Here is a 114721-nt window from a genome sequence, read left to right on the forward strand (position 1 = left end):
GGGCGACGATCCGGTCGACCTCCGACTCCAGCTCCGGGTCGGGCTGTTGGGCGAGCTGCCAGGAGGCGGCTTCCAGCCACTTGTAGACGTCCGTGTCCACGAACGGGTACGCGCCCCGGAACTCGCCCTCGACCGCGCCCGCCGCCAGCCGCAGGTTGTGCAGATTCCCCGCCGACTCCAGCAGTCCGGGGCCCTGCGGGAGTGAGACACGCGCGTTCACCTCGCGGCGGGTGCTCCAGAAGCCGGCGCGCACCTCGACCGCGGCAGGCGCGAGCGCGGCCTTGGCGCCCGGGCCGAGGCGGACCGGCCCGGTGGACGTGCCTGACTGTTCGGACGGGGCCGGGGCCGAGGAGGAAAGCGCGGTGGAACGTGGGCGGGGCATGGCTCTCCGGAGAGGTCGGTGGGAAGCAGGACGGGGATCCGACGCGCGAAGTGCGTCAGGGCGTCCCTGAGGTCGGACGGGCGTGGCTCCGTCTCTCGAACCCGCTTAGGAAAACGTTTTTCTGCCGGGAAAGGTAGGAACGGGACCGAGGGCGCGTCAAGAGGTCCGGCAAACATTTTCTTCGCCTGATCAGGACTGGCCAGCCGACGTGAACGGTGCCAGGATGCTGCTGCCGATGTCGTCCAGGAAAAGGATTGCGCGTGACCGCCGTTCCACGTCTTCCGCCCACCGGGCGGGCGAAGCTCGCCGACGTAGCCAAGCTGGCCGGCGTCAGTGTCGGGACGGCCTCAAAGGCGCTGAACGGCAGCGGGAACATGCGCCCGGAGACCCGGCAGCGGGTCCTGGACGCCGTCGAGGAGCTCGACTTCCGGCCCAATCAGCAGGCACAGAGCCTGCACACCGGCCGCAGCTGGACCGTCGGGCTGATGACGACGGACGGGATCGGCCGCTTCAGCACGCCCGTCCTCCTCGGGGCCGAGGACGCGCTCGGCGCCGGAAAGATCTCCGTGCTGCTGTGCGACACGCGCGGCGATGCCATCCGCGAGCAGCATCACCTGCGCAACCTCATGGACCGCCGGGTGGACGGCATCATCGTGACCGGCCGTAGGACCGACCCGCGTCCGCCGCTGAACGGCATCGAACCGATCCCGACGGTCTACGCCCTCTCGCCGTCCACCGACCCGGACGACATCTCCGTCGTGTCCGACGACCGGAGCGGGGCCCATCTGGCCATCGAGCACCTGCTGGGCACCGGCCGTACCCGGATCGCGCACATCACCGGCCCGGCCCACCACGCGGCCGCCCGCGACCGCGCCCACCACACCCTCGAACTGCTCCAGCACTCCGCCATGGAACTCGCCACCGGCCGGGTCCACTTCGGGGAGTGGAGTGAGGCGTGGGGCCGCCGCGCCGCCGAAACGGTGCTGCGCACCGCACCGGACACGGACGCCTTCTTCTGCGGCAACGACCAGATCGCCAGGGGCGTCGCCGACGCGCTGCGCGAGAACGGCCTGGACGTCCCCGGCAGGGTGTCGATCGTGGGGTACGACAACTGGGACGTCATGGCCCTGGCCTCTCGTCCACCCCTCACCACGATCGACACGGCCCTCTCCGAGATCGGCCGGCAGGCCGCCCTCCTGCTGCTGGACGCCATCAACTCCGAGCCGGCGCCCGGCCTGCACAGCGTGCCCTGCCGACTCGTCGTGCGCGAATCCACCTGAGCTTTGCGTGAGTTGGGACCTCGTGAGCAGGTCCGGACGTCAGTCGTACGTCCGCTCAGGTGCCGTGGACCATCAGCGCAGCCCGGCGAAGAGGTCGTTCTCGGGTACGGCCGCGCCGGTGGTGTCCTGGACGCGTACGAAGGTCTCGATGCCCATCAGGTCGCCGAACCTCTCCTTGCCCATCTTGAGGAAGAAGATGTTGTCGCCCTGACTGGCGTGCGCGGCCAGCGAGTCGAACTTCTGGCCGCTGAACGCGGTGGTGTCCACCCAGGTGGTGATCTCGTCGTCGGGGAGGCCCATCTTGGCCATCTCGGCGACCTCGGCGGGGTCCGGCTCCGGCATGTCCGGATGGAACTCGCGAATGATCTCGCCGAACTGCCGCATCGCCGAGCGGGGCATCGTCGTCCAGTACACCTTCGGTGTCGGCTCGGTCATCTCCAGCGCCGCCATCGTGATGCGGTGGGCCTGGATGTGGTCGGGGTGGCCGTAGAAGCCGTTCTCGTCGTAGGTGACGACCACATCAGGTCGGTAGTGCCGCATGAGTTCGGCGAGGCGGGCCGCGCCTTCCTGCACGGGGGTCCGCCAGAAGGATCCGGGGGCGTCGTTGCTCGGCCAGCCCATCATTCCGGAGTCGGCGTAGTCCAGCATCTCCAGATCGCTGATCTTCAGGACCTCGCAGCTCGCTTCGAGTTCCTGACGGCGCATCAGGGCGACCGCCGCCGGATCGTGGCCGGGATCGCCCGGCTTGACACCCCCCGGTCCGTCACCGCAACTGCCGTCGGTACACGTCACGAGCACCGTGCGGACGCCTTCCGCCGCATACCGCGCGAGGACCCCTCCGGTGCTGGTGGCCTCGTCGTCGGGGTGGGCGTGCACTGCCATGAGCGTCAAGGGCCGGTCAGTCATGAAGAAGTCCTCCTGCGGACATATGTCGTGGTTCGAGTGCTCGTCGGGCGTACCGCGATGCCGGTCTCCCCGTTGCTGCAACCGCGCCGGCTGGACCGGCTGTTCCCGGCGCGACCGTTTGGCCTTCCGGTTGGTCTTCCGGGCGTCGGCGTTTCGACGCGATCAAGGTACCGGCACGCCCCGCATGTCCCGGCGCCACGCCGGAGGCGTTAGACAGCGATCCCGGCCGCCCGAACGAGCGAGCCGGGGCGCAAGCCGCTTACGGCCGTGGGCCGGTGGCTTTCGCGACGGGGTCAGGACGTCCGGCGGGCCGGGGCGCGGTCACGTCGAGCAGGAGCAGGGCGTCGTGGTCGGGGGTGCCGGGCTCGGCGGTGTAGACGCCGATGCGCTGGCCGGGGGTGCCTTCGATGTGCAGTGACTGCGAGGTGAGGGTGAGGGTGCCGACCAGGGGGTGGTGGAACGTCTTGTGCACCGGCTTGCGTCCGGTCACCTCGTAGCGCTCCCACAGCCCGGCGAAGTCGGGGCTTTTCAGAAGCAGTTCGCCGACGAGGTTGGTGAGGTCGGGTGCGTCCGGGGCGGTGCCGGCGATGGCGCGCAGGCGGGCGACGCAGCCGGTGATCTGCCGGTCCCAGTTGTCGGCGAACAGATCCCGGGCCGCGGGGTGCAGGAAGAGATGGCGGGCGAGGTTGCGGTGCTTGGCCGGCCACTCCTCCAGGCCCGCGTACAGGGCCAGGCCGCCGGGGTTCCAGGCCAGTACGTCCATGCTGCGGCTGATGACCAGCGCCGGATTCGGGCGCAGGGAATCGAGCAGTACCTTGAGATGGGGGCGCACGGTTCGGCTGGGCGCGGGCGGCGGTTCGGGGGCGTAGCGCGCGGCGCGGGCGGCGAGCTCGCGCAGGTGCTGGTGTTCCTGGTCGTCCATGCGCAGGGCGCGGGCGAGCGCGTCGAGGACGGCGGGGCTGGGGCGGGTCTCCTTGCCCCGTTCCAGGCGTACGTAGTAGTCGATGCTGATGCCGGAGAGGGTGGCCAGCTCCTCGCGGCGCAGGCCGGGGGTGCGGCGGATGCCCGCGCCGACGGTGAGGCCCACGTGTCCGGGGCTGGTCTGGGTGCGGCGGGCGCGCAGGTAGCGGCCCAGCTCGGCGCCTTCGCTGTGCGCGCTCTCGGATGCCATGACTCCAGTCTCACCCGCTCGGCACCCGCCACGCGGGCGGGGTGGGGGGCCCTGTCGTTACCCCTGAAGAGGCCGCCCTGCCACACCGCGGCAATCCGGGCCAAGGTGAATGAGGAAGACGCCCGCCCCCTCACCGCCGACCGGCACGACCTGCCGGGGCCGGGCGAGAGGGGGAGACCGGGCACCACCATGGATCGGAAGTGGGCGAGATGCGGTACATCAAGCTGCGTGACCTGGAGGTTTCCCGGATCGGCCTGGGCGCGATGGGGATGTCCCACGCCTACTCCGGCTCCGGCACCGACGACGCCGAGTCGATCAGGACCGTGCACCGCGCGCTGGAGCTGGGCGTCACGCTCATCGACACCGCCGAGATCTACGGCCCCTACACCAACGAGGAACTCGTCGGGAAGGCGCTCAAGGGGCGCCGGGACCAGGTGGTGCTGGCCACCAAGTTCGGCATGGTGTCCCACGGTGGAGAAGGCGTCTGGAACGTGGACTCCAGCGCGGCGAACATCCGTACCGCCGTCGAAGGCTCCCTGCGGCGGCTGGGCACCGACCACATCGACCTGTACTACCAGCACCGGGTCGACCCGAACACGCCGATCGAGGAGACCGCCGGCGCCGTCGGTGAGCTGATCACCGAGGGCAAGGTGCGCGCCTTCGGTCTCTCGGAGGCCGGCCCGGACACCATCCGGCGCGCGCACGCCGTCCAGCCGGTCACCGCGGTGCAGTCCGAGTACTCCCTGTGGACCCGCGGCGTCGAGGAGCGCGTCCTGCCCGTGCTGCGGGAGCTGAACATCGGCCTGGTGCCGTTCTCCCCGCTCGGCCGCGGCTTCCTCACGGGCACGGTCCGCTCCACCGACCAGTTCGACAAGGACGACTTCCGGCGCGACAACCCGCGCTTCACGGGCGGGAACTTCCGGCACAACCTGGCGCTCGCCGACGAGGTCAAGGCCCTGGCCGACGAGGTCGGCGCCACGCCCGCGCAGGTCGCCCTGGCCTGGCTGCTCGCCCAGGGCGACGACATCGCCCCGATCCCCGGCACCAAGCGCGTCACCCGGGTCGAGGAGAACACCGCCGCCGACGCCGTCACCCTGACCGCCGGCCAGCTCGACCAGCTCAGCAGCCTGCCGCCCGCCGCCGGTGACACCCACACCGAGGCCCAGGCCCGCCTGCTCGAACGCTGACCGGGCTGTCGGTGTCGTAGGGGCGGCCGGTGTTCTCGTGGTGCCCGGCTGCTGTGCCTCGACCGGACCTGCCCGCCTGGGCGGCCCGTCAGTCGCTTGGCTGAATTGCAGGCCGCAGTCCCGCCTGCCGCGCGGTAGTTTGTCCATGTTTTCCCTGGCTCCGGCCTTCAGGAATACAGGCTGTAGGGTGCTGGAAACCCTACAAACTGTAGGGGGAGGGGTGGGCAATGTCCGGCAGCGCGTACGCCACACTCGCCGGGACCCGACGGCTCGGACCGCCGACCGCGTCCCGCCGCTCGGAGTACCCGCTCGCCGCGGTGGCGGTGGCCTTCACCCTGGCCCAACTGGTCCTCGTACGCCCCGCGTTGGGCCTCGGCTGGGACGAGACCGTCTACGTCAGCCAGATCAGCGCACACGCCCCCGCCGCCTTCTTCAGCGCACCCCGCGCCCGCGGCATCTCCCTCCTGGTCGCCCCCGTCACCTCCTGGTCCTCGTCCACCACCCTCCTCCGCGTCTACCTCGCCACCCTCTCCGGCCTGGCCCTCTTCCTCGCACTCCGCACCTGGCGCGGCCAGTTCCCGGTCCGCGTCCTCGCCCTCGCAGGCGCCCTGTTCGCCTCCCTCTGGGTGACCCTCCTCTACGGCCCTCAGGCCATGCCCAACTACTGGGTCGCCGTGGGCGCGCTCGCCGCCGCGGGCTGCTGCCTGCGCGCCCGGGCCGACCGCTCCGACCGGGCCGCGGTGTGGGGCCTGGCGGCGAGCGCGTCCCTGATGGCGTGGATGCGGCCGACGGACGCGGTCTGGGCGACACTGCCGTTGCTCGTCCTCGTGGTGGCCGGCCGCCACTGGCGGCTGCTCGTGGCCCTCCTCGCCGGGCTCGCGTCCGGTGCCCTGGAGTGGGTGATCGAGGCGTACGTCAGCTACGGAGGCCTGACGGAGCGGCTGCACGAGGCCTCGGGCATCGAGGGCGGACTGGGCTGGAATGTCGCGGTCGTCGACCAGCTGCGCAGCCTGGGCGGACGCGCCCTGTGCCGCCCGTGCACGGGGAACATGCCCAACCCGGCGGTCGACGTCTGGTGGCTCGTGCTGCCCGTACTCGCCGTCGTCGGACTGGTCGTCGCGGTCCGCGCGCGGCGCACGGCGGCCACCCTCGTCCCCCTCGCCTGCGCCGCCACGGCCGCCTTCCCGTACCTGTTCATGATCGGATACGCCGCTCCACGCTTCCTCCTGCCCGCCTACGCGCTGGTGGCGATCCCGGTCGCCGACGCGCTGATCCACCTGGTCACCAGACCGGCCGGAGCATGGCGGCGGGTCGCGGTGACCCTGCTCGTGGTGGGGCTCGCCGGGCATCTGGCGGTCCAACTCGCCGTCCTGGAAAGGACGGTGAGCCGCACGAACGCCCAGCACCGCGACTGGTCCCGCACCGCCGCCGAACTCCACCGCCTCGGCGTACGCAAGCCCTGCCTGCTCACCGGCCAGGACGCCATCCCGATAGGCTTCTACGCGGGCTGTGCCTCCGCCGCGACCCATGGCCACAACGCCAACACGTCCCTGACGATCATCGACCGCACCGCGCGCCGCATGCCCGTCGCCAACGTCACGCCGACCGGCAGCCGCCCACCCGCGTACGCCCGCGACTGGCCCGCCCACCGTTACGGCGCGCTGGAGCTCCGTGTCGCTCCGAGCGCGGAGAAGGGCGGAGGCGGATGACGGCACCGCCCACCCCGACCCCCACACCCCCCAACACCCGCCGCCGACACGCTTACTGGCAGACCGCGTTGACCCTCGCCGTCCTGGTCGCCGTCGTCTGTCTGGTGCGGCGGCACTGGCCCGTGCTCGCGAGCGGGGCCGGGCAGCTCGCCGTCGCCGATCAGGGGTGGCTGCTGGTGGCCGCGACAGCCGCCCTCGGGACATGGGTGTCCTCGGCGCTCGCCCAGCAGGGTGCCGTGCCCCAACGGCTGCCCGGCAAAAGGCTGGTGGCCTCCCAGCTCGCCGCGTCCGCCGCCAACCACGTGCTGCCCGCCGGGCTCGGCGCCGGTGCCGTCAACCTGCGGTTCCTGATGCGCTGCGGGCTGCCGGTCGGCCGTTCGGCCAGCGCTCTCGCCGTCAAGGCGACCGCCGGCGTGGTCGTCCGGATCGTGCTCATCGGCGTTCTCGCCGCGGTCTGTCCGGGTGTGCTGCGCGTCCCGGACATCTCCGTGGGCGTGGTGGGCGTCGTCCTCGCGGTCGTCGTGCTCGTCGCCGTGCTGCTCAACTGCCCGCTGTGGCCCCGGTGTCGGCGCGCCCTCGGCACGGTGCTGACCGACATCCGGGCCGTGCACGTCCGGCCGAACCGGGCGGCTGCCCTGTGGGGCGGCTCGCTGGCCTTCGCCGCGCTGAACTGCCTGGTGCTGATCTGTGTCACCCAGGCCGTCGAACTGCCGTTGTCCCCGGCCCGGGTGGCGCTCCTGTACCTCGCCGCCAGCAGTGCCGCCGCGCTACTGCCCACGCCGGGCGGCATCGGTTCCCTCGACGCCGCCCTGGTCTTCGCGCTCACCGCCTCGGGAACCACGGCGTCGGCAGCCGCTTCCGTCGTCCTCGGCTACCGGCTGCTCACCATGTGGCTGCCGCTGGTCCCGGGCCTGTTGGTGCTCGGGGTGCTGGTCCGGCGCAAGGCGCTCTGACCTCAACGGCGTTTCCCACGCGGCCGGTTCAGGTAGGAGTCCGATATCTGTCCGCGGGCGAGGGGGAGTTGGATGGCGGAGAACGACACGAGTGGCCGATTGGCGGACGAGTTCTTCACTCCTGGGACCTCGTCCTTCACCGAGTTCCTGGCGGCGCACCGGCCCGCACTGCTGCCGACCCGTCGCCCGTTCCCGGCGGGCGTCCGCGCCGGTGCGGACCAATTCCCGCACGGCACCACGGTGTTGGCCCTCTCCTACCGCGACGGCGTGCTGATCGCCGGCGACCGCAGGGCCACCATGGGCAACGTCATCGCGCAGCGCGACCTGGAGAAGGTGCACCCCGCGGACGACTACACCGCGGTCGCCTTCGCCGGCACGGTCGGGCTCGCCGTCGACATGGTGAAGCTGTACCAGGTCGAGCTGACGCACTTCGAGAAGATCGAGGGCATCCCGATGACCCTCGACGCGAAGGCCACCCGCCTCGCCGGCCTGCTCCGCCAGAACCTCGGCCAGGCCATGCAGGGCCTCGCCGTCGTACCGCTCCTCGTCGGCTACGACCCCGCGGCGCCCGAGGGCGCCAAGGGCCGTATCTTCACCTTCGACGTCGTCGGCGGCACCTACGAGAAGCCGGACTTCCACGCCGAGGGCTCCGGCTCCCCGTACGCCAGAGGTTCTCTCAAGAAGCTGTACCACCAGGGCATGTCCCGGCGCGACGCGGCCCTGACCGCACTGCAGGCCCTCTACGACGCGGCCGACGACGACTCCGCCACCGGCGGCCCGGACATCAACCGCCGTATCTTCCCCATCGTCTCGGTCATCACCCAGGACGGTTTCGAGCGGCTGCCCGAGCCGGAGACCGAGGCCCTGACCCGCGAGATGGTCGAGCAACGCCACAACCACCCGGACGGTCCGACCGTCGCGCCGTGAGCGACAACGGTGGCTGTGGCTGTGGCTGTGGCAGCGGTCAGACGGCGGGCGCGGGAGCCGGGTTGCCGTAGTAGGCGTCGGGGCCGTGTTTGCGGGTGTAGTGGCGGGCCAGTAGGTGCGGGGGCGGCGGGGCCGTCGGGGACAGGGCCATGGTGTTGATGGCCATGTCGGCGACGGCCTCGCAGATGATCGCGTGTTCCAGTGACGTGCGGGCGGTGGTACCCCAGGTGAAGGGGCCGTGGTTGGCTACGAGGGCGGCCGGGACCTCGGCCGCCCGCTGGTCGTCGCTCTCCAGCAGGTCGACGATCACGCGGCCGGTGTTGTACTCGTAGTCCTTCGCGCACTGGTCGGCCGTGAGGTCCGGGGTGCAGGGGACGGGCCCGTTGAAGGTGTCGGCGTGGGTGGTGCCCAGCACCGGTATGTCACGGCAGGCCTGCGCGAAGGCCACCGCGTGGGTGGAGTGGGTGTGGGTGACGCCGCCGATGGACGGGAAGGCGAGGTAGAGGCAGCGGTGGGTCTCGGTGTCGGTGGAGGGGCGGAGGTCGCCGTCGACCACCTTGCCGTCGGACAGCCGGACGGTCACCAGATCGTCGAGGGCGAGGTCCTCGTAGGGGACCCCCGAGGGCTTGATGACGAACACTCCCGCCTGACGGTCGACGCCGCTCACATTGCCCCAGGTCAGTGTCGCCAGACCGACCTGGGGGATGGTCAGGTTGGCGTCCAGTACCTCTTGCCGCAGGCCGTCACGGAGTCGCGCGGTCATCGGTGTTCTCCTTGCACGTGGATCAGGGTCATGGGTGTCAGAGGGCCTGGGCGAGCCGGTGGTAGGCGGCGTTCCAGCGGATCTCCTTGGTGAACTGCCCGGTGCTGGTGCTCTCGTCGATGGTCAGCAGCTCTACGCCGGTCATGGCGGCGTAGTCGGTCAGCGTCTCGGTGTCGACGGCCGAGCTGAGCACGGTGTGGTGCGGGGCGCCCGCGAGCAGCCAGCTCTCGGCGGACTCCGCGAGCGAGGGGCGCGGCTTCCACACGGCCCGGGCCACCGGCAGCCGGCGCAGGGGCTCGCTCGGGGTGACGACGTCGACCGTGTTCGCGGTCAGCCGGAAGCGGTCGCCGAGGTCGGACAGGCCGACGATGACGGCGGGGCCGGGGGCCGCGTTGAAGACGAGGCGGACCGGGTCCTCGCGGTCGCCGATGGACAGCGGGTGGATTTCGCAGCTCGGGCGGTCGGCGGCCAGCGACGGGCAGACCTCCAGCATGTGGGCGCCCAGGATGCGCGGGGTGCCCGGGCCGAGGTGGTAGGTGTAGTCCTCCATGAAGCTGGTGCCGCCGGGCCGTCCCGCGCCCATGACCTTCATCGTGCGCAGCAGTGCCGAGGTCTTCCAGTCGCCCTCGCCGCCGAAGCCGTAGCCGTCGGCCATCAGCCGCTGCACGGCGAGACCGGGCAACTGGCGCAGCCCGCCCAGGTCTTCGAAGTTGGTGGTGAACGCGGTGAAGCCGCCCTCGGTGAGGAAGGTGCGCAGGCCGATCTCCTGGCGGGCCGCGTAGAGGAGGGAGTCGTGGCGGATGCCGCCGGGGCGCAGGGCGGGGGCGACGTTGTACAACTCGACGTATTCGGCGGCGAGTTCGGCGGCCTCCTTGTCCTCGACGTCGTCCACGACGGCCACCAGGTCGTTGACCGCGTAGGTGTTCACCGAGTAGCCGAACCGCAGTTGGGCCTCGACCTTGTCGCCCTCGGTGACGGCGACGTCGCGCATGTTGTCGCCGAAGCGGGCCAGGCACAGGGTGCGTGAGGCGTGCCGGCCGACGGCGGCCCGGGCCCAGGCCGCGACGCGTCGCACGACCCTCGGGTCGGTGGCGTGACCGGCGACGATCTTGCGGTCGATGCCGAGCCGGGACTCGATGTGGCCGAACTCCCGGTCGCCGTGGGCGGCTTGGTTGAGGTTCATGAAGTGCATGTCGATGCTGGGCCAGGGCAGCGACAGGTTGTACTGGGTGTGCAGATGCAGCAACGGCCGGTTAAGGGCGCTGAGTCCGGCGATCCACATCTTGGCCGGCGAGAAGGTGTGCATCCACACGATCACGCCCACACAGGTGTCGGAGGCGCTCGCCTCCTGGCACAGCCGGCGGATCGCGTCGGCGTCGGTGAGGACCGGCTTCCACACGATCTGGACCGGGATCTTCCCCGGGCCGCCGAGGATCTCGGCGATGCTGCGGGACTGTTCGGCGACCTGGTGCAGGATGTCGTCGCCGTACAGGCCCTGGCTGCCGGTGAGAAACCAGATCTCCTGGTCGGGGTAGGGCGTGGCGTTGGTGTCCATGAGGGGTCCTTTCAAAGGGAGTTGACCACCGGGCGGGGCGTGGCGCTCAGGCGGAGGCCTCGGCGCGGAGGTGGCGCAGACGGTGCATGACCTCGTTGGCGCCGCGCCCGAAGTAGTCGTGCAGGAGCCGGTACTCGGCGTACAGCCGGTCGTACGCGGCGGCCCGCTCGGGATCCGGCTGGTACACGGCCGGGCGGGCCTTGGCCATCGCATGGGCGGCGGCCCGGATGTCCGGGTACACGCCGGCCGCTACCGCCGCGTGCATCGCCGCGCCGAGCGCCGGACCCTGCGCCGAGTCGATGACACCGAGGGGAAGGCGGGTGACGTCGGCGTAGATCTGCATCAGCAGCGGGTTCTTCATCAGGCCGCCCGCGACGATCAGTTCGCGCACCGGCACCCCGGACGTCTCGAACGCCTCGATGATGGTGCGGGTACCGAAGGCGGTCGCCTCCAGCAGAGCGCGGTAGACGTCCTCGGGGCGGGTCGACAGGGTCAGGCCCACCACGACACCGCTCAGGTCGTGATCGACCAGCACACTGCGGTTGCCGCTCTGCCAGTCCAGCGCGATCAACCCGTGCTCGCCCACCCGCTGTTCGGCCGCCAGCGCGGTGAGGTGCTCGTGCGGATCACGGCCGAGCGCGGCGGCCTCCTCGGCGTACGACGCCGGGAACCCGGTGCGCACGAACCAGCCGAAGATGTCACCGACGCCGCTCTGTCCGGCCTCGTAGCCCCACAGCCCCGGCAGGATGCCGCCCTCGACCACCCCGCACATGCCCGGCACTTTCGCCCACTGGTCGCTGCTCATCACATGGCAGGTGGAGGTGCCCATGATGGCGACCATCCGGCCGGGTTCGACGGCGGTGGCCGCGGGCGCTGTCACATGGGCGTCGACGTTCCCGACGCACACGGCGATGCCTTCAGGCAGACCCGTCCAGGCCGCCGCCTCCGCCGTCAACCCACCCGCACGGTCTCCGAGTTGGCCGATCGGCTGGTCCAGCTTGTCGATCACGAAACCGGCGAAACCGGGGTTGAGCGCGGCCAGATAGTCGGAGGAGGGGTAACTGCCGTCCTGGAGCTGGCCCTTGTACCCGGCGGTGCAGGCATTGCGGACGTAGGTGCCGGACAGACGCCAGACGATCCAGTCGGCTGCCTCGATCCAGCGCTCGGTCAACTCGTAGAGCTCGGGGTCTTCTTCGAGCAGTTGCAGGGCCTTGGCGAACTCCCATTCCGAGGAGATCTTCCCGCCGTACCGCTGGACCCAGGGCTCCTTGCGGGCGGCGGCCAGGGCGGTGATGCGGTCGGCCTGGGCCTGCGCGGCGTGGTGGCGCCAGAGCTTGACGTAGGCGTGCGAGCGGCCGGCGAGGTCGGGGAGTTCACACAGGGGCGTGCCGTCGGCGAGGACCGGGAGAACCGTGCACGCGGTGAAGTCCGTGCCGATACCTACGACTTGGTCCGGTCGCACACCGGAGCGGGACAGCGCCTCGGGCACGGCGATACGCAGCACGTCGATGTAGTCGGAGGGCACCTGCAGCGCCCAGTCGGGCGGCAGCGGGGTGCCGTCGGGGAGGGTCCGGTCGAGGACGGCGTGGGTGTACGGGTGCTCGGCGGCGGCCAGTTCGGCGCCGTCGGCGACCCGGACCACCACGGCCCGCCCGGACAGCGTCCCGTAGTCGACTCCGATGACGTAGATGTCGGGATGGGTGTGTTCGCTGTTCTCGGCGTTCACCACCGGGCCGCCCTTCTGTTCGATATGTCAGTCGTTGTTCGACGTGTCGAATGGAGTGGAGAATAAATCTCTGGGATGGAACCCCCGGCCGGGGCCCGGCACAAGTACCCGGGCCCCGACCGGAGTTGACGGTCAGCCCGAGACCGGCGCGACCGTGATGCGGTCGATGTTCGGTGCGTAGGCGCTCGCGTTGGCGAAGCTGATCGTGTTGGTGCCGGCCGTGAGGGTCACCGGAACCGGCAGGTCCCAGTAGCTGGACCAGCTGTAGTTGTTGCGGAACATGACGGTCTGCGCGGTACCCCCGTTGACGGAGATCTGGGCCGCCCGGGAGACGACGTTGGTGTTGTAGTTCCCGGAGCCGGAGACCTGGTCGTTGGCGTAGCGGACGTTCATGACGTACCGCCCGGCACTGGCGGCACTCACCTGGAAGGTGAGCGTGTTGGCCGAGCTGTTGCCGACATAGCCGACGTACTTGCCGCCCGAGGCCCAACTGTCCGAGGTGGCGACGGCGGTTCCCGCGAGGGTCGCGCTCTCCGCCTCGTACGCGGAGACGCCCGTGGTGTCACCGCTCGCGGCCACCCGCAGATCGCGCAGGGTCAGCGTGGTGGAGCCCGAAGTGGCCGCCGTGATGCGGTTGTTGCCCGCCGACAGGTACAGCCGCGAACTCTTGTCGGTCAGCGTGCCGCTCGTGGAGGCCAGCGTGACGGCGGTCGCGCCGTCCAGGGTGAGGGTGCCGGACCCGTTGGAGGAGTAGTCGGTGTGCACGGTGTAGTAGCCGTCGGTCGGCGCGTAGACGTCGAAGGCGGCCGAGGTGCCCGAGGTCAGGGCCAGCGCACCGGCACCCGTCGTACCGGACGCGGTGTAGTTGTACGTCGGCGAGCCGGTGATGTCGGCGTACGTGGCGGGATAGGAGGTGTCCGCGGTGGAGGCCGCGGTGAGGTCGATCTTGTCGAGGGTGACCTCGTTGGTGCCCTTGGCCAGGGTGATCGTGTGCGTGCCCGCCGTCAGGGACACGGAGGCGCTCGCCGTGGATCGGTAGGTCCAGTTCAGGGTCGGCGTGTAGGTGACCGTCTGGGAGGAGCCTCCGTCGACGGTGAGGGTCTGGGTCGCCGGGCCGCCGGACTGGTTGCCGTAGAAGACGTTGAGGTTGTACGTGCCCGTGGTCGGGGCGGTGACGGTGAAGGCGACCTTGCTGTCCGACTGGTTGAGGCTGCCGACGTCCTTGGTGCCGGAAGTGGCGTATCCGTAGGCGTTGGTGACGCTGCCCTGGGTGTAGACGGTGCCGTCGGTGATGGTCGCGTTCTCGGCCTCGTACGACGCCGTCGCCGGGGCGCTCGCGGCGGTGGGCGTGCCGGTGCCGGCCGGGTTGACGACGATGCGGTAGGCCGACATCGGGTCGAGTCTGGTCAGCGGGACGGTGATGCTGCCGTCGGAGGCGACCGTGTAGGTGCTACGGGCGAGCACTGTGGGCGCCGGGCCTGCACCCTCGTAACCGCTCCAAGCGGTGCGCTCCACCGAGACGTTGACGGTGCTGCCGAACGACGACGGTATGTTCTTGATGACCGTGTTCGCCGAGCCGGAGGTGCCGCCGCCGAGGAGCACCTGGGCCTGCTTGCGGCCGGTGTCGAGGGATGCGATGCCCTGGAGTGTGTCGGTGACGTTGGACTGCGGCGGGGTCACCTTGGTGGTCTGGCCGGTGAGGCCGGCGTACCAACGCAGCAGCCACCAGTCGCCGTTGGGGATGTTGGTCTGGCTGACATTGCCGTCGAGGTTCCCAGCGATGTCCCAGTACGCCTGGTCGGCGTAGACCTTGTTCCGCTCGAACATGGACATCCACTGGACCATCTGGCCCGGCACTGAGAGGTCGCGGCGGTCGCCGTACTCGTTGATGTTGACCGGGCGGGGGCTGATGCCCGAGTTGGTCTCGATGGTGCGGTACGCGGCGAGGTTGCCCTCGAAGTTGGAGAGGGAGCTGGGGTCCAGCTCGTGCCAAGTAGTCATGTCCGGAAGGACGTTGTTGGCCTTGGCCCACGGGTAGAAGTCGCCCATGAAACGGGCGTCGTAGTGCGTCTCGTTCGGGCCGGCGATCCGGGCGTTGGGGATGATCGAGCGGATCTTGTTGTAGACCGTCGTCCAGTCGCTCTCGAAGCTCGCGAGCGCGCTGTTGTACGTCGACGTGGTCGAACTGCCAAGCCCGGTGTACCAGTTGCCGTCCGGCTCGTTGAACGGCACCCACACGAACGTGCTCGCGTCCGAGCGGGCCGCGACCTTGGTGACCATCGTGGTGACCTTGGTGAGGTAGTCGCTCAGCCCGAGGTTCTCGTACGGCCAGTCGGCGTAGATGTCCTGCATGTAGATGAGGTTGTCGCCGCCGCCACCGCGGGCGAACTCCGGCTGCACGACCAGCGCGTCACCGTTCGGGTGCTGGGCGCCGTCCGGTGCCTTCTGGGCAATGGACGTCATGTGCAGGGGAGTTACGAGGTTGTCGCCGGGGACTCCGTCGTCGCTGAGGCCGTACAGGGCGCCGTTGGCTCCGTGCATGACCGCGCCGGTGGTGGTGCCGAGGTCGACACTCAGCGTCGGGGTGGCCGCCTGTGCCGCGGGGACGGTCAGCGCCGTGCCCAGGAGGGCGGCGGTCACCGCGGTCACGCCCATGAGGGCGCGAACGGAACGGGATCTACGGGGTGTTCGAGGCATGGCTGTCCTCCTCCTCCCGCGGCGTTGCGGGAGGCTGTCGGGGTACTTCGGGGGACCGGGGCGGCTCAACTGGCCGTTCCCCGGGGCTGCTTGGCCTACTTGACGGCGCCGCTCGTGATGCCGGAGACGATGCGGCGCTGCGCGATGACGAAGACGAGGACCATGGGGAGGCTCATCATCACGACGTAGGCGAAGATCAGGTGCCAGTTGTTGAGGTACAGCTGGGCGTTGGCGACCTGGTAGAGGTTGAGCGGCAGGGTGGCCTTGTCGCCGCCGCCGAGGACGAAGAAGGCGTAGAAGATGTCGCTCCAGGCGTAGAGCATCACCATGATCGTCGCGGTGGCGATGACCGGGCGCAGGAGCGGCAGGATGATGCGGAAGAAGACGCGGACCGGGCCCGCGCCGTCCATGCGGGCGGCCTCCTCCAGTTCCTCGGGGAGGGCGCGGATGAACCCGGTCATGAAGAAGATCGAGGTGGACAGGTACATCCCGGCGTAGACACCGATCATGCCGGGACGGGTGCCGGCCAGGCCGAGTTGGCGCAGTTCCATGACGATGGTGATCACCGCGGGCGGGAGCAGGAGCCCGCTGATGCTCAGCGCGTACAGGGTGTTGACCAGGCGGCCCTTGCGGCGGGCGAACACCCACGCGGCGCCCGCTCCGAGGAGCAGCACGAGGACGACGGACGGGGCGACGACCAGGAGGCTGTTGACGAAGCCCTGGACGATCTTGCCCTCGTCGAAGCTCTGCTTGTAGTTCGCGGCGGCCTGGACGTGGTGAGGCAGCGAGAGGTTGGGCTTGATTGCCTCGGACTGCGGCTTGAACGAGGTGACCGCGACCAGCCAGAGCGGGATGCCGATGGTGACGCCGGCGACGATCAGGACGACGAGCGGCTGGACCCAGCGCAGCGGGCGCCGGTGGGCGGGGGCGAACGCGGTAACGGTGGTCACTGGTTGTTCTCCCTGCGGCGCAGGCCGACGATGACGGGCACGGCGAGGACGACGACGATGAGGAAGAGCACCAGGCTCATCGCGGACGCCTGCGCGTACAGGCCCTGGCCGAAGATGCGGAACATGTAGATGTTGAAGACCTCGGTCTCGCCGCCGGGACCGCCTCCGGTGGTCGCCTGCACGATGTCGAAGGTGTTCATGGAGCCGATCAGCGCGGTCGTCACATTGAACGTGACGGCGGGCGCCAGCAGCGGGAACCTGACCGACCAGAAGGTGCGCCACCAGCCGGCCCCGTCGATCCGGGCCGCCTCCAGTACGTCACCGGGCATGCTCTTCAGGCCCGCCAGGTAGATCAGCATGGCCAGGCCCATCCACTTCCAGCCGTGGATGAGGGTCACCACGACCAGCGTCCAGGTGGTCGAGCCGAGCCAGGGGGTGTCGACATGGTGTCCCGCGATCGAGGACAGCACGCTGTTGAGGGCGCCGTCCTGGGCGAGCAGGGCGCGGAAGATGTAGCCGACGGCGAGCGCGGAGATCAGGACCGGGAGGAAGAAGACCGCGCGGAAGAAGCGGTTGAAGCGGGTGTCGCGCTCCAGCAGCAGGGCCAGGGCGAGACCGAATCCGTTCTGGAAGACGGCCACGAGGACCGCGTACTCCAGGGTGATGCGGATGTCCCGGGCCATCGACCCGTCGTGCAGGATGGTGCTGAAGTTCGACAGTCCCACGAAGCCGATCTGCGAGTGGAACGCCGACCAGTCGGTGAACGGGTAGACGAAGTTCAGCAGATTGGGCAGCAGGAAGAACACGCCGAACACGGCGAGCGCGGGCAGGGCGAACCACCACGGCTGGTTGGCCTTGCCGCGGAGCCGGCTGCGCCGGGACGGCCGGTCCTGGACGTCGTCCCGGTCCCGGTCTCGGCCCTTCGCGCGCGTGGCGTCGAGAGCGTCCATCGTGGCGGTGTCCACCACTTTCATACCTCCGGTACGGCCCCGGGCACGCCACCGACGGGCGGCCCCGGGGGAGGGCTGGCGAAGAGGCGCCGGTCAGTGGGTCAGAAACCGGTGACGCCGCGCGCCTTGAGGACCTGCTTGAACTGGTCCTCGGCAGCCTGGGCGACCTGGAGCGGGGTCTTCTTGCCGTAGATCATGTCGGCGAGCGCGAGGTGCATGTCCGGGGCGGTCAGCGCCTTGACCTGGAAGACGCCCGACGCGCTGGACAGGGCCTTGGCCTGGGCGATCGCGGTCTGCGGCAGGCCGTCGGGGTTGGCCACCGAAGGCTCCACGGAGACCAGCTTGTTGGCCTTGATGTAGGCCGGGTAGTCCGGGCCGAGCCAGAAGGACATGAACTGCCGGGCCGCGTTCTGGCGCTTGGTGTCACCGGTGTTGAAGGCGACGACGCCGTTCGTCTGGTCCGGCGAGTACTCGGCCTTCGCGGAGCTGTTGGCGATGGGGAACCAGCCGAGCTTCTTGTCGATGTCCGCCGTGCTGGAGGTGGCCTGGATCTCCGACTGGAGCGCGGTGACGTTGACGGCCATCGCGGCGCTGCCGTCCATGATCGCCTTGCCCTGGTCGACGAACGTGGCCGTCTTGTAGTTCTTCTGAGCCAGGCCGCCGTCGAGGACCTTCGTCTTGTACTTGGTGATCGCGTCGACGATGGTCTTGTTGGTCCAACTGTCCTTGTTCTTGTTGAGGTTGTCCCAGAAGGACTGCGGCAGATCCGTCATCTGGGCCTGCACCTGCCACTGCAGCGGCCACTTGTCGCCGCCGACCTCGAAGAACGGGGCCACGCCCGAGACCTTCGACTTGATCTTCGCGGCGTCGGCGAGCATCTCGTCGTAGCTGGTCGGCATGGTGGTGATGCCGGCCTTCGCGAAGACGTCCTTGTTGTAGTAGACGCCGAGGACGGCGGGGCTGGTGACGATGGCCGCGTAGCGGTGGCCGTCGACCTGGCCGAGGGTCTTCTCCGTCGTGCCGAGCTTGGAGACCCAGTCCTCGTTGTCCAGGGTCATCAGGTTCTTGGCCGGTTGGACGAACGGCAGGGTGCTGCCCGTGGGCTGCCAGAACATCAGGTCCGGCTTGACGCCCGAGGCGAGCTTGGTCGGGACGTTCGACTCGTACGGGTCGGGTATGACCTCGGTGTTGATCTTGGCGCCGGTGGCCTTCTCGAACGCCTCGATGGCCTGCTTGGGCTCCGAGACGCTGTTCTGGGCCACCCACATGGTGAGGCTGACGCCCTTGAGGGAGGCGGTCGGGTCGACCGAACCCTCGGGCGCGGCGGTCGTGGCGCCACCGGTGCTGTCACTGCACGCGGTGGCGGTCAGCCCGAGGACACAGGCGGTGGCAAGGACGGAGACGGCTCTTCTCATGGCGGATCCTTGTTCGTACGCGGAAGGGAGGAAGGCAGGGCGGTGCTGCGGAGTTGTGCGACGGCTGCGGGGAGGGCGGCTGACGGACACGGCGAGCGCGGCGGACGTAACGGATGGGGCGACGGCGGACGTCCGGTCCGGCTCACGCGTCCCGTGGCCCCGAGCTCTCCCGGAGGATGAGGGTGGGTTCGGCCGGTACCGGCGCCGACTCCTGCTGATCGGCGTCGAGTTGGGCGCGCAGCAGCCCGAACGCGGCGCGGCCAAGACCGTGGAAGTCCATCCGGACGGTGGTGAGGGACGGGGTGACGAAAGCGGAGTGCGGCGCGTCGTCGAAGCCGATGACGCTGATGTCCTCCGGGACCCGCCGGCCCGCGTGATGCAGGGCGCGCAGCACACCCAGCGCCAGGTCGTCGTTGCCGCACAGGATCGCGGTGACGTCCTTGTTCTGGGCGAGCTTCTTCCCCGCCTCGTAACCGGCCTGGGCGTCCCAGCCCTTGCCGGACGGCGGGGGCGGGGTGACGCCGGCCGCTTCCAGTGCCTGACGCCAGCCCTCGGCGCGGGGGCCCGCCAGGCGCCGGGTTCCGGTCGAGGCGGGAATCGCTACGTAGTGGACGTTCGCGTGCCCGAGCGACAGCAGGTGCTCGGTGGCGGCACGGGCCGCCTCGCGGTCGTCGGCCCACACCGCCGGACGGCCGGGTGTCCGGCCCGGCGGCGGCGCCTCCACCAGCGCCGCGCACGGCACATGTGCCGGTACGCGGTCCAGGGCGGCGGCGCCGATGCGGTCGTAGCCGATGACCACCAGGCCGCCACCGGTGTCGGCGGCCGCGGCGATCGTCCGGTCCAGGTCGTCCTCCGGGGTCACCACCCGCACCCCGAGCGCATATCCGGCGGCGCGCGACGCCTCCTCCAGGCCCTGCAGGGTGGCCGCATAGCCGTAGAGGACGGTGTTCGACGTGATGACCGTGACCGATCGGGTGACGCCGCTGGCGAGGGCGAACGCGGTGGCGTTGCGCCGGAAGCCGAGGGTCTGGATGGCGGCGTCGACGCGCTTCCGGGTCTCCTCCCTGACGTTCGGGTGGCCGTTGATGACCCGCGAAACGGTCTGGTAGGAGACGCCTGCGGCAGCCGCGACGTCGCGGATACTGGCGGCTTTCTGCGGTCCCTGAGGAGGGTCGCCGTGGCCGCCGGAGCTTGTGTGACCGGTCACATCCATGCGAGGATTGTGAGCGGTCACAACGTGGGCGTCAAGAGACCGTAACTGGGGATTTACCTTTCGAATACATCTGCCGGAGCGGCGAGTTCCCGCCGACCGGGCGAGAAGACCCAGCTCAGCGCCTGTACGAGAGCCGCAGGACCGAACTGTCCCAGAAGGGGAAATTGTGTTGACCGGTGTCGTCGAAACAGCCGAGAGGTCCCGTATCTGGTCGCACCCGGAGCTCGGGTTGCACGCCGTCCTGGACGCCAACGGGTCGGTGAGACTGGGGAGTTCCGGCCAGGACTGGGACCGCCTGGTCCCCCTCGTCGAGGTCACCGCGACCGGTCACGGGCGCCTGTGGTCGGGCGAGCGCTTCATCGAGACGGCCATCGGCGAGCGCCTGGCCTACCGCAGCCATGACACGCGGACACTGCGGGACGGCGGCCTGGAGCGTACGACGATCCGGCTCGCGGACCCGGTGACGGGCCTGGCCGCCGAGGTCACTCTGGAGGCGAGCCCCGGCGCGTCCTTCCTGCGCTCACGGGTACGGCTGGTCAACGAGGGTGCGGAGCCGCTCCGGTTGGAGAGCGTGACGACCCTGACCCTCGGCGGGATCGCCTCCTCTGTCGCCGGATCCTCTGTTGTCGATCCCTCCGTTGCCGAAGACGGCCTCGACGGGCTGACCCTGCACTGGGCGGACAACGACTGGCTCGCCGAATGCCGTTGGCGCCAGGCCGAACTCCGCGACGAGGTCGTGGCGTTGAGCCGGTTCGCCCACGGGCGTGAGGGCCGCGGCTGCTTCGAGCGTTCCTCGCAGGGGAGTTGGTCCACCGGCCGGCACCTTCCGGTCGCCGCCCTCACCGACCCGGAGGGCAACGCCTGGCTGTGGCAGATCGAGTCCAGCGCGGGCTGGCGCTACGAGACCGGCGAACGCGAAGGCGCGGCCTACATCGCCCTGTTGGGCCCCGACGACGCGCATCACCAGTGGCACCAACTCCTCGCCCCCGGCGAGGAGTTCCACACCGTCCCCGCCGTCCTCGTCCGTGCGGAGACCGGCGGCCTCGACGCCGCCTTCGGCACCCTCACGGACTACCGCCGGGGCATCCGCCGCGACCACCCCGACCACCGCACCCTCCCCGTGATCTTCAACGACTACATGAACACCCTGAACGGCGACCCCACCACCGAACGGCTCCTGCCGCTCGTGGAGTCGGCGGCGGCCGCGGGCGCCGAGGTCTTCGTCATCGACGCGGGCTGGTACGACGACGACGCCCAGGGCTGGTGGGACTCCGTCGGCGCGTGGGAGCCCGCGCCCAACCGTTTCCCGGGTGGCATCCAGGAAGTCCTCGACGCCATCACGAAGCGCGGGATGACCCCGGGCCTCTGGCTCGAACCCGAAGTCGTGGGCGTACGCAGCCCGTTGGCCCGGACGCTGCCGCCCGAGGCGTTCTTCCGGCGTGGCGGCCGGCGCGTCACGGAGCACGGCCGGCACCACCTGGATCTGCGCCATCCGGCCGCCCGCGCCCACCTCGACGAGGTCGTGGACCGGCTGGTGGGGGAGTGGGGCGTCGGCTATCTGAAGCTCGACTACAACATCAACATCGGCCCCGGCACCGAGAACGGGACCGAGAGCGCGGGCGCCGGACTGCTGGGGCACCACCGCGCGCACCTCGACTGGATGGCCGGACTCCTCGACCGCCATCCCCACCTCGTCCTGGAGAACTGCGGATCGGGTGGCCTGCGCATGGACTACGCCCAACTGGCCGTCGCCCAGCTCCAGTCCACCAGCGACCAGCAGGACCCGCTGCGCTACCCGCCCATCACCGCGGCGGCGGCCACCGCCGCGACACCCGAACAGGCCGCGGTGTGGGCGTACCCCCAGCCGGACCAGACCCTCGACGAGATCGCCTTCACCCTCACGGGCCCGCTCCTCGGCCGTATCCACCTCTCCGGCTTCCTCAACCTCATGAACGACGAGCAGTTCGACCTCGTCCGCTCGGCGGTCTCCGTCTACAAGGAGGTCCGTGGGGAGATCGGCACGGCGCACCCGTTCTGGCCGCTCAGGCTTCCCGGTTGGGAGGACGGGTGGATCGCGCACGGGCTGCGGGGGACGGACGCGACGTACGTGATGGTGTGGCGGCGGGCGTCGGGTGACGGCACCGACCGCACCTTCGCGGTCCCGCATCTGCTCGGGGCGCCCGTGCGAGCGGCGGTGCTGTATCCGACGAGTGCGGATGCCGGTGCCGAATGGGACGCGGCCGAGGGGCAGTTGACGGTGTCGCTGCCTCGGGTCAACACCGCTGTTCTCGTTCGGCTGACCGCCGGCTAAGTCCTGCGGTCGGTGGAGTCCCTCCGTCCAGTGGAGTCCTTCCGTCCGGCGGACCGGAGGGCTCCAGCGCCGCCGTTGCACGGCTGATCCGCCGGTGATCGCGATGTTGCGGATTTCGTGCACATTCCGTCAGAAAAGTGCCTTCAAGTGGCAATGTCGGGCTGCGGACGCTTCGTCCGCGTCTCGCGCATACAGTTCTTGAAGTCCACTTTCGGAGGCGGGACCGATTGTGCAGGTATCCGTGACAAGGCAGAACATCGGCCGACCCGTCAGGGCGTCGAGTTTCGTCGGCCGGCGTCAGGAGACCGCCGAGGTCAAACGTCTGGTGGCCGCCCACCGGCTGGTGAGTCTGACCGGGACGGGCGGTGTCGGCAAGACCAGGCTGGTGCTGCACGCCGTGCCCCGGCTGGTGCGGGCGTTCGCCGACGGGGTGCACATCGTGCAGCTGGCCGGTGTGCGGGACGCCTCGCTGGTGCCGCTCGCCCTGATCGAGGCGCTCGACATCCGTGACGTGTCGGGTCGTTCGCCGGTGCGCGTCCTCGTCGACCATCTCCAGGACCGGGAGTCGCTGCTCGTCCTGGACAACTGCGAACACCTGGCGGACGCGTGCGCACGGCTCGTCGAGACGCTGCTCGCGGAGACCGCGGCGGTGCGGGTGCTGGCCACCAGCAGACATCCGCTGAACGTGAGCGCCCAACACGTCCTGGAAGTACAGCCGTTGGCGACTCCCACGCCGGGCGAGCCGCTGCCGCCGAAACCCGCGCTGGAGTACCCGGCACTGGCCCTCTTCGCCGACCGGGCCGCCGCCGTACTGCCCGGGTTCTCCCTCACCACGGCCAACCAGGACGCGGTGGCCGCGCTGTGCCGTCGGCTCGACGGGCTGCCGCTCGCGATCGAACTGGCGGCGGTACGGATGCGCGCCCTCGGCGTGCAGCAGTTGCTCGAACGCCTCGACCGCCGCTACCGGTTGCTGGCCGACGGCGTGGGCGGCGTGGACAGCGAGGACACCCTGCCCCGGCACCGCACCCTGCGTGCGGCCGTCGACTGGAGCCATGACCTGTGCACCCGCGAGGAACAGACGGTGTGGGCGCGTACCTCCGTCTTCGCCGGGAGCTTCGACCTGGGCGCGGCCGAGGAGGTCTGTGCCGGGCCCGGTCTCGACCGCGACGAGCTGGTGGACGCCGTGGCCGGTCTGGTCGACAAGTCGCTGCTGGTCCGGGACGGCGACGCCGTCCACGCCCGGTACCGGATGCTGGAGTCGATCCGGCAGTACGGCCTCGACCGGCTCCGCGAGGACGGGGCGGGAGCAGAGGAGGCGGCCCGGCGCCGGGTGCGGGACTGGTGCCTGGACTTCGTCGAGGAGTGCGAGCGGCGCTGGTTCGGCCCCGACCAGCCGGAGTTGGTCCGCAGGCTGCACGCGGAGTCGGACCTCATCCGCTCGGCGTTCGAGTTCTCCCTGAACACACCGGGGGAGCTGCGGGCCGGGCTGAAACTGGCCGGGCATCTGTGGTTCTTCTGGTTCGCGACCGGCGCCCTGGTCGAGGGCAGGTACTGGCTGGAGCGACTGCTCGCCGCCGCCCCCGAGCCGACCGTCGCCCGGGCCCGCGCCCTGTGGTCCCTCGCCCTGATGCTGCTCAGCCAGGGCAACGCCGGCCGGGCCGCGCCCCTCGTCGAGGAGGCCCGTGAACTCGCCCTGCGGATGGGCGACGAGGCCGAGGTGGCGCACACCTTCTTCGGCCGCGGCGGCGCCTGCCTGATCAGCGGGGACTACGAGCGGGCGAGGGCCGTGTACGAGGAGGCGCTCGCCCTCCCGCCGCGCGAGGGCGAGTCGATGAGCCTGGTCGGCTTCAAGTACGTGGAACTGGCCCATGTCCTCGCGATCCAGGGCGAGTACGACCGTGCGATGGCCCTGTGCGAGGAGTTCCGGCAGGTCTGCCTGACCTACGGCGAACAGTGGATCCACTCCTACCTCCTGCGCATCCTCGCCTTCGCCGAGTGGGTCAAGGGCGACCAGACGGCGGCCGGAGTCCACGCCCGGGAGTGCCTACGGCTCAAGCGGGCGGTCGGCGACGTGTTCGGCACCGGCATGACGCTGGAACTGCTCGCCGCGGTCCACGCCCGCGACGGCGAGGGCCGCCCCGCCGCCGTCCTGCTGGGCGCCGCCAAACGGATCTGGCAGGACGCCCACGTCGCACTGGACCGCACCCCGTCCCACGGCCCGGTGCGCACGGAGGCCGAGGCCGGCGCCCGCGCACTGCTGGGCGACGGATTCAGGAGCGCCTACCGCGAGGGCCTCGACCTCACCTCGGACCACGCGGTCGCCTACGCGCTGGGCGAGCGGGAGTCCGCGCCCCGGCCGGTGCTCGACAGCCCGCTCACCCGCCGCGAGACGGAGGTCGCCGAACTGATCGCCGAGGGGCTGACCAACCAGCAGATCGCCGACCGGCTGGTCGTCGCGCTGCGCACGGCGGAGGGCCATGTGGAGCGCATCCTCAGCAAGTTGGGCTTCACCTCGCGCAGCCAGGTAGCCGTCTGGACCGAGACGCGTCGGGCCACCCGCTCCTGATGCCGTACGACCGTGACGACGTACCGCTGTGACGGCGTACCGCCGAGACCACCTACTGCAGAGATCACGTACGGCCGCGAACCGAACGAGAAGGAAGGCAGACCGATGGAACACGGCGAACCGACCACACTCACCCAACCCGTCCCACCCGTCCCCTGCGTGAAGCACCACGCCGGCATCCACTCGTCCGACGAGGAGTTCCTGGCGGTGGTGGTGCCGTTCCTCAGGGACGGCATCGTCGCCGAGGCCGAACCGGACCCGGTGGTCATCACCACCCCGCGCAAACTGGACCTGCTGCGGGACGCGCTCGGCCCCGACGCCCGCCAGGTCGACTTCCGCGACTCCGCCCGGTGGTACCGCGGAAGCCCCGCCAACAGCATGGCCACCGCCCTCGACTACTACGTCACGCACGCGAGCCCCGAGGGCCTTCTCCATATGACGGGCGAGCCGGTCTGGGAGGGCCGCTCGCCACGCCAGATCCCCGAGTGGAAACGGTACGAGGCACTCGCCACCGAGCTCTTCACCGGCGCTCCGCCCGACCTGATGTGCCTGTACGACACCCGTACCGCACCGCCGGACGTCGTCGACGCCGCCCGGCACACCCACCCGACGGAACTCAACCGGCAAGGCGTTCAGCCCAGTTCGCTCTTCACCGAGCCCGCCGTCTACGCGACCCAGGGCCTGGGCCCGCTGCCCGCACCGCCGCAGGACGCGGTCGGCGTCGGCCTCGACGGGGACCTGACCGCCGGCCAGCGGTTCGCGGCGGACCAGGCACGGGCCCGCGGCATGGCCCCGGACGAGGCGGCCCGCTTCGGGCAGGCCGTGTCCGGCGCCACGCGCTACGCGGTCTCCCAGGGCTGCGACCGCGCACAGTTGCGGCTGTGGTCGACCCGGCAGCGCATCATCTGCGAACTGCGCACCCCGCGCGGCCGTATCACCGACCCGTTCCTCGGCTTCCGGCCGCCGGGTGCCGAAGCGCGGCCGGAGGACGGGCTCTGGCACACCCGCCAGGTCTGCGAGTACGTCGACATGAGGTCAGGCGACGGGGCGAAGGAGGGGTGGGCCATCCGTATGGAGACGGCCCTCGTATCGCCAGGTTGACGAACCGGCCCGCGGATTCGGGTAGTTCCCCCCGCGCATCGAAGGGCACGACGGACGCATGGTGGATAGGGAGGCCAGGTCTGTTGGCGGACCCGGCCTCGCACCGCACGAGCCGAACGCCCCAGGGGCCGAAGGGAAACGACCATGCCGAACGACCGCCCACGCGGCCTGCCGACCGTGGGCGATGGCTGTACGACGATCCTGGGCCCGGGAAAGTCCTCGGTCCGCCAGGCCAGGGAACTCGTCCGCAAGCGGCTCGCCGAGTACGGTCTCCAGAACCTGGTGGACATCGCCGAACTGCTGGTCAGCGAACTCGCCACGAACGCGGTTGTCCACGCGGGCGGCCGCTACCGGCTCACCCTGTCCCTGGGCGTCGGCATACTGCGCTGCGAGGTCGCGGACGAGCGGCGGCACCTTCCCCGACCGCCGCACCGGCGGGCCGAGCGCGACGACGGCCTCGATGTCGACCCCGACAGCGAGAACGGCCGCGGTCTGTTCCTGGTCGACGCGCTTGCCCACCGCTGGGGCAGCCGCCTCGTGGAGGAGGGCAAGGAGGTCTGGTTCGAGCTGGAGACCGACGCATCGGACAGGACGGGCGACGACGCGGCGGAGACGGACGTGCATCTTCCGGCACCGGCTGGTCCACGGGCTCAAGAGGCGCACGGCTGCGCCGAGTTGGATCATGAGCGGGCGGACCACCACTACAGCCCCGACCGCGACCGTGCCGAGGATCTCGGACTGCTCGGCTGCTCCGAAGAGTTGGGACGGCTTGGTTGCTCCGAGGGCCTTGGGCCGCTCGGCCGGTACCGCCCACGGCGTCCGGTGCCGGGCACGTTGGCTCGGGCGCCCCATGGTTCGGCATCGGCCGCCGTTTCCGCTTGAGCACGCCTACCCGTGAGCACGCCCATCGGCAGGTCTGCTTCCGTGGTGGTCCCGTGCCAGCTCGACCGGATCCGCCCCGTCAGCTGTCAGCCGCGCCGGCAGCCACCGGGCCGCCGCGCACACGCACACCCCGAGCCAGCCGACGGCGAACAGCCAGCCACCGAGCACATCCGTGAACCAGTGCACGCCCAGATACACCCGGGTCAGTCCGACCAGCGCGCCCCAGCAGCCGACGGCCAGGCAGAGCGGGGTTCTCCCGTGCGGGGCGCGCACGGATATCGCGAGGATCACCAGTCCGGCGGTGATTGCCGCCGTGGTGGTGTGGCCGGAGGGGAAGGACCACCCCGAGGCGTGGCCCGCCCAGTTGCTCAGCGCCGGGCGGGGGCGCGAGATCAGTTCCATCACGCCGTAACGCAGGCCCTGGCCGGCGGCGAGGCAGGCCGGGGCGAGGGTCGCGGCGAGGAGGCGTTGGCGTGTGGTGCGGCCGGTGAGGAGTCCGGCGAGGACGACGAGGGCGTACGGGATGACGCCCGTGCCGGTCGCGGTCAGACCGCGGGCGAATGCCAGTGCCACGTCCGGGCGGTGTGCGACGGACCAGGACACCGCGTCCTCGTCGGTGAAGAGCGGAGCGCCCTCGTGCCCGATCACGACCATGCTCAGCACGCCGAACGCGGTCCAGGCGCCGAGGCCCGCGCTGCCCGCCAGTTCGGCGATGTCCTTGCGGTTCATGAAACCAGCAGCGGTCGCAGCCGGGTGGCCGTGATCCGCCGGGTCAGTGACTCCGGCCGCCGTTTCAGCAGGACCATCGCGCCGAGCGCCAGGAGCGCGCCGACCGCCACGCCCGCCACGACGTCGTGCGGATAGTGGACCCCGACCCAGACCCGGGAGCCCGCCATCGCGAGCGCGGCCACGGCGGCGACCGCACCGAGCCGGCGGGAGACGAAGAACAGGGCGACCGCGGCCGCCGCCGCGATGGTCGCGTGGTTGCTGGGGAAGGACCAGTCGCCCCGCACCGGACACGCCTCCAGTGTGACCACCCGGAGGGTCTGACAGGGGCGGCTCTCCCGCACCGCCGACTTGAGCAGCGAGTCGATGCCGTACGCGGCGACCACGACCACCGGCACGGCCAGCGCCGTCACCGCCGCCTCGGCACTGACCCGGCGCGCCCGCCACCAGCCGACGACCATCAGCACGGCGAACACCACGAGCCCGTACGTCGACCACGCCGACACCGCGCCGTCCAGCCAACTGGGCGCGTGCTGAGCGGAGTCGACCACATCCGTGTAGGCCTCGCCGTCGATCGACGACCCCTGGAAGGCGACCAGGATCATCCGCGCACCTCCCCGGCCTTGGCGGCGCGGGTGGCCCTGCGGGAGCGGCGCACCTCGGCGGCGAGCGGCAGCAGCGACACGACCACGATCAGGGCGACCATGGGCAGCAGATACCTGTCGACGTTCGGGACCGAGGAACCCAGCGCGTACCCGGCGAGTGTCAGTCCCAGGCTCCACACCAGACCGCCGGCCATCTGCCAGACGGTGAACGTCCGGACGGGCACGCCGAGAGCACCCGCCATCGGGTTCAGGACCGTCCGCACGACGGGCACGAAGCGGGCCAGTACGACCGCCTTCGCGTAGCCGTACCGCTCCAGCAACTCCTCGGCCCGCCGGGCGCCTTCGCGCAGGCGGGCCGAGCGGCTGCGGGCGAGCAGCGCGCCACCCGCCTTCCGGCCGAGCAGATACCCGCACTGCGCCCCGGCGAGCGCGCCCACCGCCGCCGCGACCAGCAGGGGCGGCAACGAGAGCTTCACGGCTCTGTCGGCGCCGCCGGTGCACAACAGGCCCGCCGTGAAGAGCAGGGAATCGCCGGGCAGGAAGAACCCGATCAGCAGCCCCGTCTCCGCGAACATCACCACGCCGACACCCAGCGCACCGAAGGCGGCCAGCAGCGACCTGGCGTCCAGCACGTTCACGGCGAGCTGGGAGGCCAGGTCCAGGGGTGTGGTCATCGTCGCGCGCCCTTCCGCCGGTCCGACTGCAAACGTTCTGACTACAAATCTGTAGACGGTCTACTCAACTGTAGACGATCGCAGCCCGCGGGAAGTTCCGCACTTTTGCCCGGACGTTGCCGATTCATGACTGATCGACTACGCGCATGTAGTCATGATGGTCCGCGAAGTAAGGCATGCCTGCACTAACCCAGGAGGGGTCGCACCCAATGTGGGACGACGCGTTTCCGAGCTTTCTGATCGGGCTGCGGGAGGGGCTGGAGGCGGGACTCATCGTCTCGATCCTGGTCGCCACCCTCGTCCGCGCCGACGCCAAGTCCCGGCTGCCGCAGGTGTGGACGGGCGTCCTGGCCGCGATCGCCCTCGCGCTGAGCTTCGGCGCCGTCCTCACCTTCACCGCGGCCAACCTCTCCGCCACGGCCCAAGAGGCCTTCGGCGGTGTCCTCAGCGTGATCGCCGTCGCGTTCGTCACCGCGATGGTGTTCTGGATGCGCCGCTCGGCCCGCACCTTTTCCGGCGAGATCAGGGAGAAGGTGACCGGCGCGCTCGGCATGGGCGCGGGCGTGCTGATGCTCACCTCGTTCCTCGCGGTGGGCCGCGAAGGCCTGGAGACGGCGCTGTTCCTGTGGACCACGGCCCGCGCGGCCGGCGAGTCCGCAGGCCCCCTGGCCGGCGCCGGCATCGGACTCGTCCTCGCGGCGGCCCTGTGCTGGGGCCTGTACCGCCGCGTCCTCAGGATCAACCTGACGAAGTTCTTCACCGCCACCGGCGTCGTCCTGATCGTCATCGCGGCCGGCGTCCTCGGCTACGGCCTGCGCGACCTCCAGGAGGGCGGCATCCTCCCCGGCCTGACCGTCTACGCCTTCGACCTCAGCGGCAGCGTCGACGCCGGCTCCTGGTACAGCACCCTCATCCAGGGCGTGTTCAACCTGATGCCCACGATGACCTGGCTCCAAGTGGTCGGCTATGGCGCCTACTTGGCGGTGGTGATGCCCCTGTTCGTGCGCGGCGCAAAGGTGAAGAAGCCCGAACCCGCGCCCGTGACAGCCGAGTTGAGCGAGTCGTCCCCGTCACCGCGCTGCCGCCCCGTCTGGGTCGTCCCGGTCGCGGTGGTCGCCGTACCCGCGGTCGTGGCCGGTCTCGTCGTCGCCTTCTCCCGGCCCAAGCCCGCGAGTTCGGAGACGGTGGCCGTCTCCGAGACGGAGTGCGGCAAGGGCTTCACCGCGCCCGACACCGGCCGGCAGACCTTCCAGATGCACAACACCGGCGACAAGACCGCCGAGGTGTACCTGATCGACCCGGCCACCAGCGCGGTCTACGGCGAGGTCGAGGGCCTCGCTCCCGGCACCACCCGGGACCTCGTCGCCACCGTCGCGGGCGGCTCGTACGCCTGGCGCTGCGTGCCCACCGGCGCGAAGGCCGTCACCTCCGCGACGGTCCATGTCAGCGGCGGGGGAGGCGCGGTGAAGGCGGTCGTCCCCGTCTCCGAGAACGACCTCGCCGTACCCCTCAAGGCCTACAAGGTGTACGTCGACCAGGGCCTGGCCACGCTCGTCACCCAGACCCGGCAGCTCAGCGCCGACATCGCGGGCAACCACCTCGCCAAGGCGCGCACCGACTGGCTGACCGCGCACCGCACGTACTCCTCCCTCGGTGCGGCCTACGGCACCTTCGAGGACTTCGACCAGAAGATCAACGGCCGGGCCGACGGGCTGGCCGGGGGAGTCCGGAACAAGGACTTCGCGGGCTTCCACCGCATCGAGTACGGGTTGTGGCACGGGCAGTCGGCGGCCGAGTTGAAGATGCCGGCACAGCAACTCGCCCTCGCGGTCGTGGGGTTGAAGAAGGCCTTCCCCACCCAGGACTTCGACCCGGGCGACCTGCCGTTGCGGGCCCACGAAATCCTGGAGAACGCCCTGCAGTTCGAGCTGACCGGCGACACCGACGAGGGCAGCGGCACCAACCTCGCGACCGTCGACAGCAACCTCGCCGGCACCCGCGAGCTGCTCACCGTACTGAAGCCGCTTCTCACGAAGGAGTCCCCGAAGCTGCTCCCCGGCGTCGACGCCGACATCGCCCGGCTGCAGAAGCTGCTCGACTCGGCGTACCGGAGCGGCAGTTGGACGCCCGTCGAGCAGCTGGACGAGACGGCGAAGGCCCGACTCGACGGCGCCACCGGGCAGTTGCTGGAGGACCTGGCACCGGTACCGGACCTGCTGGAGATCAGGAAGTCCGCCTGATGAGCACCGAGAACGACCGACACGGCACCGACAACACCCGCCCCACCCAGAACCCCCGCAGTGAAGGGACCCGCCCGATGCCGTCCGCCGAAACCCCTGGCTGTCCGGCCGGAGCCGGTCGCCGTTCCTTCGTCCGGACCGCGCTCGGTGCCGGGGCCGCCGGAGCGGTGCTGGCCGGCGGGGCGTTCGCGCTCGCCGAGACCGGCGGTACCGCTCAGGCGCAGGCCGCGGACACCACGAACGCCGCCAAGATCCCCTTCCACGGCACTCACCAGGCCGGCATCCTCACCCCCGCCCCGGCCGCCGCGGCCTTCGTCTCCCTCGACGTGATCGCCGACAACCGGGCCGAACTGGCCGACCTGCTGCGGACGATCACCGAACGGGCCCGCTTCCTCACCTCCGGCGGCACCCCCGCCGACCTCGGCGTCGGCGCGCCGCCCGCCGACAACGGCATCCTCGGACCGGACGTACCCGCCGACGCCCTCACGGTCACCGTCGGTGTGGGCGCGTCCCTCTTCGACGACCGCTACGGACTCGCCAAGGCCAAGCCGCGCCGGCTGACCCCCATGAAGACGTTCCCGAACGACAACCTGCGCGCCGCCGAGTGCCACGGCGACCTGTCGCTCCAGGTGTGCGGCGCCCGCCAGGACACGGTGCTGCACGCGTTGCGTGACATCGCCCGGCACACCCGGGGCGGCATGCAGATCAAGTGGCGCATCGACGGCTTCCAGAACACCCCGCGCCCCACCGGCGCCCAGCGCAACCTGCTCGGCTTCAAGGACGGCATAGCCAACCCGGACGTGAAGTCCACCCGCGAGACCGACCGGCTGATCTGGGTCGGCGACGGACAGGGCGAACCGGCCTGGGCGAGCGGCGGCAGCTACCAGGTGATCCGGATCATCCGCATGCTCGTCGAGTTCTGGGACCGGGTCTCGCTCAGCGAGCAGGAGCTGATGTTCGGCCGCCGCAAGGACACCGGCGCCCCGCTGGACGGCGCCAAGGAGACGGACATCCCGCACTACGCCAAGGACCCCAAGGGCACGGCGATCCCGCTCGACGCCCATATCCGCCTCGCCAACCCGCGCACCGCCGCCACCGACACCTCGCGGATCCTGCGCCGCGGCTACAACTACGACCGGGGCATCGACACCGTGGGCAACCTCGACATGGGCCTCGTCTTCTGCTGTTACCAGCAGGACGTGCGACGGCAGTTCGAGGCGACCCAGACGAGGCTGATCGACGAACCCCTGGTCGACTACATCTCCCCGACGGGCGGCGGCTACTTCTACGCGCTGCCGGGTGTGAAGGACGCCAAGGACTGGCTCGGCAGGGGTCTGATGGCGACCTGACCAGGGATTTTCCCTTCCCTTGGGCAAGACCTGCCGTGGTCTTTGCCGACCGTTACTGCGAATGGGTTGCAGGTACGCGAAGATGGCACGAGGTTGCTCGCGGCAACCGCGCAACCATGCCCGTACCCGTACCTGTACCCGGCAGAAAGACCCTCCTCGATGACGGCGGCCCCCGAGTCCATCCCGACCCTCCCTGCCACGACCGCGGCTTCGCGGCCGTCGCTCTGGTCTCGCGTCCGTACATCGATGACGCGGCAGGAGTGGACCCGGGTCGGCGGGATGGCCGCGTTCGTGCTGGGGCTGCATGTGATCGGCTGGTTCACGCTCGTGTGGATCGTGGCGCCGGGGCACTACAGCGTCGGCGAGAAGTCCTTCGGCATCGGCATGGGCGTGACCGCGTACACGCTCGGTATGCGGCACGCGTTCGACGCGGACCACATCGCGGCAATCGACAACACGACCCGCAAGCTGATGAGCGAGGGGCAACGGCCGCTGTCGGTGGGCTTCTGGTTCTCGCTCGGCCACTCCAGCATCGTCTTCGGCCTGACCCTCCTGCTCTCCCTCGGCGTGAAGGCCCTGGCCAACCCGGTCCGGGACGACAACTCCCAGCTCCACGACGTCACCGGCCTGATCGGTACGACCGTCTCGGGCACGTTCCTCTACGTCATCGCGGGCATCAACCTCGTCATCATGGCCGGCATCTGGAAGGTGTTCCGCCAGATGCGCTCCGGGCACTACGACGAGGCCGCGCTGGAGGAGCAGTTGAACAACCGCGGCTTCATGAACCGCATCCTCGGGCGTTTCATGAAGTCGATCACCAAGTCCTGGCAGATGTACCCGCTGGGCCTGCTGTTCGGCCTCGGCTTCGACACGGCGACGGAGATCGCACTGCTGGTGCTCGCCGGTTCGGGCGCCGCGTCCGGCCTGCCCTGGTACGCGATCCTGTGCCTGCCGGTCCTGTTCGCCGCCGGCATGTCGCTGCTCGACACGATCGACGGCACATTCATGAACTTCGCCTACGGCTGGGCCTTCTCCAAGCCGGTCCGCAAGGTCTACTACAACCTCACGATCACCGGCCTGTCCGTCGCCGTCGCCCTGATCATCGGCACGGTCGAACTCCTGGGCCTGTTCGCCGAGAAGCTCGACCTCCACGGCTTCTTCTGGGACTGGGTGGCGGGCCTCGACCTCAACGTCATCGGCTTCCTCATCGTCGGCCTGTTCTTCGCGACCTGGATCGTGGCCCTGCTGGTCTGGAAGTTCGGCCGCATCGAGGACAAGTGGACAGCGAGCCTGGCCCAACCGGCGGAACAGCCCGCGGAGTAGCCGCTGTTCAGCGGTGCGGAACCGGTGGGTGTGCCGCCCCCGCTGTCATGTCCGTACCCCCAACTCCTTGCGCCACTTCACGATCTGCTTCTCCGCATCCCCGGTGTACGACCACGGAGTCGTCGTCGCCCGGCGGCCCATCATTCCCAGTACCGCCGTCGAGATGTCCTTCGTGCCCGCGTAACAGGCAGCGTGGGCAAGGTAGTTGAGGTCGCGGAGTTCGCCGGGCGGGAAGGGGCCGTCCTCGCGGGCGCTGATCCAGCGCTGCCAGGTGCGGCGGACGTCGCTGACGGCGCCGTCGTGGGTCCAGTGCTGGCCGAGGCCCACCGCCGCCTGGTGGCCCTTCGCGGCGTCGAGGGCGTAGCGGTACTCCTCGACGCGGGCGTACTGCACCAGGACCGGCAGAGTGCAACCGGGCGGTGCGACGCCCGCCGCGTCGCGGGCGAAGTCGTACATGAGGCCGTGACTGCCGTGCCAGCGGGAGGAGTAGTAGTGGAGGACCTGGAGATGGCCCTCGACGCTGTAGGGGTCGCGGCGGTGCAACTCGTCCCACCAGCGGGCGAGTTCCTGGCGCCGTACGCCTGCGGGATACAGGCGGGCCACGGAGATCAGGGAGATCCACGGGGTGGGGTCGTCCGGGTACGCCTCCGCGGCCTGGAGGCAGGCCATGACGGCGGCGTCGATACGGTTCCGGTCGATCGGCACGCCCCGGCCCGCGGCGATGGCCACGTTGAACGCCCGGGCCGTCTCCGTCGCCGCGCGCAGCGTGAGAGCGTCGCCGCTGTGGGGCTCGGCGGCCAGCCACGACTCGACCGTCGAACTGCTCGCGCAGGCCTGCGCGAGCGTCCGGATCCGGTGGCCCCGGCCGAGCCAGTGCGCGCCGGTGTCCCGCAGCAGGTCCCGCAGGCCCTGCCAGCGGCCGATGACGATGTCCTGGCGGGCCGAACTCAGGTACGCGTCCCCGCAGTCGGGGTCGAAGTCGGGCGTGTAGCGGTCTCGCGCCATCGGATGCACCCTCAGAAGTCGGTCGGGAGACCCTGATGGACCCGGGACTGTTCGGGCACGAAGTCGTCCGGGACGTAGTCCGTCTCGACGGTGCGCGTGGCGTCGAGACGTGCGGGCCGGTAGTAGTCGCTGCCCTGCTTCCAGTACCAGAGCATCGGGACCAGCCCTACGGCCAGGCCGCCGATGCCGATGGCGATCGCCGCGTCGCTCAGATCACCGAGCGACTCGACGAAGATCCAGAACATGAACAGGGCGCCGAACAGCGGCCACAGCCCGCCGAAGAGGAAGTTCGCCGCCGACTTGAACAGCATCTTCCGGTAGGCGACGACCACCGCGAGGCCCGCCAGGCCGTAGTACACGGCGATCTGCAGACCGATCGCCGAGATCGCGTCGGAGAGGATCTCGCCCACCGAACCGAGCGCGTTCGAGGCGATGAACATCACCAGCGCCACCCCGCCGACCACGGTGATCGCGACCCACGGGGTGTTCCAGGTGCGGTGCACCTTGCCCAGCGCGGCCGGCATCGTACGGTCGCGGCCCATCGCGAACAGCGAGCGCGTGACCTGGATGAGGGTCGTCTCCAGGGTGGCGATGGTCGACAGCATCACCGACACGATGAGCAACTTGCCGCCCCAGCCCGGCCACAGCTCGTCGCCGAGCACCGCCAGCACGTTGGCGTCGTTGTTCTCGATCTGCCGCGAGGTCAGGATGATGTTCACCGCGATGGTGAACACCTCGAAGAGCAGGAAGACGATGCCGACGCCGATCAGGCCCGCGAGTCCGGTCGTACGGCGGCTGTTGCGGGTCTCCTCGCTGAGGTTGCTGGTGACGTCCCAGCCCCAGTAGTAGAACGCGGCGATGAGCGCGCCCGACGCGAAGCCGGACACCCCGTCGAAGTGGCTGAAGCCCAGCCAGGACCAGTCGAAGGCGCGGGCGTTGTCGGAGTGGACGAGGGCGAACACCGCGAACAGCGCCAGGATGCTCAACTCCACGCCGGACATGAGGAGTTGGGCCCGGACTGTGAGCCGGGCGCCGCCGAGCACCACCAGCAGCATGATCACGAACCACGCGGCGCCGACCACCGTCGACAACGCCGTGTTGTTCGCGAGGTCTTGATCGAACAGGGACAGCGTCATCGACCCGGCGGGCAGTGACCCGGCGACCATGAAGATGGTCGCGGAGACCACCAGGGCCCAGCCGCTGATGAAGCCGAGAAAGGGGTGCAGGGTGCGGCCCACCCAGGAGTAACTCGCCCCCGCGTTCACGTCGATCCGTCCGAGATAGCTGAACGCCAGCGCGATGCCGAGCATCGGTATCGCGCAGTAGAGGAGCGCCGCCGGACTGGCCAGCCCCACCGCGCCGACCAGCACCGCCGTGGTCGCGGCCAGCGAGTAGGCCGGGGCGCTGCCCGCCACGGCCATCACCACGGTGTCGAACGTACCGAGGGCGTTGGCCTGCAGCCCTCTGCCCCTGTTGTTGCTCATGGATGCGCTGCTTTCCGTCTTGCACGACGTGGGGGGTTGCGCGAACCGGCCCCGGACCCGGAGAGGGATGGCCTCGGGTCAGTGGCCGGTCGGAACAACAAATAGGGAGTGGTGGATACCCGTTGAACCGCTGCGTCGGCGGACGGTCACACCGTGTGTGGGTGTGATGATAGCCGTACCTCTTGACCTTTCAAGATTGACCAGCGAGTAATCTCCTGTGAACGGTCAGTCGCCGAGTCGGTCGATCTGCCGCAGCTTGTTGGTCGCGTCGAGGGCGGCGACCTTGTAAGACTCCGCGAGGGTCGGGTAGTTGAAGACCGCGTCCACGAGATAGTCGACCGTGCCGCCGCAGCCCATGACCGACTGGCCGATGTGAATGAGCTCCGTCGCGCCGGTACCGAAGCAGTGCACGCCGAGCAGGGTGCGGTCCGTGGGGGAGACCAGCAGCTTGAGCATGCCGTGCGAGTCGCCGATGATCTGGCCGCGCGCGAGTTCGCGGTAGCGGGAGATCCCGACCTCGAACGGCACGCACTCCTCGGTGAGTTGGTCCTCGGTCTTCCCGATGAAACTGATCTCCGGGATGGTGTAGATGCCGATCGGCTGCCGGTCGTCGATCCGGTGCACCGCCTCGCCGCAGGCGTGGTACGCGGCCGTACGGCCCTGTTCCATCGAGGTCGCCGCGAGGGCCGGGAAGCCGATGACGTCGCCGACGGCGTAGATGTGCGGCACGGCGGTGCGGAAGTTCTCGTCGACGTCGATCCGGCCGCGCCGGTCGGCGGACAACCCGGCCTTGTCCAGATCGAGTTCGTCGGTCAGGCCCTGCCGTCCCGCGGAGTACATCACGGCGTCGGCCGGTATCTTCTTGCCGCTCTCCAGGACGGTCAGCGTGCCGTTGGTGTGCCGCTCGACGGCGGCGACGGTCTCCCCGAAGCGGAAGGTCACGGCGAGGTCCCGCAGGTGGTACTTGAGCGACTCGATGACCTCCAGGTCGCAGAAGTCGAGCATCCCGGCGCGCTTCTCCACCACGGTGATCTTGCTGCCGAGCGCGGCGAACATCGAGGCGTATTCCATACCGATGACACCCGCGCCGACGATGACCATGGACCGCGGGACCTTGGGCAGGTCGAGGACGTTGTCCGAGTCCATGATGGTCCGCCCGTCGAACTCGACGGTGTCCGGCCGTGCGGGGCGTGTGCCGGTGGCGATGATGATGTGCTCCGCGGTCAACAGCCGTTCGTGGCCCGTGACATCGGTCAGGGCGATGGTGTGGGGGTCGACGAAGCGGCCCGTGCCGGCGAACAGGGAGACCTGGTTGCGGGACAACTGGTTGCGGATGACGTCCACTTCACGACTGACCACGTGCTGCGTGCGCGCGGTGAGGTCGCCGACGGTGATGTCGTCCTTCAGGCGGTAGCTCTGCCCGTACAGATCGCGCTGGGTGAGACCGGTGAGATACAGCACCGCCTCGCGCAGCGTCTTGGAGGGGATGGTCCCGGTGTGGATGGAGACCCCACCGACCATGTCGGGGCGGTCGACGACGGCGACCCGGCGGCCGAGCTTGGCCGCGGCGATGGCGGCCTTCTGGCCACCCGGTCCTGAACCGATGACAAGCATGTCGAAGTCGGGCACCTCCGGAGTCTGTCAGCCGGAGCGCCCTCTCCGAAAGGGTGAACGGGTAACCAGGTGCCGACAAGGCGCCTAAGGCAGCAGTTTGTCCAGCGCGGCCGCCCCCTCCGCCTCGATCTTCCGCCGGGCCCACTCCAGATTCTCGGGCGTCACGTCCCGGCCGGCCGCCAGGACGACGTCCTCCGGGGCCACCTCGGTACCGGTGCGGGCGTGCAGCATGGCGTCCGGTGTGGCGCGGTCGTCGGGTTGTGCTGTCGACATGGTGCTTCCTCCCTGAGACCGGGCACGTGCCGTGGGTCCCACTCCCACGATTCCCCGCCCGTCCCCAGTGTGCATCCGGAAGAGTGGCCGACGGAGAACCTGAACCTAAGCTGGAACCGGCCCGCGCGGGCCCGAACCAGGGAGGCTGCCGCGATGGTCGAGACCCCGCCCCACCAGGAAACCCCCACCGGACCCGGATATCTGCCCATCGCCGAGCACGGACTGATCGGCGATCTGCGGAGCGTGGCGCTGGTGGGGACCAACGGCACGATCGACTGGTACTGCTGCCCGTCCTTCGACGCCCCCAGCGTCTTCGCCGCGATCCTGGACGCGGAACGCGGCGGCTCCTTCGAGCTCGCCGCCTCCGTCCCCGCGCGCACCAAGCAGTTCTACTTCCCCGACACCAACGTCCTGATCACCCGGTTCTACACCGAGGAGGGCGTCGGCGAGGTCCAGGACTTCATGCCGGTGACCGGGGAGCCGGACGCGTCCGCCCGGCACCGCCTGATCCGGCGCGTACTGTGCGTGCGCGGCTCGGTCCCCTTCCGGACGCGGGTCGCCCCGAGGTTCGACTACGGCGCCTCGCCGCACACCGCGCGGATGGTCGGCGACGTGGCCCTCTTCGAGTCCGCCGAGAGGTCCCTCGCGCTGACCGCCACCGTCCCCCTGGAGTGCGACGACGTCGACGTGTGGGCCGACTTCAAGCTCGACGAGGGCGAGTCCGAGGTGTTCGCCCTCGACCAGGTCGACGGCGAGGTGACCTCCCGCCCCTGCGCCAGACAGGAGGCCGAGGACGAGTTCACCTCGACCGTCGCCTACTGGCGGCACTGGATCTCCCAGTCCCGCTACCGGGGCCGCTGGCGCGAGATGGTCCACCGCTCCGCCCTCACCCTCAAGCTGCTGACCTACGCCCCGACCGGCGCGATCGTCGCAGCCCCCACCACCAGCCTCCCCGAACAGCTCGGCGGCGAGCGCAACTGGGACTACCGCTACGTCTGGATCCGCGACGCCGCCTTCTGCGTCTACGCGCTCCTGCGCCTCGGCTTCACCGGCGAGGCGAAGGCGTTCATGCAGTTCGTGACCCGCTACATCAGCCCCGGCGACGGCAACCCCTCCGGCCCGCTGCAGATCATGTACGGCATCGACGGCCGCACCGAACTCACCGAACGCGAGCTCCCCCACCTCGAAGGCCACCAGAAATCCGCCCCGGTCCGCGTCGGCAACGCGGCGGCCGACCAGCTCCAACTCGACATCTACGGCGCCCTGATCGACTCCATCTACCTCTACGACAAGTGGGCCGAGCCCATCTCCAGCGCCCAGTGGGACGACGTGTGCGCCCTCGTCGAGTGGGTCTGCGAGAACTGGGACCAGCCCGACGAAGGCGTCTGGGAGACGCGCGGCGGACGCAAGAACTTCCTCTACTCACGGCTGATGTGCTGGGTCGCGATCGAACGCGCGATCCGCCTCGCCAACCGACGCGGGCTGCCCGCGAACCTGCCGTACTGGGGCCAGTGCCGCGACACCATCTACCGCCGCATCATGGACCGCGGCTGGTCGGTCAAACGCCAGGCCTTCGTCCAGTACGAGGGCAGCGACGTCCTCGACGCCGCCCTGCTGATGATGCCGCTGGCGAAGTTCATCGCGCCCACGGACCCCAAGTGGCTGTCCACCCTTGACGCGTTGACCGAGGAGTTGGTCTCCGACTCGCTCGTCTACCGCTACAACCCGCAGGCCAGCCCCGACGGCCTGCGCGGCGACGAGGGCACGTTCTCGATCTGCTCCTTCTGGTACGTCGAGGCCATGGTTCGCGCCGGCCGCGTCGACGAGGCCCGCCTCGCCTTCGAGAAGATGCTCACCTACGCCAACCATCTCGGCCTGTACGCCGAGGAGATCGGCCGCACCGGTGAGCAACAGGGCAACTTCCCCCAGGCGTTCACCCATCTCGCCCTGATCAGCGCCGCGTTCAACCTGGACAAGGCGCTCGGCTGATCCGGCGGCGTTCGTCCGGGCCGCGCAACAAGTGTCACTGAGGCGTCACAGCACGCCGAGGCACCACAACCACCGTGGCATGTCTCGTGTCAAACCCGTTGACCGCAACACATTTGATCCACGGGGGAACACATCATGACGAACGTGTCACGCAAGAAGGTATCCGCCGCCGTCGCGTCCGCGACCTTCCTGCTCCTGGCCGGCGCCGGCATCGTCGCCGCACCGGCCAGCTACGCGGGCGTCCCCGGCGGCACCAGCGCCGTCGACCGCAACAGCGACTTCAACGGGGACGGTTACGACGACGTCCTGATCGGCGCCCCGGACGGCACCGTCGACGGCAAGCAGGGCGCCGGCTACGTCACCGTCCAGTACGGTGCCCCGAACGGCATCGCCACCAACACCACGGTCCCCAAGGGCAGGACGGCCGTCATCAGCCAGTCCACGCCCGGTGTCCCCGGCACCTCGGAGACCTACGACTCCTTCGGCCAGGCGGTCGCCACCGGCGACGTGGACGGCGACGGCTACGACGACGCAATCATCGGCGCCCCCGGAGAGGACGAGGGCAGCGTCGAGAACGCAGGACGCGTCACCGTCCTCTACGGCTCCAAGGCCGGCCTGGGCGCCGAGATGAACGACTCCTTCACCGCCGCCAAGCCCACGGCGGGCGCCCGCTTCGGCCAGTCCGTGGCGGCGGCCCGGTTCACCGGCGCCACCGACACCGACGAGATGGCCGTCCTCGACGACAACGGCGCCCAGGTGTTCACCTACCACACCGGCATCCTGCACTCGATGGGCGTCCTGAACACGACCACCGCCCCCGGCGGCCACCGCATCCAGCCCGCCTACCTCACCACCGGCGACTACGACCGCAACGGCTTCGCCGACCTGGTCATCTCCGGCTACAGCCCCGACGACGACTACCAGCAGGGCTGGTCGGCCCTCTACGCGGGCGGCGAGACCTCGCTGACATACCGTCAGGACCTGAACGGCGGCCTCGGCAGCGCGTCGGGCGACATCAACCACGACGGCTACGACGACCTCGTCCTCGGCCAGCTCAGCAGTGCCGACGACAAGGCCGAGGGCGACGACGGCGGCAAGATCGCTGTCTACCTCGGCAGTTCGGAGGGCGTCGGCGGCGAGGAGGGCCCCGGCGTCCCCGCGCAGTGGTGGTCGCAGAACTCCCCGGGCGTACCCGGCACCTCCGAGCACGGCGACGGCTGGGGCAACGACCTCTCCGTGGGCGACGTGAACGGCGACGGCTACGCGGACGTGGCGATCGGCGCGCCCGGCGAGGACATCGGCACCGTCCAGGACGCGGGCGCCGTCTGGCTGTTGCGCGGTTCGAGCCACGGCGTGACCGCGACCGGCGCCCAGTCCTTCGACCAGAACACCGCCGGCATCCCCGGCACCGCCGAGGCCGACGACATCTGGGGCTCCCAGGTCCGGCTGGCGGACACGAACGCGGACGGCCGCGCCGAACTGGTCGCCTCCGCACCGGGGGAGAACTCCGGTGACGGCTATGTGTGGTTGCTCCCCGCGGGCCCGAACGGCCTGCTCGCCGAAGGCTCTTCGCTGTACAGCGCGGCGGACCTCGGCGGCGCGGCGAAGGGGGCGCACTTCGGGGCGGCGATCGACGAGTAAGGGAGATCGTCCCGGCGTCCGTACCGGCTTGCGGCCGGTGCGGGCGCCGTGTGCGACCTGGTTTGATGTGCGCATGGTGGCGACACTGGTGGTCCTCGTGCTGGGCGGGTTCGTCGCGGACTGGATCAGACGGAGGGTGAGTCTGCGCCGGGCGACGACGTCCGGGCGAGGGCCCTTGTGCATGCTGAAGTGGCCCGAGCGGGAGGGGCGTTGGCGGCCCGGACGACTCTCGAAAGCCTCGGACGGCTCGCTGAAGTGGACGCCTGCGCCGCGCGGATACGAGGTCACCCTGCCTGCCGCCCTGCACCGCACCGGGACACGGAAGCCGTTCTGGCGCGAGGCGGTGGCGGTCAACCCCGGGTCCCGGATCCTGGAGTACCAGGCGGCGGGCGAGGCCCTGCTGATCGCGGTTCTGCCGGACGATGTCGAGGCGCTGACGGTGATCCTCGGCGAGGCGTAGGAATCACAGGGCCTGTTCGGCCCAGATGACCTTGCCCGCCGGGGTGTACCGGGTGCCCCAGCGTTCCGAGAGCTGAGCCACCAGGAACAGCCCGCGACCCCCCTCGTCCGTCATCGCCGCGTACCGCAGATGCGGCGAGGTGGTGCTGCCGTCGTAGACCTCGCAGATGAGGGTGCGGTCGCGCAACAGGCGGACGCGGACGGGGTCGTTGCCGTAGCGGATCGCGTTGGTGACCAGTTCGCTGAGGATCAGTTCGGTGGTGAACGTCAGCTCGTTCAAGCCCCAGTGGGTGAGCTGGCGGGTGACCGAGGCGCGCATGTCGGCGACGGCGGCCGGGTCGGACGGGACGCGCCACTCGGCGATGTGGCCGGCGCCCAGCGCGCGGGTGCGGGCGACGATCAGGGCGATGTCGTCGCTCGGGCGCACCGACAACTCCGAGTCGAGGACGGCCCGGCAGGTGTCCTCGGGCGAGTCGCCGGAGTCGGTGAGCGCGGTGCGCAGCATCTCCAGGCCGACGTCGATGTCCCGCTCCCGGTCCTCGACCAGGCCGTCGGTGTACAGGACCAGCCGGGTGCCCTCGGCCAGCTCCAACTCGGCGGTCTCGAAAGGGAGTCCGCCGAGGCCGAGCGGGGGACCTGCGGGGACGTCGGGGAACTCGACGGTGCCGTCGGGGCGGATCAGCGCCGGTGGCGGATGGCCGGCGCGGGCGACGGTGCAGCGCAGGGTCACCGGGTCGTAGATCGCGTAGAGGCAGGTCGCGCCGGTGACCGGGGCGACGCTGTCCTCGGTCGTCTCGTCCTGGTCGATGCGGCCCACCAACTCGTCCAGCAGGCCCAGGAGTTCGTCCGGCGGCAGGTCCAGCGCGGAGAAGTTGTGGACCGCCGTGCGCAGCCGCCCCATGGTGGCCGCGGCGTGCAGACCGTGTCCCACGACATCGCCGACGACCAGGGCGACCCGCGCGCCGGACAACGGCAGGACGTCGAACCAGTCGCCGCCGACCCCGGCCTTCGCGGGCAGATAGCGGTAGGCGACGTCGAGGGCGCTCTGCTCGGGCAGCCGGCGGGGCAGCAGGCTGCGCTGGAGGGTCACCGCCATGCCGTGTTCGCGGGTGTAGCGGCGGGAGTTGTCTATGGACACGGCGGCGCGGGCTACGAGTTCCTCGGCGAGGGCCAGCTCCTCCTCGTCGAAGGGCTCGGGCTTGTCGGAGCGCCAGAAGTTGACCACACCGAGGATGAGGGCACCGGCCCGCAGCGGCACGGTGATCAGTGAGTGGATGCCGTACTCGACGACCTGCGCGGTGCGTTCGGGGTCCTGGGTGAGCCAGCCGGGGGCGTCGCTCAGCCGGGGTTCGACGACGGCCTCGCCGGTGTCGAGGCTGCGTGCCTGCGGGGAGGACGCGATGAACTGGATCTGCTTGCCGACCGGGTAGAGCGGGGCGTCGTCGCGGACCCCGCTGGAGGCCGTACGGCGCAGGTCGGTGCCGGGCTGCGGTTCCTCGCCGCTGAGTACGGCGTCGTAGAGGTCGACCGTGACGAAGTCCGCGAAGCGGGGGACGGCCAGTTCGGCGAGTTCCTCGGCGGTGCGGGTGACGTCCAGGCTGGTGCCGATGCCCACTCCGGCGTCGTAGAGCATGTTGAGGCGCTCGCGGGTGACCTCGGCGCGGCCGGAGAGGGCGCGGAGTTCCGTGGAGTCGCGGAGCGTGGTGACGCTGCCGGCCGGGCCGCCCTTGAGGTCGGTGGGGCGCTGGTTGACGGCGAGCAGCCGGTCGCCGACCCGGTGCACCTCGTCCGTCGCGACCCGCGCCGAGGCCAGCAGCGCGGTCATGTCGGCGTCGAGCCCGAGGTCGAGGACCAGGCGCCCCTCGGCGTTCTCGGGCAGGTCGAGCAACTGGCGCGCCTCGTCGTTCGCGAGCAGCAGGCGGCCCTCGCCGCCGACGATGATCACGCCCTCCCGTACGGCGTGCAGCACCGCGTCGTGGTGCTCGTACATCCGGGTCATCTCGTGCGGGCCCAGGCCATGGGTCTGGTGCTGCAGGCGTCTGGTGACCAGGGCCGTACCCCCGAGGGCGAGGATGAGGGCCACCCCGGCGGCGGTCAGCAGGAGCGGCAGCTGCTGGTCGGCGGCGCCGCCGACGTTCGCCTTCGTCACCCCGGCCGACACCAGGCCCACGACCTTGCCGCCGGGGCCCCGGACCGGGACCACGGCCTGCACGAGCGGTCCGATGGTGCCGGTCAGTTCCTCGGTGACGACGTGCCCGGCGAGCGCGGGGGCGATGTTCCCGACGAACTTCTTGCCGATGCGGTCCGGCTTGGGATGGGTGTAGCGGATCCCCTCGGTGTTCATCACGACGATGAAGTCGACCTTGGACGTCTTGCGCGCGGCCTCGGCGCTCGGCTGCAGGATCGCCGTGGGGTCGGCGCTGCGCAGGGCCGCGACCGTGCCCGGCGCGTTGGCGAAGGTCTGGGCGACGGCCACCGACCGGTTGCGGGCCTCCTGCGTGCTGTCGTGCCGCACCTGGAGCACCTGTGCCACCACGGCCGACACGACCAGCAGCAGCACGATCACCAGCTGCAGCATGAAAACCTGCCCGGCGACGCTGCGGCCGCCCAGCCTCCCGCTCAGCGGCGCTCGCCGGTGTTCGGGCGCCCGACGGGCACGGTCGTACGGGCGCTGCGCGCGCGGACCGTGGGGGTGGTGGGTCGACCGGGCCCCGGGCCGACCCGTCAGGCGGACCATGTGCCCATGTCTACACTGCCCGACCTCAGGAGGCGAGGGGCGTCACAGGCGGTGACAGGCCGTGGTCGGCCGGGGGTCACGGGTGCCGTCCGGGCTTGGCGCGCCGGGCGGCGAGCAGCAGCGCGATGTCGTCCGGGCGGTCGGCCGCGTGCCGGGCGGTCGCGGTGAGCCGGTCGGCGACACCGGCCAGCGACCGCCCGCCCGGCCGTGCGGCGGGCCCGCCCGCCTTCGCGAGGGCGACCCGCAGGGCGGCGATGCCGTCGTCGATGTCGACACCGGGCCGCTCGACCAGACCGTCCGTGTAGAGCGCGAGGATGGAGTCCGGCTCCAGGCGCAGCTCCGAGACCGGGTACTGGGCGTGCGGGTCCACCCCGAGGACCACGCCTCCGGGTATGTCCCAGACGCGGGTGCGTCCGTCCGGGGTACGGATCAGCGGCGGCGGATGCCCGGCCCGCGCGACCCGGACCAGCCCGCTCGCCGGGTCGAGGCGGAGATAGCAGCAGCTCGCGAACTGCCCCGGGTCGAGATCGATGAGGAGGTGGTTCGTGCCGCTCATCACCTCGTCGGGCGGCCGGTCGCCGAGCGCGAACGCCCTTACCGCGCTGCGGAGTTGACCCATCGTGGCGGCCGCCTGGACGCCGTGCCCCTGGACGTCGCCGATGACCAGGGCAAGGCCGTCGCCGGCCTCGACGACGTCGTACCAGTCGCCGCCGACCTCCATGCCCTGGGTGCCCGGCAGATAGCGCCCCGCGGTCTCCACCTGCGGGTGGGCGGAGAGGCGGCGGGGGAGGAGGGCCTGCTGGAGGCCGCGGGCGAGGGCCGCCTCGGAGTCGTAGCGCTGGGCCTTCTCCATCGCGTGGGCGATCAGTCCGGCGAGGGCGGTGAGCACCGCGCGCTCCTCGCCGCTGAAGCTGCGGGACCGGTCGAAGCCCAGGATGGCCGAGCCGACCGGGCGACCGGACGCGATCAGCGGCAGGAACGCGCGGGCGCCCTCCTCGGCGTCGAGGGGGATGCCCGGGTAGGCGTCCGCCAGCTGTTGCATGGAGTCGAAGAAGAGCGGGCGTCCGGTGGTGAGGGTCTCGACCCCGGGCAGCCGGGTGTCGAGACCGACGCCGTCGAACGGGGCGAGGAAGCCCTGCGGGAAGCCGGTCTCCCACGCCAGGTGCAGATGCCGTTCCTGCAGCAGATAGATCGCGAGCCGCCGGCCGCCGAACGCGGGCAGCAGCTCCTTCATGACGACCGCGGACACCTGGCGGGCGGTGACCGCCTCCGTCAGCGCGATGGCGAGCACGATCGGCCGGTACAGCGGAGCCAACGAGGTCACGCCGTTGTCCGGACCGCCGTCCCCGTCGGTGCGCACGGGCACCAGCGGCAGCGGAGGCCCCGCCACCCGGGTCGACGGGGCGACCGTGCACGTCAGCTGGTCCAGGCCCGGATGGACGGCCATCGCCAGCCAGTCGCTCTCGTACGGCTCCTGCCCCTGCTCCCGCTCGCCCGGGCGCCGGACGTGGAAGTGCACCGGCCCCAGCGACAGCAGGGCACCGCGCAGCTGGTCCTCGCAGCCGATCTGGTTCAGCCAGGGCACGCCCTCCCACAGCGGGCGGCCCAGCAGCTCCTCGCGCGGCCGGCCCAGCAGCTGGGCGGCGCGCGGATTGGCGTAGGTGACCAGCCCCAGCCGGTCCATGCAGAAGACACCGTCCGGCAGCAGATCGGCCACGCTGCCGGCCATCGGCGCGGAGCCCGGGTCGACGACGACACCGCTGACCGGGTACCCGCCGTCCGGCGGGACGGGCCCTGCGGCAGGCGTCCACAGGTCCAGCAGCCGGGCCGAACCGTCAGCCGCCCGCACCCGCAGGGGCAGCGGCGGGGGCTTCCCGGCGGCCGTGGCCCGCAGCGCCGCCATGACCTGGTACGTGTCGCCCGGCGCCACGACGTCCGCGAGCGCCTGCGCGGTGCCGGGGAACTCCGCGGGCTCCACCCCCAGCAGGGCGTGCAGGGAGCCGTCCCCGGTCACGGCCGCGGTCTTCGGATCCCATACGAACCGTGCCATGCGCCCCTCGGGGCGATGCGTGGCCGCCGTCCGGACGCACACGGGCTCGCCGTCCCAGGCGACGTACGGACCGTCCTCGTCCTTGTGCTCGTCCTCCAGGTCGGCCAGCGCCCTGCCCAGCTCCTCGGCCAGCCGGGTCATCCGGTCCAGGCCGGACAGCACCTCGGTGGTGTCCGGGGCGGAGGGCCGCAGCACGGTCAGCACGCCGTACGTCGTCGACCCGCCGATGACGGGGACGTACAGGGACCCGAACTGGAAGGGCAGGCTCGCGGCGAACTGCGGATAGCGGCGCATGGTCTCGGTGGCGTTCGGCAGGACCACGTGCACGCCGAGCCGGTAGGCGTCGGCGACGGGGAACTTGCTGTCGACGTGCAGCCGTCCCCAGGGGCGGAACAGCGGTCCGGGCAGCCCCGCGAGTACGCCGAGACGCAGCAGTCCGGGCGTGCTCGACCGCAGGTAGACGCCCCCGGAGTGGCCGCCGGCCGTGTCGATCGCCTCCGTCGAGGCGTCGATGAGCAGCTCGGCGAGCCGTCCGGGCGTCCCCTTCTCGCGCTCGGCACTCCCAGTCATTGGGGCTCTACCTCGTCCCTGTGGCGCCGGGTGGGTGACACAGCAAGAATGCGCCAGGACGCGGCCGGGGTCACCTGGGCGGACGGGATGGGCTGGAGAGGCACGGGTATCGCCGGTCCGTCGGTGTCTGATGAAGTGATCAAGAGTGGCTCAAGTGTGGGTGGGGTCGGGTGCGGGGTGCCGCCGGTGGTGTCGTCGGCGGTCGGGCCGGTGTGGTCGGCTCATGACGAAGGCCCCTCGGCGTGGGTGCGGAGGGGCGTTGCGTGGGTCAGGCGACGGGGGTGGGCCGACCGGGGGTGGCGTGGCGGTCGCCGGGGGTGCCGTTGCCGTACGGGTGGGAGTTCTTCGCGTGCGGCGCGTTCCACTTTTCCGCGCGCAGTGTGTGCGATACGTCCAGGTCGACGGCCCCCGCGCGGTCGGGGCGCCCGTGGCCGGTCATCCGGAACCCGGCGGCCTTGTGGGTCGTCGTCGAGTCGCGGTCGTGCGTCGTCCGGCCGGTGCGCTCGGGTACGGCGAGCGTCCTTCCGGCGGACCGGGGTGTGGCCATGGGGCTGGGCCCTTTCGGATCGACGCGATAAGGAGGCAGGCAGGAAAAGGGAGATGAGGTCCGACTCGCGTCACCGATCGGTCCTCGACCCATGGCGTTCAGGATGGCGCAAACTACGCCTCGCGCGGGGCGAATTCGAACTGTTGCCCTCGCCGATAGTGACCGGCCGGCCGCCGATTCGCCAGCCGTGTACCGCGGACCAGCGCCCACAGCGGCAGCCCGGCCACCACCGGACCACCGAACAACAAGGTCAGCCCGGCCCCGACATCGACGCCGAGCACCCCGGCCGTCAGCACCCGCCGACCCACTCCGACGATGACCCCGGCCACCATCAACGGCGCCGGCACCTCCCACAACCGCCGCTCCAACTCCCCACGACGCGAACCTCGTACGAGCAGCGCACCCCCAACTCCCGCCAACAGCAGGGCGACCACACCGATCACGGCGGCCGAGGCGACTCGGCGGTGTTACCAGCACGGGACGGGTGCTCGGTCCAGTGCGGCCCGCCTCGCTCGGTGGCATCTTCAGCAGGGTGCAGGTGCTCGCTCGGTGCACGGCACCTGGCTCAGCCGGCGCCGCCTCCGGCACGGGAGCCGCTGTGACTCCGCCAGCACCCTCGGCCCGCCCGGCCACGCCCCCCGCCCACCCCACCCGCACCCCGATTGTTAGCCTCGGTCATGGCCAGTTTCCCCATGTCCCGTCATGGATCGCGATGAGTACGGTCGCCGCCGCCTCCTTCCCGCTCGGTGCCGGGACCACGCTTGCCGAGCTCGCTGAGGACCCGCACGCACGGCTGGCGCGGCTTCATGAGAGTGAACCTGTGTCCTGGTTGCCGGAGTTGGGCGGCTGGCTGGTCACGCGGCGGGACCTCGCGTTGGGTGTCATGCGGGACGCGGCCACCTTCACCGTGGACGACCCGCGCTTCTCCACCGCCCAGGTCGTCGGCCCGAGCATGCTGTCCCTCGACGGGGAGCGGCACGCCCGTCACCGTGAACCCTTCACCGCGCCCTTCCGACCCCGCGAAGTGCGGGACGGCTTCGCCTCGTTCATCGACAGCGAGACCGACCGGCTCGTCACGGAACTGCTGCCGGCGGGCGCCGGTGAACTGCGGCGCGCCTTCGCCGGCCCGCTCGCGGTCGCCGTCGTGACCGAGGCACTCGGGCTGACCGGTACCACCCCGGACACGGTCCTCTCCTGGTACGACGCGATCGTGCGGGCGGTCTCGGACATCACGGCCGGCCGTGAGGCGGGAGCCGCCGGCACCAAGGCGTACGCGCAACTGCGTGCCTCCGTCGAAGCCACCGTCGCCGACCGGGGCGGAGCCTCACTCCTCGGCTCCGCCGCCGGACAGCTCACCCTCCCCGAAGTGGCCTCCAACGCCGCCGTGTTGATGTTCGGCGGCATCGAGACCACCGAGGCGATGATCACCAACGCGCTGCTGCATCTACTCCGCCACCCCGACCAACTAGCCCTCGTCCAGGCCGACATGGGTCTTCTGGACGGCGCGATCGAGGAGTCGTTGCGTCTCGAACCCGGCGCCGCCGTCGTGGACCGCTACGCCACCCGCGACACCGTCCTCGGCCCGGCCACGATCCGTGAGGGCGACCTGGTCGCCGTCTCCCTCACCGGCGCCAACCGCGACCCGGCCGTCTTCCCCGACCCCGACCGCTTCGACGTCCGCCGCGAGAACGCCCGCCTCCAACTCGCCTTCGCCCACGGCCCGCACTACTGCCTCGCCGCCCACCTCGCTCGCCTGGAGACCCGCATCGCCCTCCGGCACCTGCTCGAACGCCTCCCGGCCCTGCGCCTCGACCCGGACCACCCCACCGCCCCGCACGGTCTGGTCTTCCGCAAGCCGCCGACACTGCATGTGCTGTGGGACGCCCGAGTCATGTAAGGAGGGAGGTCACGACCTGACGCGGAGTGGGGCCCCGGGGGTGACATTTCGTCAGGAACCCTTCAATCACGGCCCACTTGGCGTTCCATGACCTCCACCAGCCGCCCCAACGCACTCAGTACCTGATCCCGATCCTCGCCCAGTCCTGCCAACAGCTGTACCTCGGCGGAGAGTTGGCGGGGAAACAGGTCGTCCACCGCCTTCGCCCCGGCCGGCGTGATGGTCACCAGCGCGGCACGCCGGTCCGCCGGGTTCGGGGTGCGGGCGATGAAACCGCGCTTCTCCAGCTTGCCCAGGGCCTTGCTGACGCCCGCGCGGGACAGGCCGAGCCATTCGGCGAGGCGGCGGGCGATCACCGGGCCGGTGGCGTGCCGCAGGGGGATCAGCATGTCGACCTCGGGGGCGGTGAGCTCGGCGCCCGCGTAGAGGGGCTCGACGGCCCGGTTCAGGAGCCCGGTGGCGTGTTTGAGCAGACCGATCAGCTCCATGGGGGAGGTGTCGAGGCCGGGATTGTGCTCGGTCCACTGTGCGCGGACATCGGCGGGGGAGGGCGACATGCGGCTCGTCTTCTCACTTCCTGGACCGGGCCTTCGTAGGCCCAGACCCGGTCCGCAGGCTTTCATGGGTCTTCACGGGCTGGCGAGGGCCTTCACCGATCCGTCATTGTTAACCGGTGAACTATCGGTTACCGTTATGGCCATGGTATCGCCGTCCCCCTCCAGTTCCGCCGCCGCGAGCGCCACCGCATCGGCCGACTCCACCGACCCCTCGCGGCGCACAGCCGTCACCCTGGTCGCCGTCCTCGCCGCGCTGACCGCGGTCGCCCCGCTCGCGACCGACATGTACGTCCCCGGTTTCCCCGCGATGGGGGACACGCTCGGGGCGAGCAGCTCGGCCGTCCAGCTGACGATGACCGCGTTCCTGGCCGGCCTCGTCGTCGGCCAGCTGCTGATCGGCCCGCTCAGCGACAGCCTCGGCCGCCGCGGACTGCTGTTCTCCGGAACGGCCGCGTTCACGGTCTTCTCCGTCGCCTGCGCCCTCGCACCCACCATCGAGGTCCTCACCGGAGCCCGCTTCCTCCAGGGTGTGTCGGGCGCCGCCGGCATGGTGCTGGCCCGCGCCGTCCTGACCGACCGCTTCCACGGGGCCGAGCTGCCCCGCTACTTCGCGGTCCTCTCCCAGATCATGGGCGTCGCGCCGGTCGCCGCACCGGTGCTCGGCGGCGCGATCCTCGCCGTGTCGACCTGGCGCGCGGTGTTCGTCGTACTGACCGTGATGGGCGGCCTGTTGCTGCTCGGCGTGGTCCGCAAGGTCCCGGAGACGCTGCCGCCGGAGCGGCGGCATGCCGGAGGGATCACCAACACCTTCCGCGCGATGGGGGAGTTGCTCGGCCGCCGTACGTTCATGGGCTACGTCCTTGTCCTCGCGTTCATCTCGGCGGCACTGTTCGCCTACATCAGCGGCTCCAGCTTCGTCTTCGAGAACCTGCACGGGGTGTCCGCCACGACGTACTCCCTGATCTTCGCGAGCAACGCCGTCGCCATGCTGATCGCCGGTGCGACCTTCTCCCAACTCGCAGGACGGGTACGGCTGAACACCCTCCTCGTGGCCGCGGTCGCCGTCGCCGCGGTGGGCGCGCTGGGCCAGGTGCTGCTGGTGCTGACCGTGGGGGAGACCCTCGCGGGCACCTGGATCACGCTGTTCATCACGGCCGGTGGTATCGGCATGGTCTTCCCGTCGACCCTGAGCATCGGCCAGGCCCTCGGGCGCAACGCCCCGGGCGCGGCCTCCGCCCTCCTCGGTGGCCTGCAGTTCCTGTTCGGCGCGCTCGCGGCACCGCTGGTGGGGGTGTTCGGCGAGGACAGTTCCCTGCCGATGGCGGTGATCATGCTGATCGCCGTGGCAGCGGCGGGAGTTGCGCTGGTGGGGCTGGCCAGGCCGTGGGAGGGACAGGGAGAACCGACAGAGTCGGCGAAGTGACTGACGACCCGTCTGGAGCCCTTCGGTTGCCGCGAGTTCGTTCGTTCTCTCGGCGGGATGAGGAAGGGGGGTGATTGGTTGTGACCGTCGAGTTACGGATCTGTCCCAACGGGCGATGGCCGCGCACGAGTTCGCGACGGCGGCGGGAACCACCGTCCCGGCTTGCCTGTGCCGCGTTCGGGCGCGTTCTGCCTGGTGGCGGTGGCCGTCGTACGCGGAGGTGCGTGTAACAGGAATGTCTTATGCGGTGGCTGTGCGGAACGGTCGACCCGGCCGAGCCGCTCTTGACGATCAGAAACGCCCGCTCGTACCGATGACCCGTACGGAGCGGCCGGCACTGACACCACCGATCCTGAGGATGAATCGATGCGCGTTCACAAGCTCACCTTCGCCGCCCTGGCCGTCGCCGCCGGTCTCTCGCTCACGGCCTGCCAGAGCGACGACGCCGGCACGGGAAAGAGTGACCCGTCGTCCGCGCCCACGGCGTCGTCCGCGTCCAACGCCTCGTCCTCGGGCGGCAGTTCGGACACGGACAGCTCGGACCAGAGCCGCGCGAAGGCCACCACGGGGAGCAGCTCCGGCGGGTCGAGTTCCGGCGGCACGGGTACGGGGGCCGGTACCGGCTCCGACGCGAGCACCAAGGCCGGCAAGTGCCGTACCGACGAGCTGGAGATCACGGCGAAGGACAACACCATCGACGGCGACCCGAACGCCACTGTCGTGGTCGAGTTCAAGAACGGCGGCGGCCGGGACTGCACGATCTCCGGGTACGCGGGCGTCGACCTGAAGACCAACGCGGGGACGGTGTCGGCGAAGCGCACCGGTCAGGAGACCTCGTCGGCCGTCCTCAAGAACGGGAAGTCGACCTACTTCCCCGTCAACTACCCGTTCAACAAGACGGGCGGCTCCGGCGTCCGCATCACCGGGCTGGTGGTGACCCCGCCGAACGAGACCAAGTCGGTCACCCTCGACTGGCCGGGCGCCGCCACCCTGCCCGTCACGAACGGCTCCGGCTCCTCCGTGACGGTCGGCCCGGTCGGCAGCGCGGGCCAGGGCGGCTGACCCGCACACCCCACCCCCTGTCAGCGTGCCGTCCGGGTCGGAAGCCCCGGCTGTCGTTCCTACGCCTCAGGGAGAGGGCGGGCATCGACGAGGTCGTCCGCCGGATGCTCGACCGGTCCGCCTGCACCCCACTCCTCAACATCCTCGCTCTGTCCGCCGTTTCGCTGCCCGCGCGGGTCCGGAGCCCGGCTGGAGGAAGCGATCGGCCGGCAGCACCGGCAGTCACCGCAGTGGAATCTCTGACCGGCTCACCCCGCTAGGAGTTCTTCGCCGCCCGGGCCCGATATGCGGCGACCGTCGTCCGGCTCGCGCACGCGTTGGAGCAGAACCGGCGGGTGCGGTTCCGTGACTGGTCCACGAAGTAGTTCTCGCACCCGGCCGCGGCGCACCGGCCCAGCGTCACCGCCGGGTCCCCGGCCGCGACCAGGGCGAGTTTGGCGGCGATCAGCTGGCCGAGCCAGCGCTTGGCCGGGGTGCCGTTGCGGCTGAAGTGGATGTGCCAGCCGTCGAGGCCGTCGTGGTCGGACAGGTGCATCTCCGGTGGATAGTCGCGCAGCAGGCGGTGCACCGCTTCGGGGACGGCGCCGTCGACCGACTGCGCCAACGCCGTGCGCACGAGGTCCGGCAACTCGCCGTAGTCGCCGCCCGAGGGCGGAGTGACCTCGTGTTCCGCGAAGAACGCGGCTACCAGTTCGCCGTGTTGGTCGAGGGTCCCGGTGTTGGCCAGCTCGACGGCCAGCCGCGCCACGTTCCCCATGTAGTCATCGTATTGCACTTGACCACCTACATCGCCGCTTCCTATTGTAGGTGTCATGGTAGCTCACAACGCCTACATAGCCCGCCGCCTGCAGCTGCTCGGGGAGTGGGACGCCGCGCTCGCCGTCCTGGCCCCGGACGATGAACCCGAGTTGCGCGCGGAGATCGCCGTAGACCGCTGGTTCTTCCGGATCGAGGGGCATGAAGAGGCCGAGAAGGCGGTCGCGGCGGTCGATCCGGCATCGCCGACCGCGCACTTGCTCACAGGGCGACTCGCCTACAGCCGCCTGCTGTTCCGGCGCGAACCCCGCGCCGACGACCGCGCCGTGGCCGAGGCCGGCTACCGTGCGGCGATCGAGAGCGGCGACGAGAAGACGCGCGCCTGGGCCGAGTACCACTGGGCCGTTCTGCTGGACAACATCGACGAGGACCCGGCCGGCGCCCTCCCGCTCTATGAGTCCGCCCTCGGTGTCGCCACGAAGTCCGGCGACGGCTACTTCGAGTCGTACATCATCCGGCACCTCGCACCGCACAAGGAGCCCGCGGAGCGGCTGGCGATGCTGCGCCGCTCGCTCAACCTGCGCGCCGCGCTCGGCGCCAGGCCCCAGGCGATCGCCGCGCAGGCTCTTCTCGCCGACAACCTTCCCGACAACGACCCCGAGCGCGCCGAGCTCATGCGGATGGTCCGCCCGGGTGTGGAAGAACTGCACATCGGCTGGCTCCTGTCCGAGGAGTGACCCAGTTCGGGCGGCGGAAGTGTCTCCTCCTCCCATGCTCGATGCCGGAGCCTGACAGGGCTGACGGAGGCGGGCCCAGGTGTCGGGAACGGTCAGGTAACCGCCGTCATCCGCCGGTTCGAGCGTGAAAGATGCCCACAATCCGTCGAATCGGTGATGACACGGATTTCAGCCCTCATCCGCCCCTACCTTCGGTCCCTCGGCGCCGAGCCCACATGGCGCCGACGCCAAGGGGGTTGGGGAACAGTGGCCGAACGGCTCTACGGGGTGGACCCGTTGCTCGACGGGTTGGTGCCCGGCCTCGTCGGGCTCGACCGGGACGGTGGCCGGCGTGACCTCGTGGAACTGCCTGACGAGCACCCCGTCATCGAACTGGTCGGCGGCCGGTGCAGCGGCAGGACCCGCGTGCTCGCGACCCTGTCCGCCGCCTACCCCCCCTCGTCCCGCTCGTGCGCGTGGACCTCGCCGCACCCATTCGCCCAGATGCTGCGGATGGCCAACGCCTACCCGGACGCGTTCGTGCGGATCGTCGACGCCGGGCACGAACTGCCCGTGGAGAAACCGGCCCGGCTCACCGCGCTGACCGGGCAGTTCGTGTCCGTGTCGGCAGCCTGAGGGGAGACCTCAAGCCGGCCGTACCAACCCCGCGTCGTACGCGAAGATGACCGCCTGCACCCGGTCCCGCGCGCCGATCTTCGCGAGGATGCGGCTGACGTGGGACTTGACGGTGGACTCGGCCAGGCACAGGCGTTCGGCGATCTCGGTGTTGCTCCAGCCCGCCGCCATGACGGTGAGGACCTCGCGCTCCCGGTCGGTGAGGGCGTCGAGGCGGCGGTCCTGTTCGGCGGTGCGGCCGGGCATGCGGTCGGCGAAGGCGTCGATGAGTTTGCGGGTCAGGCCGGGGGAGATGACGGCGTCCCCGGCGGCCACCGCGCGGATGCCCGCGACGAGTTCCTCGGGCAGCGCGTCCTTGAGGAGGAAGCCGCTGGCCCCGGCGCGCAGCGCGGCGTACGCGTACTCGTCGAGGTCGAAGGTGGTGAGGACCAGGACGCGTGAACGCCCGCCCGACTGCACGATCCGGCGGGTGGCCTCGATGCCGTCCATACCGGGCATGCGGACGTCCATCAGGACGACGTCGGGGCGGAGTTCGGCCGTCAGCCGGACCGCCTCGACGCCGTGCGTGGCCTCGCCGACGGTGCTCAGGTCGGGGTACTGCTCGATGAGCATGCTGAAACCGAGGCGCTGCAGGGCCTGGTCGTCGACGATGAGGACGGTGGTCATGCCGGGTGCTTCTCCGTCAGGTCGGGGGCGGTAGACGTGGGGAGGAGGAGGGCGCGGACGGTCCAGCCACCGCGGGAGTTGGGGCCCGCGACGACCTGTCCGCCGTAGAGCGCGGCCCGTTCGCGCATGCCGACCAGGCCCTTGCCGTGTTCGTCGGTGCCGGACGCCTTGTGCGGGCCGGTGTCCTCGACGGTGACGATCACCGCCTCCGGACCGGCCGTCACCGCGACCTCGACCGTCGTGCTCGGCGCCGCGTGCTTGAGTGTGTTGGTGAGGGCTTCCTGCACGATGCGGTAGACGGCGAGCTGAAGTCCCTGGGCCAGATGGGTGAGTTCACCCTTGAGGTGCAGGGTGGCGGCGGGGCCCGCGGCCCTCACCCGTTCCATCAGGGCGTTCAGGTCGGTCAGTCCGGGCTGGGGTGCGAGCGGGGTGTCGTCGGGTTCGTCGTCGTGGATGACCGCGAGCAGCCGGCGCAGCTCGGCCAGCGCGCCGCGCCCGCTCTCGGCGATGATCCGCAGGGTGTCCGCGCCCCGCTTCGGTTTGGTCTCGGCGAGCCCGGCGGCGCCGCCCGCGAGACCGACGATCACGGCGAGGGTGTGACCGAGGATGTCGTGCATCTCCCGTGCCACGCGGGCGCGTTCGGTCGCCGCGGCCAACTGGGCGCGCTGGTCGCGCTCCATCTCCAGCCGTACGGCGTGTTCTTGGAGGGCCTCGACGTACGCGTTCACCAGTTTTCCGGCCAGGCCCAGCGCGGCCATCGACAGGATGGCGACCACGGCCAGGAACGCCAGCACGGGGGTACTGGCCGCCTGGCTCGACCCCTTGAGGCCGTTGAAGAAGACGATCGACACGAAAGTCTGCAGGAGGTTGTACGCGACGCCGACGGCCAGCTGGCCGGGAGCCCCGAAGCGCCCCAGGTTGAGCAGCGCCACGAGCTGGGTGGCGCTCGAACCCGAGTCCACACCCAGGAACAGGCACACCTCGGAGAGGACGACCAGGAAGGCGAAGACCAGCATGGGCCGCTGCTTCCGCCACAGCAACGGCACGGTGTATCCCGCCGTGACCGCCAGCATCAGTACGAACGCGGGGCCCGAGTCCCGGGCCGCGCGTTCCAGGGCCGGAATGCCGCCGAGGGCGTAAAGGGCGGGAACCCCCCAGAGCCTGACCCGCGGATGCGCCACATCGGCCGCCCGCACCCGCCCCAGCCAGGTGAGCAGCCGGACGACCGACCGGTACTCGGAGTCGCCCAGCCGGGTCCGTCCGATCAGGTTCTCGGGCTTGAGAGGGCGGTCCGTCGTCGGCGGTGCGGTCACGGGATACACCCTCCACGGTGCAGGCGGGCCGCCCGTCGGTCCCCGGGGGGAAGGGGACCGGCGGGCGGGGACGGTGTGGTCGACAGGGGCGGCAGCCGTACGGCCGTGAACGGCGTCCTGGTGTGGATCGTACGGCCGCCGCCTCAGCTCTTGCCGGTGGCGCCGGACGACACGGGCGCCCTGCCCGGGCCGGTGGAGCCGTCGTCCGGAGTCTCGTCCAGCAGGTGGCGCAGCCGCTCGCCCTCGACGTCCACGTTGGGCAGCTTCCGGTCGAGCCAGCCGGGCAGTGCCCAGGCGCGGCGGCCGAGCAGGGTCATGACCGCCGGCACGATCGTCATGCGGACCACGAAGGCGTCGAAGAGGACGGCGGAGGCGAGGCCCAGGCCGATCGACTTGATCAGCGCCACGTCGTCCAGCAGGAACCCGGCGAACACGGAGATCATGATGACCGCGGCGGCCGTGACCACCCGGGCGCTGTGCCGGAAGCCCGCGATCACCGCCTCCGTGGGCTCGGCCCCGTGGACGTACGCCTCACGCATCCGGGTCACCAGGAACACCTCGTAGTCCATGGCGAGTCCGAACACCACACCGATCATGAAGATCGGCAGGACGCTCACGATCGGCGAGGTCTGGTCGATGCCGAACAGGTCCGCCAGCCAGCCCCACTGGAACACCGCGACCACCACACCGAGCGTGGCGAGCACGCTGAGGAGGAAGCCGAGGGCGGCCTTGAGCGGGACCAGGATCGAGCGGAAGACGAGGAGCAGCAGGACGAGGGCCAGTCCGACGACCACACCCAGGTAGGGGATCAGGGCGCCGCTCAGCTTGTTGGACACGTCGATGTTCAGCGCCGTGGTGCCGGTGACCATCAGTTCGGCGCCGGTGTCGCTCTTCAGGGCGGGGCCGCGGTCGCGGATCTCGGAGACCAGGTCGACGGTGGCCGCGCTGCTGGGCGAGCTCTTCGGTACGACGGAGATCAGGGCCACGTCACCGGTCTGGTTGAACACGGCAGGGCGTACGGCGGCGATGTCGGACATCTTGCCGAGCTGGGCGACCGCGTCCTGTGCGGCGGTCTTCGCGTCGCTGCTGCCCTGGCCGTCGACGACCACGGTCAGCGGGCCGTTGTAGCCGTCGCCGAAGCCCTTGGTGATCGTGTCGTAGGCGATGCGCTCGCTGGTGCCCGGCGAGGACATGCTGTCGTCCGGCAGGGCCAGGCGCATCGACAGGGCGGGGATGGCGAGGACGCCGAGTCCGACGACGGAGACGACCAGCATCTTCAGCGGGTTGCGGGTCACGAACCGGGCCCAGCGCACGCCCGTCGTCTCACCCTTGCCGCCCTCCTGAAGGGCACGCATGCGGCGGCTGGTGAACCGGCTGCCCATGATCCGCATCCCGGCGAAGCCGAGCACCGCGGGCAGCAGGGTCAGCGCGATCAGTACGGCGACGACGACCGCGAAGGCGGCGCCCAGGCCCATCGTGGTCAGCATGCTGATGCCGATGATGCTCAGACCGGCCAGGGCGATGACGACGGTGAGACCGGCGAACACCACCGCGGAACCGGCGGTGCCCAGCGCGCGGCCCGCGGCCTCCTCCGGCTCGTGGCCCTCGCGGATCTCACTGCGGTACCGGGAGACGATGAACAGGGCGTAGTCGATGGACACCGCCAGGCCCAGCATCAGCGCCAGCGTCGACGCGGCCGAGCTGAGGTCGAAGAACGCGCTCGCGACGGTGATGGCGGCGACCGCCGTCCCGACCCCGAAGATGGCCGTCAGCAGCGGCAGCCCGGCCGCGAGCAGCGACCCGAACGTGATGACGAGCGCCACGGCCGCGATCAGCAGGCCGATCAGCTCGGTGCTGCTGCTGCCCGCCTTCTCCTGTACGGCGTTGCCGCCCAGGCTGACCGCGAGGCCGGCCTTCTCGCCCTTGTCGGCCACGGAGTGCAGCGCCTCGCGCGCGGCGTCGGTGACGTCCGGCTGGCCGACCTTGTAGGTGACCTGGGCGTAGGTGATGGTGCCGGACTTGCTGATCAGGCCGCTCTGGTACGGGTCGGAGACGTTCGCGACCTGGGGCGCCTCCTTGAGGTCGGCGATCAGCGACTGGACCTCGGTCCTGTCGGCGCCGGAGGCGAGTGTGTGCCCCTTGGGCGCTTCGAACACCACGCGGGCGGTGGCGCCGGAGGCCGACGCCTGTGGGAACTCCTTCTCCAGCAGGTCGATCGCCTTCTGCGACTGTGTGCCGGGGAGGCTGAAGCTGTCGGACGTGCTCGTCGAGACGTTCATGGCACCGATGCCGACGACCGCCAGGGCGGCGATCCACAGCATCAGGACGAGCCGTCGGCGCCGGAACGAGAACCGGCCCAGCCGGTAGAGGAAGGTGGCCATGGGGTACTCCCACCAGGTTCGATAGAAAGTGGAGGGCCTGCGCGACCCACGCCTTCACGCTAAGAGCGGCTTTCCTCGCGTCCGCAGCACCGGGGAAGTGAAAACGGCAGGGGTGACTAGTACCGGGGTACTAGACCCTCTCCACCCTCCAGTCGAGGTGGGGGACCCTCCGGCCGAAGCGCCGTCGAGATGGCCGCCGTGATCCGCCCCACAGGATCCGGGACAAGAGCCGGTTATGGTGACCAGGCGAATCGAACGGGGACAGAACCGGCGGAGGACACCGTGTCGGACGAAGGGCGTCTCATCGCCGGGCGCTACCGGCTGACCGAGCAGATCGGCCGGGGCGGCATGGGCACCGTCTGGCGGGCCGACGACGAGGTGCTCGGCCGCCAGGTCGCCATCAAGCGGCTCCACGCCCGCCCGGAACTCTCCGCCGACGAACTCGCCACCCTTTTCGAGCGCACCCGCCGCGAGGCCCGCAGCGCCGCCCGCATCGCGCACCCGAACGTGATCGTCGTCCATGACGTCGTGGACGACGAGGGACGTCCCTGCATCGTCATGGAGTACGTCCCGGGCCCCACGCTCGCCGAACTCCTCAAGGACGGACGGACCCTGCCGTACCAGGATGCGGCCCGCATCGGCCTCGACATGGTCGCCGCCCTGCGCGCCGCCCACGCCGCCGGTGTGCTGCACCGCGACGTCAAGCCCGGCAACGTCCTCCTCGGCACCGGTGACCGGCTCGTCCTCACCGACTTCGGCATCGCCATGACGGACGGGACGTCGACCCTCACCAAGACCGGTGAGATGGTCGGCTCCATCCACTACATGGCCCCGGAACGGATCCGCGGGCTCACCCCCGGAACCGCCTCCGACCTGTGGGCCCTGGGCGCCACGCTCTACCAGGCCGTCGAGGGCCGCCCGCCGTTCCGCCGGATCACCGCGATGGAGACCGCGTACGCCATCGCCGTGGACCCACTCGAACCCATGAAGCAGGCCGGACCGCTGGAGCCGCTCATCGAGGCTCTCCTCATCAAGGAGCCCGACGAGCGGCCGACGGCGGAACAGACGGAACGGGCCCTGCAGACCGCGTGGTGGGGCGAGTCGACGGCCCAACTGGCTCCGGCCACCGCCGACTTGCCCGTCGTGGCACCGGAGCGGGAACCTGCGGGGGACTCCGGCCGCGGGCGGCGCCGGAGCCGCAAGGGGCCCGTGGTCGGGGCGATCGCGGTGGCCGCCGCTGTCGCGGCCACGGCGTTCGTGCTGAACGCGACGTCCAAGTCCGCGCCCGGGCACGCGACTTCGCGGTCCACGACGACCGCCTCAGCCTCCCCATCACCCGTGCCGGAGGGTTACCACCTCGTCCGGGACCGTCAACTCGGCGTCTCCTTCCCGGTTCCGGACGGCTGGAAGGCCGGCAAGCGGACGGCGGAAGGGGTCACCTACACGGACGAGACGGGCCTGGCCGGGCTCACCATCGGGATCGTGGACCCGGCGGGCCCCAACCCGAGCACGCACTTCGCGGACATCGAGGCCAACACCAAGGTCAACTACCCCTCGTACCGCAGGCTCCGTATGCAGCAGACCACCTTCCAGCAACAGCCCGCCGCGATCTGGGAGTTCACCTTCCGGGGCCGGGTCCGGGTGTTCCGCGCCATCGACCTCGGCTTCGGCCGGGAGGGCGGCCGCGAGTACGACATCTACCTTTCGGCGCCGGACGCGAAGTGGGACACCTACCGTCCCGTCTTCGACACGGCCAGGGACGGCTTCGTGACGAGCGCCTCGTAACTCGCGCGCTCACGCCGGGTGTTCGGCGCAGAGGCAGCCGACTCCCTTGTCGATCCAGTCCCGTTCGGCCCACTCGGGATGTCGCTCGATCATGAGTGCCCTGACCTCATCGACGATCGTTTCCTCGCTCATCGCCGAGTCGCGCCGCACCCACGTCTCGTCCCGCAGCAGCCGCAGATAGTCACGGACGTCCGCGAGCAACTCCGGCCCGCCGACTGCTCCGTGGCCGGGTACGACGACCCGCGCCCCCTCGCCCGCGAGCCGTTCCATCACCGCGAGCCAGCGCGTACCGGACACATCGGTGTCGTACGGCGGGAACCACGGGAAGATCGCGAACTGCCCCGCCTCCACCAGGTCCCCGGTGAACAGCACGCCCGCGTCCGGCACCCGCACCACCTGGTCGCCCTTGCTGTGGGCCCGGCCCGTGGCCCTCAACTGCACGATCCGGCCGCCCAGTTCGAGGTCGTACGCTTCGTCGTAGACGAGGTCGGGCTCCGGCAGGACGACACCTTCGAGCTGCCGGGCGACCGGCTCACCGAGACCCCGGAACATGTCGAGATAGCCCGCGCCTTTCACCTTCAGGTCCTCGGCCTGCGCGCGGTTCACGAGGAACGTCGCCTCGCCCGTGAACGCCTGCGCCCCGAAGGCGTGTTCAGGGTGGAAGTGGGTCGTCGTGAGGTACAGCCTGCGGCCCTTGGCGTACTCGGCGTCTGCACCAGCCAGCTGACCACCATCACCTTGACGGTGAGCCACAGCGACTGCCAGGTCGCGCTGTCGGTCAGGACGGACGTCCAGTTGGTGACGCCCGTCCAGCTGATGGAGCCCAGCCCGTCCCAGCGGGCGACGCCGAGCGCCGCCACGCCGACCAGGGGCACGAAACCGAACAGACCGAAGAGGAGCAGGGCCGGGGCGGCCATGAGGAGGCCGCTCCCTCCTCTCCGGCGCGTCGGGGTGGTGGTGATCGTCACGAGCCCGCCTTGCTCATGTTCGCTCCGAACTCCGCGGGCGAGATCTGCCGCAGGAACGACTTGTCGGTGTTGGTCAGCAGCGGGTCGGACTGGTCGGACGGCAGCGCCTGGTCCCACGAGAGCTGGAAACTCGGGGCCTTGTCCACCAGGTCGTAGACGAACGTCAGCCACGCCTTGTCGGACGACGACTTCACCGCGGCGAGCTTCGAGTCCAGGCCCTTGACCGGCGGGACGCTGCCGGAGGCGAGGTAGGCGTCGACCTGGGAGCCGTTGAGGACGTAGTTCTTCAGGTACGTCAGCGCGTCCGACTTGTTCTTGGACGACTTGTTCAGCGACAGGAAGTTCGACGGGTTGCCGACGATGTTCGCCGCGCTGCCGGCGCCGCCGGTCAGGGCCGGGAACGCGGTGTAACCCAGGTCGCCCTTCTTCAGGAAGTCCGGCGCGGCCTTGGCTATGTTGGCGTACTCCCAGGTGCCATCACCTCCATCGCGGCCTTGCCCGTGTAGAGCAGCGCGGTCGAGGCGCCCTGGTCGTAGCTGACGGACGAGGCGTTGTCGCCGAACGCGCCGGCCCTGGCCAGGTCCTGGAGCTTCTGGTTGGCCTTGGTGACCGACGGGTCCTTCCAGGCGGCGGCGTCACCGGCGGCGATGTTGCTGAACACACGGGAGCCGCCGGTACGGTCCAGCAGGTACTCCAGGTACATCAGCGTCGGCCACTTGGAGTTGGCCGCGAGAGACAGCGGGGTCACGCCCTTGCCCTTGAGCTTCTTCACGGCCGCGAGCAGGTCGTCGTACGTCTTCGGCGGCTGGACGCCCGCGTCGGACAGCACCTTCTTGTTGTAGTAGAGGACCACCGGGGCAAGGCCGTTGACGGGTACGCCGTAGACCTTGCCGTCGAAGGTCGCGCTCTGCATCACGCTGTCGGTGTACCGGTCCGTGTTCACGTCCGACGCGTTCAGGACGTCGACCTTGCCCGCCTCGACGTAGTCGTTCAGGGCGCCGCCGCCCCAGTTGAAGAAGAGGTCCGGGGCCTGGTTTGCGCCGAAGGCCACGCGCAGCTTCTGCTTGTAGTCGTCGTTGGCGAACAGCCGCAGGGTGATCTTCCCGTCGGGGTGGTCCTTGTTGTACGCGTCGACCGACTGCTTGAGGATCGTCCGGTCGTTCAGCGCCCACATCGTCAGGCCCTTCGCCGACGACGTCGTGGACGGTCCCGAGGACCCGCAGGCGGCCAGGCTCGCGGCCGCGGCCAGGGTGACCGCGGCCGCGACGACGCGTCGAATTCTCGGGCTTCCGAGATGTCCGGTGACCGGGATTCCCCGCATGGTGTGCCTCTCTTCTTTGGGCATGCCGTAGGTGAGCCAGGCAGGTCGAAAACGGAAACCGGCCCGAAAGGCTTTCGGATGCCCCACCGCTGGTCGCCTGCCTGCTGGCCGGGACACTGACACGGAATTCACACCCAGGACAAGCACGGGAAATTCCTCGGTTACGAAACACTTTCGCAGCGCCGGGGAACGCCTTTGCCCCGGAGCCTCACCTGAACTCGTGGACCAACCGGATCTCGCCGACGATGTGGGCATTGAACTCGTCCAGCTCCTCGGCCGGCACCCACAGCTCCAGAATCGTCCGGCCGCCCGCCTGCTGGACGGGATACCGGGCCAGGAACTCCGAATCCACGTCGAAGCGCGTCACGAAACCGGCGCCGTCGTGCTTGACGTTCCAGTCCCTCGCGATCCGGATCGCGTAGTCCTCGTTGAGGACCGGATAGAAGATCGGCTGCTCGGGCAGCCGGGGCGGCCACGCACGCCAGTCGAGCGCGCGGACCAGGTCCAGCTCCTTGGGGCCGGTGGGCCGCCAGAGGGTGGTCGTCGGCTGCTGGGTCGTCATCGGGGTCGCTCTCTGCGCGGGGGATCAAGGGATCGGATCGGACGCTATCGGCGCCACGGGCTCTGCGGCCACGGAGTTTCGCACCTCCGCGACCAACCTCTGCCCCGACCCGATCCCGCCGCACCACGGGTCGCTACCGCCCGATCGGTCGCGCGGGTGTTGGGATGGAGGGGGCGGCAGAAAGGGACGGTCTTGGACGGCGACGGGGTTGGCGGGGCAGAGGCGGGGGCGACGGATCGGTTCGCGCTCGCGGAGCGGGCCGTGTCCGCGATCGGGTCGACGCTCGACGAGCGGAGGACGGCGGCGGAGTGCGCGAGGTTCCTCGTCGACGGGCTGTGCGCCGCCGCCGCCGTGGACCTGTTCGCGCAGGACGAGGCGCGCCCGGCATCGCACGCCATGCTGCACCCGATGGCGGCCGAGGGTCGCAAGGAACTGCTCGACAGCCTGCGGACCGCGCCGCGCGAGGACGTCATGGTCCGCGCCCTGGACGCCGGCCACCCGATCACCACGTCCTTCACCACGAACGACCACGGTGTACTCGCGGCTCTCTCCGTGCCGTTGACCGCCTGGGGCAAGGCCTACGGCGCCCTCCTCGCGATCCGCGCCGACCGGACCTTCGGCGACGACGAGGCCGCCGCCGTGCACTACGCGGCCCGGCTCACCGCGGCTCACCTGCACCACGCCGTCGAACACCACCGCCTGCGCACCACCGCCCTGAACCTGCAACAGGTCCTGCTCACCGAACCCAGCCGCCCCCACCCCAACGTCGAGATGGCCACCCGCTACCTGCCCGCCGGCAGCGGCACCCTCGTCGGCGGCGACTGGTTCGAGGCCGTACGACTGCACTACGGCCGCACCCTCCTCGTCATCGGCGACGTCATGGGCCACGGCCTGGACGCGGCCGTCGACATGAACGCGTACCGCTCGATGCTGCGCTACGTCGCCTCGACAGACCTTCCGCCCCACCGCATCCTGCGCCAGATGGACACCGCCATGTCCGAGGAGCACAACCGCCGCCCCGCGACCTGCCTGCTCGCCCTCCTCGACCCGGACCGGGGCACGGCCGCCTTCTCCAGCGCGGGCCATCTCCCGCCCGCCGTCTTCCACCGCGACGGCGCCGGCGAACTGATCCCCGTCCCCGTCGGCCCACCCCTCGGCACGGGCCTCGCCGACTACGAGATGACCACGCTCACCCTCACCCCCGAGGACACCCTCGTCATGTTCACCGACGGGCTGGTCGAGCGTCGCGGTGAGGACATCGACGTCTCCCTGGACCGCCTGGCCCGCCTCCGGCTGCACCCCGGCCAGGGCGTCTCCCGCCTCCTCGACGACATCGTGCTGCGCCTCCACGTCCAGGAGGCGGAGGACGACGTGGCCGCGATCGCCGCCAGACTCCGCCCGAGGAATCCGGCTTAGCCGGTCGGCCCCGCCGCGGGCTGCTTCTAGGCACTTCTGGGTGCTTCTCGCCGATTCACCCGATCTTTCCGTATGGGTGTCCGTACGGCTGTCCGGACGTGAGCCACGCGCGGCGCTTGGTGAACTTCGCAATCGGGAAACGAATCGGCCACCGGAGTCTTCGGTCCCGCCGACTCATGCGAGAGGCAGCCGTCCGCCAAGGTTTGGCAACACCCAAGCAACGCCCCGATGTTGCCGGTCACGGCTTGGCCAACCCCTTTCCGCGCGTTGGCCGCAAATTCATCGCACGCCCCTGACACCCCCTACCGAATGGGGCGGAGAGTGATCCGAGGTCTGGTCCACGAGATCCCTCGAAGCTCTTCAAGAAGGGGCAATCATGGCCGAGTTGACACGTCGCAGACTCCTGGGTTCCGCCGCGGGCGCGGTGGGCGGCGCCGCGGCACTCTCCCTCCTCCCGCCGAGCGTCCAGAAAGCCGTCGCCGCCGAACCGCCGAAGAACGGCTCGCTGCGCGACATCGAACACGTCGTCATGCTGATGCAGGAGAACCGGTCGTTCGACCACTACTTCGGCACCCTGTCCGGCGTTCGCGGATTCGCCGATCCGCACGCACGCAAACTCGACACCGGGCGCAGCGTCTTCTACCAGCCGGACGCGGTGAACCCGAAGGGTTACCTCCTCCCGTTCCACCTCGACACCCACACCTCCAGTGCGCAGGCCATCCCGTCCACCAGTCACGCCTGGTCGGTCCAGCACCAGGCCTGGAACAACGGCAAGATGGACCAGTGGCTGCCGGCCCACCGCGCCGCCGACGGCGTCAACGGCCCCTATGTGATGGGCTATTACACGCGCGAGGACATCCCGTTCCAGTTCGCGCTCGCCGAGACCTTCACCATCTGCGACAACTACTTCTGCTCGGTGTTCGGGCCCACCTGGCCCAACCGGCTGATGTGGATGACGGGTTCGATCGACCCCGGCGGCACCCAGGGCGGCCCGATCATCAGCAACGTCGCCCCGACGCCCTACCGTTGGACGACGTACGCGGAACGCCTCCAGAACGCCGGCGTCAGCTGGAAGGTGTACCAGGAGGAGGACGACTACGGCACCAACATGCTGGAGCAGTTCGCGTCGTTCAAGAACGCCCGGCCCGGCTCCGAGCTGTACGAGCGGGGCGTACGCCCGCAGCCGCACGGAACGTTCGAGGACGACGCCCGCAACGACCGCCTGCCGACGGTGTCGTGGATCTGCCCCACGAGCTACCAGTCCGAGCACCCGGACTACCTCCCGGCCGCCGGCGCTGACTACGTCGCGTCGAAGATCGAGGCGATCGCGTCCAACCCGAAGGTGTGGCGAAAGACCGCGTTCATCCTCAACTACGACGAGAACGACGGCCTGTTCGACCACGTCGTGCCGCCGACACCGCCCGCGGGCACGAAGGACGAGTTCATCCAGGGCCTGCCGATCGGCGGTGGCTTCCGCGTGCCCGCCATCATCATCTCGCCCTGGACTGTGGGTGGTTGGGTCGCCTCGGAGGCCTTCGACCACACCTCGGCGCTACAGTTCCTGGAGCGGTTCACCGGCGTCGAGGAGCCGAACGTCACCGACTGGCGCCGTGACACCTTCGGCGACTTCACCTCCGCGTTCCGCTTCCGCGACGCCCGTCCGCGCTCGCCCCGGCTGCCCGATGACACGGCGGAGCAGCTGGAGAAGGCGAAGGAGGAAGTGGCGACATTGCCGAAGCCCACGCTGCCGGGCGCGGACCAGAAGTTCCCGCACCAGGAGCGGGGCCGCCGCCCGCACGTCTGACCAGCCTCCCGTGGTGAGCGGCCCTGACCGGTGTTATCCGCCCCGGCCGGTGTCATCGGGCCAGGGCCGCCCGCGCCACGGACAGTGCCTGCTCGGCGTAGCCGCGGCCGAACAACACCACATGCACCAGCAGCGGAAACAGCTGATGCAGCCCGATGCGGTCGGCCCAGTCGGGGGCGAGCGGCGTCAACTCCCCGTAGCTGTCGAGCACTTCGGGCAGGTGCGGGCAGCCGAAGAGGCGCAGCATCGCCAGGTCGGTCTCCCGGTGGCCGCCGTGCGCGGCCGGATCGATCAGCCAGACGTGTCCGTCGGCGCCCCAGAGCACGTTCCCGTTCCACAGATCGCCATGCAGTCGCGCGGGCGGCTCGGCGGGACCGGCGAGTTGGGGCAACCGCTCGCAGACGCGCTCCACCACCGACGCCTCGGCGGGCCGTAGGGTACCCGCGTCGACCGCGCGCCGCAGATAGGGCAACACCCGTTGCCCGGCATACCAGTTGGGCCAGTCGGCGGCGGGCGCGTTGCGCATCGGGGCGAGCCCGATGTACGCGTCCGTGGGGCCTCCGGGTGGTGGCGCGCCGAACGCGGGTGCGCCGGAGGCGTGCAGGGCGGCCAGGTCACGGCCGAACCGGACGGCGGCTCGCGCACTCGGCGGGCCGGTGCGGACGAGATCGGTGACCAGCCAGCGCTCGTCCGACGCACGCACCGCTGGGACACGGACCGTCCCGGCCTCCGCCAGCCAGCGCAACCCCGCCGCCTCGGCCCGTACCGCGCCGGGTGCCGCATCGCCTTTGACAATCACCAACTGCCCACCGTCGAGAGCGACTTCGGTGACCGCCCCGGACAGCGGACGCGCACTGGCCACCGCGCACCCGGTGAGCCGGGCCGCGGCCGTACCCGGATTCTCGCTCTCGGTCACGGGGCCGGCATACGACCGGTCAACGAGTCCCCGACCGACAGGCCGGACTCGTGCAGCACCCTGTCGACCGTCCCGTCCAGCGGGCTGGCCGCCGGGACCACGGTCTCGACGCCACCGGGCAGCAGGTCCAACGGCCGGTACCACTCCCGGAGTTGGTGCTCGGTGATGTCGTTGGCGTTGGGCTTCGTGGCGTGCCGGGCGAGGGTCTCTTCGAACGGCACGTCGAGGTAGTAGCAGTGCGTGCGGCCCGGGTGGTCGGCGAGCAGGCCGGCCAGCATCTCGCCGTAGTGGGCGAGGTGGAGGATGCCTTCCAGCACGGTGTGGAAGCCGTGCGCCAGGGCGTGCCGGACGGTCAGGTCGATCAGGCCGATGTTCGCGCCGCCGGGGATGTCGCGCTCGCGCAACACCTCGCGCCGGAGGACGTCCTGGCGGACCAGGGCGATACCGCGGCCGTACCGCTCACGCAGACCGGTGGCCACCGAACTCTTGCCGGAGGCGCTGTTGCCGCGGAGCACGATCAGTCGGGTGGGGGAGGGGGACGTTGTCACCGGGGCACCCTACCGAGCGTGTGGCACTGAGTGACCGGGTGAACGCAAAGTGCCCCCTGAGTCACACCCGGTCTGCTCATATCGTGGGAAAATGGTGTGATAGTGGCGATTGGTGGCAGGGCCATGGCGGACGCGAAGATCGACTATGAGGCGGTGTTCCAGGGGCTGCCCGGCATGGTGGCCCTGCTGACCCCCGACCTGGTGTACGCGGACGCCAACGAGGAATTCCTGCACATGTCCGGCCGCACCCGCGCACAGGTCGTCGGCCGCTTTCTCTTCGACGTCTTCCCCGACAACCCGAACGACCCGGCCGCCACTGGCATGCGCAACCTGGAGACCTCGCTCCGCCGCGTCCTGTCCACCGGCGAACGCGACACCATGGCCGTCCAGCGCTACGACGTCGAGTCGGCGCAGTGCCCCGGCCAGTGGGACCAGCGCTACTGGAGCCCGGTCAACGCCCCCGTGCTCGACCCGGACGGCAAGGTCGTCCTCCTCGTCCACCGGGTCGAGGAGGTCACCGAACTGATCCGGGCCCGCGGCGACTCCGGCGGCAGCCGCACCCGCGTCCTGGAGGCCGAGCTGTACACCCGCGCCCGCGAACTGCAGGAGGTCAACGAACGCCTGCGCAGCGCCCACGCCCACGAACGCGAGGTCGCCCTCGCTCTGCAGGAGGCGATGCTGCCCACCCGCCGCCAGGGCGCGGGCCACCAGATCGCCGTGCGCTACCGGCCGGCGGTCGGCTCCCTGAACGTCTGCGGCGACTGGTACGACGTCGTCGACCTGGTCGGCGGCAACCGTATCGGCGTCTCCGTCGGCGACATCGTCGGCCACGGCCTGGCCGCCGCCGGCGTCATGGGCCAGCTGCGCAGCGCCCTGAGCGCCACCTCCCGGGTCGCGGACGGCCCGGCCGAGGCCCTCGACGTCCTGGGCCGCTACGCCAACGTGGTCGACGGCGCCGAGTCCGCCACGGTGGTCACGACCTTCGTCGACTTCGACCGGCACACGATCACCTACAGCAGCGCCGGGCACCCACCGCCCGCCCTGGTCCACCCCGACGGCCGCGTCGAGTTCCTGGACCGGGCCACCGACCCGCCGCTCGACGCCCGCCCCGACCCGATGCCCCGACCGCAGGCCGGCACCACGTTCTCCCGCGGCTCCACCCTGGTCCTCTACACCGACGGCCTGATCGAACGCCGCCGCGAGGACATCGACGAGGGCCTGGCCCGCCTCGCCGACTCCCTGGTCCAGCACCGGAACACCGACCCCGAAGCCCTCGCGGACGCCGTCCTCCTCGAACTGCTCCCGCACGGGGGCGCCACCGACGACACGGCCCTGATCATCGTGCGGCTCTGACCCGTCACACCACGACGCAGGTCATGGCCGCCCACAACAAGGGCGAGTGCTCGATACGGCCGTCCGCGCGCCAGCGGTCGAGCTGCTCGCGCTGCCAGCCGCCCAGGCTCCGCACGGGGTCCTCGTCCTCGTGAGCCGTGTCCACGGCGACGATCGCCTCCGACAACGGCCGTATGGAATCGGGTAGTTGGGCCAGCCGGTGGAACGCGAAACTGGTCGGCAGGACCCAGCGGGTGGCGGTGACGAGCTCGGCGCCGTTGTGCAGCATCGCCGTCGCCAGGCCGAACGACTCGGCGAACCGCAGATCGCCCCCGCTCTCGCAGCCGATGAGGGCGACACGGGGCGGCGCGGGCCAGATCCGCGCGCCCGGTTCGCCGTCCGCGCGCAGGGGGAGCGAGCCCAGCAGCAAGTCCTTGGCCGAGAGCGGCCGGTGGGTGCGGACCGGCTCGGCCAGGCCGGAGGCGCCCGCGTCGCAGCACAGGTGCAGGGTGCCGTCCTCGCTCTGACCGCCCTCGACCGGCGCGCCGCTCACATGCCCGACGTACATCAGCCTGCGGGCGCCCTTGCGGAGCACACCGCTCAGCCAGTCCCGGTCCAGGTCCGTGCGGCGGAAGGCCTCCGCAGGGGTCGCGACGGACGGTACGACGGCGCCCGCGTCGAGACGGGTCCGGACCAGGGACAACAGCTCCGGGTCGGAGCCGGGCGGCCCCAGGACCGAGCCGAGCGGGGAGTCGGCGCGGAAGCCGGGGACACGGGGGTCGAGGACGAGAACGACCGGGCCGGTGCCGGTGTTCTGTGCTGGTGCGGGCGCTGGTCTGCGTGGTCTCAACGACGCCGGTGCGGTGGTCACGACATCCGCCAGGTCGATGAGCCGTACGTCGGTCCCGTCGTCGACGGCGAGCAGTTCCCAGGGGACCTGGGCGACCCGGGGCGAGGGCTGGATCCGTACGAGGGGACGGCCCGCCCGATCGGCCACCTGGCGTATCTGCGCGGTCAGTTGCTCCGGCCACAGAGCCTCGGCCAGCGTTCGCGCGAGTCGGTGCTCGCGTCCGTGGTCGGCCAGCGCGCCCGCGTCGAACGCCCGCCGCATGCCCTCCGCCCCGTCGCCCGCTCCCGGCAGTGCGTCGGTCAACTCCCTCACCGCCTGGTCGACTTCGGCACAGGGCCCCTGACCGGTACCGAATCCCCGGGCCCCGCCCGCCCACGTCCAGGTCATGAACAGGTCGCCGGCGTCGGCCAGTCGAACCTGGACGACCGGGCGGCTAGTCAGCTCGTCGGTGATCCAGAACGGCACCGCGTCCTCGTGCGCGATCCGCCGGTGATAGCGGAACTCGGCCGCCGCGATGTACTCCTGGAGTGCGACACGGCCCGGGCCCGACTGCGCCGACATCCGCACCTTCGGCGGCGGCGCGACCCGCAGGCCGACCGAGGCGGCGGCCTCCGCCGCGACACCGCCGAGCGTCATCGTGCCCTCGGCGTGCTCGTGATGCGCGTACGACTTCATGGCCGCGCTCGGGAAGACCGCCGCGGGGCCTTCGACCGGCTCGGCGGCGGGCGGTGTGCGGTCCAGGGCCAACGAAGCGCCCGCGCAACGGTGTTCCGCCAGTTCGAAGAGCAGACCCTGGTCCTGTCGGCGCGTCGCGAGCCGGAACACCAACTGCATCGCCTCGTCCGCGAGTTCGAGCCACTGGCTGCGGGCGTGGGCGGTCGCGAAGTCGTAGCGCGCCGCCTCCAGGGCCAGCGCGGCGGGCAGGGCGAAGGAGAGCGCGGTGTCGATGGACTCCCGCTCGTGATCGCCGTGATCGGTCCGGCTGAGGTTGTCCTCAAGAGTGCGGGCGAGCATGAGGTCGACCTGCGCGCACCGCTCGTGGATCTCCCGCTCCTGGTACACGTCCCGGGCGCCTTGGGCCAGCCGCTTCATCTCGTCGATGTCGCCCCGGCCGTACGCGTGTTGGGCACCGAGCAGCATGGTGTCGGCGGCGGCGATCGACGCGCCGAGCCGCTCGAACCGGGACAGGCTCGCCGCCAGCAGCTCCTCCGCGCCGATGGCGTCGCCGCGCCGGCCGGCGAGAAAGGCACGGGCCTGTTCGCAGACCGCGAGGTCGCCGAACCATCGCTGCTGCTCGAAGAACGCGGACGCCTCCGCGAACAGCCGTTCCGCGAGGTCGAGTTCACCCCGGTGCATCGCCGCGTACGCCCGGTGCGCGAGCAGCGTCCGCTGCCCACCGGTGTCGCCGATCGCCCGGAAGTGGTCCTCGGCGCGGGCGAAGTAGTCCTCGGCCGGGTCGAACCGTCCGGTCGAGGAGCAGATCAGCCCGAGGGCGACCAGGAGCCGCGGGACGGTCTCCACCGCCGTTGTCGGCGTGGTCGACAGCAGCGCCGACGCCTGGTCCTCGGCCGCTCCCCACTCACCCCTGTCCATCATCAAGTGCACGCGGTTCAGGCCGAGTTCGGAGGTACGCAGTCCGTCGGGGTCGTCGAACCCGGGCAGTCTGACCGCCGCTTCGTCGAGGCAGGCCAGCGCCTCGTCCAGGCGCCCGGTCCTGCGCAGGAGATCGGCTCCGGCGATCAGCGTCCGCAGCAGCATCTCCAGCCACAGTTGACGGCCGCGCGGCCCCATCGGTGCCGACGCGATGTCGTCGAGCAGGGCACGGGACCGCTTGTTGGTGTCCTCCGCCCCGGCCAGATCGGTCGCGGCGAGGTGGACACTCGTCATGTCCGCCAGCAGATGCGCCCGCAGGAACCGCACGTCGGGGGAGTCCTCGATGGACTCGGCCAGGGTAAGCAATGCCTCGTAGACAGCGATCGCTGCGGCGAGATCGGCGGCCAGGTGAAGGCGCTCGGCCTGGGCGAAGCCGCTGTCGAACGGCTCTCCGTAGAGTCGCGTCACCCTGTGGTCGGTGGGGTTCGCCTCGTCGTCCGTTGTGCGGTCCACTCCGTCGCCCACCGTGCTGTCGTCCTCGTCCGGCATCCGTCAGTAGTCCTCATCGGTGGTTGCGGCGGCGATCTCGGCGAGGAACGGCCCGTAAGCGCCTTCGTGCGGGGGCGAGTTGTGCGCGTCGGGCTGTGCCGCTGCCGCGAGGCGTCGCCGGACCAGCGCGCGGATCGCGTCGCGGTCGGCGCCGCCTTCGGGACCTGGCCCGGGGTCGAACCCGGGTAGCAGGACACCGAGTTGGATGCGCGGCTCCGTCTCTCCGGCGGGGAGGTCCAGGTCCGCCCGGCCGGTCCACATGTCGGCCCGCTTGGAGAGGGGCACCCGATTCAGGGGACCGTCGTTCACTCGGACTTCCGCCGCGAGGGGTACGGCGGTGACGGGCGCCGCGATGTGCGCGACGACCTCGACCTCGATCTGCCGTCGGGCGCCGAGTGCGCGAGCGGTCCAGGACACCGCGGTCTCGGAGGCGTCGACGAAGCCGGGCGGGTAGCGGCGCCAGTCGTTGGTCCCCGAGCCCCGCGCGATCAACCGGCCGCCCGCGAGGAGCGGTTCGCCCGCGGCAAGGGCGTAGCCGTCGTGTCGCACGAACAGCGTGACGGGATCGACCGGGGTGCCGTCCGGACGACGGGGTCGATCCAGGGACGACCGAAGGCGGCGGAGCGCCGGCCCGTCCAACCCCGCGTTGTCCGCCGCGTCGTCGACCGACCGCAGAACGCTCTCCAGTTGGCGTGCCGTGTCCGTCGACGGCGGTGTGGCGCGCCACCACCGGATCAGCGGGTCGAGGGCGACCTGGTGATCGCCGATCAACTCGGCAACGCAGTCGTCGGGTTGGTCGCCGCCCTCGTCGAACAACTGCTGGCAGTCGTGTGTGAGCGCGGCCAACTCCATCCCGAGCACGTCCGGTTGGAGCGCGGGAATCCCGTCCAGGTACGACGCCGGCCACCACCGCGCCGCCCAGTGCCCGAAGCCGAGCCGGGCGGCGCGGCCCGCGAGCGGAGTCACGTCCGCGGGCACCCGTACGTCGGCCAACTCGCCTGCCGCACAGGCGCGTACGGCACCGGCGACGCGCTCGCCGTAGACCGCCCACAGCCATTGCTGGGCACGCGCCGTGTCATGTATCTCCGCTATGGGCAGTCCCGGGCTTCCGAGGACAGACCAGGTCAGTACCGCTCCGGCGACGTCGAGAACCGCACGGGTGAAGTCGGGAGCGTCAACAGGACTGACGGTGCCTATTCGGATCGTGCCGTCATCACCGCGCACGACATGGACGTCGACAGAGCCCCGCGCCATCACGCACTCCTCGACTCGGCCGCCTCGGCCACGGCAGCAGGTGGTGTCGTCGATGCCGTCAACGTCCGTAGCGCGGACCGGACTCGGGCGCGGTGGTCCATCATCACCGAGCGGGCGACCCCGTCGAGGACCGCCCAGGCCGACGCGGCATCCGCGAGCGGCGCGTCGCGGACGTCCCGCCCGTGCAGCCGCACCCAGAGCCGCCGCATGTAGGCGGTCCAGGGCGTACGGAGATCCTGGGCGAGGGCGTCCAGTACCCCGCCGTCCGGATCGGGGTGCGGCGAGACGGTCATCCGACGGGCGCGAAGGACCGAAGCCTCCCTGCGCCAACGGCTGTTGACGGCTCGGTGCGCGGCTGTTCGGCCCGGCGCCGGGTCCCTGATGGCCAACGGGTCGAGTCCGACCGCGAGTTGACCGCCGAGCAGGACGGCGACGCGCAGGGTCTCGTCGTACAGGCCGAGCGGAGCGCAACTGCGGCCGACCTCCCGCCCGACGAGTTCCGGCACCGTGGGCAACTCCTCGCGCCGAGCCGACGACTGGAGCACGACGAAGAGCCGCTCGAAGAGCGTGCGGTCCAGCGGTGCGGGCAGCGTGGCCGTCGAGGCACCCCGGCCGACCTGCGGCCGCGGCGGCAACTCCCGCTCCGTCAGGCCGAGATGGGTCGGAAGATCGTCCCGCCCCCAGACCCCGCTCGCGTGCGTCCACAGGGCCCGGCCGAGCAGCTCACCGAGTCCCGCCTCGACCATGGACGTGTACACCGGTGAGTTCCTCGGTCCCTCCGCCCCACCGCAAGCCTCCAGAACCTCACCCGCCAGCGCGACCGCGGCGGCCGTATCGACGGCCGGAGTCAGCTGGCGCCCCTCCCACGCGACGCGCAACTCCATGTCCAGCCGGGCGTGTTGGGCGAGATCCGCCAGATATCGTTTCAGCGCGTCGACCGTACGACCGCCGCCAGCGTCCGCGACGTCCTCGACGACGGACCTGGCCACCGCGCCCGCGTCGGCGCCGGGGTCGCCATGTTCGGCGGCCAGTTCGAAGCAGCGCTGGAAGTACAGATCCTGGGGGTTGCCCGCCACGACGCCCAGCGCCCGGCGGGTCCGCTTGAGCAGGGTGAACCACTGTGCCGTAGCGACGAGGCGCCCACCGGACTCCCGTATCAGCGCGTCGAGACGCGCGGCCGGCTCCGGTGCGAGGAAGTCCGACGCGAGTTCGGGGTGCAGGGCCGGCCTGACGATCAGCGGCAGGACGATCAGCTTGACCGTGCGGGTCAGCGGGGCGCCGCCGGGGCCGCTCAGCGATTCCAGCCCCGGTCCGAGGGCGCGCCACGCGCCGTCGATGACCATGGCGCGGGGTCGGCGCGCGCCGGTCGGCTGGCTGGGAAGCGGCATGTCAGGAGGGTACGTCGTCCGAGATCGGGCGGGCGAACCTGGGATCGGTAGGCGACCGGGGCCGCCTAGCGTCCACAGGGACAGCGGGAACCACGGGAATCCACCCCGACGAGAAGGAGCAGCCGACATGGGAATCTTCGGGCGCCGCAAGAGCCGCGAGGAGCGGGCCGCCGAGATCGCGGGCCAGGTGGCCAGCGGCAAGGGCTTCTACGGCCGTACGACTCGCGCGTTCCTCGGCAACGAGGACTACGCCAGGGTCCAGCAGTCGGTCGGCGCGTACAACTCGGGCCTCGGAGTACAGCAGTTGCTCGCCGCGGGAGCGCCGACCACGACCGCCGTCGTCGTGTCGATCGCCGACACCGGCCAACTCGTCAACCACGACCCGGTGGTCGACCTGGTCGTGCAGCCGACCGGGAGTGCCGACCGGATCACCCTGCGGACCATCGTCTCCAAGCTGCGGATACCCCGCGCCGACGATCAGGTGCTGCTGGTGGCCGACCCGGCCAACTCCGGCGGTTACCTCTACGCGGGCGACGGCGTGACCCCGTGACAGGGACACCGTGCTGGAGGAGGTAGGGGAAATGCGCAGTCGTACGAGTGTGTTCGTGGGCAATCTGGTGTTCGTCGCGGTCTGCCTTTCCGCGGGGCCGGTCTTCTTCCTCGTCGGGTGCTCCGCCTGGCGCGACCATCCCGGCTGGGACTGGCCGGCGTTCATGGCCGCGCTCGGGCTGGCCGGCACGGTCATGATCCCCGTCCTGGCGATCACCGCAACGCGCCAGGAATATCCCCGGATCACGCGCAGGCATCGCGTGCAGGGCGGGAACGTCCGGTGTCCGGACGACACCTTCGTGATGTGGGCGCCCCGAGTCGAACAGGGCTCGGCACAGGCGCAGTTGGTGCGGGCGGACGTACTGGAGGCGTCACTGGCCCGGTACCACCCCGACGGCGAGTCGACCTTCACGACCCACTGCGGCAACTACACGCCCGACGAGTTCACGCCGCTGATCAGGCTCAGGCTGAGGGTGCACGACGCCGAGGAGACCGACGGTACCGGCGGGTTCGAGGTGACGGGGGAGTGGCGGGTGCCGTCCCTGTGCCTCTCGGCGATCACGGCGGGCCGCCTGGTGGTCCTCGTCGATACCCCGGCCGCTCCGGGGACGCAGCGGACGGTCACGCCCCACTGGCCGCGCAGCAACCTGCTCTCGGGCACGAGGACCTACCGGGTGATCGACTTCGAAGGCCGAACGTCCCAGGTGACACGGCGAGTTGGCCGCCAGCTCCAGCAGATGCGGATCTCGCGGGAGGTCGGAGGCGTCGTCATGACCGGCGACACGGTCGACCTCCGGCGCCTGGACCCGCACACGGCCGCACGCTACGCGGCCCTGGCCGACCGGGACCGCACCGTCCCCGAGGAACAGGCCCCGGTGAGCGAACCGGGCGAGGAAGCGCGCCGGCTCGCCGACCAACTCCCGGGCGAGAAGGCCGCGTTCGGCTCGGTCGGCCGACGCTGGTCGCGCCGAGGCGGTGTGCTGGTGCGCGGCCGCTTCCTGGAGATGCGCGCACGGACCACCTTCCAGGACCACGGGCCCGTCCTCGACACGGTCCTGCGCATCCAACCGGCCGACGGCACACCCCCGTTCGACGCCGCCCGGCGGCTGACGGTACCGATGGACTACCTCACAGTCCTCCACCGCACCAAGGAGGTCGTCCTCATCGCCAACCCCAACGGCGCCTCCTACGACGTCGACTGGGCCCGAAGCAGCCTCCTCGCGGGGATCACCGCGGCCCAGGTCATCACCCCGGACGGCCGTGAACTCCCACTGGGGGAACGCCCCGACACGGTCTGGGCCCTGATGAACCTGCTGGCCTCCCACGGCCTCTCGAACCCGAGCCCCGTCCTCGATCTGCGCAAGCCCCGGATGAGAGCGGCGGCGGGCATCCTGATGGACGTCTGTGCATGATGTGCGCTGTGGACGGTGAGAACGGACAGCGACAGACCAGAACGGGCCGACCGCCCGCGACCACGCGGGCCGCACTGGAGCAGGTGGGCTTCGAGCTGTTCGCACGGCAGGGGTTCGACCGGACGACCGTCGACGACATCGCCACCGCGGCAGGAATCGGCCGTCGTACCTTCTTCCGCTACTTCGCCTCCAAGAACGACCTGGTGTGGGGCGACTTCGAGGCCGAACTGGTCAAGCTCGACGGCCTGTTGGCGGCGACCGACGCGGCCGTCCCGATGATGGACGCGCTGCGTGGCGCGGTCGTCGAGTTCAATCGCTTCGACCCGGCGGCGGTGCCCTGGCACCGGCAGCGCATGGCGCTCATCCTGCGGGTCCCGACGCTGCAGGCCGACTCGACCGTGCGCTACGCCTCGTGGCGGACACTGGTCACGGAGTTCGCCGCACGGCGCACGGGCAGGGTGTCCTCGGACCTGCTGCCCCGGTTGATCGGCCACACCGTCCTCGCCGCGTGCATCGCCGCGTACGAACACTGGCTGGCGGACGAACAGGCGGTCCTGGGTGACCTGTTGGACCAGAGCCTGCGCCAGCTCGCGGCCGGCTTCGACGGGCCGGCCCCGGCCCTTCCCTGAACCGGGTCACGACAGGTCACGTCGCATGGCGTCGGCGACGAGCTCGCCGACGAGGACGGCGGTGGCCGGCGGGCCGCGCAACGGCGGAGTCGGCAGGATCGAGGTGTCCGCGACGCGCAGCCCGACGATGCCGTGCACGCGCCCGTAGTGGTCGACGGCCGCCCCCGGATCGCCGGCGGGGCCCATGGGAACCGTGCCGCAGGTGTGGTGCGCGGTGCCGAGGCGCGCCTCGACCCAGCGGTCGAGCATCCGGTCGTCCGCCAGCACCTCCGGTCCCGGCTCCACGAGCCCGCGGGCCACCTCCTGGAACGCGTCGGTGGCGGTCAACGCGGCCGTGGCGCGGGCGACTTCGCGCAGGCGTCGCCGGTCCTCGGCGGTCTCCAGATAGCCGTAGTCGATCCTCGGGGGAGTGGCCGCGTCCACGGAACACGTGCGCAGCCGGCCGCTGAGCCGGGGCGACTGGACGGACGCAAGGAACGCGAGCGGTGCGCCGGGCACGGTCACCGTTCCGCGGACCAGGCCGGCCATGGGGACGAGTGACTGGAGGATCTCCAGATCGCCGGGGTGGTCGCCGTCCGACGAGGACAGGTGGAGGCAGCCGCCGAGCCAGGAGTCCGCGGGCTCGGGCATCGCCCGCCGGGGCCGCCACTCCAGCACCAGCTGCGGATGGTCGCCGAACCGGGCTCCCACGGCGGGGGAGTTCACGGCCACCGGAATGCCCAGGCGCCTCAACTCGTCACCTGGTCCGATGCCCGACAGATGCAGCAGCTGGGGGGAGCGGAACGCCCCGGCGCACAGCACGACTTCACCGCACTCCAGAGTCGTACGACACCCGCCACGCTCGACGACCACGCCGGTCGCCCGGCCACGCTCGATGACGACTCCGGTCACCGAACTGCCGTCCTCCACGGTGAGGTTGGGGCGATCGAGTGCGTCCAGCAGATAGCTGACGCCGGTGTTGACGCGTATCCCGTCCACGGAGTTGGACGGCACGGGCCTGAACCCGGGAGCGCCCTGGGCGTTCTTGTCGGGCTCCTCGGGATATCCCAACTCCCTTGCGGCCGACCGGAATGCCGCGGCGGCGGGGCGCCGTAGACCCGCCCGACGGATCCGCACCGGACCTCCGCCCCCGTGCACCTCGTCGGCACCGTGGTCGAGATCGGACTCCAGCGAGCGCAGCAGAGGAAGCACCCGGTCGTACGACCAGGCGGCGCCCCCCACGGCCGACCAGCGCTCGAAGTCCTCGCGCCGGGCGCGCACGAAGTAGCCACCGTTGACGGTGGTCGACCCGCCGAGAAAGCGCCCCCGCACGACGGTGTACGGCTGGTGCGGCGTGAGATGGACCGCGTACGGCTGGACTGCGGGATGCCCGGGCCGCGCGCCCGGGACGAGCCGCGCGTCCAGCAACTCCCGCGTGAAAGCCGCCCGTTGACGCGGCACGGGACCCGCCTCCAGTACCAGCACGGTGCGGTCGGAGTCCTCGCTGAGCCGTGCGGCGAGCGGCGCGCCACTGCCTCCCGCACCGACGACGATGACGTCCGGGCACCTCAATCGGAACCCGGAACAGGCCTGTACCGACCGGTCGAAAGAATCATGGCGCCTCCCTCTTCACTTTCGGCACGGGGTGCCATTACTGTCGACCGCGCAGTCGCCCGGATGCCCAGCCGGATGCTCAGGGGAGAGTCGCATGAACGAACTCCAGTCCGCACCGACCGTCCCGGCCAATGAGAGCAAGGCCGAAGAACCCGTCACGGAACAGCAGTTGATCGATGCCGACGACCTCATCGAGGAGATCTCCATCGACGGCATGCGCGGTGTCTACTAGGCCGCCCGCATGACCGCGCAGACCCTCGACCTCGCACTCGGCCTGCACCCTCAAGTCTCGGTGCGGCCGGAGCCGTTCGGTGCGCTCCTCTACCACTTCGGGACCCGCAGACTGACGTTCCTCAAGGACCGCAGACTGCTGGCCGTCGTCGAGTCCCTCGCGGACGCTCCCACGGCCCGGGACGCCTGCCGAGCACGGTGTACGGAGAGCTCGTCGCGGGCTCGGAGCGCGGCCGTACGATCGACGACAACACGGCGGCGTTCGCCCGACTGGGCTTCGCGCCCAGGGTCGTCGGCCATCACGCGGAACGCGACCTGTCCACGACCGTGCTCGGAGTACCCACATCCCTCCCCGTGCTCATCTCGCCGACCGGTGTGCAGGCCGTGGACCCCGAGGGCGAGGTCGCCGTCGCCCGGGCGGCGGCGAACAGGGGTGTCGTCATGGGCCTGAGTTCCTTTGCCAGTAAGCCGGTTGAGGAAGTCGCCGCCGCTCAGCCGGACTTCTTCTACCAGCTGTACTGGAGCGGCACGCGCGCGACGATGACGCAGCGCATGCACCGGGCCAGGGAGGCCGGTGCCAAGGCGCTCATCGTCACCCTCGACTGGTCCTTCTCCCACGGCCGGGACTGGGGGAGCCCGGCCATCCCGGACAAGCTCGACCTGAAGACCATGCTGAGGTTCGCGCCCGACGTGCTGCCCCACCCCGGTTGGCTGCTCCGGTTCGCCAAGTCCCGTCGCCTGCCCGACCTTTCGGTCCCCAACCTGCGGCCCCCGGGCGGCGAGGCCCCCACTTTCTTCGGCGCCTATGGCGAGTGGATGCAGACCACACCCCCGACCTGGGAGGACGTGGTGTGGCTGCGCAAGGAGTGGGGCGGGCCCTTCCTACTCAAGGGCGTCACCCGCGTCGACGATGCCAGGCGGGCCGTCGACGCCGGAGTGTCCGCCCTGTCCGTCTCCAACCACGGCGGCAACAACCTCGACACCACCCCCGCCACCATCCGGGTACTCCCGGCGATAGCGGACGCGGTCGGCGCGCAGATCGAAGTGCTCCTCGACGGCGGCGTGCGGCGGGGCGGAGACGTGGCCAAGGCCCTCGCGCTGGGCGCCCGCGCCGTACTGATCGGGCGCGCCTACCTCTGGGGCCTGGCGGCGAACGGACAGGCCGGCGTCGAGAACGTCCTGGACATCCTGCGCAGCGGTCTCGACTCGGCGGTGCTGGGCCTCGGGCACTCCTCCGTCCACGAGTTGACGCCCGACGACCTGGTCATCCCCCCGGGCTTCCCCCTCGTCCTGGGCCGCGACGCCCCGGCCGCCTGAACACGGTGCGAAACGACCCGGCGACCGAACTCGCCCACACCGCCTGGCCGGACGTTCCGTCCGACGCGCTGGTCCTGCTGCCCATCGGGTCCACCGAACAGCACGGCCCGCACCTTCCGCTCGACACGGACAGCGTCATCGCCGAGGCCGTCGCGCGGCGAGCGGCAACTGCCCTCCCCGGGACGCTAGTTGCACCGACACTTGCCTACGGTGCGAGCGGTGAGCACGCGGGTTTCCCCGGCACCGTCGGAACCTTCATGTCCGTCTCCCTGGAACCGCCGCTGGTGTCCTTCCTGGTGGACGGTTCCTCCACCACCCTGCGGACGATCCGGACGGCCGGGCGATTCTGCGCCAACGCGCTCGCGGGCAATCAGGAACGCCTGTCCCGGCAGATGGTCGGCGGGCCGAATCGCTTCGAGGGCGCCGACTGGCAGGAATCCCCGCTCGGCAATCCCGTCCTGGACGGAATTGTCGCGTGGGTCGACTGCACGGTCGAGAAAATCGTCGGACTCGGCGACCACCAACTAGTCGTCGGCCGCGTCCGCACACTCCGCGTCGAGTCGATGAAGACCCCACTGCTCTTCTTCCGCGGTGGTTACGGCGACTACCTGTCGAGCACGACGCTGCTGCTGGACAGGCTCGTCGGCTGGTAGCAGGGAACGAAGTGAGCCGCGCGATCGCGAGATCAAAGGAGATCCGTTGATGCGACAAGACCTGCACTTCAGATTGGAACGCATCTCCGCGTGGTGCGGATTTGTGCTGTTGCTGGGGTTCGCCGTGGCTTTCTCCGTCGGCCATCTCATCACGCCGATGGACCCGACGGAGAATGCCCAAGGCGTTGTCGAATTCCTCACCGACCATCAGACCGGGATCCTCGCCTGCGCCGCGATCATGGTCCTCGTGGTCCCCGTTCGAGTACCCGTTCGTCGTCGTGACCAGCATGCAGATGCGCCGTATCGAGGGCGGGTGGGGTCTGCTGTCCATGGTCCAGCTCCTCACCGGCGTCGTCGCACCGATCGGCTTCTTCTTTCCCATCGCGATACTCGCGGCAGCGGCCTATCGACCGGAGAGCCACTCGCCCGACGTGCTCTACGCGATGTCGGACATCTACTGGCTGATGCTGGTGGGCAACGCCTGCATATTCGTCCTCCAGGTCTGGTCGATCGGGTACGCGGCACTCGTCGACAACCGTGCCAAGCCGGTGTTCCCCCGCTGGTTCGGCTATCTCAATCTGGTGCTCGGAATTCTGCTCGTCCCGGGCGCCTTCGTCTTCCTCACGAAGACCGGCCCGTTCGCCTGGAACGGACTGCTCGCGAACATGCTTCCCACGGCGGTGTACTTCATCTGGAAGATCGCCACGCCGATCGTGCTGTTGCGCGCCGTGAAATCCGAAGAGGAGGAGGCGGCGGAGAAAGCGGCACCCTCCGAACAACTGGCGAGCACCTAGCGGCCCGCCGTCAGTGGAGCCCGCGGGAGGCGACGATGCGGAACGTGGGATGGTCGGCGGGGTCGGGAAGTCGGCGGAAGGTCTCGGCCACGGTGGGGAAGCGGCCGAACTGTTCGAGGTAGACGGCGATCAGCGGCGGACGCTCGTCGGCCGGCACCTCGACCGCCTCGAACTCCTCGGCCCGGCCCCCGCGTCGCAGTCGTCCGCTCTTCGCGGCGCGCAGGTTGCGGGACCACTCGGTGTTGCCCCGGGGCGCGATGAGGTAACGCTCCCCTTCGTGATCGAGGACAGCCACCGGCACACTCCGCCAGCGCCCGCTGGTACGACCGCGGACGCTCAGCGTGCTCAGTACCGACCGCGCGAAGAGCTTGGCCATGCGGTTGCCGATGACCCGTGCTCCCCAGGGCGGGCGGAGGTAAGGAGCGCTCGACGCTGTCATGGAACCTCCTCGGGAAGGTGCTGATACAGAGCGTGCTGATACGATTGCTAGGGTGACCCTAAATATAGGGTCACCCTAGATGTTTGTCTCCCCGAGACGGAGGTTCGGACAGAGGTGACGATGGGGCTTCGCGAGTCGAAGAAGGAGCAGACGCGGACACTGATCGCGGACACCGCCTGGCGGCTGTTCGCCGACCGGGGGTTCGACGCCGTGCGGGTCGCCGAGATCGCCCGCGAGGCGCACGTCTCCGAGGCCACCGTCTTCAACTACTTTCCACGCAAAGAGGACCTGCTCTACGCCCGGCTCGAAGGCTTCGGAGAACGGTTGGTCGCGGCCGTCGACTCCCGGCCCCCGGGCGAGCCGGTCCTGGACGCCGTACGGAATTTCCTCACCGATCCGGCCGGGCTCCTCGCCCAGGTCGAGGCCGGGGAGGACGAGGCGGTCGTGCGACTGCGGACGGTCAATCGCATGGTCGCGGACAGCCCCACGCTCCGCGCCCGCGAACAGCAGGCGATCGCCGGCGCGACAGCCGCACTGGCCGCACGGCTCACCGCCGAGGAGAACCTGGGTCCCCGAGGAGCCGTCACCGCGTACGTGGCCGCGAACGCCCTGATGGGTGTCCATCGCGCTCTCATCGACCTCGTACGGCGACGTGTCCTGGCCGACGAGGCGATCGACCGGCTCGCCGCCGACGTCCGTGCGTACGGAGCGGAGGCCTTCGCCCTGCTCGCGCACGGCTTCGCCGACTACGGTGTACGGCCTGCCAGTTACGGCGATGATTCCTGAACCAGGCATGTAGGCAGGGGAGTTGCGGTACGCCGACGGCCCGTTCGGGTAACTGCCGTGCCGCCTATGGACAGGACTCCCCGAACTTCACCGCGGAGAACTCCACCGGCTGCCCGCTCAGTTTCGTCCCGGCGGGCGGCTTCTCCGAGCAGACCTGCCAGTTCGACTCCAGGAGGATGTAACGCCCTTTGCCGGAGGCGTCCTTGACCGTGATCGACGTACTGGAGCGGAGCGCGTCGCGGGCGGTGTTCACCGACTTCCCCTTGAAGTCCGGCATGGTTCCTCCGGCCGACGCGGGCGCGGACTGGTCCTTCGCCGGGCAGGTCTCGTCCAACTTCACGGCGCCGAAGTCCAGTTGGGTGTCCGTGGACGCGCTCGTACCGGCCTTCACGTTCTGGGAGCAGACCTTCCAGTCCCGGTCGAGGATCTGGTGACGGTCACGGCCGAGCGAGTCGTGGGACTTGAGGGTGTAGAAACCCTGCTTCTGGGCGGCGTCCTGCGCGGACTGAAGACCCATTCCGACAAAGTCGGGGACGGTCTTGGTCCTGCCGCCGGTCTTGGCGTTGCTGCCCGTGGCGGTGGCGGTTGAACTGCCGCCTGCACCCGTGGTGTTGTGGCAGGCGGTGCCGAGGCCGCCGATGACGAGAATGCCCGCGGTGACTCCACTGATCAGCTTCCAGTCGCGCTGCTTCTTCGGAGGTGATCCGGCGGCCCATGACGGCCGGCCCGGTGGCGTAAATACGGAGTTGGACACGGTACGCCCCTGATGTGTGGATGAAGGGACACTGTGTCAGACACGGAGGCCCGGCCGCACGCTGCGTGACGAACCGTGACAGGTTTCCGGACGGTGTCCGGCAACGGCAGACTGGGTGGATGGACGCAGGACTCGCCGCGCTGCTGGGCGCCGCCGTCGGCTCTGTCGCCACTCTCGGTGCCGCGATCGTGAGCGGTCGGACACAGACGCGGGCGCAGAATGATCAGTGGCGGCGTCAGCATCGCCGCGATGCCTACGCCCGTTACCTCGGCGCGCTCCATGACCGCGACATCGCCATGGACGCCGTACTCGACGCACTGCGTTCGGACGAACCCGAACTGCCCGATGTCGATGAGGAGATACGTCGCTTCATCGCCCTCGCCCGCGAGGTCCATCGTGCCGCCGAGGTCGTGATCCTCGAAGGACCGGCCTTCCTCGTGAAAGTCACCGAACGGGTCGCCGACGCCTCCAGTGGGCTCTCCGAGGTCATGCGGCGGATGGCCGACGACGCTCGCGTCGGGGACGTCACCCGCAAGGCCGAGGACATGGCCCTTGCCGCCGAGCGGGAGCACGTCCTCTACCAGGAAGTGAGGGCCTTCCGGGTCGCGGCCCGTGGTGTCATCGGCAACGCCGCCTGATTCCCGGCTACTTGAGGTGCCGGCCCAGGAAGTCGACGATGTGGCCCATCGTCTCCTGGGTGGACCAGGGCAGGGAGGCCGTGGTGTCGCCGGTGAAGGACAGGTCGCCGTGGCCGGCGCCGGTGAGGACGTAGCGGGTGCTGTCGATGCCCTTGGCGCGCAGTGCCGTGTGGAGGTTCAGCGTTTCGCTGGGTGAGACCAGGGTGTCGGCGCTGCCGTGGAAGATGACGAAGGGCGCGGTCCTGGAGCTGATGTGGGTGGCCGGGTCGGCGGCCGCGACCTCGCTGGTGCGGTTCGCGATCGACTTCTTGGTGCCGGGGCCGTAGACCCATTGGGCGGCGCTGTTGCCCGCCGCGTAGTTGGCCTTCTGGGCCGCCGTGTCGTAGTCGGCCGCGAGCTTGGAGAGGTCGGCCGGGCCGAACTCGTCGACCACGCCCTGGACTTCACTGCTCCGGGCGAGGTTGTCGCCGACGTCGAAGGACTTCTCTCCGTTGGTGGCGCCGGTCATCGCCGCCAGGTAGCCGCCCGCGGACTGCCCCCATACGGCGACCTGATCGGCGTCGATGGAGTACTTGTCCGCGTTGGCGCGGAGGTACCGGATCGCGGACTTCACATCGGCGACGGCGTCCTTGTACGTGGCGCCGTCCTTGGTGGTGCGGTACTGGATGCTGGCCACCACGTAGCCCTGGTCGGCCACATAGGTGCGCTGATTCAGGTTGGCGGCGCGGTCCGCCATGACGAAGCCACCGCCGGTCAGGTAGATGACCAGAGGCTTCTTGCCCGATGCGGACGTGGGCACCTGGATGTCCAGCTTCAGGTCGCTCTTCTTGCCGTCGGTGGTCGGCGAGGAGTACGTGATGTCGTGGGTGGTGGTGATCCCGGAGGTGGCGCACCGGATCTGCGCGCCCTTGGGATCGATCACCGTGCTGGTGCTGGTGTCCGACTTCTTGATGGTCTTGGCCACGGCGATGCCTCCCGCGTTGCCCGACGGCATTCCGGTGGGCGTCCCCGCGGGCGTTCCGGCACCGGCCCCGGCGGTGGCGTTGGTCGTGCCTGTGGGGCAGGCGGCCGTCTTCGCGCTGGGGCTGGCTGTACCGCCGGCCGAGCTTGTGCCGCCCGAGGAGCAGGCGACCAGGGCCAGCCCCGCGGCGATGGTGACCGTGACGGCTGCGCCGCCCCTCCGCCAGCCTGTCCGTGCCTTCCCTTGCGGCGCCGCGTTCTCTCCGTGCATGTCCATGTCTTCTTCTCCCGCTGACACGAGGTGGTAAACGGAGATTGCATCTCCGGTTTGTCTCTGCCACCGTAACATCAAACGGAGATATCGTCTCCGTTTAGGTCGGGGGGGGGTGATCGCGCCGGGTCGAACCTGATCAAGGGGCGCCCAGCTCGCGCCGGTACGATGAGCTGGAAGATCCGACATCATCCGGAAGGCGTGACGACTGGCATGGCGGAGCTCGCTGAACCCGGCAGACCGCCGTTGCGGCGCGACGCCGAGCTGAACCGCCGCCGCCTGATGACCGCCGCCCGCGAGGTGTTCCGCGACCGGGGTCTGGCCGCGACGCTGGATGACGTCGCCCGCCACGCGGGACTCGGTGTGGGGACGGCCTACCGGCACTTCTCCAACAAGGAAGAACTGGTCGACGCGGTCTTCGAGGACATGATCGACCAGGTCGAGGCGTCCGCGCGGGAGGCCGCCGCCGATCCCGACCCGTGGCACGGGCTGGCGTCCAGCCTGGAGAAGGTGTGCGAACTCCAGGCGCACGACCGGGGGTTGCGCGAGGTCATGCTCGGCACCGGCAAGGCGGCCCAGCGGCACGCTCTCGTCGACCGGCGGATCAAGCCCCTGGTCGATCCGCTGGTCGCGCGCGCCAAGGAGCAGGGGGCGCTGCGCCCGGACATGGAGCACCTGGATCTCCCGATGATCCAGCTGATGGTGGCCGCGGTCACCGACCAGACCGGAGAGCCCGACCTGTGGCGGCGCTACCTGCGCCTGCTGCTGGACGGCATGCGCACCCAGCCGGACGGGACGGAACCGCTGCCGCCGGCCCCCGTGTTCCGCGGTATCGGAGTGGCCGCGGATCCCGCAGGGGAGAAGCCGCCCCGTCTCTGAGGGCGGTCGGCGCGAACGTGTCCTGAGGCGCTAGACCGAGAGCGCGAACCTCCCTCTCGGTCGCCAACTCGGTGACCGCGGTGGAGGAGGGCGTGACCCGGGTGGACGCGTCCCTGGCAGGGTAGGGCGCGGGCGCCGGCAACTGCCCGATCGAGCCGTTCATCGCGGTGGCCAACCTCCTTGGCTGGGACCACGGTTGTGACCTGTTCGCGCTCCAGGACGCCGCCGACGACCTGGTCCGCCCGCTCCAGGACCGTCCGGTGCGCGTCGACCGGGAGACCCTGACCCTCGGCTACGCGGGTGCCTACTCCAGCTTCCTGCGGCACGCGGAGACGGCGGCCGGTCAGTACGGCCTCGACGCGCGCACCATCCTTCAGGAGGTCGGCAGGCGGGGGCTGGTCGGTGGGCAGGAGGACATGATCGTGGACATCGCGCTCGATCTGACCCGCGGCTGTTGATCGCGCTTTTCCGCCAAGCCGCCGCTCCCCGGCCGTGCACCGGGGAGCGGCGCTTTCGTGCATTGTTTAGACCGGGCGTACCAATAAACTCGTGCACGCCTCTTGGCCCGCGTCCGATGCCGTTGATACGTTGACGCCGGCGCCGAACTAGAATTGATTTCAGTTTGAGCAGAGAGGCATTGACGATGACGTCTGCCCTTCGCCTGGACCCGCGATACGAGGCCGACCGGCATGCGCTGCCGCCGTCGATGATGGAGCGCGTGACGCTGATCATGGACCTCTTCGAGCGGCCCCAGACACACCTCACCCTCGAAGTGGTGTCCCGCCGGACCCATCTCCCACGCTCGACCACCCACCGGATCCTCGACCAACTGGTGCGCCTGGACTGGCTGCACCACAGGCACAGCACGCTGCGCGCGGCGGCGGCGCCCCAACTCCTCGACCTGGCCGTGCGCACGAAAATGGTCGTCCATCTCGCCGTGCTCGACGGACCGGAGATCTACTACCTCGACAAGGTGGGAGGCCGGGCGGCGGTCGACATCCCCTCCCGGGTCGGCGGACGCGCGGTCGCCCACTGCACCGGGCTCGGGAAGGCCATGCTGGCCTGGCTGAGCCCGGAGGAGATCGACGCCCGCTACCAGAAGGCGATGGAGTGCCGTACCTCGCACAGCATCGGCTGACTCGACCTGCTGCACCGCGAGTTGGGCACCGTACGCCGTCGCAACGGGCTCGCGATCGACCGGGGCGAGTGTTTTCCCGACCTCGGCTGCGTCGGCCTCGCCCTGCGCGGGCCCGACGGCCCGGTCGGCGCGATCTCGGTCGTCGGGGACGGCCGTGCGCCGCTGGAACTTGTCGCTCCGCTGGTTGTCAACGCCGTACGGGCCGTGTCCGAGGAGTTGTTCGGGGGCGGGGAGCCGTATCGGCGGGACGTGCCGGAGGCGGTGACCTTGTAAACGGCTGTTGGTCAGGCCGCAGTGGGGCGCACGGAGAGCAGGTCCGCCAGGTCGACCCGGGTCAGGAAGTCGCGGCGGATACGGTCGGCCACGACGGAGACCGCCTCGGAGCCGTCGTCGGCCGGGTCGATGTGCACCCGGTACGGGCGCTGCCCTGAGGGGAGTGCGACGATGCGGGCGATCTCGTCGGAGACCAGCGAGGCGTCCGCACCCTCGGGCTCCAACGCGGCCAGTTTCTCCGCGACTTGGGTCATCAGACCGGCGTACCGCGTCTCGTACTCCGCCGCGACCACGCCGTCCGCAGGGTGCCCGGAGTGGGCGAAGTGGTTCGTGCCGCTGGTGAACGCACCGGGCACCACGATGGACGTCTCCACACCCCAACGGGCCAGCTCGGCCGCGTAACTGACGGCCAGGGAGTCCATCGCGGCCTTGGCGGCGAAGTACGGCGCCAGATACGGCGGAGTACCGCCCTTCACGCTCGAACTCGACACCCAGATCACCAGACCCCGGCCGGCCTTGCGCAGGTGGGGCAGTGCGGCGCGGTTGACGCGCTGGGTGGAGAGGACGTTCACGTCGTACAGCTCGGCGAGCTGCTCGGGCGTGAATGCCTCGGCCGGTCCGGTGACCATGTGGCCGGCGTTGTGGATCAGGACGTCGATCCGGCCGTGCTCGGCGACGACCCGGTCGATCGCCGCGTCGACGGAGTCCTGCGCGTTGACGTCGAGTTCTATGGAGCGCAGGTCGACGCCGTGTTCCTTGCTGTAGTCGGCGGCGGCCTGGACCTGGGGTGCGTTGCGGCTGGTGGTGTTGCGCATCCCGGCGTAGACGGTGTTGCCCCTGTCCGCGAGGGCGCGGGCGGTGAGGGCGCCGAAGCCGCTGGAGGCGCCGGTGATCACGACGATGTTGTTCATGGGGATCTCCTTGAGGGGGTGGGGCGGCGGATCAGGCCAGCCCGCCGTTGGCGTACAGCACCTGGCCGTTGATCCAGCGGGCCGGGCCGGCGAGGAACGCGACCGACTCCGCGATGTCGTCCGGGGCGCCGAGGCGCTCCAAGGGGGAGGCCATCGCGAGGTTCTGGACCGTCGCCTCGTCCTTGCCGTCGAGGAAGAGGGGCGTGGCGGTCGGGCCGGGGGCCACCGTGTTGACGGTGATGTCCTTGCCGCGCAGTTCGCGGGCCAGGACCAGGGTCATCGCCTCGACCGCGGCCTTGCTCGCCACATAGCCGCCGTACGTCGGGAACTTGGTGCGGGTGACGGTGGTGGAGAAGTTGATGATCGCGCCGCCCGCGCGCACCCGGCGGGCCGCCTGCTGGGAGACGACGAACGTGCCGCGGATGTTGGTGCGGTGCATGCGGTCGAGGTCGTCGAGGTTCATGGTCGCGATGGGTGAAAGGACCATGATCCCGGCGGTGTTGACGACCACGTCGAGCCCGCCGAACTCCGCCTCGACCGCGTCGAAGGCGGCCGCCATCTCCTGCTCGTCGGCCACGTCGCCGCCGACCGGGATCGCCCGGCCGCCGGCCGCGGTGATCGCGGCGACCGTCTCGTCGGCGCGGGACTTGTTGCCGGCGTAGTGCACGCCGACGGCGATGCCGTCCTGGGCGAGGCGTTCGGCGACCGCGCGGCCGATGCCGCCGGAACCGCCGGTGATCAGCGCGACGCGGGTGGGGGTGTCGGTGTCAGTCATGGTGAGGGCCCTTCCGGGATGTGGGGTGCTGCGGGGAGACGGGAATCTGCGTGAGCCACTGCCCGAGCAGGGCCGACTCCGCGGGGCTGAACGGTTCGGGGGTGAGATCGCCGAGGGACGAGAGCAGCGTGGTCGCGGCTGCGACGCGGGCGTCCGCGGCCGTGGTGTCCGCCGCGGGATCGGGATCGAGCAGGATCGCCTGATGGATCGCGTCCCGGACCAGCCTCGACAGGCCCGAGTCCGGATACAGCGTGGGTCGGGTGATCAGCGACAGGGACACCCCGGTGTTGGCCGACATGACCATGCGTGCCGCGATCTCCGGTGCGACACGGAGGCGGCCCTGCGCGGCGAGCCGCTCAAGGTCTCCGCGGAGGATGCGCATCGCCTCCTCCGCCGCCGCGGGCACGGAACGGAGCGCCGGGGCGAACATCAGCTTGTAGGCGTTGGGGTGCGCCAGTGCGAACGCGGTGTGGCTGTCCCAGCCGGCCCGGAGGTCCCGCAGCGGGTCATCGGACTTCTGCGCGGCGCGCTTGGTCTCCAGGTACTGGTCCCACACGTGGTCGACCGTCGCCGCCAGTAGCCCGTCCTTGTCGCCGAACAGCCGGTACAGCACGGGCTGTTGGACGCCCGCCGCCTCGCACACCGCGCGTGTCGAGACGTCGCCGCTCGGCGACTGGGCGATCAGCTCCGCCGCTGCCTCGATTATCAGCGATCTCGTGTTCATGTAATCGACGATAACAGGGATTCGTATCGCTGACAACAGTCTTCTGTTAGCGTCGAAAACATGCCGACGGGAGCGGGGAAAACGAAGGGGCGCCCCCGCCGCATCGACACGCGATGCGACAGCGGCGCCCCTGGTCGCCGTGCAGGCTCAGGACTGCACGGCGAGCTGGAAGGCCTGCGCGGTGGAGCCGTCGCAGGTCCGTTGGGTGAGTTGGACAGTGTTCGTCGCCGCCGTGGCGGCGGTGAGGCACTTGCCGCTGTGCCGGGCGACGAAGTGGTAGCGGCCGCTCGTCTCCTTCACTGGCTGCCACTGCTGGTTCGTGCCGCCGGAGTAGGCCCACAGCTGCAACGGCGCGTTGTCCGCCGTCGAGCGGTCGGTCACGTCGATGGCCTGCGCCGGGTTGCCGCGCGCGGTGATCTCCATGTACCCGCTGTCGGTGGAGCGGAACTGGTACTGCTGTGCCGTCGTACCGTTGCAGGCGTACTGCTGGATCGCCGTCCCGTTGGCCGTGGCCGCCGAACGGGCGTCCACGCAGGTGCCGTTGCCGCCGTTCTGCACGGAGTACCAGGACGTCTCGGAGATCGGGGTGTCGGTCGGCGGGGTCGAAGTGTCGCCCCCGCCCAGCCACTTGAGCCCGTTCAGCAGGAACTGGTTCTGGGTGGCGCTCGCGAACGTCGACGACAGGCGCGTGTTGGTCGTGTAGTTCATCGCGTTGTGGCCGAAGTTCGCGTACAGCATCTTGTACTTCGTGTTGGTCCAGATGATCGGGTAATACCCGCTGTACCAGGACTGGTTGGGATCCGTGCCGACCGGGAAGCTGCTCGGGTCGATCGACGCCAGGATCTTGATGTCCGGGTTCTGCCGCAGATCGTTGGACCAGCTGTACCACTCGCTGACCGACGAGGTGAACGTGGCCGGCAGGGCGGCTGTGGGCGGGATCGAGTGGTCCTCCACCTTCAGGGTCACCGCAGTCGGACCCCAGGTGTTGGACACGAAGTTCCCCGAGCCGAGGAACGTGTTGTGGTACCAGGACCAGCTCGCCGCGTCCGTCGTGAAGGCGGAGACGTGGAAGCCCATGAAGCCGCCGCCACCCCTCATGTACGCCTCGAATCCGGTGCGTTGGGCGGAGGTCTGCGGCAAGTCGTCGAGGAACAGGACGACTTGGTAGGCGTTGACCCCGCCGTTGGCGAGCAGGTCCCAGTTGGTGCTGGCCGTGTAGGTGTAGCCGTTCGCCGCCGCCTGCTGCGGGAACCAGACGTTCGCCTCCTTGTCGAAGTCGATGTGCGCCGCGTCGTACGTACCGCTGTAGAGCGCGAGGATCTTGAACGGGGTCGCCGCCATGCTGGCCTGGGCGGCGGGCGGTACGGCCGCGAGGCCGAGCAGCGTCGCCAGGAGGAGCAGGACCCGCAGGAGCGCGCGGGTGGAACCGGATCTGACAGTGTTCATCTTCTGATCGATCCTTTCCGTGCGGTCTACGGGTAGTTGGTCAAGTAGGCGACGTTGGTACTGGAGTTGGACGGTCCGCCGGTGCTGTTGATGATGTGGCTGATCGTGCCGACCCCGCCCAGCGAGACGGTCACCATGTCGTGGAACTTGACCCCGGACACGCTCGGCACCTCGAAGGCGTGATCGGCGACCACGCTCGAATTGCTGCTGAAGTAGCAGTAGCTGCCAAGTCCCCATGCCTCATGGCTGGTTACGTTGGCGGCGACCTTGTAGGCGGGGTAGCCCTTCCCGGAACCGTTCATCCAGGAGGCCTGGTTCGGCGGGTCGTAGGGCATCTCGTTCTGGAAGAAGTACGTTCTGCCGCCGTTGCCGTTCCAGACGACCTGGGTCTTCTGGAAGTGCTCGACGAACAGGCCGTACGCCGTCACGTTGGCGCCGTTGACGATCAGTCCGGTGTCGGCCGTGTTGGTGGTCCAGCCGACCGTGCCGGAGTTGCCGTGGTCGGCCCGCCAGATCCAGGTGTGGTCGATGATCGTGTTGGCGCTGTTGATGACAAGGGAGTTGGTGGCCTTGCCGACGGTGGCGCCGCCGATGCGGACGAAGACATCGGACAACTGCGTCGGGTCGGAGGCATGAGTGGCGGTCGAGCCGGACGGGCCGATCTGCACCAGGGTGGCCGAGTTGGTGGTGCCCGCGTCGATCAGCAGGCCCGCCAGCTCGATGCCGTCCACGTCGGCGGTGGAGATCGCGGTGATCCCGCCGTCCGGCACGAAGGTGGCCAGGCCCATGCCCAGGACGACCGTGTCGGGGCGCGTGATGTTGAGCGTCTGGTTGAGGTGGTAGACGCCCGGGGTGACCAGCAGGTTCTTGCCGGCCGCGAGCGCGGTGTTCATGTCGGCCGCGGTCGCGCCGGGCTTGACGATGTAGAACTGGTCGATCGGCAGGGACTTGCCCGCCGGGGTCTTCCCGCTCCACGTCGTCCCGACGGCGTTGGACTGCAGCCCGGGCACGAACACCTGGTAGGCGCCCGCGCTGTCGACGTACAGGAAGGGCTTCTCGCGGATCGTCGGGGAGCTGGCGACGTTGGTGTACGTCGGGAAGGACTGGGCGGGTGCGCCCTGATCGCCGACGAAGACCATGTTCCAGTTGGAGCCGGACCAACTGCCCATCGTGGAGTTCCGGGTGAGGAACTGCTGCTGGGAGCCGGACTGGATCTGGCCGTCGACCTTGGTGTCGGAGATGAAGCCGCCGCTGGACCAACCGCCGTCGTCCAGCGCCAGGTTGCCGCGCACGTGCATGCGCCGGTACGGGGCGGCCTGCGAGACGGCCCAACGGTCGGTGCCGCCAGTGGGGTTGACCGACAGGTTCTCGGCGTCGCGCCAGAAGTTCTGCGTGGCGTTGCCCTGGAACCAGTCGGCCTCCGCGTGCACCGCGCCGTTGATGGTCACGTCGTCCGGCGAGAAGCCGAGGCCCGCGACCTGTGTGTAGAAGCCGACGTTGGCGTTCGCGCTGTACGTGCCCGGCTTGAACAGCAGGGCCTGGCGGGTCGAGCCGAACTGGTTGGTCTGCTGCTGGGTGAAGACCGAGTCCAGCTTGGACTGGATGCTGGACGCCGACATCGACGGGTCGAACACCGTCACGTTGGGACCGAAGTCCGGAGTGCCCGGCGGGTTCGTCGTGGCGCCGCCCAGCGTGAAGGACTGCGCGGCCGTGCCGTTGCAGGTGTACTGCGCCAACTGCACGCTGTCGGCGGTCGACGCGCTCGGCACGTCGAGGCACTTGCCGCTGTTGCGGTTGACGAAGTGATAGGCGCCGTCGGCCTCGGCGACCGGCAGCCACTGCTGGTTGTTGCCGCCGGAGTACGTCCACAGCTGGATGAGCGCGGAGTCGGCGGTGGAGACGCCGGTGACGTCCCAGGCCTCGGCCGCGTTCAGGTTGCTGTTCACGCGGTAGTAGCCGCCGTCGGTGGCGACCAACTGCCAGTTCTGCGCGGTGCTTCCGTTGCACGTGTACTGCTGGACGGCCGTGCCGTCGGCACTCGCGGCCGAACGGGCGTCGACGCACTTGCCGCTGCCCTTGTTGACCACGGTGGTGTACCCGGTCGGGATCGCGGCGGCGGCCGTGCCCGCCGCGCTCGCCGAGGCCTGCGTGGCGAACTCGATTCCGGTCACGGTGGTGGCCACGAGCGCGACCGCCGTGAGCGCTCTCGGTATGGGGTGGCGGCCGGTCAGTCTCTTGCGTCTGAGCACGGATTCTCCTGTGGTGATGGGGGGTTGGGGAGAGAAGGTCGCAGGGGCGGCCGTCAGCCGGTGTACTGGGCGAAAATGCTGGTGAACTGCCAGTTGCTCTGGCTCACGCCCGAGCACGTGTCGTCGTTCGGGTAGGCGCCCGGGCAGGGACGGTCACGGTTGGCGGACCAGAACGTCAGGCGCGCGAGGTGGTGCGTCTGCGCGTAGCCGAGGATGGTCTGGAAGTCGGCGGTGGTGACGGTCTCGTTGTTGTCGGTGATGCCGTTCATGGAGGAGATGCCCATGTCCCGGTAGGCCGCGTCGTCGCTGTAGCCGTACGCGTTCTTCAGCGCGGTCTTGAGGCCCTCGGCGGCCCGCTGGGTGAGCGTGCCCATGTTCTGGCCCGCGCCGCCGAAGTCGAACGGCATGATCGTCCACGCGTCCACGGTCAGCCCGGAGGACGCGGCCCGGTTGATGAGACTCGTGTCGGGACCGCTCTGCCCGGTGCCGATGGTGACGTACACCTTGATGCCCGGGTTGTTGGCCTTGACGGTCTTCAGCGCGTCCACGGTCCGCTGCTGCACGGTCCCGTTGCTGTACGCGTCGGCCTCGATGTCGATGTCGATGGCCTTGAGCGAGTAGGCGCTGATGACCTTCTGGTAGGCCGCCGCCAGTTCACTCGCGCTGGAACAGGAACTCTCCAGCTTGTTGCCGCTGTAGCCGCCGAAGGACGGGACGACGTCACCGCCGTTGGCCCGCACGGTGTTGATGGTCGACTGGTCGACCCCGCCGGTCAGCGCGCGGCCGCCGTCCCACTGCGGGTTGCAGTAGCCGTTGCTCAGGACGAACGCCAGCGTGAACCACTTCACGCCGGTTGCGTTCATGACAGTCGTAGGGCTGGGCGGGTTCCCCCAGCCGTTGTACAGGTACGGGGCCACGGCCATCGGGGCGGTGGTGGGTGGGGTCGTGCCGCCTGCGGCGGGCGCGGTCCACTTCTGGTTGGCGGCGCCGGAGCAGGTCCAGATCTGGGTGCGGGTGCCGTTGGCCGAGGTGTTGCCCGTGACGTCCAGGCACTTGTTCGCGGCCGGGTTCACGATGTCGTGCGCGGCGGAGACCGTCCACTGCTGGTTGGCGCTGCCGCCGCAGGTCCACAGCTGGAGCTGGGCGCCGTTGGCCGTCGAATTGCCGGTGATGTCAAGGCACTTGCCGAGGGCTCTGATGGTCCCGTCGGAGCCGACCGTCCACTGCTGGGCGGCGGTGCCGTTGCAGTCGTAGATCTGTACGGCCGTGCCGTCGGCGGAACTCGCGCCGGCGACGTCGAGACACTTGCCGCCGAGGCCGGTGATGGTGCCGGTCGCGGCCGAGGCGGAGGGGGCTGCGAGGGTGCCGACGGCGGTGAGGCCGAGGGAGAGGGCGAGGGCGCAGCGCAGGGCGAGGCGTTGCATGACGAGGGGGCCTTTCGTCCTGGGTGGGGGGTGGACGCCGCCGGCATGAGGGCGGTGAGAGGTGAACACGAGTGTTCACATATGTGAGCGGGGAATGCATTCATGGGAGGTCTGTTGGCTGGTGAACCTAAAGGTCTGCACCAAAGCCGTCAAGAGGTGCGACCGGAGAAGTCCCGCACGGCATGCCTGAGTTGAGAAGTTGTAGGCGAAGGAAAAGAAATCACCAGGACCATTGAGTGGCCGGTTCTCACAGGTCACACTGTGCGGGATTCGTGATGATCGACGGGGTGCTGGCCGGAGGAAACATGAACACAGCGGGGGCCGTTCAGGTCGCAGTCCGGCACATACTCAGTGACAAGCTCTCCGGGGGATTCCTCAGACCGAGAACGCGCACGATCACCTGGAAGGACACCCGCTACGTCGTCAAGCGGCCCGCATCGGGCAAGCACACGGTGGAGTTGACCTGCCACGTGTGCTCGGCGTCTCTGCTGGCCGAGGTGCGCGACCACTCCTCCACCCGGACGATCGCGAGCGTCCTCCGCGTCCTCGCGGTGCTGTGCCTGGTCGCCTTCTTCGCGGCCTTCGCCTACGCCCTTCACGAAGGCGGGAAGACCCTCCCCGAGGGGCAGTCGCTCCCGGTCCTGTTCTCCGTCAGCGTGATCACCGTCTTCGTCACCTTCGTGGCCGGCCCCACGCTCTTCATCCGCAGCAGCCGCTACATCGGCGTCAGCATGCTCGACGCCCCCAAGCCGCGCCGTCGGCACCACATCATGCCGGCGCGGAAGGCGCCGCAGGGCGTGCGAACTCCCTGATGAGCCGCGCGAGTTCGGCCGGACGGTCGAGGGGGAGCGGCGTGTCGCCGTCGTCCAGCTCGACCATCCGTCCCTGAGGCGGGAGTTCGGTCGGTCGGCGCCCGGGCGGCGTCGTGTCACTCGCGGACCCGGGCGTTCACTCCGGGACGCGCGTCACCGCTGTCCGCACCCAGGCCCGCGAGCAGGCGCAGCCCGTCCTCGGCTGGGCTGCCGGGGGCCGCGGAGAGCACCAGCAGCTCCATGCTCGATTCGTCCGGTAGCGCGAAGTTCTCCTGGTGCAGTTCCAGCAGTCCGACCAGCGGGTGCAGGTACGCCTTGCGTCCATGGGTACGGGCGCGGACGTCCGCGCGGGCCCAGAGACGACGGAAGCGCTCGCTGCCCATCGCCAACTCGCCGATGAGCGAAGCCAGTCGGGGATCCTCGGGGTATTTGCCGGCGGCCAGGCGCAGATGTCCGACCACGTCGAGGGTGCATATCTCCCAGTCCGCGTAAAGACCGCGCCCGGCCTCTTCGAGGAAGATGTGCCGGGCGGTGTTCAGGCCCGGCAGCGGCCGGCCGTACAGGAGCCCGCCGAGGCGGTTCCCGGCGAGCACGTCCAGGCGATGGTCCATGATCAGCGCGGGTGCGTCGGCGACCAGGTCGAGGACGCGCAGCAGCTCCGGCCGGACCCTCCCGCCCGGCGCCTTCGCGCGGCGGCGGCGCTGCCGGGCGAGCCGGTCGAGGTGCCCGCGTTCGGTCTCGTCGAGCCCGAGGACACGGGCGAGCGCGTCGAGGATCTGCTCGGAGGGCTGGGTCGCGCGGCCCTGCTCCAGGCGTACGTAGTAGTCGACGCTGACGCCGGACAGGTGCGCGACCTCTTCGCGGCGCAGCCCTTCGACCCGGCGGCGGCTGTCGGTGGGGATGCCGACGGACGCCGGGTCGACCCGGGAACGCCGGGTCCGCAGGAAGCCCGCAAGATCGTCCATGTCCCCAGTATCGCCTCGGCGGTTGCCCGTGAGGGTGGTCCTGCCGATACCAGGAAGTCCCGTCCGACGGACGAGGCGCCCCTGAATGCCACGCGCCACGGTGCCCAGTATCGGAGGCGACCGATCCGAAGGAGTTGGAGTTCCCGTGAAGACGCTGATCGTCTACGCCCACCCGGAGCCGAAGTCGCTCAACAACTCGCTGAAGGACCTCGCGGTGTCCACCTTGGAGACCGCGGGGCACGAGGTCCGGGTGAGCGATCTGTACGCGATGAACTGGAAGGCGGTCGTGGACGCGGCGGACTACGGCCCCGACGCCTCACGTCCGCTGAAGGTCGCCCTGGACTCGGGCCGGGCGTTCGACGCCGGCACGCTCACCCCGGACGTCCGCGCCGAGCAGGAGAAGCTGCTGTGGGCCGACACGGTCATCTTCCAGTTCCCGCTGTGGTGGTACACGATGCCCGCGATCCTCAAAGGGTGGGTGGACCGGGTGTTCACCTTCCACTTCGCCTACGGCGTCGGCGAGCACAGCGACACCAAGTACGGCGAGCGCTTCGGCGAAGGCACCCTCGCGGGCAGGAAGGCTCTGCTGTCGGTGACCGTCGGCGGTCCTGAGCCGCACTACGCCGCTCGCGGGATCAACGGCCCCATCGACGATCTGCTGTTCCCGATCCACCACGGCATCCTCTACTACCCGGGCATCGCGGTGCTGCCACCGTTCGTGCTGTACGGCACCGACCGGATGACCGCCGAGGACTACCCGGACGTCGCCAAGGCCTGGGAGCAGCGCCTGCTCACCCTGGAGTCGACCGAGCCGATCGCGTTCCGCCGGCAGAACTTCGGCGACTACGAGATCCCCTCGCTGCACCTGAAGGAGGGACTGGAGCCCGCGGGCCGCACGGGTTTCGGGTTGCACGTGCGCGACTGAGCGCGATCCCGGCCGGTTCGGTTCGGGCGGGTCATGAGCGCCTCCCGTGGGTGTCTGCACTCAAGAGGGCGGCAAAGGACCGAAGTGTGACACCCGTACGGAAGTCGGCGGTGAGTGGCACAATCGGCGGCGTGGATCGGGGGATCCTGGAGCGTGAGCCCGAACTGGCGCGACTGGCATCGGCCGCACGTGAGGCGGCGGACGGGGCCGGTTCCGTGGCGCTCGTCCTCGGCGAGGCGGGCATAGGCAAGTCGAGCCTGGTGAAGGCCATGCCGGACCGGCTGCCGCACAGTACACGCATCCTCCTGGGCCAGTGCGACGACCTCGCCACCCGCCGCCCCCTGGGCCCGTTCCGCGACCTCGTCGGCAGCGTCGGCACCGAACTCGCCCGGGCCGTCATGGAGGGCGGCGACCGCCACCGCGTCCACGAAGCCCTGCAAGGGGAGTTGGCCGGCGTACCGCATCCGGCGGTGCTCGTCGTGGAGGACGTCCACTGGGCCGACGAGGCATCGCTGGACGCCCTGCGCTTCCTGGTCCGGCGCATGCATCGGCTGCCCGCCGTACTCGTCCTCACCTACCGGGACGACGAGTTGAGCCGCGAGCACCCGCTGCGGCACCTCCTCGGCGAGGTCTCCCGCACGGACCGCGTGCACCGGCTCCCGCTGGCCCGCCTCTCCAAGTCGGCGGTACGCGCCCTCAGTTCGGCCAGCCGTCTCGACCCGGCCCAGGTGTACGAGGTGACATCGGGCAACCCCTTCTTCGTGACGGAGGTCCTCGCGGCCGGCGGCACCGGGGGAGTGCCCCCGACGGTCGTCGACGCCGTGCTCGCCCGGCTGCGCGGACTCGACGGCCGGACCGTCGACGCGCTGGACCAGCTCGCCGTCGTGCCCTCCGCCGTCGAACGGCACCTCGTCGACGCGCTGTTGACGGGCGGGGTCGCCGTGCTGGCCGCCGCCGAACAGCGCGGGCTCCTCGCGGTGACCCCCGAACGGGTCGCGTTCCGCCACGAGTTGATCCGTCGCGCCGTCGCCGACTCCCTGCCCGCGGCCCGGCGCATCGACCTCAACCGCGATGTGCTCACCGCCCTGATGCTCCGGCCCGGCTCCGACCCGGCCCGCGTCGTCCACCACGCCGCACAGGCCGGCGACCAGGACGCCATCGCCCGCTACGGCCCCCGCGCTGCCCAGGACGCCACCGAGGCGGGCGCCCATCGCGAGGCCGCCGCCCATCTGCGGCTCGTGCTGCGGCAGCGGCACCGCTACACCCCCGCCGAACTCGCCGACCTGCTCGAACGCTACGCCGTGGAGTGCTATACCGTCGCCGACTCCGTCGAGGCCGTCGCCGCCCAGCGCGATGCCGTGGCCCTGCGCCGCTCCCTCGGTGACACCCTCACTCTCGGCGCCGACCTGCGGTGGCTGTCCCGCATCCACTGGTGGGCGGGCCACGCGGAGGAGGCCCAGGACGCGGCACGGGAGGCCATCGCCGTCCTCGAACACGCCGGTGACGACCGGCTGTTGGCCCTCGCGCTCAGCAACACCGCCCAGCTGCGGATGCTGTCCGACCGGTACGCCGAGGCCATCTCCCACGGCGAGCGCGCCATCGCCCTGGCCCGCCGCGCGGACGACCCCGCGATCCTCGCCCACGCCCTCAACAACGTGGGCACCGCCCGCTGGCGCAGCGGCGACCCGGACGGGCGACGTCAGGTCGAGGAGAGCCTCACGGTGGCGCTGGCCGCGGGCGAGGTCGAACACGCCTGCCGGTCCTACGCCAACATCATCTGGTCCCTCCTCGACGACCTCCGCTACGCCGAGGCCGACCGCTATCTGCCCCCGGCCATGGAACTCGCCGACCGCGCCGAGCACTTGGGGTTCCTCAACTACCTCCACGTCGAGCAGGCCATGCGCCGGCTCGCCGCCGCCGACTGGGACGAGGCCGAGCGGCACGCCGAGTACGGGATGCACGACTTCATACCGGCCCGCTGCCCCGCGCTGACCGTCCTGGCCCGGGTGCGCGTCCGGTGCGGCAGGCCGGGCGCCGACGAACTCCTCACCCAGGCCCAGGAGATCGCCGTACGGGCCGGGGAGTTGCAGCGCAAGGGCCCGGTGGCGGCGGCACGGGCGGAGGCGGCCTGGCTGCGGGGCGACCACGCGGCGGTGATCGAGGCGGCGGAGCCGGTCCATGCGCAGGCGGCCCGCCTCGACCACGGGCCGTACCGGGCCGAACTCGGCTACTGGCTTTGCAAGGTCGGGCACCCGGTGGCCGCCGACGACAGCGACCACCCGTACGCGCTGCAGGCCGCCGGGGAGTGGAAGCGGGCAGCGGATCTGTGGCAACAGGCGGGCTGCCCCTACGAACGCGCCGCCGCGCTCGCGGAGAGTCCCGACGCGGCCGACAAGCTCACCGCGCTCGCCGAACTCGACGCGCTCGGCGCCGAACCCCTCGCCCGCCGCATCCGCGCCGAACTGCGTGACCTCGGTGTCCGCCATGTCCCGCGCGGCCCGCACGCGGCGACCCGGGGCAACCCTGGCGGGCTCACGGAACGCCAACTCCAGGTCGTACGACTGCTGGTGGACGGTCTGACGAACCCGGAGATCGCCGACCGACTCGTCGTGTCCGTCCGTACCGTCGACAACCATGTGCGGGCCGTACTGGAGAAGCTGGACGCGCCCACCCGGCGGCAGGCCGCGGCCCGGGCCACGGAACTCGGGCTGCTGCCGGACGCCGAAACGTAGGTACCCGGCGCCGCCGAGCTGGGTGACGGGCACGGATGTCCGCGCGTTCCCGGGCGGCGTAGAACATGCAGGTCAACCAGAGCACCACGAAACGGGGGACCGCATGTCCAGCACACCCGCACAAGCCGCTCGCCGTGAACTGACCGACTTCGCCGGGGAGTTGATCGGCCCGGACGACGCCGGCTATCCGGCGGCCCGCGCCGTCTACAACGCGATGACCGACAAACGGCCCGCCCTCATCGCCCGCCCCGCCGACCCGGACGCCGTGGCCCGCGTGATCGGCTTCGCCCGCGCCCACGAACTGCCCCTCGCGGTACGGGGAGGCGGCCACCACGGAGCCGGACTCGGCACCGTCGACGGGGGAGTGGTCGCCGACCTGTCGCTCCTGAAGGACATCCAGGTGGACCCCGAGGCACGCACGGTACGGGTCGGCGGAGGGTGCGTGTGGGGCGAGGTGGACCGTGCCACCAACGCGCACGGGCTCGCCACCCCGAGCGGCATCATCTCCACCACCGGCGTCGGCGGTCTCGCCACCGGCGGCGGGCTCGGCCACCTCACCCGCAAGTGCGGGCTGACCATCGACAACCTGCTGGAGGCCGACCTCGTCCTGGCCGACGGCAGCCGGGTGCGGGCGAGTTCGGACGAGAACAGCGATCTGTTCTGGGCGGTCCGGGGCGGTGGCGGCAACTTCGGCGTCGTCACCTCGTTCCTGTTCCGGCTGCACGAGATCAGCACGGTCGTCGCCGGGCCCACCTTCTGGCCGGTCGAGATCAGCGCCGAAGTCCTCGCCGCCTACCGGGACTTCCTGCCGAACGCGCCCCGCGAGCTGAACGCGTTCTTCCTGCACGGCAGTGTCCCGCCCGCCCCGCCGTTCCCCGAGGAGCTACAACTGCGCAAGACGGCCGGCGTGGTGTGGTGCTACACCGGCGGCGACTCCGAGGCCGCCGCACGTGAGATGGCGCCCCTGCTCGACGCACTGCCCGCACCCCTCCTGCACGCGGCCGGACCGATGCAACACCCGGACATGCAGGGCATGTTCGACGGGCTCTACCCGCCAGGCGACCAGTGGTACTGGCGCGCCGACTTCGTCAACGACATCCCCGATGACGCCGTGGAACTCCACGCCAAGTTCGGGGCGGAGGTGCCCACCCCGCAGTCGACGATGCACCTCTACCCGATCGACGGCGCGGCCCACGACGTCGGCAACGACGAGACCCCGTGGGCGTACCGCGACGCGCGCTGGGCGTCCGTCTTCGCCGGTGTCGACCGGGACCCCGCCAACGCGGGCGTCATCAAGAGGTGGGCCATCGACTACCAGGAGGCCCTGCACCCGTACTCGGCGGGCGGCGCCTACGTGAACATGATGATGGACGAGGGACAGGAACGTGTCCGGGCCAGCTACCGCGGCAACTACGACCGCCTGGCCCGTATCAAGGCCGACCGTGACCCGGACAACGTCTTCCGCCTCAACCAGAACATCCACCCGACCCCGAAACCGCGCTACGAGACACGCCCGTAACACCAACTCCGAGGCCGGGCCGGCATCACGCGTTCGGGTCGAACGAGATGCCGGACGGCTCGGCGATGGACAGGGCGTAGTTGAAGTCGCTGTCCCTGATCTTCAACGTGGCCGAGCCGAAGTCGGCGGCCAGGAGCTTGTCCTTGAGGCCGGCCGGGTAGCCGTTCCAGCCCACCAGACGCGGGTAGAACCAGTTGCCGGTGGCGTTCTCCGCGGGCTCGTCGTTGGTGTTGGCGAAGCGGAAGTCGTGCGAGCCGATGCCGTCCTTGTGGTAGACGATCTTGGGGTGCGTGCCGTCGAAGCGCACCCCGGAGGCCGCCGACACCTGGTACGCGGAGTGCTGCGACACCGACACGTACTGGACCGTGTTGTCCTTGATCCACACCACGACGTGCTCCCAGTCGTGGGTGTGCCCGATGGCCGCCGGGCCCAGGGTGACCTGGTCCTTCTCGAAGTAGCTGGCGTACATCACCGCGCACCAGTCGTTGTTGCACTTGGTCCGCGAGTACGTGTTGGCGTTGTTCAGCTGGGCCATGTCGTGGCAGTGCCCGTTGACGTCGCCGCCGAGCTTCAGCCCGGGGTTGATGGTGCCGTCGAGGCCGATGGCGGCCGTGGCGTAGCAGCCGTCGCCGTCGTAGTCGTAGGCCGGGGAGAAGGTCTGCTCCTGGCCGTCCGCGTTCTGCGGGAGCAACGTGAGGACGTTGGCCTGGGCGGCCGTCGCCTGCCCGACCACGAGGGCCAGTGCGCCGAGGACGGTGACGACGGCGGAGCGGCGAAGGCGCCGGGTGCGCGTCCGGGGCTTCGCCGCTCTCGCGGAGTTGTCGGTGGGGGGTGTCAGTTCAGGCACGCCGACTCCAGTTCTGGGCTGTGGGGGGCGCTACTGGATGCGCCAGGTCCAGACCTTCGCAGGCGGGTGTGTGCACGTCAACACCCTTGCGATGTACGGGTCTTGGCTCGGCGCTGAACTTTCCTACCTGTGCTTTTGCTGTGCCCGTGCGGCTCTCGGCGCGACCATGGCTCTCGGCGAACAAGTGCGCTAATTTGAGATCCAGGGCACAGGTGAATGGGCACCCGTGGCGAGTGCGGGAGGTTCTGGTTGACCCCGGCGCAACTACGGGCCTTCGCGGCGACCGTACGCCTTGGTTCCGTGAAGGCCGCCGCGGCCGATCTCGCCGTCACCGAGTCCGCCGTCTCCATCCACATCGCGCATCTGCGCAGGGAACTCGGCGACAAGCTCTTCGCCCGCACGGCCAACGGACTCGCGTTCACCCCCGGCGGGCTGCGGCTGGCCAGCCGCGCCGCCGAGATGCTGGGGCTGCAGGACCGGACGATCCTCGAAGTGAGACAGGCCGGCTCCGGCCGACGCCTGCTGCGCGTCGCCGCGTCGAGCCTGTTCGCCGAACATGCAGCCCCCGGCCTGATCGAGCTGTTCGCGGGGCGCGCCGACGACCTCGACGTCGAACTGAGCGTGCACGGCCCGCAGGAGTTCGCCTCCCTGCTGCTGACCCGCGCCGTGGACGTGGCCATCGGGCCCCGCCCCGCCACCCTCGACGACACCACGACCTGCACGCACTTCCTCAACTACCAGGTGATCGCCGTCGTAGGACCGGACCATCCGCTCGCGGCAGCGGCGAGTGCCGGTGCGGCCGAACTGCGTGGCCAGACCTGGTTGTTGGGTCCCTCGGCGGTCGGGCGGACGGGCATGGTGCCGTCGGTACTGCGCCGCCTGGGCATCCCCGAACACAACCAGCGGATCTTCCAGAGTCATGCCGCGTCCGTCGACGAGGCCAAGCGGGGCAAAGGGGTTGCCCTGGCCGTCGCCTTCGCGGTGACGAAGGACCTCGCCGAAGGTGATCTCCGTCAACTCGCCGGTCCTCAACTCCCTGCGCGTGGCTCCTGGAACCTGCTCGCCCTGCCCGACCGCGAAGCGTCGGCCGCTGCCGCGGAGTTGCGGCGATTTGTCACCACACCGCGGGCTACGCAGGCGATGTTGCGTGGTGCGGGGGTTACGGCGGGGCGGTTTCGGCCGGCGATACACGTGACGTTGTGGAGCTGAGGTCATGGTTCTTTGTCTGCGGGCCGGTGGGGGCTGGGCGCGCAGTTCCCCGCGCCCCTGGGAGGCGCGCTGCGCGCGGCCTCCCGAGCCTTGCGATCGCGTCCGGCACCCGCAGCAGCGCGCCGAAGCTGTTCGCCGGCAGCAGCAGGTCGACGTACGGCAGGGCCGCGGTCATCGTCGTCGTGCGCGGGACGAAACCGGGGGCGGCGGCCCGGGGGTTGAGCCAGATCACCGTGTGGGCGCGGCGCCGTAGCCGGGCCATGGCTGTGGCGAGCCGGTCGGGCGGGTCGCCGTCCCAGCCGTCCGAGGCGATCAGCACGACCGCGCCGCGCAGGATGCCGCCGTGGTGCGAGGCCAGGAGTGTGCTCAGGCAGTGGGCGATGCGGGTGCCGCCGAACCGGTCGGCGACCCGTTCCGTCGCCTCTTCGAACGCCTCCTGGGCCGAGTGGTGCGCGAGCACCGTGGTGAGCCGGGTCAGGGAGGTGGCGAACGCGAAGACCTCGGCGTGTGTCGTCAACGTGAGGGCCCGCATCAGATGCAGACAGGCCACCGCCTGCGCCTGCATCGACCGGCTCACGTCGCACAGCACGACGACCCGGCGTGGCCGGTCCACCGGACCGGCCCGGACCAGCCGTACCGGTTCCCAGCCGGTCCGCCGGGCCCGGGCCACGGTCTCCCGCACCGCCACCCGGTGGCCGCTGGCCCGCACGGCGTAGCGCCGGGTGCGGCGTACGGGCCAGTCCCGCAGCCGTGCGTCGAGCAGGCGGCCGAGCAACTCGGCCTGCTCCGCGTCCAGTTCACCGAACGGCGTGTCCACTGCGGTCGCCAGCTCGCTGGGCAGGCGCTGCGGCATCGTCAGGGCACGCTCCGCACGGTGTTCGGCGCCGTCGACGGCGGGCGGCAAGGTCACCCACGGCAGACCGGAACCGCCGGCCGCGGCACCGGGGTGAGCGCCGGCCCGAGCCCTGTCCCGGCCGTCGGCACCCGCACCGTGCCCGTCGCGGCGCGCGTTCGGGTCGAGAGCGAGTACGGACTGCCCGAATACCGCGTCGAAGACGTCGTCGAAGCGGGCCAGGTCGGGACGGTCGCGTACGAGGGTGACGCGAGCCGTCCAGTACAACGACGTGCGCGTCCTGGGCGGGGCGGCCGAGAGCGCGTCCACGAAGTCCCGGGTGCCGGTCAGGCCCACCGATACGCCGTGTTCCCTGAGCCGCGCGGCCAGCGCGGTCGCGAACGCGGCCCGGTCGACGGCGGGTAGCAGCGGACCGCTCGGTGTCATCGGACCAGCAGATAGATCACCACGGCGATGACGACGGCCGCGCCGACCGCGGGGAGCAGCCGCTTGTACACCGACGCACCGGCCACTTGCATCAGGTCCAGCGGCGCGCTCGGCGCCGACTGCGACACGGGTGCCGCCGGCACTGCCTCGGGTTCCGCCTCGGCCTCCCGCGTCGCCAGCAACTGCGTCTCCACGTTCGCCACGAACTGCGCGAACAGCTTCTCCGAGATCTCCTTGATCATGCCGCTGCCGAACTGGGCCAGCCTGCCGCTGATGTTGAGGTCCGTGCTGACCGTCACGACCGTGCCGGCGCCCTCGCCGCGCAATCGGGCGTCGACCGTCGCGGACGCGTTGCCGCCCCCTCGCATGTCCTTGCCGGCCGCGCTGATCACGGCGTGATGGGCGCTCTCGTCCCGCTCCACGAAGCGCGCCGTCCCCGCGAACTGGCTGACCATCGGCCCGACTTTGACCTTGACCTTGCCCCGGTGGATGTCGCCGTCGACGCCGGTCAGTTCGGCACCGGGCATGCATGGGGCGAGGGCCTCCAGATCGGTGAGCGCCTGCCACGCCCGCTCGACCGGCACACCGACGCTGAACTCGTTGTCGATCTTCATCGTGTCCTCACTTCTTCGGGGTAGCCGAGTGCGTCGAGGGCGCCGACGACGGCGATGCGGTCGTCGGGGCTCTTGGCGACCGTGCTGAGCGTGCGGACGATGTCGTCGCGGGCCAGCCGCGCGACCCGCAGGGCCGCCAGGGCGGAGACCCAGTCGATGGCCTCCGCCATGCCGGGTGCCTTGTCGAGGTCCAACTCGCGCACCCGGCCGATGAATTCGGTCGTGGACGCGATCAACGGCTCGTTCGCGGCCGGCACCGTACGGCGCAGGATCTCCGCCGTGCGTTCGGGCGTGGGGAAGTCGATCCAGTGGTAGAGGCAGCGCCTGCGCAGCGCGTCGTGGAGTTCCCGGCTGCGGTTGGAGGTCAGCACCACGACGGGCGGCCGTACGGCGGTGAAAGTGCCCAACTCCGGGATGCTGATGGCGGATTCGCCCAGGAACTCGAAGAGCAGCGCCTCGAACTCGTCGTCGGCCCGGTCGATCTCGTCGATCAACAGCACGGACGGCAGCGGGCCTTGATGACGCACCGCCCGCAGCAGGGGCCGGTCGAGCAGGAAGTCCTCGGTGAACAGGTCGGCGTCGGACAGCTCCCGCCCGTGCGCCTCGGTGAGCCGGACGGCGAGCAGCTGGCGCTGGTAGTTCCACTCGTACAGCGCCTCCCCCGCCGTCAGCCCCTCGTAGCACTGCAGCCGGATCAGAGGAGTGTCCAGCGCCTTGGCGAGCGCCTTCGCGGCACTGGTCTTGCCCACGCCGGGCTCGCCCTCCAGCAGCAGCGGCCGGTCGAGCAGCGTCGCCAGGAGCAGAGCGGTCGCCGTGCCGTCGTCGACGAGGTGGCCGACCTCGCCGAGCCGCCGCCGTACGTCGTCGGCGTCTGTGAAGAGACCGCTCACCCGCCGGCCTGCCCACCCGCGTACCAGCGGTCCCGGCAGCCCGTCCCGCAGAACCAGAACTCGCCCTCCCCGGTGGCGAGATGGGGTGTGTCGGCGCCCACGGTGACCGTCATCCCGCACACCGGGTCCACGGCCTGGGAAGGGCGCTCGGGCACGGGCGCCTTCGACGCGTGTACGACCCGCACCACGTCCGCCAGGATCGACAGCGCGATCTCGGGTGGCGTACGGGCGCCGATGTCCAGCCCGGCCGGAGCCTGGACACGGGCCCGTTCCGCCTCGGTCAGGCCGAGTTCGTCGAGGAGGGCAGTGGCACGGCGGTGGCTGGCGACCAGCGCGATGTGACCGATGCCCGCGTCGAGGGCGGCGCGCAGGGACTCCGCGTCGCCGCGGCCCTGCCCGGCCACGATCACCGCCGACGTGTGGGCGGTGGGCGGGAGTTCGGGCAGGGAGCGGGCCGTGGCGTAACCCAGCAGAGCGGCGAACGCGACGCAGGCCTCCGCGACCGGTGTGGTGCCGACGACCTCGATCAGCGGCGGCGGCAGCACTGGCTCCAGGAAGATCTCCAACGCACCTCCGGACAGGCAGGGGTTGACCACGACCCGCGCCCCCGGCGTCTCGGGGAACTCGGCGTCCCCCTGCGGTAGGACGCGCAGCAGCAGTGGCCCACCGTCGTGCAGGGCGCCGAGCGCGGCCGTGCGCACGGAACCCTCGGCACACTGGCCGCCGACGAAGCCGTCGATGGTGCCGTCGCCGTGCACGATGGCCTCGTCGCCGGGGTGTGCCGAGGCGGGCGCCTGGGCCCGCACGACGCGCGCGTGGACGAACGGCACGCGCCGCTCGGTGAGTTCGAGGGCTCGCGCACTCAACTTGCCGGTCATCGCAGCCACCTTCAGATCGGCGGAGTCGGTCGGCCCCGCATCGCCTCCCACACCCGGGAGGGCGTGAGCGGCATGTCCGCGTGCCGGATGCCGTACGGCTTCAGCGCGTCGACCACCGCGTTGACGATGGCGGGCGGCGAGCCGACCGTCGCGGACTCGCCGACCCCCTTGGCGCCGATGGGGTGGTGCGGGGAGGGCGTGACCGTGAACCCGGTCTCCCAGTCGGGGACTTCGAGCGAGGTGGGGATCAGATAGTCCATCAGGGAGCCGCTGAGGCAGTTGCCGTCCTCGTCGAAGGAGATCATCTCCATGAGCGCCATGCCGACGCCGTCGGTGAGGCCGCCGTGCACCTGCCCCTCGATGATCATCGGGTTGATGCGGGTGCCGCAGTCGTCGACCGCGACGAACCGGCGGACGGTGACTTTCGCCGTGCCCGGGTCGATGTCGACGACGCAGATGTAGGCGCCGTGCGGATAGGTGAGGTTCTCCGGGTTGTAGCAGATCTGCGCCTCCAGACCGCCCTCCATGCCCTCGGGCAGATCGCCCGCGCCGTGCGCCCGCATCGCGATGGCCTGGATGGTGACCGAGGCCTCGGGGTCGCCCGCGACGTGGAAGGAGCCCTTCTCCCATTCCAGGTCGGCGACCGACACCTCCAGCATCGACGAGGCGATCAGGCGTGCCTTGTCCCGCACCTTGCGGGCGACCAGCGCCGCGGCGGCGCCCGAGACGGGCGTGGACCGGCTGCCGTAGGTGCCCAGGCCGAACGGTGTCTGGTCGGTGTCGCCGTGCACCACGTCGATGTCCTGCGGCGGGATGCCGAGTTCCTCCGCGACGATCTGCGCGAACGTCGTCTCGTGCCCCTGCCCCTGCGACTGCACCGACAGCCGGACGACCGCCTTCCCGGTGGGATGCACCCGCAGTTCACAGCCGTCGGCCATGCCGAGACCGAGGATGTCCATGTCCTTGCGGGGACCCGCGCCGACCGCCTCGGTGAAGAACGACACGCCGATGCCCATGAGTTCACCGCGGGCACGCTTCTCGGCCTGCTCGACGCGCAGCGCGTCGTAGCCGGCGAGTTCCTTGGCCAGTTCCATGGTGGGCGCGTAATTGCCGGAGTCGTAGACCCAGCCGGTCTTGGTGCGGAAGGGGAACTGCTCGGGCCGGATGAAGTTCTTCATCCTCAACTCGACCGGATCCATGGCCAGTTCGTACGCGAGGCAGTCGACGATCCGCTCGATCAGGTAGACGGCCTCGGTGATGCGGAACGAGCAGGCGTACGCGACCCCGCCGGGCGCCTTGTTGGTGTACACGGCGGTCATCTTGCAGTGGGCGGCCTCGATGTCGTAGCTGCCGGTGAAGACGCCGAAGAAGCCGGCCGGGTACTTCACGGGTGCGGCCGTGCCGTTGAACGCGCCGTGGTCGGCGAGGACTTGGGTGCGGACGGCGAGGATCCTGCCGTCCCGGGTGGCCGCGATCTCGCCGCGCATCACGTAGTCGCGGGCGAAGCCGGTGCTGATGAGGTTCTCCGCGCGGTCCTCCATCCACTTCACCGGTTTGCCGATGAGGAGTGAGCCGACGATCGCGCACACGTAACCCGGGTAGATCGGCACCTTGTTGCCGAAGCCGCCGCCGATGTCGGGGGAGACGACCCGGATCTTGTGTTCCGGCAGTCCGGCCACGATCGCGTAGAGGGTACGGTGGGCGTGCGGGGCCTGGGTCGTGGACCACAGGGTGAGCCGGCCGTCGACCTGGTCGTAGTCCGCGACCGCACCGCACGTCTCCATGGGCGCCGGGTGCACGCGCGGGTAGACGATGTCCTCGGTGACCACGACGTCCGCGCGGGCGAAGACGGCCTCGGTCTCGGCCTCGTCGCCGGTCTCCCAGTCGAAGCAGTGGTTGTCGGCCTTGCCCTCCAGGTCGTCGCGGATGACGGGCGCATCGGGGGAGAGGGCGGTGCGGACGTCGATCACCGGGTCCAGCGGCTCGTACTCGACGTCGATCAACTCCAGCGCGTCCCGGGCCGCGTAACGGTCCTCGGCCACGACGAAGGCGACCTCCTGGCCCTGGAAGCGGACCTTGTCGGTGGCGAGGACCGCCTGCACGTCGTTCGAGAGGGTCGGCATCCACGCCAGCCCCTTCTCGGCGAGCATCGCGCCGGTGACGACCAGACGGACCTTCGGGTGGGCCTCCGCAAGGCTGGTGTCGACGGAGAGGACGCGGGCGTGCGCGAACGGCGAGCGCAGGATGGCCAGATGCAGCATGCCGGGCAGGTCGAGGTCGTCGACGTAGCGGCCCTTGCCGCGGACGAAGCGCGGGTCCTCCTTGCGGAGCATCCGGCCGTGGCCGCAGGGCTTCTTGTCGTTGTCGACGAACGCGGTGCGGTGGCCGTTCTCGGAGACGGCGGTCATGACGCGCTCCCCGAAGCCGAAGTGGCCTGTGTATCCAGGGAAGTTCGGGTGCCTGCCTCCTCGGCCGCCGCCCACCGGACGGATCGGACGATGGTGGCATAGCCGGTGCAGCGGCAGATCTGCCCGGAGATCGCCTCCCGGATCTCCGTGTCGGAGGGGTCGGGGTTGCGGTCCAGCAGGGCACGCGCCGTCATCATCATGCCGGGTGTGCAGAAGCCGCACTGCAAGCCGTGGCACTCGACGAACCCGCGCTGTACCGGGTCGAGTTCACCGTTCTGTTCGAGGCCCTCGACCGTGCGTACCTCGTGTCCGCCCGCCATCGCGGCAAGGACCGTGCAGGACTTGACCGGTTCGCCGTCCAACCACACCACGCACGTACCGCAGTTGCTGGTGTCGCACCCCCAGTGGGTGCCGGTCAGTCGCAGGTGGTCGCGCAGGAAGTGGACGAGCAGCAGCCGTCCTTCGATCTCCCTGGTGACCTCTTCGCCGTTCACGGTCATGCTGACCTGCACGGTCACACCTCCTGTCCGTCGATGCGGGCCACGGCCCGGCGCAGCACGCGCAGGGTCAACTCCCGCGCCAGATGCCGTTTGTACTCGGCGCTGCCGCGCCGGTCGGTCACCGGCGAGCAGGCCTCGGCCGCGATGTCCCCGGCCTGTCCGTACAGTTCCTCGGCCGGCCGCCGGCCGCGCAGGGCGTCGGCGATGCCGGGGATGCCCGCTGTGTTCGGCCCTACGGCGGCAAGTCCCACCCGGGCGTCGGCGATCAGCCCGTCGCCGTCCAGCCACACCGCGGCACCGGCCGACACCACCGCCCAGTCACCGGCCCGCCGTTCGACCTTCTCGTACGCGCTGGATCCGTTCGGGCGGACCGGGAAGCGGACCTCGGTGAGGATCTCCGCGTCGCCCACGGCGGTCTCGTACGGTCCACGGTGGAAGTCCTCCATGGACACCACCCGTTCGCCGTCCATGCCCTGGATCACGCAGCTGGCGTCGAGCGTCGTGCACACCGCGGAGAGGTCCTCGGAAGGGTCGGCCTGGCACAGGGAGCCGCCGAGCGTGCCCCGGTTGCGCACCACGGGGTCGGCGATGACGCGTTCGGCGTCACGGAACACCGGGAAGGCGGCGGCGAGTTCGTCGGACTCCAGCAGCTCGCGGTGGCGGGTCATCGCGCCGATGCGGATCAGCCCGGGTTCGACGCGGACGTAACCCAGTTCGTCGTGCAGGTCGTTGATGTCGATCAGGTACTCGAAGTTGGCCAGCCGCAACTTCATCATCGGGATCAGACTGTGCCCGCCGGCCACCAGCCGTGCCGTGTCGCCCAGGCGGTCGAGCAGCGCGACCGCCTCGCCGACGCTGCCGGCCCGCTGGTACTCGAACGGAGCGGGAACCTGCATACCGCAATCCCCCTGTCCTGCACGGCCGTTGGCCGGTCGGCCGGGCGCCGTGTCCGGGCCTCATTGGGCGCTCGGCGGACAGGGGTGTCAACGGCTGGTTAACCGTTCACTTAAGTTGCTCGTCCTGGGGAGCCGGGGAAGTGGGCAGGTCGTCCAGGAAATCCGCCGAGGGCACGAAGAAGAGGCTGCCGGTGACGGCCGTGGAGAAGTCCAGGATGCGGTCGTGGGACGCGGAGTCGGTGCCCAGGAACATGTTGCGGAGCATCTGCTCGGTGACCGAGGGCGTGCGGGCGTACCCGATGAAGTAGGTGCCGAACTCGCCCTGAGCCGCGCTGCCGAACGGCATGTTGTCGCGCAGGATCTTGCGCTCGGTGCCGTCCGGGCCGGTGATGACGTTCAGCGCGATGTGCGAGTCGGCCGGCTTGACGTCGTCGTCCATCTCCATGTTGGTCAACTTGCTGCGCCCGATGGCCCGTTCCTGCTGCTCCACCGGCAGCGCGTTCCAGCCCGCCATGTCGTGGACGTACTTCTGCACGATCACATAGCTGCCGCCCGCGAACTCCGGGTCCTCCCCACCGACCACCACCGCCTCGCGGGCCGTCCGCCCGACGGGGTTCTCCGTGCCGTCGACGAAGCCCAGCAGATCGCGGACGTCGAAGTACTGGAACCCGGACACCTCGTCGGCCACGGAGACCGCGCCGCCGAGCCGGCCCATGATCTCGGTGGCCAATTCGAAGCACAGGTCGGCCCGTACGGCCTTGATGTGGAACAGCAGGTCGCCGGGGGTGGACACGGCCGTGTGGCGGTCGCCGGCGAGTTCACGGAACGGATGCAGTTCGGCGGGGCGTGGCCCGCCGAACAGCCGGTCCCACACCTCCGACCCGATGCCGGTCACACAGCTGAGCCGCCCGTCCGGCGCCCGGAACCCGATGGACCGGATCAACCCGCCCAGATCTTCGAGGAGTTGGCGTGTCGTCTCCTCGCCGCCCGGCTTCACGGTGACGACGAGAAAGGTCGCGCTGGGGGTCAGGGTCTCCAGCACCGCCTGCGTGGTCGGCACGGTCCCCTCGTCGATGCTGCCGTCCGTGTGCTCGACCGAGCCGTCAACTGTCATGTATGTCATGCCTCCGCGCTGTCCTGGGAGGTGCCGGCCATGACGGCCGGCACCGTGCGACTCAGCCGAGTTTCCCAGTCCGCGCGTCCTGCCACAGGTCGACGCCGCCGTCGACGGCGTACGAGTCGATCTCGGCCAGCTCCTCGGCGCTGAAGGCGAGGTTGTCCAGCGCGGCCACGTTCTGTTCGAGCTGCTCCGTGCGGGACGCGCCGATGACCAGCGAGGTGACCCGCTCATCGCGCAGCGCCCAGGCGAGCGCCATCTGGGCGAGGGTCTGCCCGCGCCGCCCCGCGATGTCGTTGAGCGCGCGCAGCCGGCGCCCCATGTCCTCGGTCAGCCAGCCCGCGTCGAACGACGTGCCCTGCGCGGCCCGCGACCCCTCCGGGATCCCGTCCAGGTACCGCCCGGTCAGCAGCCCCTGCGACAGCGCCGTGAACCCGATGACCCCGAAGCCCTCGTCCCGCGCGGCATCCAACAGCCCGTCGGTCTCTATCCAGCGGTTGAGCATGTTGTACGACGGCTGGTGGATGAGGAGCGGTGTGCCCAGCTCGCGGAGGATGGCGGCGGCCTCACGGGAGCGCTCCGCGTCGTAGGAGGAGATGCCGACGTAGAGCGCCTTGCCCTGGCGGACGGCGGTGTCCAGCGCGCCCATGGTCTCTTCGAGC

The 114721-nt window shown here is 70.4% G+C and carries 98 protein-coding genes and 3 pseudogenes (2 of these 101 running past the window's edge); 43 read left to right on the forward strand and 58 right to left on the reverse strand.

Going from position 1 to position 114721, the window contains the following annotated elements; genetic code table 11:
* On the reverse strand, window positions 1–382 hold the start of the coding sequence (locus tag ACGFY9_RS34280) for a glycoside hydrolase family 127 protein (protein ID WP_393760686.1). The gene continues 1580 nt to the left of window position 1, outside the view; only the first 382 of its 1962 coding nucleotides appear in the window; its start codon is at window positions 380–382; its stop codon lies off the left edge, out of view.
* 260 nt (window positions 383–642) lie between these two features.
* On the opposite strand from ACGFY9_RS34280, the gene ACGFY9_RS34285 reads away from it, so the two are divergent.
* Window positions 643–1662 (forward strand): LacI family DNA-binding transcriptional regulator, encoded by a 1020-nt coding sequence (locus ACGFY9_RS34285; protein ID WP_393760688.1) that lies wholly within the window; start codon window positions 643–645, stop codon window positions 1660–1662.
* Window positions 1663–1734: 72 nt separating this feature from the next.
* Here ACGFY9_RS34285 and ACGFY9_RS34290 read toward each other — a convergent pair whose 3' ends face one another.
* Window positions 1735–2568, reverse strand: coding sequence for a PIG-L family deacetylase (locus tag ACGFY9_RS34290; protein ID WP_393760690.1), 834 nt, complete (start codon window positions 2566–2568; stop codon window positions 1735–1737).
* Between the two features lie 259 nt (window positions 2569–2827).
* Entirely contained in the window at window positions 2828–3739 is a 912-nt protein-coding gene (locus tag ACGFY9_RS34295) for a helix-turn-helix transcriptional regulator (protein WP_393760692.1), read from the reverse strand.
* Window positions 3740–3948: 209 nt separating this feature from the next.
* Here ACGFY9_RS34295 and ACGFY9_RS34300 point away from each other — a divergent pair, with 209 nt between their 5' ends.
* From ACGFY9_RS34300 to prcB, 4 genes are all read left to right on the forward strand, one after another.
* Window positions 3949–4926, forward strand: a complete 978-nt coding sequence (locus tag ACGFY9_RS34300) for an aldo/keto reductase (protein ID WP_393760694.1) — start codon at window positions 3949–3951, stop codon at window positions 4924–4926.
* Between the two features lie 227 nt (window positions 4927–5153).
* A complete protein-coding gene (locus tag ACGFY9_RS34305) occupies window positions 5154–6635 on the forward strand; it encodes a hypothetical protein (protein ID WP_393760696.1) in 1482 nt (493 codons plus the stop codon).
* Complete coding sequence (locus tag ACGFY9_RS34310) at window positions 6632–7588, forward strand: YbhN family protein (protein ID WP_393760697.1); 957 nt, start codon at window positions 6632–6634, stop codon at window positions 7586–7588. The genes ACGFY9_RS34305 and ACGFY9_RS34310 overlap by 4 nt, the downstream gene beginning before the upstream one ends.
* 72 nt (window positions 7589–7660) lie before the next feature.
* Window positions 7661–8515, forward strand: coding sequence for a proteasome subunit beta (prcB, locus tag ACGFY9_RS34315; RefSeq protein ID WP_393760698.1), 855 nt, complete (start codon window positions 7661–7663; stop codon window positions 8513–8515).
* 37 nt (window positions 8516–8552) lie between these two features.
* Here prcB and araD read toward each other — a convergent pair whose 3' ends face one another.
* The 8 genes from araD to ACGFY9_RS34355 form a co-directional block, all read right to left on the reverse strand.
* On the reverse strand, window positions 8553–9278 hold the full coding sequence (araD, locus tag ACGFY9_RS34320; RefSeq protein WP_393760699.1) for an L-ribulose-5-phosphate 4-epimerase AraD: 726 nt from the start codon (window positions 9276–9278) through the stop codon (window positions 8553–8555).
* 37 nt (window positions 9279–9315) lie between these two features.
* Window positions 9316–10833, reverse strand: coding sequence for an L-arabinose isomerase (gene araA, locus ACGFY9_RS34325; RefSeq protein ID WP_393760701.1), 1518 nt, complete (start codon window positions 10831–10833; stop codon window positions 9316–9318).
* A 46-nt stretch (window positions 10834–10879) separates the two neighbouring features.
* On the reverse strand, window positions 10880–12562 hold the full coding sequence (gene araB / locus ACGFY9_RS34330) for a ribulokinase (protein WP_393760703.1): 1683 nt from the start codon (window positions 12560–12562) through the stop codon (window positions 10880–10882).
* Window positions 12563–12691: 129 nt separating this feature from the next.
* Window positions 12692–15256, reverse strand: a complete 2565-nt coding sequence (locus ACGFY9_RS34335) for a CBM35 domain-containing protein (RefSeq protein WP_393760705.1) — start codon at window positions 15254–15256, stop codon at window positions 12692–12694.
* Window positions 15257–15351: 95 nt separating this feature from the next.
* Window positions 15352–16206, reverse strand: coding sequence for a carbohydrate ABC transporter permease (locus ACGFY9_RS34340; protein WP_393760706.1), 855 nt, complete (start codon window positions 16204–16206; stop codon window positions 15352–15354).
* Entirely contained in the window at window positions 16203–17174 is a 972-nt protein-coding gene (locus ACGFY9_RS34345; protein WP_393760708.1) for a carbohydrate ABC transporter permease, read from the reverse strand. Before ACGFY9_RS34345 ends, ACGFY9_RS34340 begins: the two co-directional genes overlap by 4 nt.
* 83 nt (window positions 17175–17257) lie before the next feature.
* Window positions 17258–18571 (reverse strand): ABC transporter substrate-binding protein, encoded by a 1314-nt coding sequence (locus tag ACGFY9_RS34350; protein WP_393760710.1) that lies wholly within the window; start codon window positions 18569–18571, stop codon window positions 17258–17260.
* A gap of 142 nt (window positions 18572–18713) precedes the next feature.
* Window positions 18714–19784 (reverse strand): LacI family DNA-binding transcriptional regulator, encoded by a 1071-nt coding sequence (locus ACGFY9_RS34355; RefSeq protein ID WP_393760712.1) that lies wholly within the window; start codon window positions 19782–19784, stop codon window positions 18714–18716.
* Between the two features lie 169 nt (window positions 19785–19953).
* On the opposite strand from ACGFY9_RS34355, the gene ACGFY9_RS34360 reads away from it, so the two are divergent.
* From ACGFY9_RS34360 to ACGFY9_RS34375, 4 genes are all read left to right on the forward strand, one after another.
* Window positions 19954–22095, forward strand: coding sequence for an alpha-galactosidase (locus tag ACGFY9_RS34360; RefSeq protein WP_393760714.1), 2142 nt, complete (start codon window positions 19954–19956; stop codon window positions 22093–22095).
* A gap of 241 nt (window positions 22096–22336) precedes the next feature.
* On the forward strand, window positions 22337–24661 hold the full coding sequence (locus ACGFY9_RS34365; RefSeq protein WP_393760716.1) for an ATP-binding protein: 2325 nt from the start codon (window positions 22337–22339) through the stop codon (window positions 24659–24661).
* Between the two features lie 105 nt (window positions 24662–24766).
* Window positions 24767–25762, forward strand: a complete 996-nt coding sequence (locus ACGFY9_RS34370) for an anti-sigma factor RsbA family regulatory protein (RefSeq protein WP_393760718.1) — start codon at window positions 24767–24769, stop codon at window positions 25760–25762.
* Window positions 25763–25906: 144 nt separating this feature from the next.
* Window positions 25907–26644 carry an ATP-binding protein gene (locus ACGFY9_RS34375; protein ID WP_393760720.1) on the forward strand — a complete coding sequence of 246 codons (738 nt, stop codon included), beginning with the start codon at window positions 25907–25909 and terminating at the stop codon, window positions 26642–26644.
* A 6-nt stretch (window positions 26645–26650) separates the two neighbouring features.
* On the opposite strand, the gene ACGFY9_RS34380 is transcribed toward ACGFY9_RS34375, so the two are convergent.
* Genes ACGFY9_RS34380 through ACGFY9_RS34390 form a run of 3 tightly spaced genes read right to left on the reverse strand, consistent with a single transcriptional unit; the run spans window position 26651 to window position 28649 of the window.
* A complete protein-coding gene (locus ACGFY9_RS34380) occupies window positions 26651–27373 on the reverse strand; it encodes a phosphatase PAP2 family protein (protein WP_393760722.1) in 723 nt (240 codons plus the stop codon).
* Window positions 27370–27975 (reverse strand): phosphatase PAP2 family protein, encoded by a 606-nt coding sequence (locus ACGFY9_RS34385; RefSeq protein WP_393760724.1) that lies wholly within the window; start codon window positions 27973–27975, stop codon window positions 27370–27372. Before ACGFY9_RS34385 ends, ACGFY9_RS34380 begins: the two co-directional genes overlap by 4 nt.
* Window positions 27972–28649 carry a DedA family protein gene (locus ACGFY9_RS34390; RefSeq protein WP_393760726.1) on the reverse strand — a complete coding sequence of 226 codons (678 nt, stop codon included), beginning with the start codon at window positions 28647–28649 and terminating at the stop codon, window positions 27972–27974. The genes ACGFY9_RS34385 and ACGFY9_RS34390 overlap by 4 nt, the downstream gene beginning before the upstream one ends.
* A 209-nt stretch (window positions 28650–28858) precedes the next feature.
* On the opposite strand from ACGFY9_RS34390, the gene efeU reads away from it, so the two are divergent.
* The 3 genes from efeU to ACGFY9_RS34405 all read left to right on the forward strand — a co-directional run bounded on the left by efeU (window position 28859) and on the right by ACGFY9_RS34405 (window position 33561).
* Window positions 28859–30889, forward strand: a complete 2031-nt coding sequence (gene efeU, locus ACGFY9_RS34395; protein ID WP_393760728.1) for an iron uptake transporter permease EfeU — start codon at window positions 28859–28861, stop codon at window positions 30887–30889.
* 77 nt (window positions 30890–30966) lie between these two features.
* Window positions 30967–32238: an iron uptake transporter deferrochelatase/peroxidase subunit gene (efeB, locus tag ACGFY9_RS34400; RefSeq protein ID WP_393760974.1), complete on the forward strand. Its 1272-nt coding sequence runs from the start codon at window positions 30967–30969 to the stop codon at window positions 32236–32238.
* Window positions 32239–32397: 159 nt separating this feature from the next.
* Entirely contained in the window at window positions 32398–33561 is a 1164-nt protein-coding gene (locus ACGFY9_RS34405; RefSeq protein ID WP_393760730.1) for a HoxN/HupN/NixA family nickel/cobalt transporter, read from the forward strand.
* Between the two features lie 45 nt (window positions 33562–33606).
* On the opposite strand, the gene ACGFY9_RS34410 is transcribed toward ACGFY9_RS34405, so the two are convergent.
* The 4 genes from ACGFY9_RS34410 to ACGFY9_RS34425 all read right to left on the reverse strand — a co-directional run bounded on the left by ACGFY9_RS34410 (window position 33607) and on the right by ACGFY9_RS34425 (window position 37937).
* Window positions 33607–34566 carry a hypothetical protein gene (locus ACGFY9_RS34410; protein ID WP_393760732.1) on the reverse strand — a complete coding sequence of 320 codons (960 nt, stop codon included), beginning with the start codon at window positions 34564–34566 and terminating at the stop codon, window positions 33607–33609.
* Window positions 34567–34577: 11 nt separating this feature from the next.
* On the reverse strand, window positions 34578–36050 hold the full coding sequence (locus tag ACGFY9_RS34415) for an APC family permease (protein WP_393760734.1): 1473 nt from the start codon (window positions 36048–36050) through the stop codon (window positions 34578–34580).
* 225 nt (window positions 36051–36275) lie between these two features.
* Window positions 36276–37679: a Si-specific NAD(P)(+) transhydrogenase gene (sthA, locus tag ACGFY9_RS34420; RefSeq protein WP_393760736.1), complete on the reverse strand. Its 1404-nt coding sequence runs from the start codon at window positions 37677–37679 to the stop codon at window positions 36276–36278.
* 69 nt (window positions 37680–37748) lie between these two features.
* Window positions 37749–37937: a hypothetical protein gene (locus tag ACGFY9_RS34425; RefSeq protein WP_393760738.1), complete on the reverse strand. Its 189-nt coding sequence runs from the start codon at window positions 37935–37937 to the stop codon at window positions 37749–37751.
* A gap of 153 nt (window positions 37938–38090) precedes the next feature.
* Here ACGFY9_RS34425 and ACGFY9_RS34430 point away from each other — a divergent pair, with 153 nt between their 5' ends.
* From ACGFY9_RS34430 to ACGFY9_RS34440, 3 genes are all read left to right on the forward strand, one after another.
* Window positions 38091–39926: a glycoside hydrolase family 15 protein gene (locus ACGFY9_RS34430; protein WP_393760740.1), complete on the forward strand. Its 1836-nt coding sequence runs from the start codon at window positions 38091–38093 to the stop codon at window positions 39924–39926.
* A 135-nt stretch (window positions 39927–40061) separates the two neighbouring features.
* Complete coding sequence (locus ACGFY9_RS34435) at window positions 40062–41567, forward strand: esterase (RefSeq protein WP_393760742.1); 1506 nt, start codon at window positions 40062–40064, stop codon at window positions 41565–41567.
* A 73-nt stretch (window positions 41568–41640) separates the two neighbouring features.
* A complete protein-coding gene (locus tag ACGFY9_RS34440; protein WP_393760744.1) occupies window positions 41641–42027 on the forward strand; it encodes a hypothetical protein in 387 nt (128 codons plus the stop codon).
* A 3-nt stretch (window positions 42028–42030) separates the two neighbouring features.
* On the opposite strand, the gene ACGFY9_RS34445 is transcribed toward ACGFY9_RS34440, so the two are convergent.
* The 4 genes from ACGFY9_RS34445 to ACGFY9_RS34460 all read right to left on the reverse strand — a co-directional run bounded on the left by ACGFY9_RS34445 (window position 42031) and on the right by ACGFY9_RS34460 (window position 48373).
* The gene (locus ACGFY9_RS34445) at window positions 42031–44763 is read right to left on the reverse strand and encodes a SpoIIE family protein phosphatase (protein ID WP_393760746.1); all 2733 of its coding nucleotides are present in this window, start codon (window positions 44761–44763) and stop codon (window positions 42031–42033) included.
* A 76-nt stretch (window positions 44764–44839) separates the two neighbouring features.
* A complete protein-coding gene (locus tag ACGFY9_RS34450; protein ID WP_393760748.1) occupies window positions 44840–47383 on the reverse strand; it encodes a SpoIIE family protein phosphatase in 2544 nt (847 codons plus the stop codon).
* A gap of 268 nt (window positions 47384–47651) precedes the next feature.
* Entirely contained in the window at window positions 47652–47930 is a 279-nt protein-coding gene (locus ACGFY9_RS34455) for a hypothetical protein (protein ID WP_393760750.1), read from the reverse strand.
* Window positions 47931–48043: 113 nt separating this feature from the next.
* On the reverse strand, window positions 48044–48373 hold the full coding sequence (locus ACGFY9_RS34460; RefSeq protein WP_393760751.1) for a hypothetical protein: 330 nt from the start codon (window positions 48371–48373) through the stop codon (window positions 48044–48046).
* Window positions 48374–48642: 269 nt separating this feature from the next.
* On the opposite strand from ACGFY9_RS34460, the gene ACGFY9_RS34465 reads away from it, so the two are divergent.
* Complete coding sequence (locus ACGFY9_RS34465) at window positions 48643–49827, forward strand: cytochrome P450 (RefSeq protein ID WP_393760753.1); 1185 nt, start codon at window positions 48643–48645, stop codon at window positions 49825–49827.
* Window positions 49828–49889: 62 nt separating this feature from the next.
* On the opposite strand, the gene ACGFY9_RS34470 is transcribed toward ACGFY9_RS34465, so the two are convergent.
* The gene (locus ACGFY9_RS34470; protein ID WP_393760755.1) at window positions 49890–50384 is read right to left on the reverse strand and encodes a MarR family winged helix-turn-helix transcriptional regulator; all 495 of its coding nucleotides are present in this window, start codon (window positions 50382–50384) and stop codon (window positions 49890–49892) included.
* A gap of 142 nt (window positions 50385–50526) precedes the next feature.
* Here ACGFY9_RS34470 and ACGFY9_RS34475 point away from each other — a divergent pair, with 142 nt between their 5' ends.
* Both ACGFY9_RS34475 and ACGFY9_RS34480 read left to right on the forward strand, forming a co-directional pair.
* A complete protein-coding gene (locus tag ACGFY9_RS34475; RefSeq protein WP_393760757.1) occupies window positions 50527–51807 on the forward strand; it encodes a multidrug effflux MFS transporter in 1281 nt (426 codons plus the stop codon).
* Between the two features lie 366 nt (window positions 51808–52173).
* Window positions 52174–52869, forward strand: a complete 696-nt coding sequence (locus ACGFY9_RS34480; protein ID WP_393760759.1) for a DUF4232 domain-containing protein — start codon at window positions 52174–52176, stop codon at window positions 52867–52869.
* A 256-nt stretch (window positions 52870–53125) separates the two neighbouring features.
* Here ACGFY9_RS34480 and ACGFY9_RS34485 read toward each other — a convergent pair whose 3' ends face one another.
* A complete protein-coding gene (locus tag ACGFY9_RS34485; RefSeq protein ID WP_393760761.1) occupies window positions 53126–53626 on the reverse strand; it encodes a CGNR zinc finger domain-containing protein in 501 nt (166 codons plus the stop codon).
* Between the two features lie 55 nt (window positions 53627–53681).
* On the opposite strand from ACGFY9_RS34485, the gene ACGFY9_RS34490 reads away from it, so the two are divergent.
* Both ACGFY9_RS34490 and ACGFY9_RS34495 read left to right on the forward strand, forming a co-directional pair.
* A complete protein-coding gene (locus tag ACGFY9_RS34490; RefSeq protein WP_393760762.1) occupies window positions 53682–54362 on the forward strand; it encodes a hypothetical protein in 681 nt (226 codons plus the stop codon).
* A 471-nt stretch (window positions 54363–54833) separates the two neighbouring features.
* Window positions 54834–54977 (forward strand): annotated as a pseudogene (locus ACGFY9_RS34495) (alpha/beta hydrolase); the annotation flags it as partial.
* 9 nt (window positions 54978–54986) lie between these two features.
* On the opposite strand, the gene ACGFY9_RS34500 reads toward ACGFY9_RS34495, so the two are convergent.
* The 3 genes from ACGFY9_RS34500 to ACGFY9_RS34510 form a co-directional block, all read right to left on the reverse strand.
* On the reverse strand, window positions 54987–55643 hold the full coding sequence (locus ACGFY9_RS34500) for a response regulator (protein ID WP_393760764.1): 657 nt from the start codon (window positions 55641–55643) through the stop codon (window positions 54987–54989).
* On the reverse strand, window positions 55640–56956 hold the full coding sequence (locus tag ACGFY9_RS34505) for a sensor histidine kinase (protein WP_393760766.1): 1317 nt from the start codon (window positions 56954–56956) through the stop codon (window positions 55640–55642). Before ACGFY9_RS34505 ends, ACGFY9_RS34500 begins: the two co-directional genes overlap by 4 nt.
* Before the next feature lie 143 nt (window positions 56957–57099).
* A complete protein-coding gene (locus ACGFY9_RS34510; RefSeq protein WP_393760768.1) occupies window positions 57100–59337 on the reverse strand; it encodes an MMPL family transporter in 2238 nt (745 codons plus the stop codon).
* 282 nt (window positions 59338–59619) lie between these two features.
* Here ACGFY9_RS34510 and ACGFY9_RS34515 point away from each other — a divergent pair, with 282 nt between their 5' ends.
* Window positions 59620–61122, forward strand: coding sequence for a protein kinase (locus tag ACGFY9_RS34515; protein WP_393760770.1), 1503 nt, complete (start codon window positions 59620–59622; stop codon window positions 61120–61122).
* Between the two features lie 9 nt (window positions 61123–61131).
* On the opposite strand, the gene ACGFY9_RS34520 is transcribed toward ACGFY9_RS34515, so the two are convergent.
* From ACGFY9_RS34520 to ACGFY9_RS34540, 5 genes are all read right to left on the reverse strand, one after another.
* A complete protein-coding gene (locus tag ACGFY9_RS34520; RefSeq protein ID WP_393760976.1) occupies window positions 61132–61806 on the reverse strand; it encodes an MBL fold metallo-hydrolase in 675 nt (224 codons plus the stop codon).
* On the reverse strand, window positions 61725–62090 hold the full coding sequence (locus tag ACGFY9_RS34525) for a hypothetical protein (protein WP_393760772.1): 366 nt from the start codon (window positions 62088–62090) through the stop codon (window positions 61725–61727). The genes ACGFY9_RS34520 and ACGFY9_RS34525 overlap by 82 nt, the downstream gene beginning before the upstream one ends.
* Window positions 62087–62284, reverse strand: coding sequence for a hypothetical protein (locus ACGFY9_RS34530; protein ID WP_393760774.1), 198 nt, complete (start codon window positions 62282–62284; stop codon window positions 62087–62089). The genes ACGFY9_RS34525 and ACGFY9_RS34530 overlap by 4 nt, the downstream gene beginning before the upstream one ends.
* 257 nt (window positions 62285–62541) lie before the next feature.
* Complete coding sequence (locus ACGFY9_RS34535; RefSeq protein WP_393760776.1) at window positions 62542–63411, reverse strand: extracellular solute-binding protein; 870 nt, start codon at window positions 63409–63411, stop codon at window positions 62542–62544.
* Window positions 63412–63619: 208 nt separating this feature from the next.
* The gene (locus ACGFY9_RS34540; protein ID WP_393760777.1) at window positions 63620–63973 is read right to left on the reverse strand and encodes a hypothetical protein; all 354 of its coding nucleotides are present in this window, start codon (window positions 63971–63973) and stop codon (window positions 63620–63622) included.
* Window positions 63974–64165: 192 nt separating this feature from the next.
* Here ACGFY9_RS34540 and ACGFY9_RS34545 point away from each other — a divergent pair, with 192 nt between their 5' ends.
* The gene (locus ACGFY9_RS34545; RefSeq protein ID WP_393760779.1) at window positions 64166–65389 is read left to right on the forward strand and encodes a PP2C family protein-serine/threonine phosphatase; all 1224 of its coding nucleotides are present in this window, start codon (window positions 64166–64168) and stop codon (window positions 65387–65389) included.
* A gap of 376 nt (window positions 65390–65765) precedes the next feature.
* A complete protein-coding gene (locus tag ACGFY9_RS34550) occupies window positions 65766–67193 on the forward strand; it encodes an alkaline phosphatase family protein (RefSeq protein WP_393760781.1) in 1428 nt (475 codons plus the stop codon).
* 52 nt (window positions 67194–67245) lie between these two features.
* Here ACGFY9_RS34550 and ACGFY9_RS34555 read toward each other — a convergent pair whose 3' ends face one another.
* Together ACGFY9_RS34555 and ACGFY9_RS34560 are read right to left on the reverse strand one after the other, a co-directional pair.
* A complete protein-coding gene (locus ACGFY9_RS34555) occupies window positions 67246–68109 on the reverse strand; it encodes a fructosamine kinase family protein (RefSeq protein ID WP_393760783.1) in 864 nt (287 codons plus the stop codon).
* Window positions 68106–68657, reverse strand: coding sequence for an AAA family ATPase (locus ACGFY9_RS34560; protein ID WP_393760785.1), 552 nt, complete (start codon window positions 68655–68657; stop codon window positions 68106–68108). The genes ACGFY9_RS34555 and ACGFY9_RS34560 overlap by 4 nt, the downstream gene beginning before the upstream one ends.
* A gap of 123 nt (window positions 68658–68780) precedes the next feature.
* Between ACGFY9_RS34560 and ACGFY9_RS34565 the strand changes: the two genes are divergently transcribed.
* Window positions 68781–70010 (forward strand): PP2C family protein-serine/threonine phosphatase, encoded by a 1230-nt coding sequence (locus ACGFY9_RS34565; RefSeq protein WP_393760787.1) that lies wholly within the window; start codon window positions 68781–68783, stop codon window positions 70008–70010.
* A 4-nt stretch (window positions 70011–70014) separates the two neighbouring features.
* On the opposite strand, the gene ACGFY9_RS34570 is transcribed toward ACGFY9_RS34565, so the two are convergent.
* Genes ACGFY9_RS34570 through ACGFY9_RS34580 form a run of 3 tightly spaced genes read right to left on the reverse strand, consistent with a single transcriptional unit; the run spans window position 70015 to window position 75623 of the window.
* On the reverse strand, window positions 70015–72981 hold the full coding sequence (locus tag ACGFY9_RS34570) for a CHAT domain-containing protein (protein WP_393760789.1): 2967 nt from the start codon (window positions 72979–72981) through the stop codon (window positions 70015–70017).
* A 3-nt stretch (window positions 72982–72984) separates the two neighbouring features.
* Window positions 72985–74235, reverse strand: a complete 1251-nt coding sequence (locus ACGFY9_RS34575) for a hypothetical protein (RefSeq protein WP_393760791.1) — start codon at window positions 74233–74235, stop codon at window positions 72985–72987.
* Window positions 74235–75623 (reverse strand): hypothetical protein, encoded by a 1389-nt coding sequence (locus ACGFY9_RS34580; RefSeq protein ID WP_393760793.1) that lies wholly within the window; start codon window positions 75621–75623, stop codon window positions 74235–74237. The genes ACGFY9_RS34575 and ACGFY9_RS34580 overlap by 1 nt, the downstream gene beginning before the upstream one ends.
* A gap of 127 nt (window positions 75624–75750) precedes the next feature.
* Between ACGFY9_RS34580 and ACGFY9_RS34585 the strand changes: the two genes are divergently transcribed.
* From ACGFY9_RS34585 to mftR, 3 genes are read left to right on the forward strand one after another with little or no spacing between them, the layout of a single operon-like run.
* The gene (locus ACGFY9_RS34585; RefSeq protein ID WP_393760795.1) at window positions 75751–76173 is read left to right on the forward strand and encodes a hypothetical protein; all 423 of its coding nucleotides are present in this window, start codon (window positions 75751–75753) and stop codon (window positions 76171–76173) included.
* Window positions 76174–76204: 31 nt separating this feature from the next.
* Window positions 76205–77584 carry a hypothetical protein gene (locus ACGFY9_RS34590; protein ID WP_393760796.1) on the forward strand — a complete coding sequence of 460 codons (1380 nt, stop codon included), beginning with the start codon at window positions 76205–76207 and terminating at the stop codon, window positions 77582–77584.
* A gap of 8 nt (window positions 77585–77592) precedes the next feature.
* Window positions 77593–78213 carry a mycofactocin system transcriptional regulator gene (mftR, locus tag ACGFY9_RS34595; RefSeq protein ID WP_393760798.1) on the forward strand — a complete coding sequence of 207 codons (621 nt, stop codon included), beginning with the start codon at window positions 77593–77595 and terminating at the stop codon, window positions 78211–78213.
* Between the two features lie 6 nt (window positions 78214–78219).
* On the opposite strand, the gene mftG is transcribed toward mftR, so the two are convergent.
* The gene (mftG, locus tag ACGFY9_RS34600) at window positions 78220–79764 is read right to left on the reverse strand and encodes a mycofactocin system GMC family oxidoreductase MftG (protein ID WP_393760800.1); all 1545 of its coding nucleotides are present in this window, start codon (window positions 79762–79764) and stop codon (window positions 78220–78222) included.
* 136 nt (window positions 79765–79900) lie between these two features.
* Here mftG and mftA point away from each other — a divergent pair, with 136 nt between their 5' ends.
* From mftA to ACGFY9_RS34625, 5 genes and pseudogenes are all read left to right on the forward strand, one after another.
* On the forward strand, window positions 79901–80038 hold the full coding sequence (mftA, locus tag ACGFY9_RS34605) for a mycofactocin precursor MftA (protein WP_393760802.1): 138 nt from the start codon (window positions 79901–79903) through the stop codon (window positions 80036–80038).
* A gap of 9 nt (window positions 80039–80047) precedes the next feature.
* A pseudogene (mftB, locus tag ACGFY9_RS34610) lies at window positions 80048–80215 on the forward strand (mycofactocin biosynthesis chaperone MftB); the annotation flags it as partial.
* A 20-nt stretch (window positions 80216–80235) separates the two neighbouring features.
* Complete coding sequence (gene mftD / locus ACGFY9_RS34615) at window positions 80236–81354, forward strand: pre-mycofactocin synthase MftD (protein WP_393760804.1); 1119 nt, start codon at window positions 80236–80238, stop codon at window positions 81352–81354.
* A 5-nt stretch (window positions 81355–81359) separates the two neighbouring features.
* Window positions 81360–82007 carry a flavin reductase gene (locus tag ACGFY9_RS34620; protein WP_393760806.1) on the forward strand — a complete coding sequence of 216 codons (648 nt, stop codon included), beginning with the start codon at window positions 81360–81362 and terminating at the stop codon, window positions 82005–82007.
* Window positions 82008–82285: 278 nt separating this feature from the next.
* Window positions 82286–82801, forward strand: a complete 516-nt coding sequence (locus ACGFY9_RS34625) for a hypothetical protein (protein WP_393760808.1) — start codon at window positions 82286–82288, stop codon at window positions 82799–82801.
* A gap of 10 nt (window positions 82802–82811) precedes the next feature.
* Here ACGFY9_RS34625 and ACGFY9_RS34630 read toward each other — a convergent pair whose 3' ends face one another.
* Window positions 82812–83240: a nitroreductase/quinone reductase family protein gene (locus ACGFY9_RS34630; RefSeq protein WP_393760810.1), complete on the reverse strand. Its 429-nt coding sequence runs from the start codon at window positions 83238–83240 to the stop codon at window positions 82812–82814.
* A 120-nt stretch (window positions 83241–83360) separates the two neighbouring features.
* Between ACGFY9_RS34630 and ACGFY9_RS34635 the strand changes: the two genes are divergently transcribed.
* On the forward strand, window positions 83361–84026 hold the full coding sequence (locus tag ACGFY9_RS34635; protein ID WP_393760978.1) for a TetR/AcrR family transcriptional regulator: 666 nt from the start codon (window positions 83361–83363) through the stop codon (window positions 84024–84026).
* A 64-nt stretch (window positions 84027–84090) separates the two neighbouring features.
* On the opposite strand, the gene ACGFY9_RS34640 is transcribed toward ACGFY9_RS34635, so the two are convergent.
* Window positions 84091–84780, reverse strand: coding sequence for a hypothetical protein (locus tag ACGFY9_RS34640; RefSeq protein WP_393760812.1), 690 nt, complete (start codon window positions 84778–84780; stop codon window positions 84091–84093).
* Window positions 84781–84899: 119 nt separating this feature from the next.
* On the opposite strand from ACGFY9_RS34640, the gene ACGFY9_RS34645 reads away from it, so the two are divergent.
* Window positions 84900–85418, forward strand: a complete 519-nt coding sequence (locus ACGFY9_RS34645; protein WP_393760814.1) for a proline dehydrogenase — start codon at window positions 84900–84902, stop codon at window positions 85416–85418.
* A 7-nt stretch (window positions 85419–85425) separates the two neighbouring features.
* On the opposite strand, the gene ACGFY9_RS34650 is transcribed toward ACGFY9_RS34645, so the two are convergent.
* A complete protein-coding gene (locus tag ACGFY9_RS34650; RefSeq protein ID WP_393760816.1) occupies window positions 85426–86655 on the reverse strand; it encodes a prolyl oligopeptidase family serine peptidase in 1230 nt (409 codons plus the stop codon).
* 207 nt (window positions 86656–86862) lie between these two features.
* On the opposite strand from ACGFY9_RS34650, the gene ACGFY9_RS34655 reads away from it, so the two are divergent.
* From ACGFY9_RS34655 to ACGFY9_RS34670, 4 genes and pseudogenes are all read left to right on the forward strand, one after another.
* On the forward strand, window positions 86863–87528 hold the full coding sequence (locus ACGFY9_RS34655; RefSeq protein WP_393760818.1) for a TetR/AcrR family transcriptional regulator: 666 nt from the start codon (window positions 86863–86865) through the stop codon (window positions 87526–87528).
* Between the two features lie 50 nt (window positions 87529–87578).
* Window positions 87579–87986 (forward strand): annotated as a pseudogene (locus ACGFY9_RS34660) (4-hydroxy-2-oxovalerate aldolase); the annotation flags it as partial.
* Between the two features lie 185 nt (window positions 87987–88171).
* Window positions 88172–88666, forward strand: a complete 495-nt coding sequence (locus tag ACGFY9_RS34665) for an IclR family transcriptional regulator (RefSeq protein WP_393760820.1) — start codon at window positions 88172–88174, stop codon at window positions 88664–88666.
* A gap of 21 nt (window positions 88667–88687) precedes the next feature.
* Window positions 88688–88939, forward strand: a complete 252-nt coding sequence (locus tag ACGFY9_RS34670) for a hypothetical protein (RefSeq protein ID WP_393760822.1) — start codon at window positions 88688–88690, stop codon at window positions 88937–88939.
* Window positions 88940–88950: 11 nt separating this feature from the next.
* On the opposite strand, the gene ACGFY9_RS34675 is transcribed toward ACGFY9_RS34670, so the two are convergent.
* The 6 genes from ACGFY9_RS34675 to ACGFY9_RS34700 all read right to left on the reverse strand — a co-directional run bounded on the left by ACGFY9_RS34675 (window position 88951) and on the right by ACGFY9_RS34700 (window position 96468).
* Window positions 88951–89850: an SDR family oxidoreductase gene (locus tag ACGFY9_RS34675; RefSeq protein ID WP_393760824.1), complete on the reverse strand. Its 900-nt coding sequence runs from the start codon at window positions 89848–89850 to the stop codon at window positions 88951–88953.
* Window positions 89851–89881: 31 nt separating this feature from the next.
* Window positions 89882–90625 carry an SDR family oxidoreductase gene (locus tag ACGFY9_RS34680; RefSeq protein ID WP_393760826.1) on the reverse strand — a complete coding sequence of 248 codons (744 nt, stop codon included), beginning with the start codon at window positions 90623–90625 and terminating at the stop codon, window positions 89882–89884.
* On the reverse strand, window positions 90618–91349 hold the full coding sequence (locus tag ACGFY9_RS34685) for a TetR/AcrR family transcriptional regulator (protein WP_393760827.1): 732 nt from the start codon (window positions 91347–91349) through the stop codon (window positions 90618–90620). Before ACGFY9_RS34685 ends, ACGFY9_RS34680 begins: the two co-directional genes overlap by 8 nt.
* Before the next feature lie 147 nt (window positions 91350–91496).
* Complete coding sequence (locus ACGFY9_RS34690; protein WP_393760829.1) at window positions 91497–92795, reverse strand: ThuA domain-containing protein; 1299 nt, start codon at window positions 92793–92795, stop codon at window positions 91497–91499.
* A 26-nt stretch (window positions 92796–92821) separates the two neighbouring features.
* Window positions 92822–95044, reverse strand: coding sequence for an RICIN domain-containing protein (locus tag ACGFY9_RS34695; protein WP_393760831.1), 2223 nt, complete (start codon window positions 95042–95044; stop codon window positions 92822–92824).
* A 53-nt stretch (window positions 95045–95097) separates the two neighbouring features.
* Complete coding sequence (locus tag ACGFY9_RS34700) at window positions 95098–96468, reverse strand: ricin-type beta-trefoil lectin domain protein (RefSeq protein ID WP_393760832.1); 1371 nt, start codon at window positions 96466–96468, stop codon at window positions 95098–95100.
* Window positions 96469–96773: 305 nt separating this feature from the next.
* On the opposite strand from ACGFY9_RS34700, the gene ACGFY9_RS34705 reads away from it, so the two are divergent.
* Entirely contained in the window at window positions 96774–97280 is a 507-nt protein-coding gene (locus ACGFY9_RS34705; RefSeq protein ID WP_393760834.1) for a hypothetical protein, read from the forward strand.
* 116 nt (window positions 97281–97396) lie between these two features.
* On the opposite strand, the gene ACGFY9_RS34710 is transcribed toward ACGFY9_RS34705, so the two are convergent.
* The gene (locus ACGFY9_RS34710) at window positions 97397–98245 is read right to left on the reverse strand and encodes a helix-turn-helix transcriptional regulator (protein ID WP_393760835.1); all 849 of its coding nucleotides are present in this window, start codon (window positions 98243–98245) and stop codon (window positions 97397–97399) included.
* A 145-nt stretch (window positions 98246–98390) separates the two neighbouring features.
* On the opposite strand from ACGFY9_RS34710, the gene ACGFY9_RS34715 reads away from it, so the two are divergent.
* From ACGFY9_RS34715 to ACGFY9_RS34725, 3 genes are all read left to right on the forward strand, one after another.
* Entirely contained in the window at window positions 98391–99170 is a 780-nt protein-coding gene (locus ACGFY9_RS34715) for an NAD(P)H-dependent oxidoreductase (RefSeq protein ID WP_393760837.1), read from the forward strand.
* A 110-nt stretch (window positions 99171–99280) separates the two neighbouring features.
* Window positions 99281–101902, forward strand: a complete 2622-nt coding sequence (locus ACGFY9_RS34720) for an ATP-binding protein (protein WP_393760839.1) — start codon at window positions 99281–99283, stop codon at window positions 101900–101902.
* Window positions 101903–102005: 103 nt separating this feature from the next.
* A complete protein-coding gene (locus ACGFY9_RS34725; protein ID WP_393760841.1) occupies window positions 102006–103421 on the forward strand; it encodes an FAD-binding oxidoreductase in 1416 nt (471 codons plus the stop codon).
* Between the two features lie 25 nt (window positions 103422–103446).
* Here the strand turns inward: ACGFY9_RS34725 and ACGFY9_RS34730 are convergent, their stop codons facing one another.
* A complete protein-coding gene (locus tag ACGFY9_RS34730) occupies window positions 103447–104163 on the reverse strand; it encodes an NPP1 family protein (RefSeq protein WP_393760980.1) in 717 nt (238 codons plus the stop codon).
* 354 nt (window positions 104164–104517) lie between these two features.
* Between ACGFY9_RS34730 and ACGFY9_RS34735 the strand changes: the two genes are divergently transcribed.
* Complete coding sequence (locus ACGFY9_RS34735; protein ID WP_393760843.1) at window positions 104518–105477, forward strand: LysR family transcriptional regulator; 960 nt, start codon at window positions 104518–104520, stop codon at window positions 105475–105477.
* Here ACGFY9_RS34735 and ACGFY9_RS34740 read toward each other — a convergent pair.
* The 9 genes from ACGFY9_RS34740 to mgrA form a co-directional block, all read right to left on the reverse strand.
* The gene (locus ACGFY9_RS34740) at window positions 105428–106756 is read right to left on the reverse strand and encodes a VWA domain-containing protein (RefSeq protein WP_393760845.1); all 1329 of its coding nucleotides are present in this window, start codon (window positions 106754–106756) and stop codon (window positions 105428–105430) included. The two genes, ACGFY9_RS34735 and ACGFY9_RS34740, sit on opposite strands and share 50 nt — an antisense overlap.
* Window positions 106753–107370: an SRPBCC family protein gene (locus tag ACGFY9_RS34745; protein ID WP_393760847.1), complete on the reverse strand. Its 618-nt coding sequence runs from the start codon at window positions 107368–107370 to the stop codon at window positions 106753–106755. Before ACGFY9_RS34745 ends, ACGFY9_RS34740 begins: the two co-directional genes overlap by 4 nt.
* On the reverse strand, window positions 107367–108260 hold the full coding sequence (locus ACGFY9_RS34750) for an AAA family ATPase (RefSeq protein WP_393760849.1): 894 nt from the start codon (window positions 108258–108260) through the stop codon (window positions 107367–107369). The genes ACGFY9_RS34745 and ACGFY9_RS34750 overlap by 4 nt, the downstream gene beginning before the upstream one ends.
* Window positions 108257–109138 carry an XdhC family protein gene (locus ACGFY9_RS34755; protein ID WP_393760850.1) on the reverse strand — a complete coding sequence of 294 codons (882 nt, stop codon included), beginning with the start codon at window positions 109136–109138 and terminating at the stop codon, window positions 108257–108259. Before ACGFY9_RS34755 ends, ACGFY9_RS34750 begins: the two co-directional genes overlap by 4 nt.
* A gap of 11 nt (window positions 109139–109149) precedes the next feature.
* Entirely contained in the window at window positions 109150–111546 is a 2397-nt protein-coding gene (locus tag ACGFY9_RS34760) for an aerobic carbon-monoxide dehydrogenase large subunit (protein ID WP_393760851.1), read from the reverse strand.
* Window positions 111543–112058, reverse strand: coding sequence for a (2Fe-2S)-binding protein (locus ACGFY9_RS34765; protein WP_393760852.1), 516 nt, complete (start codon window positions 112056–112058; stop codon window positions 111543–111545). Before ACGFY9_RS34765 ends, ACGFY9_RS34760 begins: the two co-directional genes overlap by 4 nt.
* Window positions 112059–112060: 2 nt before the next feature.
* A complete protein-coding gene (locus ACGFY9_RS34770) occupies window positions 112061–112942 on the reverse strand; it encodes an FAD binding domain-containing protein (RefSeq protein ID WP_393760853.1) in 882 nt (293 codons plus the stop codon).
* 106 nt (window positions 112943–113048) lie between these two features.
* On the reverse strand, window positions 113049–114056 hold the full coding sequence (locus tag ACGFY9_RS34775) for a Dyp-type peroxidase (protein ID WP_393760982.1): 1008 nt from the start codon (window positions 114054–114056) through the stop codon (window positions 113049–113051).
* 61 nt (window positions 114057–114117) lie between these two features.
* Window positions 114118–114721 carry the 3' portion of an L-glyceraldehyde 3-phosphate reductase gene (mgrA, locus tag ACGFY9_RS34780; RefSeq protein ID WP_393760855.1) on the reverse strand. Its footprint extends 440 nt past the window's final position, so the window shows 604 of its 1044 coding nt (coding positions 441–1044); its start codon lies beyond the right edge, outside the window; the stop codon is at window positions 114118–114120.

It is taken from the genome of Streptomyces sp. NPDC048504, assembly GCF_043200035.1.
GTDB lineage: Bacteria > Actinomycetota > Actinomycetes > Streptomycetales > Streptomycetaceae > Streptomyces.

Coding starts and splice junctions, on each gene's coding strand:
- ACGFY9_RS34760 (WP_393760851.1), bottom strand. CDS start 111,546: ATGACCGCCGTCTCCGAGAACGGCCACCGCACCGCGTTCGTCGACAAC.
- ACGFY9_RS34570 (WP_393760789.1), bottom strand. CDS start 72,981: ATGCCGGACGAGGACGACAGCACGGTGGGCGACGGAGTGGACCGCACA.
- ACGFY9_RS34415 (WP_393760734.1), bottom strand. CDS start 36,050: ATGAGCAACAACAGGGGCAGAGGGCTGCAGGCCAACGCCCTCGGTACG.
- efeB (WP_393760974.1), top strand. CDS start 30,967: ATGCCGTCCGCCGAAACCCCTGGCTGTCCGGCCGGAGCCGGTCGCCGT.
- ACGFY9_RS34390 (WP_393760726.1), bottom strand. CDS start 28,649: ATGACCACACCCCTGGACCTGGCCTCCCAGCTCGCCGTGAACGTGCTG.
- ACGFY9_RS34575 (WP_393760791.1), bottom strand. CDS start 74,235: ATGGCGCGGGGCTCTGTCGACGTCCATGTCGTGCGCGGTGATGACGGC.
- ACGFY9_RS34370 (WP_393760718.1), top strand. CDS start 24,767: ATGGAACACGGCGAACCGACCACACTCACCCAACCCGTCCCACCCGTC.
- ACGFY9_RS34705 (WP_393760834.1), top strand. CDS start 96,774: ATGAACACAGCGGGGGCCGTTCAGGTCGCAGTCCGGCACATACTCAGT.
- ACGFY9_RS34630 (WP_393760810.1), bottom strand. CDS start 83,240: ATGACAGCGTCGAGCGCTCCTTACCTCCGCCCGCCCTGGGGAGCACGG.
- ACGFY9_RS34375 (WP_393760720.1), top strand. CDS start 25,907: ATGCCGAACGACCGCCCACGCGGCCTGCCGACCGTGGGCGATGGCTGT.
- ACGFY9_RS34430 (WP_393760740.1), top strand. CDS start 38,091: ATGGTCGAGACCCCGCCCCACCAGGAAACCCCCACCGGACCCGGATAT.
- araA (WP_393760701.1), bottom strand. CDS start 10,833: ATGGACACCAACGCCACGCCCTACCCCGACCAGGAGATCTGGTTTCTC.
- mftA (WP_393760802.1), top strand. CDS start 79,901: ATGAACGAACTCCAGTCCGCACCGACCGTCCCGGCCAATGAGAGCAAG.
- ACGFY9_RS34310 (WP_393760697.1), top strand. CDS start 6,632: ATGACGGCACCGCCCACCCCGACCCCCACACCCCCCAACACCCGCCGC.
- ACGFY9_RS34480 (WP_393760759.1), top strand. CDS start 52,174: ATGCGCGTTCACAAGCTCACCTTCGCCGCCCTGGCCGTCGCCGCCGGT.
- ACGFY9_RS34295 (WP_393760692.1), bottom strand. CDS start 3,739: ATGGCATCCGAGAGCGCGCACAGCGAAGGCGCCGAGCTGGGCCGCTAC.
- ACGFY9_RS34385 (WP_393760724.1), bottom strand. CDS start 27,975: ATGATCCTGGTCGCCTTCCAGGGGTCGTCGATCGACGGCGAGGCCTAC.
- ACGFY9_RS34635 (WP_393760978.1), top strand. CDS start 83,361: ATGGGGCTTCGCGAGTCGAAGAAGGAGCAGACGCGGACACTGATCGCG.
- ACGFY9_RS34475 (WP_393760757.1), top strand. CDS start 50,527: ATGGTATCGCCGTCCCCCTCCAGTTCCGCCGCCGCGAGCGCCACCGCA.
- ACGFY9_RS34685 (WP_393760827.1), bottom strand. CDS start 91,349: ATGAACACGAGATCGCTGATAATCGAGGCAGCGGCGGAGCTGATCGCC.
- ACGFY9_RS34470 (WP_393760755.1), bottom strand. CDS start 50,384: ATGTCGCCCTCCCCCGCCGATGTCCGCGCACAGTGGACCGAGCACAAT.
- ACGFY9_RS34410 (WP_393760732.1), bottom strand. CDS start 34,566: ATGGCGCGAGACCGCTACACGCCCGACTTCGACCCCGACTGCGGGGAC.
- ACGFY9_RS34450 (WP_393760748.1), bottom strand. CDS start 47,383: ATGACTGGGAGTGCCGAGCGCGAGAAGGGGACGCCCGGACGGCTCGCC.
- ACGFY9_RS34700 (WP_393760832.1), bottom strand. CDS start 96,468: ATGCAACGCCTCGCCCTGCGCTGCGCCCTCGCCCTCTCCCTCGGCCTC.
- ACGFY9_RS34665 (WP_393760820.1), top strand. CDS start 88,172: ATGACGTCTGCCCTTCGCCTGGACCCGCGATACGAGGCCGACCGGCAT.
- araD (WP_393760699.1), bottom strand. CDS start 9,278: ATGACCGCGCGACTCCGTGACGGCCTGCGGCAAGAGGTACTGGACGCC.
- ACGFY9_RS34655 (WP_393760818.1), top strand. CDS start 86,863: ATGGCGGAGCTCGCTGAACCCGGCAGACCGCCGTTGCGGCGCGACGCC.
- ACGFY9_RS34300 (WP_393760694.1), top strand. CDS start 3,949: ATGCGGTACATCAAGCTGCGTGACCTGGAGGTTTCCCGGATCGGCCTG.
- ACGFY9_RS34535 (WP_393760776.1), bottom strand. CDS start 63,411: ATGCGGGGAATCCCGGTCACCGGACATCTCGGAAGCCCGAGAATTCGA.
- ACGFY9_RS34355 (WP_393760712.1), bottom strand. CDS start 19,784: ATGGATGTGACCGGTCACACAAGCTCCGGCGGCCACGGCGACCCTCCT.
- ACGFY9_RS34435 (WP_393760742.1), top strand. CDS start 40,062: ATGACGAACGTGTCACGCAAGAAGGTATCCGCCGCCGTCGCGTCCGCG.
- ACGFY9_RS34290 (WP_393760690.1), bottom strand. CDS start 2,568: ATGACTGACCGGCCCTTGACGCTCATGGCAGTGCACGCCCACCCCGAC.
- ACGFY9_RS34465 (WP_393760753.1), top strand. CDS start 48,643: ATGAGTACGGTCGCCGCCGCCTCCTTCCCGCTCGGTGCCGGGACCACG.
- efeU (WP_393760728.1), top strand. CDS start 28,859: ATGTGGGACGACGCGTTTCCGAGCTTTCTGATCGGGCTGCGGGAGGGG.
- ACGFY9_RS34645 (WP_393760814.1), top strand. CDS start 84,900: ATGGACGCAGGACTCGCCGCGCTGCTGGGCGCCGCCGTCGGCTCTGTC.
- ACGFY9_RS34680 (WP_393760826.1), bottom strand. CDS start 90,625: ATGACTGACACCGACACCCCCACCCGCGTCGCGCTGATCACCGGCGGT.
- ACGFY9_RS34445 (WP_393760746.1), bottom strand. CDS start 44,763: ATGGTCCGCCTGACGGGTCGGCCCGGGGCCCGGTCGACCCACCACCCC.
- ACGFY9_RS34305 (WP_393760696.1), top strand. CDS start 5,154: ATGTCCGGCAGCGCGTACGCCACACTCGCCGGGACCCGACGGCTCGGA.
- ACGFY9_RS34350 (WP_393760710.1), bottom strand. CDS start 18,571: ATGAGAAGAGCCGTCTCCGTCCTTGCCACCGCCTGTGTCCTCGGGCTG.
- ACGFY9_RS34425 (WP_393760738.1), bottom strand. CDS start 37,937: ATGTCGACAGCACAACCCGACGACCGCGCCACACCGGACGCCATGCTG.
- ACGFY9_RS34725 (WP_393760841.1), top strand. CDS start 102,006: ATGTCCAGCACACCCGCACAAGCCGCTCGCCGTGAACTGACCGACTTC.
- ACGFY9_RS34775 (WP_393760982.1), bottom strand. CDS start 114,056: ATGACAGTTGACGGCTCGGTCGAGCACACGGACGGCAGCATCGACGAG.
- ACGFY9_RS34550 (WP_393760781.1), top strand. CDS start 65,766: ATGGCCGAGTTGACACGTCGCAGACTCCTGGGTTCCGCCGCGGGCGCG.
- ACGFY9_RS34380 (WP_393760722.1), bottom strand. CDS start 27,373: ATGAACCGCAAGGACATCGCCGAACTGGCGGGCAGCGCGGGCCTCGGC.
- ACGFY9_RS34485 (WP_393760761.1), bottom strand. CDS start 53,626: ATGGGGAACGTGGCGCGGCTGGCCGTCGAGCTGGCCAACACCGGGACC.
- ACGFY9_RS34650 (WP_393760816.1), bottom strand. CDS start 86,655: ATGGACATGCACGGAGAGAACGCGGCGCCGCAAGGGAAGGCACGGACA.
- ACGFY9_RS34510 (WP_393760768.1), bottom strand. CDS start 59,337: ATGGCCACCTTCCTCTACCGGCTGGGCCGGTTCTCGTTCCGGCGCCGA.
- ACGFY9_RS34580 (WP_393760793.1), bottom strand. CDS start 75,623: ATGCCGCTTCCCAGCCAGCCGACCGGCGCGCGCCGACCCCGCGCCATG.
- prcB (WP_393760698.1), top strand. CDS start 7,661: ATGGCGGAGAACGACACGAGTGGCCGATTGGCGGACGAGTTCTTCACT.
- ACGFY9_RS34455 (WP_393760750.1), bottom strand. CDS start 47,930: ATGGCCACACCCCGGTCCGCCGGAAGGACGCTCGCCGTACCCGAGCGC.
- ACGFY9_RS34440 (WP_393760744.1), top strand. CDS start 41,641: ATGGTGGCGACACTGGTGGTCCTCGTGCTGGGCGGGTTCGTCGCGGAC.
- ACGFY9_RS34755 (WP_393760850.1), bottom strand. CDS start 109,138: ATGACCGGCAAGTTGAGTGCGCGAGCCCTCGAACTCACCGAGCGGCGC.
- ACGFY9_RS34540 (WP_393760777.1), bottom strand. CDS start 63,973: ATGACGACCCAGCAGCCGACGACCACCCTCTGGCGGCCCACCGGCCCC.
- ACGFY9_RS34490 (WP_393760762.1), top strand. CDS start 53,682: ATGGTAGCTCACAACGCCTACATAGCCCGCCGCCTGCAGCTGCTCGGG.
- ACGFY9_RS34740 (WP_393760845.1), bottom strand. CDS start 106,756: ATGACACCGAGCGGTCCGCTGCTACCCGCCGTCGACCGGGCCGCGTTC.
- ACGFY9_RS34675 (WP_393760824.1), bottom strand. CDS start 89,850: ATGAACAACATCGTCGTGATCACCGGCGCCTCCAGCGGCTTCGGCGCC.
- ACGFY9_RS34690 (WP_393760829.1), bottom strand. CDS start 92,795: ATGAACACTGTCAGATCCGGTTCCACCCGCGCGCTCCTGCGGGTCCTG.
- ACGFY9_RS34585 (WP_393760795.1), top strand. CDS start 75,751: ATGGGAATCTTCGGGCGCCGCAAGAGCCGCGAGGAGCGGGCCGCCGAG.
- ACGFY9_RS34565 (WP_393760787.1), top strand. CDS start 68,781: ATGGCGGACGCGAAGATCGACTATGAGGCGGTGTTCCAGGGGCTGCCC.
- ACGFY9_RS34590 (WP_393760796.1), top strand. CDS start 76,205: ATGCGCAGTCGTACGAGTGTGTTCGTGGGCAATCTGGTGTTCGTCGCG.
- ACGFY9_RS34745 (WP_393760847.1), bottom strand. CDS start 107,370: ATGAAGATCGACAACGAGTTCAGCGTCGGTGTGCCGGTCGAGCGGGCG.
- ACGFY9_RS34405 (WP_393760730.1), top strand. CDS start 32,398: ATGACGGCGGCCCCCGAGTCCATCCCGACCCTCCCTGCCACGACCGCG.
- ACGFY9_RS34500 (WP_393760764.1), bottom strand. CDS start 55,643: ATGACCACCGTCCTCATCGTCGACGACCAGGCCCTGCAGCGCCTCGGT.
- ACGFY9_RS34335 (WP_393760705.1), bottom strand. CDS start 15,256: ATGCCTCGAACACCCCGTAGATCCCGTTCCGTTCGCGCCCTCATGGGC.
- ACGFY9_RS34710 (WP_393760835.1), bottom strand. CDS start 98,245: ATGGACGATCTTGCGGGCTTCCTGCGGACCCGGCGTTCCCGGGTCGAC.
- ACGFY9_RS34770 (WP_393760853.1), bottom strand. CDS start 112,942: ATGCAGGTTCCCGCTCCGTTCGAGTACCAGCGGGCCGGCAGCGTCGGC.